Annotated in this window: 79 protein-coding genes, 3 tRNA genes and 3 pseudogenes (1 of these 85 only partly in view); 37 read left to right on the forward strand and 48 right to left on the reverse strand. The window is 67.3% G+C overall.

What is annotated here, in order from left to right; genetic code table 11:
- Positions 1 to 836, forward strand: the end of a protein-coding gene (locus AC1Q6V_RS21315) for a pseudouridine synthase (protein ID WP_492363702.1). The gene continues 1,015 nt to the left of window position 1, outside the view; 836 of the gene's 1,851 nt are visible here — the last part of the coding sequence; its start codon lies beyond the left edge, outside the window; it ends in the stop codon at positions 834 to 836.
- A gap of 88 nt (positions 837 to 924) precedes the next feature.
- Here the strand turns inward: AC1Q6V_RS21315 and def are convergent, their stop codons facing one another.
- Genes def through smc form a run of 4 tightly spaced genes read right to left on the reverse strand, consistent with a single transcriptional unit; the run spans position 925 to position 8,452 of the window.
- Positions 925 to 1,458 (reverse strand): peptide deformylase, encoded by a 534-nt coding sequence (gene def, locus AC1Q6V_RS21320; protein WP_010814172.1) that lies wholly within the window; start codon positions 1,456 to 1,458, stop codon positions 925 to 927.
- Between the two features lie 14 nt (positions 1,459 to 1,472).
- Entirely contained in the window at positions 1,473 to 3,602 is a 2,130-nt protein-coding gene (gene ligA / locus AC1Q6V_RS21325; RefSeq protein ID WP_010814173.1) for an NAD-dependent DNA ligase LigA, read from the reverse strand.
- 12 nt (positions 3,603 to 3,614) lie between these two features.
- Positions 3,615 to 4,940, reverse strand: a complete 1,326-nt coding sequence (locus AC1Q6V_RS21330; RefSeq protein WP_037024882.1) for a cell division protein ZipA C-terminal FtsZ-binding domain-containing protein — start codon at positions 4,938 to 4,940, stop codon at positions 3,615 to 3,617.
- A complete protein-coding gene (gene smc, locus AC1Q6V_RS21335) occupies positions 4,937 to 8,452 on the reverse strand; it encodes a chromosome segregation protein SMC (protein ID WP_010814175.1) in 3,516 nt (1,171 codons plus the stop codon). Before smc ends, AC1Q6V_RS21330 begins: the two co-directional genes overlap by 4 nt.
- Positions 8,453 to 8,882: 430 nt before the next feature.
- Between smc and AC1Q6V_RS21340 the strand changes: the two genes are divergently transcribed.
- On the forward strand, positions 8,883 to 9,710 hold the full coding sequence (locus tag AC1Q6V_RS21340) for a ferritin-like domain-containing protein (RefSeq protein WP_011615475.1): 828 nt from the start codon (positions 8,883 to 8,885) through the stop codon (positions 9,708 to 9,710).
- A gap of 17 nt (positions 9,711 to 9,727) precedes the next feature.
- Here the strand turns inward: AC1Q6V_RS21340 and AC1Q6V_RS21345 are convergent, their stop codons facing one another.
- Positions 9,728 to 10,696: a DMT family transporter gene (locus tag AC1Q6V_RS21345; RefSeq protein WP_010814177.1), complete on the reverse strand. Its 969-nt coding sequence runs from the start codon at positions 10,694 to 10,696 to the stop codon at positions 9,728 to 9,730.
- Between the two features lie 195 nt (positions 10,697 to 10,891).
- Between AC1Q6V_RS21345 and dapC the strand changes: the two genes are divergently transcribed.
- The 8 genes from dapC to AC1Q6V_RS21385 all read left to right on the forward strand — a co-directional run bounded on the left by dapC (position 10,892) and on the right by AC1Q6V_RS21385 (position 17,689).
- Positions 10,892 to 12,091 carry a succinyldiaminopimelate transaminase gene (dapC, locus tag AC1Q6V_RS21350; protein ID WP_454750315.1) on the forward strand — a complete coding sequence of 400 codons (1,200 nt, stop codon included), beginning with the start codon at positions 10,892 to 10,894 and terminating at the stop codon, positions 12,089 to 12,091.
- A gap of 187 nt (positions 12,092 to 12,278) precedes the next feature.
- Entirely contained in the window at positions 12,279 to 13,106 is an 828-nt protein-coding gene (gene dapD / locus AC1Q6V_RS21355; RefSeq protein ID WP_010814179.1) for a 2,3,4,5-tetrahydropyridine-2,6-dicarboxylate N-succinyltransferase, read from the forward strand.
- 97 nt (positions 13,107 to 13,203) lie between these two features.
- Positions 13,204 to 13,587, forward strand: a complete 384-nt coding sequence (locus AC1Q6V_RS21360) for a hypothetical protein (RefSeq protein WP_011615476.1) — start codon at positions 13,204 to 13,206, stop codon at positions 13,585 to 13,587.
- Between the two features lie 22 nt (positions 13,588 to 13,609).
- The gene (locus tag AC1Q6V_RS21365) at positions 13,610 to 13,957 is read left to right on the forward strand and encodes an ArsC family reductase (RefSeq protein ID WP_454750316.1); all 348 of its coding nucleotides are present in this window, start codon (positions 13,610 to 13,612) and stop codon (positions 13,955 to 13,957) included.
- A 19-nt stretch (positions 13,958 to 13,976) separates the two neighbouring features.
- The gene (gene dapE, locus AC1Q6V_RS21370; protein WP_454750317.1) at positions 13,977 to 15,128 is read left to right on the forward strand and encodes a succinyl-diaminopimelate desuccinylase; all 1,152 of its coding nucleotides are present in this window, start codon (positions 13,977 to 13,979) and stop codon (positions 15,126 to 15,128) included.
- Between the two features lie 26 nt (positions 15,129 to 15,154).
- On the forward strand, positions 15,155 to 16,048 hold the full coding sequence (gene prmB, locus AC1Q6V_RS21375) for a 50S ribosomal protein L3 N(5)-glutamine methyltransferase (RefSeq protein WP_035815487.1): 894 nt from the start codon (positions 15,155 to 15,157) through the stop codon (positions 16,046 to 16,048).
- Positions 16,049 to 16,110: 62 nt separating this feature from the next.
- Entirely contained in the window at positions 16,111 to 16,422 is a 312-nt protein-coding gene (locus AC1Q6V_RS21380; RefSeq protein WP_010814184.1) for a hypothetical protein, read from the forward strand.
- 4 nt (positions 16,423 to 16,426) lie between these two features.
- Positions 16,427 to 17,689: an MFS transporter gene (locus tag AC1Q6V_RS21385; RefSeq protein WP_454750318.1), complete on the forward strand. Its 1,263-nt coding sequence runs from the start codon at positions 16,427 to 16,429 to the stop codon at positions 17,687 to 17,689.
- A 6-nt stretch (positions 17,690 to 17,695) separates the two neighbouring features.
- Here AC1Q6V_RS21385 and AC1Q6V_RS21390 read toward each other — a convergent pair whose 3' ends face one another.
- Positions 17,696 to 19,018, reverse strand: a complete 1,323-nt coding sequence (locus AC1Q6V_RS21390; RefSeq protein ID WP_454750319.1) for a HipA domain-containing protein — start codon at positions 19,016 to 19,018, stop codon at positions 17,696 to 17,698.
- Positions 19,011 to 19,331 (reverse strand): helix-turn-helix domain-containing protein, encoded by a 321-nt coding sequence (locus AC1Q6V_RS21395; RefSeq protein ID WP_037024885.1) that lies wholly within the window; start codon positions 19,329 to 19,331, stop codon positions 19,011 to 19,013. Before AC1Q6V_RS21395 ends, AC1Q6V_RS21390 begins: the two co-directional genes overlap by 8 nt.
- Before the next feature lie 325 nt (positions 19,332 to 19,656).
- On the opposite strand from AC1Q6V_RS21395, the gene AC1Q6V_RS21400 reads away from it, so the two are divergent.
- The 3 genes from AC1Q6V_RS21400 to AC1Q6V_RS21410 all read left to right on the forward strand — a co-directional run bounded on the left by AC1Q6V_RS21400 (position 19,657) and on the right by AC1Q6V_RS21410 (position 22,454).
- The gene (locus AC1Q6V_RS21400) at positions 19,657 to 20,664 is read left to right on the forward strand and encodes a tripartite tricarboxylate transporter substrate binding protein (RefSeq protein ID WP_454750320.1); all 1,008 of its coding nucleotides are present in this window, start codon (positions 19,657 to 19,659) and stop codon (positions 20,662 to 20,664) included.
- Positions 20,665 to 20,730: 66 nt separating this feature from the next.
- Entirely contained in the window at positions 20,731 to 22,281 is a 1,551-nt protein-coding gene (locus tag AC1Q6V_RS21405; protein ID WP_058698027.1) for a class I adenylate-forming enzyme family protein, read from the forward strand.
- 96 nt (positions 22,282 to 22,377) lie between these two features.
- Positions 22,378 to 22,454 (forward strand) — tRNA-Val (locus AC1Q6V_RS21410).
- Between the two features lie 64 nt (positions 22,455 to 22,518).
- Here AC1Q6V_RS21410 and AC1Q6V_RS21415 read toward each other — a convergent pair.
- Genes AC1Q6V_RS21415 through AC1Q6V_RS21425 form a run of 3 tightly spaced genes read right to left on the reverse strand, consistent with a single transcriptional unit; the run spans position 22,519 to position 25,702 of the window.
- A complete protein-coding gene (locus tag AC1Q6V_RS21415; protein ID WP_454749060.1) occupies positions 22,519 to 23,667 on the reverse strand; it encodes a CaiB/BaiF CoA transferase family protein in 1,149 nt (382 codons plus the stop codon).
- Between the two features lie 14 nt (positions 23,668 to 23,681).
- On the reverse strand, positions 23,682 to 24,695 hold the full coding sequence (locus tag AC1Q6V_RS21420) for an NADPH:quinone oxidoreductase family protein (RefSeq protein WP_058697992.1): 1,014 nt from the start codon (positions 24,693 to 24,695) through the stop codon (positions 23,682 to 23,684).
- 11 nt (positions 24,696 to 24,706) lie between these two features.
- Positions 24,707 to 25,702: a Bug family tripartite tricarboxylate transporter substrate binding protein gene (locus AC1Q6V_RS21425; RefSeq protein WP_058697991.1), complete on the reverse strand. Its 996-nt coding sequence runs from the start codon at positions 25,700 to 25,702 to the stop codon at positions 24,707 to 24,709.
- Between the two features lie 241 nt (positions 25,703 to 25,943).
- Between AC1Q6V_RS21425 and AC1Q6V_RS21430 the strand changes: the two genes are divergently transcribed.
- The 7 genes from AC1Q6V_RS21430 (at position 25,944) to AC1Q6V_RS21460 (ending at position 34,108) form a co-directional block, all read left to right on the forward strand.
- Positions 25,944 to 26,444, forward strand: coding sequence for a MarR family winged helix-turn-helix transcriptional regulator (locus AC1Q6V_RS21430; protein WP_234788219.1), 501 nt, complete (start codon positions 25,944 to 25,946; stop codon positions 26,442 to 26,444).
- Between the two features lie 46 nt (positions 26,445 to 26,490).
- Positions 26,491 to 28,074 carry an ABC transporter substrate-binding protein gene (locus tag AC1Q6V_RS21435; protein WP_454749061.1) on the forward strand — a complete coding sequence of 528 codons (1,584 nt, stop codon included), beginning with the start codon at positions 26,491 to 26,493 and terminating at the stop codon, positions 28,072 to 28,074.
- Between the two features lie 76 nt (positions 28,075 to 28,150).
- Positions 28,151 to 29,092: an ABC transporter permease gene (locus AC1Q6V_RS21440; protein ID WP_010814195.1), complete on the forward strand. Its 942-nt coding sequence runs from the start codon at positions 28,151 to 28,153 to the stop codon at positions 29,090 to 29,092.
- Positions 29,093 to 29,116: 24 nt separating this feature from the next.
- Positions 29,117 to 30,046 (forward strand): ABC transporter permease, encoded by a 930-nt coding sequence (locus AC1Q6V_RS21445; RefSeq protein ID WP_439670627.1) that lies wholly within the window; start codon positions 29,117 to 29,119, stop codon positions 30,044 to 30,046.
- The gene (locus AC1Q6V_RS21450) at positions 30,046 to 31,701 is read left to right on the forward strand and encodes a dipeptide ABC transporter ATP-binding protein (protein ID WP_010814197.1); all 1,656 of its coding nucleotides are present in this window, start codon (positions 30,046 to 30,048) and stop codon (positions 31,699 to 31,701) included. Before AC1Q6V_RS21445 ends, AC1Q6V_RS21450 begins: the two co-directional genes overlap by 1 nt.
- Before the next feature lie 49 nt (positions 31,702 to 31,750).
- Entirely contained in the window at positions 31,751 to 33,136 is a 1,386-nt protein-coding gene (locus AC1Q6V_RS21455) for an amidase (RefSeq protein ID WP_010814198.1), read from the forward strand.
- A 72-nt stretch (positions 33,137 to 33,208) separates the two neighbouring features.
- Positions 33,209 to 34,108, forward strand: coding sequence for a LysR family transcriptional regulator (locus AC1Q6V_RS21460; RefSeq protein WP_010814199.1), 900 nt, complete (start codon positions 33,209 to 33,211; stop codon positions 34,106 to 34,108).
- Between the two features lie 12 nt (positions 34,109 to 34,120).
- Here AC1Q6V_RS21460 and AC1Q6V_RS21465 read toward each other — a convergent pair whose 3' ends face one another.
- The 16 genes from AC1Q6V_RS21465 to AC1Q6V_RS21540 all read right to left on the reverse strand — a co-directional run bounded on the left by AC1Q6V_RS21465 (position 34,121) and on the right by AC1Q6V_RS21540 (position 51,554).
- The gene (locus AC1Q6V_RS21465) at positions 34,121 to 35,083 is read right to left on the reverse strand and encodes a phosphatidate cytidylyltransferase (RefSeq protein WP_010814200.1); all 963 of its coding nucleotides are present in this window, start codon (positions 35,081 to 35,083) and stop codon (positions 34,121 to 34,123) included.
- A complete protein-coding gene (locus tag AC1Q6V_RS21470; protein ID WP_454749062.1) occupies positions 35,080 to 35,706 on the reverse strand; it encodes a lysophospholipid acyltransferase family protein in 627 nt (208 codons plus the stop codon). Before AC1Q6V_RS21470 ends, AC1Q6V_RS21465 begins: the two co-directional genes overlap by 4 nt.
- Before the next feature lie 6 nt (positions 35,707 to 35,712).
- Complete coding sequence (locus AC1Q6V_RS21475; RefSeq protein WP_231881345.1) at positions 35,713 to 36,147, reverse strand: hypothetical protein; 435 nt, start codon at positions 36,145 to 36,147, stop codon at positions 35,713 to 35,715.
- Positions 36,134 to 37,519, reverse strand: coding sequence for a phosphatase PAP2/dual specificity phosphatase family protein (locus AC1Q6V_RS21480; protein WP_454749063.1), 1,386 nt, complete (start codon positions 37,517 to 37,519; stop codon positions 36,134 to 36,136). The genes AC1Q6V_RS21475 and AC1Q6V_RS21480 overlap by 14 nt, the downstream gene beginning before the upstream one ends.
- A complete protein-coding gene (locus tag AC1Q6V_RS21485) occupies positions 37,516 to 39,285 on the reverse strand; it encodes a bifunctional alpha/beta hydrolase/class I SAM-dependent methyltransferase (protein WP_454749064.1) in 1,770 nt (589 codons plus the stop codon). The genes AC1Q6V_RS21480 and AC1Q6V_RS21485 overlap by 4 nt, the downstream gene beginning before the upstream one ends.
- A gap of 4 nt (positions 39,286 to 39,289) precedes the next feature.
- Complete coding sequence (locus AC1Q6V_RS21490; RefSeq protein WP_454749065.1) at positions 39,290 to 39,916, reverse strand: CDP-alcohol phosphatidyltransferase family protein; 627 nt, start codon at positions 39,914 to 39,916, stop codon at positions 39,290 to 39,292.
- A 234-nt stretch (positions 39,917 to 40,150) separates the two neighbouring features.
- Positions 40,151 to 41,221, reverse strand: a complete 1,071-nt coding sequence (locus AC1Q6V_RS21495) for a M14 family metallopeptidase (protein ID WP_454749066.1) — start codon at positions 41,219 to 41,221, stop codon at positions 40,151 to 40,153.
- 63 nt (positions 41,222 to 41,284) lie between these two features.
- Positions 41,285 to 42,049, reverse strand: coding sequence for a hypothetical protein (locus AC1Q6V_RS21500; protein WP_010814207.1), 765 nt, complete (start codon positions 42,047 to 42,049; stop codon positions 41,285 to 41,287).
- Between the two features lie 79 nt (positions 42,050 to 42,128).
- Positions 42,129 to 42,947, reverse strand: a complete 819-nt coding sequence (locus tag AC1Q6V_RS21505; RefSeq protein WP_058697983.1) for a M55 family metallopeptidase — start codon at positions 42,945 to 42,947, stop codon at positions 42,129 to 42,131.
- Positions 42,947 to 43,993 carry a DmpA family aminopeptidase gene (locus AC1Q6V_RS21510; RefSeq protein WP_010814209.1) on the reverse strand — a complete coding sequence of 349 codons (1,047 nt, stop codon included), beginning with the start codon at positions 43,991 to 43,993 and terminating at the stop codon, positions 42,947 to 42,949. The genes AC1Q6V_RS21505 and AC1Q6V_RS21510 overlap by 1 nt, the downstream gene beginning before the upstream one ends.
- A gap of 16 nt (positions 43,994 to 44,009) precedes the next feature.
- Complete coding sequence (gsiD, locus tag AC1Q6V_RS21515; RefSeq protein ID WP_439667974.1) at positions 44,010 to 44,924, reverse strand: glutathione ABC transporter permease GsiD; 915 nt, start codon at positions 44,922 to 44,924, stop codon at positions 44,010 to 44,012.
- Between the two features lie 7 nt (positions 44,925 to 44,931).
- A complete protein-coding gene (gene gsiC / locus AC1Q6V_RS21520; RefSeq protein WP_010814211.1) occupies positions 44,932 to 45,852 on the reverse strand; it encodes a glutathione ABC transporter permease GsiC in 921 nt (306 codons plus the stop codon).
- Positions 45,853 to 46,073: 221 nt separating this feature from the next.
- Entirely contained in the window at positions 46,074 to 47,630 is a 1,557-nt protein-coding gene (gene gsiB, locus AC1Q6V_RS21525; protein WP_037024891.1) for a glutathione ABC transporter substrate-binding protein GsiB, read from the reverse strand.
- Between the two features lie 38 nt (positions 47,631 to 47,668).
- Positions 47,669 to 49,552 (reverse strand): dipeptide ABC transporter ATP-binding protein, encoded by a 1,884-nt coding sequence (locus AC1Q6V_RS21530; RefSeq protein ID WP_010814213.1) that lies wholly within the window; start codon positions 49,550 to 49,552, stop codon positions 47,669 to 47,671.
- A gap of 56 nt (positions 49,553 to 49,608) precedes the next feature.
- On the reverse strand, positions 49,609 to 50,583 hold the full coding sequence (locus AC1Q6V_RS21535) for an isoaspartyl peptidase/L-asparaginase family protein (RefSeq protein WP_011615493.1): 975 nt from the start codon (positions 50,581 to 50,583) through the stop codon (positions 49,609 to 49,611).
- An 8-nt stretch (positions 50,584 to 50,591) separates the two neighbouring features.
- Complete coding sequence (locus AC1Q6V_RS21540) at positions 50,592 to 51,554, reverse strand: MurR/RpiR family transcriptional regulator (protein WP_010814215.1); 963 nt, start codon at positions 51,552 to 51,554, stop codon at positions 50,592 to 50,594.
- Between the two features lie 284 nt (positions 51,555 to 51,838).
- Here AC1Q6V_RS21540 and AC1Q6V_RS21545 point away from each other — a divergent pair, with 284 nt between their 5' ends.
- Positions 51,839 to 53,773, forward strand: a complete 1,935-nt coding sequence (locus AC1Q6V_RS21545; protein ID WP_454749067.1) for an ATP-binding cassette domain-containing protein — start codon at positions 51,839 to 51,841, stop codon at positions 53,771 to 53,773.
- Between the two features lie 246 nt (positions 53,774 to 54,019).
- On the opposite strand, the gene AC1Q6V_RS21550 is transcribed toward AC1Q6V_RS21545, so the two are convergent.
- The 3 genes from AC1Q6V_RS21550 to AC1Q6V_RS21560 all read right to left on the reverse strand — a co-directional run bounded on the left by AC1Q6V_RS21550 (position 54,020) and on the right by AC1Q6V_RS21560 (position 57,097).
- On the reverse strand, positions 54,020 to 54,817 hold the full coding sequence (locus tag AC1Q6V_RS21550; RefSeq protein ID WP_454749068.1) for a class I SAM-dependent methyltransferase: 798 nt from the start codon (positions 54,815 to 54,817) through the stop codon (positions 54,020 to 54,022).
- Between the two features lie 163 nt (positions 54,818 to 54,980).
- Complete coding sequence (locus AC1Q6V_RS21555) at positions 54,981 to 56,000, reverse strand: ATP-grasp domain-containing protein (protein WP_058698023.1); 1,020 nt, start codon at positions 55,998 to 56,000, stop codon at positions 54,981 to 54,983.
- Positions 56,001 to 56,440: 440 nt separating this feature from the next.
- Positions 56,441 to 57,097: a sugar transferase gene (locus tag AC1Q6V_RS21560; RefSeq protein WP_058698022.1), complete on the reverse strand. Its 657-nt coding sequence runs from the start codon at positions 57,095 to 57,097 to the stop codon at positions 56,441 to 56,443.
- Between the two features lie 271 nt (positions 57,098 to 57,368).
- On the opposite strand from AC1Q6V_RS21560, the gene AC1Q6V_RS21565 reads away from it, so the two are divergent.
- The 3 genes and pseudogenes from AC1Q6V_RS21565 to AC1Q6V_RS21575 form a co-directional block, all read left to right on the forward strand.
- Positions 57,369 to 57,671: a hypothetical protein gene (locus AC1Q6V_RS21565; RefSeq protein WP_011615497.1), complete on the forward strand. Its 303-nt coding sequence runs from the start codon at positions 57,369 to 57,371 to the stop codon at positions 57,669 to 57,671.
- Between the two features lie 7 nt (positions 57,672 to 57,678).
- Complete coding sequence (locus AC1Q6V_RS21570) at positions 57,679 to 59,103, forward strand: NAD(P)-binding domain-containing protein (RefSeq protein WP_234788216.1); 1,425 nt, start codon at positions 57,679 to 57,681, stop codon at positions 59,101 to 59,103.
- A 68-nt stretch (positions 59,104 to 59,171) separates the two neighbouring features.
- A pseudogene (locus AC1Q6V_RS21575) lies at positions 59,172 to 59,348 on the forward strand (transposase); the annotation flags it as partial.
- A 113-nt stretch (positions 59,349 to 59,461) separates the two neighbouring features.
- Here the strand turns inward: AC1Q6V_RS21575 and AC1Q6V_RS21580 are convergent.
- The 4 genes from AC1Q6V_RS21580 to alr form a co-directional block, all read right to left on the reverse strand.
- Positions 59,462 to 59,947 (reverse strand): disulfide bond formation protein B, encoded by a 486-nt coding sequence (locus tag AC1Q6V_RS21580; RefSeq protein ID WP_010810635.1) that lies wholly within the window; start codon positions 59,945 to 59,947, stop codon positions 59,462 to 59,464.
- Between the two features lie 144 nt (positions 59,948 to 60,091).
- Positions 60,092 to 60,655: a GNAT family N-acetyltransferase gene (locus AC1Q6V_RS21585; protein ID WP_010810634.1), complete on the reverse strand. Its 564-nt coding sequence runs from the start codon at positions 60,653 to 60,655 to the stop codon at positions 60,092 to 60,094.
- Positions 60,656 to 60,658: 3 nt separating this feature from the next.
- The gene (gene radA / locus AC1Q6V_RS21590) at positions 60,659 to 62,020 is read right to left on the reverse strand and encodes a DNA repair protein RadA (RefSeq protein WP_010810633.1); all 1,362 of its coding nucleotides are present in this window, start codon (positions 62,018 to 62,020) and stop codon (positions 60,659 to 60,661) included.
- Positions 62,021 to 62,115: 95 nt separating this feature from the next.
- The gene (alr, locus tag AC1Q6V_RS21595) at positions 62,116 to 63,237 is read right to left on the reverse strand and encodes an alanine racemase (RefSeq protein WP_454749069.1); all 1,122 of its coding nucleotides are present in this window, start codon (positions 63,235 to 63,237) and stop codon (positions 62,116 to 62,118) included.
- Between the two features lie 573 nt (positions 63,238 to 63,810).
- Between alr and lplT the strand changes: the two genes are divergently transcribed.
- A complete protein-coding gene (lplT, locus tag AC1Q6V_RS21600; RefSeq protein ID WP_010810631.1) occupies positions 63,811 to 65,130 on the forward strand; it encodes a lysophospholipid transporter LplT in 1,320 nt (439 codons plus the stop codon).
- A gap of 15 nt (positions 65,131 to 65,145) precedes the next feature.
- Here lplT and AC1Q6V_RS21605 read toward each other — a convergent pair whose 3' ends face one another.
- Genes AC1Q6V_RS21605 through tsaB form a run of 4 tightly spaced genes read right to left on the reverse strand, consistent with a single transcriptional unit; the run spans position 65,146 to position 68,438 of the window.
- Complete coding sequence (locus tag AC1Q6V_RS21605) at positions 65,146 to 66,282, reverse strand: DUF1853 family protein (RefSeq protein WP_011615501.1); 1,137 nt, start codon at positions 66,280 to 66,282, stop codon at positions 65,146 to 65,148.
- Positions 66,257 to 67,126, reverse strand: a complete 870-nt coding sequence (locus AC1Q6V_RS21610) for a uracil-DNA glycosylase (protein WP_454749070.1) — start codon at positions 67,124 to 67,126, stop codon at positions 66,257 to 66,259. The genes AC1Q6V_RS21605 and AC1Q6V_RS21610 overlap by 26 nt, the downstream gene beginning before the upstream one ends.
- Entirely contained in the window at positions 67,123 to 67,683 is a 561-nt protein-coding gene (gene rimI, locus AC1Q6V_RS21615; protein ID WP_010810628.1) for a ribosomal protein S18-alanine N-acetyltransferase, read from the reverse strand. The genes AC1Q6V_RS21610 and rimI overlap by 4 nt, the downstream gene beginning before the upstream one ends.
- Complete coding sequence (gene tsaB, locus AC1Q6V_RS21620; RefSeq protein WP_058697977.1) at positions 67,680 to 68,438, reverse strand: tRNA (adenosine(37)-N6)-threonylcarbamoyltransferase complex dimerization subunit type 1 TsaB; 759 nt, start codon at positions 68,436 to 68,438, stop codon at positions 67,680 to 67,682. Before tsaB ends, rimI begins: the two co-directional genes overlap by 4 nt.
- Positions 68,439 to 68,568: 130 nt before the next feature.
- Here tsaB and AC1Q6V_RS21625 point away from each other — a divergent pair, with 130 nt between their 5' ends.
- Complete coding sequence (locus AC1Q6V_RS21625) at positions 68,569 to 68,838, forward strand: acyl-CoA-binding protein (RefSeq protein ID WP_011615505.1); 270 nt, start codon at positions 68,569 to 68,571, stop codon at positions 68,836 to 68,838.
- 25 nt (positions 68,839 to 68,863) lie between these two features.
- On the opposite strand, the gene AC1Q6V_RS21630 is transcribed toward AC1Q6V_RS21625, so the two are convergent.
- The gene (locus AC1Q6V_RS21630; protein ID WP_010810625.1) at positions 68,864 to 70,345 is read right to left on the reverse strand and encodes a DHA2 family efflux MFS transporter permease subunit; all 1,482 of its coding nucleotides are present in this window, start codon (positions 70,343 to 70,345) and stop codon (positions 68,864 to 68,866) included.
- A complete protein-coding gene (locus tag AC1Q6V_RS21635; RefSeq protein ID WP_010810624.1) occupies positions 70,342 to 70,818 on the reverse strand; it encodes an SRPBCC family protein in 477 nt (158 codons plus the stop codon). Before AC1Q6V_RS21635 ends, AC1Q6V_RS21630 begins: the two co-directional genes overlap by 4 nt.
- Positions 70,819 to 70,953: 135 nt before the next feature.
- Between AC1Q6V_RS21635 and AC1Q6V_RS21640 the strand changes: the two genes are divergently transcribed.
- From AC1Q6V_RS21640 to AC1Q6V_RS21660, 5 genes are all read left to right on the forward strand, one after another.
- Entirely contained in the window at positions 70,954 to 71,628 is a 675-nt protein-coding gene (locus AC1Q6V_RS21640; RefSeq protein WP_010810623.1) for an SGNH/GDSL hydrolase family protein, read from the forward strand.
- 115 nt (positions 71,629 to 71,743) lie between these two features.
- On the forward strand, positions 71,744 to 72,151 hold the full coding sequence (locus tag AC1Q6V_RS21645; RefSeq protein WP_010810622.1) for a VOC family protein: 408 nt from the start codon (positions 71,744 to 71,746) through the stop codon (positions 72,149 to 72,151).
- Complete coding sequence (locus AC1Q6V_RS21650; RefSeq protein WP_058697975.1) at positions 72,103 to 72,366, forward strand: type II toxin-antitoxin system PemK/MazF family toxin; 264 nt, start codon at positions 72,103 to 72,105, stop codon at positions 72,364 to 72,366. Before AC1Q6V_RS21645 ends, AC1Q6V_RS21650 begins: the two co-directional genes overlap by 49 nt.
- Positions 72,367 to 72,569: 203 nt before the next feature.
- Positions 72,570 to 73,382 carry a MetQ/NlpA family ABC transporter substrate-binding protein gene (locus AC1Q6V_RS21655; RefSeq protein WP_010810620.1) on the forward strand — a complete coding sequence of 271 codons (813 nt, stop codon included), beginning with the start codon at positions 72,570 to 72,572 and terminating at the stop codon, positions 73,380 to 73,382.
- Positions 73,383 to 73,495: 113 nt separating this feature from the next.
- A tRNA-Leu gene (locus tag AC1Q6V_RS21660) sits at positions 73,496 to 73,582 on the forward strand.
- A gap of 75 nt (positions 73,583 to 73,657) precedes the next feature.
- On the opposite strand, the pseudogene AC1Q6V_RS21665 reads toward AC1Q6V_RS21660, so the two are convergent.
- Positions 73,658 to 73,960, reverse strand: a pseudogene (locus AC1Q6V_RS21665) (substrate-binding domain-containing protein); the annotation flags it as partial.
- 33 nt (positions 73,961 to 73,993) lie between these two features.
- On the opposite strand from AC1Q6V_RS21665, the gene AC1Q6V_RS21670 reads away from it, so the two are divergent.
- The gene (locus AC1Q6V_RS21670; RefSeq protein WP_492300325.1) at positions 73,994 to 74,194 is read left to right on the forward strand and encodes a LysR substrate-binding domain-containing protein; all 201 of its coding nucleotides are present in this window, start codon (positions 73,994 to 73,996) and stop codon (positions 74,192 to 74,194) included.
- 103 nt (positions 74,195 to 74,297) lie between these two features.
- Positions 74,298 to 74,384 (forward strand) — tRNA-Leu (locus AC1Q6V_RS21675).
- A gap of 62 nt (positions 74,385 to 74,446) precedes the next feature.
- Here the strand turns inward: AC1Q6V_RS21675 and AC1Q6V_RS21680 are convergent.
- Positions 74,447 to 74,665: a DUF1484 family protein gene (locus AC1Q6V_RS21680; protein ID WP_037024065.1), complete on the reverse strand. Its 219-nt coding sequence runs from the start codon at positions 74,663 to 74,665 to the stop codon at positions 74,447 to 74,449.
- 377 nt (positions 74,666 to 75,042) lie between these two features.
- Here AC1Q6V_RS21680 and AC1Q6V_RS21685 point away from each other — a divergent pair, with 377 nt between their 5' ends.
- Entirely contained in the window at positions 75,043 to 76,593 is a 1,551-nt protein-coding gene (locus AC1Q6V_RS21685; RefSeq protein WP_454750726.1) for a serine hydrolase, read from the forward strand.
- 42 nt (positions 76,594 to 76,635) lie between these two features.
- Positions 76,636 to 77,505 carry a metal-dependent hydrolase gene (locus AC1Q6V_RS21690; RefSeq protein WP_010810615.1) on the forward strand — a complete coding sequence of 290 codons (870 nt, stop codon included), beginning with the start codon at positions 76,636 to 76,638 and terminating at the stop codon, positions 77,503 to 77,505.
- A gap of 14 nt (positions 77,506 to 77,519) precedes the next feature.
- Here the strand turns inward: AC1Q6V_RS21690 and AC1Q6V_RS21695 are convergent, their stop codons facing one another.
- From AC1Q6V_RS21695 to AC1Q6V_RS21715, 5 genes and pseudogenes are all read right to left on the reverse strand, one after another.
- Entirely contained in the window at positions 77,520 to 78,623 is a 1,104-nt protein-coding gene (locus AC1Q6V_RS21695; RefSeq protein ID WP_454750725.1) for a mandelate racemase/muconate lactonizing enzyme family protein, read from the reverse strand.
- A 107-nt stretch (positions 78,624 to 78,730) separates the two neighbouring features.
- Positions 78,731 to 79,717 (reverse strand): tripartite tricarboxylate transporter substrate binding protein, encoded by a 987-nt coding sequence (locus AC1Q6V_RS21700; RefSeq protein WP_011615511.1) that lies wholly within the window; start codon positions 79,715 to 79,717, stop codon positions 78,731 to 78,733.
- A 46-nt stretch (positions 79,718 to 79,763) separates the two neighbouring features.
- Positions 79,764 to 79,975 (reverse strand): annotated as a pseudogene (locus AC1Q6V_RS21705) (hypothetical protein); the annotation flags it as partial.
- Complete coding sequence (locus AC1Q6V_RS21710) at positions 79,959 to 81,218, reverse strand: glycerate kinase type-2 family protein (RefSeq protein WP_439669037.1); 1,260 nt, start codon at positions 81,216 to 81,218, stop codon at positions 79,959 to 79,961. The gene AC1Q6V_RS21710 and the pseudogene AC1Q6V_RS21705, both read right to left, overlap by 17 nt.
- Before the next feature lie 58 nt (positions 81,219 to 81,276).
- The gene (locus tag AC1Q6V_RS21715; protein WP_454750724.1) at positions 81,277 to 82,365 is read right to left on the reverse strand and encodes a tartrate dehydrogenase; all 1,089 of its coding nucleotides are present in this window, start codon (positions 82,363 to 82,365) and stop codon (positions 81,277 to 81,279) included.
- A gap of 124 nt (positions 82,366 to 82,489) precedes the next feature.
- Between AC1Q6V_RS21715 and AC1Q6V_RS21720 the strand changes: the two genes are divergently transcribed.
- The gene (locus AC1Q6V_RS21720) at positions 82,490 to 83,413 is read left to right on the forward strand and encodes a LysR family transcriptional regulator (RefSeq protein WP_010810611.1); all 924 of its coding nucleotides are present in this window, start codon (positions 82,490 to 82,492) and stop codon (positions 83,411 to 83,413) included.
- Between the two features lie 428 nt (positions 83,414 to 83,841).
- On the opposite strand, the gene AC1Q6V_RS21725 is transcribed toward AC1Q6V_RS21720, so the two are convergent.
- Positions 83,842 to 84,507, reverse strand: coding sequence for a response regulator (locus tag AC1Q6V_RS21725; RefSeq protein ID WP_081050274.1), 666 nt, complete (start codon positions 84,505 to 84,507; stop codon positions 83,842 to 83,844).
- Positions 84,488 to 86,158, reverse strand: coding sequence for an MASE1 domain-containing protein (locus AC1Q6V_RS21730; RefSeq protein WP_010810609.1), 1,671 nt, complete (start codon positions 86,156 to 86,158; stop codon positions 84,488 to 84,490). Before AC1Q6V_RS21730 ends, AC1Q6V_RS21725 begins: the two co-directional genes overlap by 20 nt.
- A gap of 400 nt (positions 86,159 to 86,558) precedes the next feature.
- Here AC1Q6V_RS21730 and AC1Q6V_RS21735 point away from each other — a divergent pair, with 400 nt between their 5' ends.
- The gene (locus AC1Q6V_RS21735; RefSeq protein WP_492316749.1) at positions 86,559 to 86,852 is read left to right on the forward strand and encodes a hypothetical protein; all 294 of its coding nucleotides are present in this window, start codon (positions 86,559 to 86,561) and stop codon (positions 86,850 to 86,852) included.
- Positions 86,853 to 87,036: the final 184 nt, after the last annotated feature.

An 87,036-nucleotide genomic window follows, 5' to 3' on the forward strand; every position in this document is an offset into this window, starting at 1 on the left:
CGGCACGCCAGCAGGCACCGGCCGCGCGCCAGGAAAAGCCCGCCCGCGCCGAGTCCAGCCACGACGATGGCCTGGTGCGCCTGTCCAAGCGCATGTCCGAACTGGGCCTGTGCTCGCGCCGCGAAGCCGACGAATGGATCCCGCACGGCTGGGTGCTGGTCGACGGCAAGCCCGTGACCGAACTGGGCAGCCGCATCCGCCCCGACGCCGAGATCGAGATCATGCAGGAAGCGCGCTCCGAACAAGGCGAGCGTGTCACGGTGCTGCTGAACAAGCCGGTGGGCTACGTCTCCGGCCAGGCCGAAGACGGCTACGAGCCGGCCGCGGTGCTGTTCGCCCCCGAGAACCAGTGGGAAGGCGACCCCACGCGCAAGCGCTTTGCCCCGTGGCAACGCAAGAGCCTGGCACCCGCCGGCCGCCTTGATATCGACTCAACCGGCCTGCTGGTGCTGACGCAGGACGGCCGCGTCGCGCGCGCGCTGATCGGCGAGGATTCGACCGTCGAGAAGGAATACCTGGTGCGCGTGATCTGGCACTCGCCGCAGGGCGTGGTCGAGCGCAATATCAGCGCGGAATTCCCGGCCGATGATCTCGAGCTGCTGCGCCACGGGCTGTCGCTGGATGGCGTTCCCCTCAAGCCGGCCAAGGTGAGCTGGCAGAACGAGGAGCAGCTGCGCTTCGTGCTGCGCGAAGGCCGCAAGCGCCAGATCCGTCGGATGTGCGAGCAGGTCGGGCTGCAGGTGGTCGGCCTCAAGCGCGTGCGCATGGGACGCGTGGTGCTGGGGGACCTGCCGCCGGGCAAGTGGCGGTTCCTGGGGCAGTTTGAGAAGTTCTGATTCCGGAATTCGCCGACACAAAAAAACCGGTCCTGGGGACCGGTTTTTTTGCGCCTTGCGCGGGTTCGATACCGCGCCGCACAGCTCTTCAATCGTCGTTATTCGGCGGCAGATCCGGAAACAACACCTCCGTAAACCCAAACTGCCTGAAGTCCTTGATCCGCATCGGATAGAGGATCCCCTGCAGGTGGTCGCACTCATGCTGCACCACACGCGCATGGAAGCCCTCGGCCACGCGCTCGATGCGGTTGCCCATCAGGTCATGGCCGCTGTACTTCAGCCGCAGGTGGCGCGGCACCACGCCGCGCAGGCCGGGGACGGACAGGCAGCCCTCCCAGCCGTCCTCCATCTCGTCGGACTCCATTTCCAGCACCGGATTGATCAGCACTGTCTTGGGCACGGTCGGCGCGTCCGGGTAGCGCGGGTTGCGGTCGAAGCCGAAGATCACCACCTGCAGGTCCACGCCGATCTGCGGCGCGGCCAGGCCCGCGCCGTTGGCGTGGTCCATGGTGTCGAACATGTCTTCGATCAGCGTGCGCAGCTCCGGCGTATTGAAGCGCTCCACCGGCCGCGCCACCTGCAGCAGGCGCGGATCGCCCATCTTGAGAATCTCGCGGATCATGGTTGTTTCCCCGGTTATTCCTGTGCCGGCGCGGCGCCGGCCTCTGCCAGCAGCGCCAGCATGCCGGCCTCGTCCAGCACCGGCACGCCCAGCGCCTCGGCCTTGTCGAGCTTGCTGCCTGCCTCGGCGCCCGCGACCACGTAGTCGGTCTTCTTCGATACCGAACCCGCCACCTTGGCGCCGGCGGCTTCCAGCAGTTCCTTGGCGTCCTCGCGCGACATGGTGGGCAGCGTGCCGGTCAGCACGAAGGTCTTGCCCGACAGCGGCGCCGGGGCCTTGGCCACCGGCTCGCTTTCCGTCCAGTGTACGCCTGCGGCGCGCAGTTGTTCGATGACCTCGACGTTGTGCGGCTCGGCAAAGAAGTGCGCGATCGACTGCGCCACCACCGGGCCGACGTCGTTCACCTCCAGCAGCGCGGCTTCGTCGGCTGCCATCAGCGCATCGAGCTTGCCGAAATGCCTGGCCAGGTCCTTGGCGGTGGCTTCGCCCACATGGCGGATGCCCAGCGCGAAGATAAAGCGGTTCATGGTGGTCTCGCGCGACGCGTCGATCGCCGCCACCAGGTTGGCCGCCGACTTGTCGGCCATGCGCTCCAGCGCGGCCAGCTTGGCCACGCCCAGCTTGAACAGATCCGCCGGCGTGCGCACGATGCCCTGGTCGACCAGTTGCTCGACCAGCTTGTCGCCCAGGCCTTCGATATCCATGGCGCGCCGCTGCGCGAAGTGCAGCAGCGCCTGCTTGCGCTGCGCGGCGCAGATCAGGCCGCCGGTGCAGCGGGCGATGGCTTCGTCTTCCAGCTTTTCGATATGCGAGCCGCAGACCGGGCAGGCAGTCGGCATCACGAACGCGCGCGCATCGTCGGGGCGGCGTTCGGTCACCACGGCGACCACCTCCGGGATCACGTCGCCGGCGCGGCGCACGATCACGGTGTCGCCGATATGCACGTCCTTGCGGCGGATCTCGTCCTCGTTGTGCAGCGTGGCGTTGGTCACCGTGACGCCGCCGACAAACACCGGCTTGAGCCGCGCCACCGGCGTGATCGCGCCGGTGCGGCCGACCTGCACTTCGATGTCCTCGACGATGGTGGTCATTTCCTGCGCCGGGAATTTGTGCGCCAGCGCAAAACGCGGCGCGCGCGAGACAAAGCCCAGGCGCTCCTGTTCGGCCAGTGCGTTGACCTTGTAGACCACGCCGTCGATGTCATACGGCAGCGCGTCGCGGCGCTGGCCGATATCGCGGTAGAAATCCAGCAGGCCCTGCGCGCCCTTCACCACCGCCCGGTCCTTGCACACCGGCAGACCCAGCGCGGCAAAGCCGTCGAGCATGGCGCTGTGGGTGGGCGGACGGTCCACGCCCTGCAGCTCGCCCAGGCCGTAGGCGAAGAACGACAGCGGCCGCTTGGCGGTGATGCGCGGATCGAGCTGGCGCAGGCTGCCCGCGGCGGCGTTGCGCGGGTTGACGAAGGTCTTCTCGCCGGCCTCGGCCTGGCGTTCGTTGAGCTTGTCGAAGTCGCCGCGGTACATGAAGACTTCGCCCCGCACTTCAAGCACGGCGGGAGCCTGGCCGCGCAGCTTCAGCGGGATCGCCTTGATGGTGCGCACGTTGACCGTGACATCTTCGCCGGTCTCGCCGTCGCCGCGGGTGGCGGCCTGCACCAGCCTGCCGTCCTCATAGCGCAGCGACATGGCCAGGCCGTCGAACTTCAGCTCGCAGGCGTACTCGACCGCATCGGCCGCGCTGAACAGGTCCTGCTCGCCGGCTGCGGGCGCGGTGCGGCCCAGGCCCTGCGCGCAGCGGCGGTCGAAGTTCAGCACGTCGTCGTCGGCGAAGCCGTTGTTGAGCGACAGCATCGGCACGCGGTGGCGCACCGAATCGAAGGCCGACAGCGGCTCGCCGCCCACGCGCTGGGTGGGCGAGTCCGGCGTCTGCAGTTCGGGATGCTCCAGCTCCAGCGCCTGCAGCTCGCTGAACAGCGCGTCGTACTCGGCGTCGGGAATGGTAGGCGCGTCCAGCACGTAGTACTGGTAGTTGTGGCGATCCAGCTCGTCGCGCAGCCAGGCCACGCGCTTGGCGGCGGCTTCGGGCGGCAAGGGGCCGGCGGGCGCGGAGGCATCTGCCTGCGCGCCGCGGTGTGTTGCGGTCATGGCAGGCTCCGGCTAGATACTGAACAGGCGCTGCGCCACCAACGAACCGGCCGGCATGCCGCGCGCTTCCAGCTTGTTGTACAGCGTTTCAAGCTGGCTGAAGATCGCGACGAACGAGGCCTCGGTCAGCGGCCGCATATTGTCGTCGACCAGCTGCGCGCCCATGCGCTGGGCCAGCGTGTGACCGTATTCGCACACGGTCTTGAACGGCTTGGCGGCCTGGTCGGCCACCGGCACGTCGAGCAGCAGCGTGATCTGGCGGCCGGCCTTGACGGTCAGGTCGTCGCGCAGGAAGTTGGTGTCGCCGAACTGCAGCGTGAACAGCGGACGCTGCACGCCCTCGGCATTGGCCTGGTAGCGGATAAAACGCGTGCCGTCGCGCGACAGCACCAGCCCGTCCTGCGTGGCAACGTTCTGCACGTACGCCGCCGACCACGGCGCGCCATCCGAGATCACGTTGACGCCCAGCTGCACGTCGCAGCCGGCGGCAAAGCCGTCGAGCTCGCGCGCATTGGCGACGGTCTCGCTCATGTCCGGCAGGTCGGCCGAAGCGTCGAGCGACTCGGCCAGCGACTCCACCGCGGTGATGAACTCCGAAAATTCCAGCGCGTTGAGCGGGCCGCCGCGGTTGGCCAGCTGCACGCCGACCTGCAGGTCTTCGTACTGGTGGCCGGCGGTGACCGGCTCCCATGCATTGGCTTCGGTGCGCAGGCCCTCGATATGGACCTGCTTGGTGCCGGCGCGGCGCAGCCGGCCGGTCAGCGGCAGGATGCGGTCACCGGAGGCCTTGCGCTCAAGGTGCAGGGGCACGATGCAGTCGATCAGCGGATCGATCAAGGCAGGCGTGGGCTGGCCATCGGGCACGGCGGCCACCGGAGCTGGGGCGGGTGCAGGTGCGGGAACCGGGGCCGGAGTGGCCTCGGCTTTGGCTTCAGCCTCGTCCTCGGCGGCCTCGGCATGCGTCGCGGCGGTCGCGACGGACACTTCCTCGGCGACGACTTCGTCGGCGTCCGCGGTGCTTGCGGCGGCCGCAGCGGCGGCAGCCGCATGGTTGCTGTCCGTCGCCACCGCGGCACCGGCCGTGGCCTGCGCCGGAGATAGCGTCGGCTCACGCCGCGGTGCCTGTTCGGCAGCGGCTTCGTGAAGGCGCGCGGCGGTTTCCGGCGCGGTGCCCTGCCCGACCACCGGCTCGCGCATCGGCGGCAGGTCGTCTTCGGGGCTGAGCTCGCGCGGGCGGCGCGCCTTGCGGATCTGCCACTGGTTGTAGCCGAACACCAGTACCACGAAAACCAGGCCCGCGACGATCAGCGCGGTCTGCAGGTCCATGTTCAGTTTCATGCTGCCTCCGCCATCGAAACCGCCGCGTCCATATCCACGGCCACGATACGCGAAACGCCCTGCTCCTGCATGGTCACGCCAATGAGTTGATGAGCCATTTCCATGGCAATCTTGTTATGTGAGATGAAAACGAATTGAGTCTTGTCCGACATGCGCGCCACCATATTGGCGTAGCGTTCGGTGTTGGCGTCGTCCAGCGGCGCGTCCACCTCGTCCAGCAGGCAGAACGGTGCCGGGTTGAGCTGGAACATGGCAAACACCAGCGCAATCGCGGTCAGCGCCTTCTCGCCGCCCGACAGCAGGTGGATGGTCGAGTTCTTCTTGCCCGGGGGCTGCGCCATCACCTGCACGCCGGCGTCGAGGATTTCCTCGCCGGTCATGATCAGGCGCGCCTGGCCGCCGCCGAACAGCGACGGGAACAGCTCGCCGAAATGATGGTTGACCTGGTCGAAGGTGCCCTGCAGCAGCGCGCGGGTTTCCTGGTCGATTTTGGCGATCGCGTCTTCCAGCGTATTGATGGCGTCGTTCAGGTCGGCCGACTGCGCATCGAGGAAGGTCTTGCGTTCGCGCGCCGCCGCCAGTTCATCGAGCGCGGCCATGTTGACCGGGCCCAGCGCGTTGATGGCGTTGTTGATGCGCGTGACTTCGCCCTGCAGGTATGACGGCTTCAGATCGCCGGTCAGCTTGTCGGCCAGCGCGGCCTCGTCCACTTCGGCCGCGGTCAGCTGCTCGCTGAACTGCTCCTGGTTCAGGCGCGCGGCCTGTTCCTTGAGCTGCAGCTCGGTGATGCGGTCGCGCAGCGGCTGCAGGCTGCGCTCGGCGGCCAGGCGCTGCTCGTCGTGCTGGCGCAATTGCGCCGACAGCGCATCGAGTTCGGTGCGCGCGATGGTGAGCTTTTCTTCCTTCTCGGCGCGGCGCTCCAGCGCTTCCTGCAGGCCGGTATGCGCGGTCTGCTCGTTGATGGTCTCCAGCTCGGCGCGGGCGTTTTCCAGCGATTCGGCGATGCGTTCGGCCTGGTCGGCGGCCACCTGGATATTGCGGCGCAGCTCGTCGATGCGGCTGGCCAGGTTGCGCTCGGCAAAGAGGGCTTCCTGTGCGGCGCGCTCGAAATCACGCAGTTGGTGGCGCGCGCCCGAGAGCTTGCTGTCCAGCGCCTCGAAGGCCATTTGCTGGTCTTCGTGAGTGGCCTGCATCTCTGCCAGCGCGGCGTCATGCTGCTCGAAGCTGGCTTCGGATTCGGCCCGGATGGCGCGTTGTTCCTCGATCTGCGCGTGGATTTCGTCCAGCTCCTCGCGGATCTGGCCGCTGCGGGCGGAGTAGCGCTCCATCGCCTGCGACAGCTTGAGCACGTCCATCTGCAACGCGTGCACGCGGCGGGTAGCCTGCTCGGCGCGCGCGCGGGCATCGCCGAGCCCCTGGCTGGCCTGGGTGTAGGCCGCTTCGGCACGCACCGCCTGGGTCTTGGCTTCGTCGGACAGCAGCAGCTGCGCGCGCGCCTGCTTCTGCAGATTTTCGATCTCCTGCTCGCGCGCCAGCATGCCGGCCTGCTCGGAATCGGCGGCGTAGATCTGGATGGCGTTGCGGCCCACCAGGTGGCCCTCGGCCACGACGAACGACGCGCCGTCAGGCAGCGTGTTGCGTGCGGCCAGCGCCTGCGCCATGTCGGTGGCGACATAGATATCGGCCAGCCAGTCCTGCATCACGGCGCGGATGCCCGGCTCAGTGATCTGGACCAGCGACATCAGCGGGCGCAGGCCGGCAGGCGTTTCCAGCGGACGGGCGGCGGCCGGCGGCGAGTAAAACGCCAGCTTGGCCGGCGGCGCGTCGGACAGGAAGGCCTTGACCCAGTCCAGGTTCGACACTTCCAGCGCGGCCAGCTTCTCGCGCAGCACGGATTCGAGCGCGTTTTCCCAGCCCGGCTCGATATGGACCTTCTTCCACAGGCGGGGCAGCTCGGCCAGCTCATGCCTGGCCAGCCACGGCTGCACCTTGCCGTCGGTCTGCACGTTCTCCTGCAGCTGGCGCAGCGCCGACAGGCGCGCCTCCAGCGTGGCGATTGCGGAGGCTTCGCTGTGCACGCGCGCCTGCGCGGCGCGGCGCGCTTCGTCCAGGCGCGGCACGCTCTCTTCGGCGTCGGCCAGCACGGCCTGGGCTTCCTCGACCAGCGCTTCCTGCTCGGCCAGCTCGGCGCGGGCCTGCTCCAGGCGGGTCTCGTCGGGACGGTCCAGGCCCTTTTCTTCCGCCGACAGGCGTTCGCGGCGCTGTTCCAGCTGCTGCAGCATCTGGTCGGCGCTGCGCTGCTGCGCGGCTTCGAGCTTCAGGGCCTGCTCGGCCTGCATGATGCCGGCGCGCTGCTCGTTGAGCAGTTGCTGGGCGTCGCGCCATTGCCCTTCCAGCGTCGGCAGTTCGTCGTTCTTGTGGGCGACGGCTTCCTGCGCCTCGACCGTGCGGCCTTCGGCCACGGCGAGGTTTTCTTCGGCCTGCGCCAGCTCGTCGGTGGCCTGTTCGGCCTTGCCCTGCCACTGCTCGCGCTGCCCGGTCAGCGCGGCGATCTGGGCCTGCACGCGATTGCGCGATTCCACCACGTAGCGGATCTCGGCTTCGAGCTTGCTAACTTCGGCGTTGGCCTCATACAGCGCGCCCTGCGCGGCGTGCATGCCATCGGACGCCGCGTAATGCGCGGCGCGCATGGTTTCGAGCTCGGCTTCGACATGGCGCAGCTGCGCGGTCTGCGCTTCCAGGTCGATCTGGGCCTGCTCGATGGCGCGCTGGTGGCGTTCCTGCTCTTGCTGGGCCTCGCGCTTGCGCAGCAGCCACAGCAGGTGCTGCTTTTCTTCGCCGTCGGCATGCAGCGTCTTGAAGCGTTGCGCCACCTCGGCCTGGCCTTCCAGTTTTTCGAGGTTGCTGCCGAGTTCGCGCAGGATGTCCTCCACGCGGGTCAGGTTCTCGCGCGTGTCGGACAGGCGGTTTTCGGTTTCGCGGCGGCGTTCCTTGTACTTGGACACGCCCGCGGCTTCTTCCAGGAAGATGCGCATGTCATCGGGCTTGGCCTCGATGATGCGCGAGATCATGCCCTGCCCGATGATGGCGTAGGCGCGCGGGCCCAGGCCCGTGCCCAGGAAGATGTCCTGGATGTCGCGCCGGCGCACCGGCTGGTTGTTGATGTAGTAGGACGAAGTGCCGTCGCGGGTCAGCACGCGCTTGACCGCGACTTCGGCGTACTGGCTCCACTGGCCGGCGGCGCGGCCCTCGGCATTGTCGAACACCAGTTCGACACTCGCCCGGCCGGCCTGCTTGCGCGCGGTGGAGCCGTTGAAGATGACGTCCTGCATGGATTCGCCACGCAGCTCTGACGCACGTGACTCACCCAGCACCCAGCGCACCGCATCGATGATGTTCGATTTGCCGCAGCCGTTGGGACCTACGATGCCGACCAGTTGGCCGGGCACTTGAAAATTGGTGGGATCGACAAATGACTTGAAGCCCGCCAGCTTGATCGAGGATAGTCGCACGGTTTCTCGTGTGGTATCGGCCACTCCGGTATCGGAACCGGGTCGGCCTGGTATCGGGGCTATTGCACTGTTCAGAAAGCCGGGCTGCGCGGGAGCCGGCGCGGCGTGACGCCAGCACCTCAAAATACCCCTCGGGCCCGAGAATTGGGGCTAATCATACCATCGCAGATGCCTTCGCCGGCCCGTTTGGCAGTCGCCCCGGCGTCATATCCCATGGCCGATTTCCCTTGCTATTCCGCCCCTTACAAGCGTTTCCGCAAGCACTTTGGCAGGCGCCGTGGGCGCTGTCAGCCAGCGTTGCCGGCCAATCGCCGGGAAACTAATTAGGGTAAATGCTAGTCTCTGATCTGTCGGCGTGACTCCGGATGCGCTCCGAGCCAAACGCCCATGAACGCCCCTCGCAGCCTTTGGCCAACCAGGAGGACAGAGCATGAGTGAACCGTCAACGGCCGCCCGGCCGTGGTCTGTCAGCGACATCAACTACCAGGCGATCGACGTGGAACGCGTACGCGGCGACCGCGATCTCTTCTACCTGTTGGTGTCGGCCTCGTTCATCGAGAGCGGATCCGACACCTATGCAGGCAACCTTGCCACCTATTACGCCCGTGTGCCCGACGCGGCCGACTGGCTTGCCGAGCACTGGGAAGCCGAGGAACTGCAGCACGGGCTGGCGCTGCGGCGCTATGTCGAGCATGTCTGGCCGGAATTCGACTGGGAGCGCGGCTATGCACGCTTCTTCGACGAGTACAGCAAGACCTGCTCGATCGACCAGTTCGAGCCGACCGAGGGCCTGGAAATGGCGGCCCGCTGCGTGGTGGAAACCGGCACCGCCGCCTACTACCGCGCGCTGGAACAGGCCAGCGACGAACCGGTGCTGCGCGACCTGACGCGGCGCATCTCCAACGACGAGGTGCGGCACTACAAGCACTTCTACCAGTACTTCAACCGCTTTGCGGCATCCGAGCGGCTGGGCCGGCTGCGCGTGCTGGGTGCGCTGGCGCGCCGGCTGCTGGAGATCAAGAACGAGGACGCCGCGATCGCGCTGCGCAATGTGCTGCGCATGGAGCGCGGTGTGGAGGCGGTGTCAGAAGCCGAGGTGCGCGCGCTCAATGCGCGCGTGTCCGGGGTGATCCGGCGCAACATCCCCATCGAAATGACCGTGAAGATGCTGCTGCGGCCGCTGCACTTGCACCGCGGCGTCGAGCGCGCGGTACGGACGCCACTGGTGGCAATGGTGTCGCGGGTCATGCTGCACTGAAGCACCCGCCGGCTCAGTCAGTGACATGCCGCTGCCTCGGCGCCCGCTGCGGCCGGCGCCGGCGCGCGGCTCCGGTGCACCAGTCCCGACAAAGCGCCGGCGGCGATGATGCACAGGCCGCCGGCCGCTTCCTTCCAGCTCAGCACCTCGGTCGCCAACCACCACGAGGACAGCGCTGCGATCACGATTTCGAACAGCATCAGCAGCGACACGCGGTTGGCCGGCAGCCGCTGCAGCCCGTATTGCACCACCGAGTTGCTGACCACCAGCACCGCCGCCAGGCCCAGCACCAGCATGCCCACGCTGACCTGCGCGCCCGCGACGATGGCCACCGACGGGCCATCGAGCAGCAGCGCGGCCGGCACGCCCACCACCGTGCAGCCCAGGTAGACCACCACCGTGCGCACGCGTGCGTCCATGTCCGGGAAGCGCTGGCCGGCGCGGCGCGACAGCACATTGTTGACGGCAAAGCCCATGCCGCCGATCAGGCCCGACCATTCGGCGGCGGAGCCCGGCAGCGGCACGCCGACCTCTGGCGTCCACAGCATCAGCCCGGCGCCGAACAGGGCCAGCGCCACCAGCGACAGCCCCGCCGCCGACAGCCGCTCGCCCAGGAACAGCCGGGCAAACAGCGCGGTCCAGACCGGGGTCAGGTAGAACAGCAGCAGCACGCGCATCACATGGCCGTTGACGCTGCCCCAGACGAAGCCGGCGTTGGTCACGCCCGCCGCCAGCCCGATCGCGACGAACAGCAAGTGCGGGCGCAGGCCGGCCAGGTGCCGGCGGAAGACCAGCAGCGACAGCACCGCCGCGACCGAGCTCACCAGCGCCGCGGCGTGCATGCCGCCCAGACCCCAGCCCGCCAGCACGCGGTACGGGAACCAGGCGATGCCCCAGACCGAGGCGCCGATCAGGATGGAAAGCGATGCCTTGACCGCATGGCGGTCGGCCGGCGCATGCTGCGCCGCAACAGTATTTGTGCTCATAAAGGGAATCAGTGCGAGGCGAGCCGGGCCGCCGACCGGTGACAGGCAGGCAGGGTCCGGACGGCGCCGGCGGCCATCACCAGGGCGTGATGCCCGCCATCCGTGCTCGTGGCCGGCCGCGCGGGCCGGGCCGGCGCACGGAAACCCGCGCCGTTCCTCTATAATGCGTCGTTTTAACCGGCCCCGACTGACACTGTGAATCCGCGCCTCGACCTGCTCCAGCCCTACCCGTTCGAGAAACTGCGGGTGCTCTTTGCGCAGGTAAAGCCTGCCGACAAGCCGGCCATCAGCTTTGGCATCGGTGAGCCCAAGCATCCGACGCCTGAATTCATCAAGCAAGCGCTGGCAGAGTCGCTCGCGGGGCTGGCGAATTATCCCACAACGGCAGGTTCCGATGCACTACGGCAGTGCATCGCCAGCTGGCTGGAACGCCGCTACGGCCTGCCCAAGGTCAACGCCACCACCGAAGTGCTGCCGGTGACCGGCTCGCGCGAGGCGCTGTTCGCCTTTGCCCAGACCGTGGTCGACGGCACCCGCGCGGGCGCGCTGGTGCTGTGCCCCAACCCGTTCTACCAGATCTACGAAGGCGCGGCGCTGCTGGCCGGCGCCACCCCGGTGCTCGCCAACAGCGACCCGGCGCGCAACTTCGCCCCGGCCTTCGACCGCATCGCCGACGAGGTCTGGCAGAAGGTGCAACTGCTATTTGTGTGCACGCCCGGCAACCCGACCGGCGCGGTGCTGTCGCTGGAAGACTGGAAGCAGCTGTTTGCGCTGTCGGACCGCTACGGCTTTGTGATCGCCTCGGACGAGTGCTACTCGGAGATCTATTTCGACGAGGGCCGCGCCCCGCTGGGTGCGCTGGAAGCCGCGCACAAGCTGGGCCGCGGCCTTGACCGGCTGGTGATGTTCTCGAGCCTGTCCAAGCGCTCCAACGTGCCGGGCCTGCGCTCGGGCTTCGTCGCCGGCGACGCCGCGCTGCTGAAGAAATTCCTGCTATACCGTACCTACCACGGCGGCGCCATGAACCCGGCGGTGCAGAGCGCCAGCATCGCCGCCTGGAACGATGAATCGCATGTGCGCGAGAACCGCGCCGCCTACGTGCGCAAGTTCAGCGAAGTCACGCCGATGCTGGCTGAGGTGCTGGACGTGGCGCTGCCCGATGCAGGCTTCTACCTGTGGGCCGATGTCTCGCGCACCGGCCTCACCGATACCGAATTCGCCGCGCGCCTGCTGGCCGAGCAGAACGTGACCGTGCTGCCCGGCAGCTACCTGGCGCGCGAAGCCGACGGCATTAACCCGGGGGCAAACCGCGTGCGCATGGCGCTGGTGGCGACGCCGGAGGAATGCCTGGAAGGTGCGCGCCGGATCGTGGAATTCTGCAAATCGCTGGCCTGAGGCTTTGGCCTTGACCACTGGTTTGCTCCCCTCTCCCGCTTGCGGGAGAGGGGCCGGGGGAGAGGGCAGGCGGTTCTACCAGCGTGGTGCCTTGCTAGACCACCCCTCTCCCCGACCCTCTCCCGCTGAGGGGAGAGGGAGAACACAATTGGCCGAACATCAACATTCAACACCTGAGAAAACGAACATGACGCAAGCTCTGCAAGCCCTGATCGACCAGGCCTGGGAAGACCGCACCAGCCTGTCGCCCAAGTCCGCCCCCAACGACATCCGCGAAGCCGTCGCCAACGTCATCAGCCAGCTGGATTCCGGCGCGCTGCGCGTGGCCGAGAAGCAAGGCAAGGACTGGATCGTCAACCAGTGGATCAAGAAGGCCGTGCTGCTGTCGTTCCGCTTGGAAGACAACGCGCCGATGAGCGCCGGCGGCTTTGCCCAGTTCTACGACAAGGTGCCGACCAAGTTCGCCAACTGGAGCGCCGACGACTTCGCCAAGGCTGGCTTCCGCGTGGTGCCGCCGGCCGTGGCCCGCCGCGGCTCGTTCATCGCCAAGAACGCGGTGCTGATGCCGTCGTACGTCAACATCGGCGCCTACGTCGACGAAGGCACCATGGTCGACACCTGGGCCACGGTCGGTTCGTGCGCACAGATCGGCAAGAACGTCCACCTGTCGGGCGGCGTGGGCATCGGCGGCGTGCTGGAGCCGCTGCAGGCCAACCCGGTGATCATCGAAGACAACTGCTTTATCGGCGCGCGCTCGGAAGTGGTTGAAGGCGTGATCGTGGAAGAGAACTCGGTGATCTCGATGGGCGTGTACCTGGGCCAGTCGACCAAGATCTACGATCGCGAAACCGGCGAGATCCACTATGGCCGCGTGCCGGCCGGCTCGGTGGTGGTGGCGGGCAACCTGCCGTCCAAGGATGGCAAGTACAGCCTGTACTGCGCCGTGATCGTGAAGAAGGTCGACGCGCAGACCCGCGCCAAGACCAGCCTGAACGACCTGCTGCGCGGCGACTGAGCACGCCTGGCGCAGCCCGCAACGGCTGCGCCGCCCCGTCCCGGGGCCCGGCCCCGGGGCAGTATTTCCGTTGTCACCCCGCCTGGCCAGGCTGAACATGCCTTCCCTCCGCAAGCGACTCATGGCCCTGGATCCCACCACCGTCAGTACCGTGCTCTCCCTGCTGCCCACCATTCTCGAGCAGGCCAACAAGACCATCGAGAAACTGAAGAAGAACAAGCGCAAGGACGGCACGCCGGAAGGCGCGGTGGCCGACACGCGCGATCCCGCCGCCCGCATCGCCGAGCTGGAAGCCGCTGCCGTGCAGCAGGCCGAGGCCGTCAAGCTGCTGGCCGAGCAACATGCCATCACCATCGACGCGCTGCGCAAGGAAGCCGCCCGGCTGGACCGCCGCCTGCGCCTGATGACCGCGGTGGCCATGGGCGGCGTGGCGCTGGGCCTGGGCGGCCTGGTGATCGCGCTGAACCTGCTGTTCCGCTGAATCCAATCCATCAAGACTAGCCATGACCGTCCTGCTCTACGGCATACCCAACTGCGATACCGTCAAGAAAGCCCGCACCTGGCTGGATGCCAACGGCGTGGCCTACACCTTCCACGACTTCAAGAAGCAGGGCGTGGATGAAGCCATGCTGCGCGGCTGGCTGAAGCATGTGCCGCTGGACACGCTGCTCAACCGCAAGGGCACCACCTGGCGCACGCTGTCGGACGCCGACAAGGCCCGCGCCGAGCAGGAAGCCGGCGCGATCGCCTTGATGCAGCAAAGCCCGTCGCTGATCAAGCGCCCGGTGCTGGCCCACGATGGCAAGGTGATGGTCGGCTTCTCCGCCGACCAGTACGCCGGCCAGTTCTGATTTCCATTTCCGTAGTCCGATGACCGCCACCCTCGCCCTCACCGAAGACCTGATCCGCCGCCGCTCCGTCACGCCCGCCGACGAAGGCTGCCAGGCCATCCTGGAAACCCGCCTGAAGGCGCTCGGCTTCGACTGCGAAGCGCTCGTCAGCGGCCCCGACGATTTCCGCGTGACCAACCTGTGGGCGGTCAGGCGCGGCACGCAGGGCAAGGACGGCAAGCTGCTGGTCTTTGCCGGCCATACCGACGTGGTGCCGACCGGCCCGCTGGAGCAGTGGCATTCGGACCCGTTCGCGCCGACGCACCGCGACGGCAAGCTGTACGGCCGCGGCGCCGCCGACATGAAGACCTCCATCGCCGGCTTCGTGGTGGCGGTGGAAGAGTTCGTCAAGGCGCATCCTGCGCATGCCGGCTCGATCGCCTTCCTGATCACCAGCGACGAGGAAGGCCCGGCGCACGACGGCACCATCAAGGTGGTCGAGGCCCTGTCCGCACGCGGCGAGCGCCTGGACTACTGCGTGATCGGCGAGCCGACCTCGGTCGACACGCTCGGCGACATGGTCAAGAACGGCCGCCGCGGCTCGCTGTCGGGCAAGCTCACGGTCAAGGGCATTCAGTGCCATATCGCCTACCCGCACCTGGGCCGCAACCCGATCCATGAAGCCGCGCCGGCGCTGGCCGGGCTGGCCGCCGAGGTCTGGGACCAGGGCAACGAGTACTTCCCGCCGACCAGCTGGCAGATGTCGAACATCCACGGCGGCACCGGCGCCACCAACGTGATCCCGGGCCACGTCACCATCGACTTCAACTTCCGCTTCTCGACCGCCAGCACGCCCGAAGGCCTGAAGGCGCGCGTGCATGCGATCCTGGACCGCCACCAGCTCGAATACCAGCTGGACTGGACCCTGGGCGGCGAGCCCTTCCTGACCCCGCGCGGCGAGCTGTCCGACGCGCTGTCGTCGGCGATCGAGGCCGAGACCGGCGTCAAGACCGAGCTGTCGACCACCGGCGGCACTTCTGACGGGCGTTTCATCGCCAAAATCTGCCCGCAGGTGATCGAGTTCGGCCCGCCCAACGCCAGCATCCACAAGATCGACGAGCACGTTGAAGTGCGCTTCATCGAGCCGCTGAAGAACGTCTACCGCGGCGTGCTGGAACGTCTCGTCGCCTGATTTTTTTCGCCGAAAGACACCCATACATGGCAACGCCCTCTCCCCTGCGCACCGTGCGCGACCTGCTGCGTCTCGCAGTCTCGCGCTTTACCGCCGCGCGCCTGTCCTTTGGCCACGGCAGCGCCAATGCCTATGACGAAGCCGCCTACCTGGTGCTGCATACGCTGAACCTGCCGCTCGACACGCTCGATCCCTTCCTGGACGCGCGCCTGCTGCCCGAGGAAGTCGATGCCGTGCTCAAGGTCATCGACCGCCGCGTCAATGAGCGCGTGCCGGCCGCCTACATCACGCACGAGGCCTTTATGCACGGCCTGCGCTTCTACGTCGATTCACGCGTGATCGTGCCGCGCAGCTTTATCGGCGAACTGCTGCAGGACGGGCTGGAGCCCTGGGTCGGCGAGACCGACAGCATCGGCCCGGTGCTGGAGCTGTGCACCGGTTCCGGCTGCCTGCCGATCGTGGCCGCGCACGTGTGGCCGAACGCGAAGATCGACGCCGTCGACATCTCGCCCGACGCGCTCGCCGTGGCGCGCCGCAACGTGGCCGACTACAAGATGGACGACCGCATCCGGCTGTATGAAGGCGACCTGTACGCGCCGCTGCCGCACGGCGCCACCTACGACGTGATCCTGACCAACCCGCCCTACGTCAACGAAGGCTCGATGCAGGCGCTGCCGCCGGAATACCTGGCCGAGCCGCGCATCGCCCTGGCCGGCGGCGACGACGGCATGGACGTGGTGCGCCGGATCATCGCCGGCGCCAAGGCGCACCTGAATCCGGGCGGCGTGCTGGTGGTAGAGATCGGCAACGAGCACGCCAACGTGGAAGCCGCGTTCCCTGAACTGGAAATCGTCTGGCTGCCGGTCAGTGCGGGGGATGAGCAGGTATTCCTGCTGACCTACGACGCCCTGCCGGGCTGAGTGGACAGGCAGGCCGGCTCGCCTGCCATGCAATCTGGGCGAACACCGGCCACGCGCCGACCATGCTGACCGCGCACGCTCTACACTCACTGCTAGGCACCACGTTCGGTCTTGTCACCGACCCGTCCGAGCGGGGCAGCGGCAGGACCTACTTCCTGCCGCCCATCACCTGGCAGCCACCGCGGTCGACCCGCATCCTGCACGTACGCACCGATGCCGCCGGCCACGTCGCGCAGGTGCGCCTGTGCATTTCCTCCGATAACAACAACAGCGTGTTCGCTCCGCAGCCGGTGCAGTGGCAAACCCTGCGCCCGCTGGTAGCGGCCGAGATCGCGCAGTACCGAGACTACGCGGCCCGAGCAGGCCGCTGTTGAAGCCGTGACCCCCAGCAACACCCGCCTCCCCGCATCGCCCGACGCCCTGCCCGCCCATGCCCCGGCAGCGCACGCCGCGCGCGGTATCGCCCTGCTGACGTTCGCCTTTGCGCTCAGCCAGTTCTTCCGCTCCTGCCTGGCGGTGATGGCGCCCGAACTGCAGCATGATTTCGGGCTGTCGCCGGCGGGCTTTGGCGCACTGTCTTCGTCGTTCTTCCTGGCCTTTGCCGTGACGCAGATCCCGGTGGGCATTGCCTTCGACCGCTACGGCGTGGGCCGGCCGACCGCGCTGCTGCTGGCGGTGGGCGCGGTGTCGTCGATCCTGTTCGTGCTGGCGCCAAACGGCGCGGCGGCCACGCTGGCGCAGGTAGGGCTGGGGCTGGCATGCGCGCCGGTCTTCATGGGCCTGCTGCATTTCGCCTCCGAGCAGCTGTCCGAGCGCGACTACACCCGCGTGGTCAGCCGCTCCAATGCCATGGGCATGATCGGCGCGCTGTGTGCCACGGCGCCGCTGGGCTGGGCCATCTCGCTGATCGGATGGCGCCCGTCGATGGCGGTATCGGCGCTGGGCATGGTCGCGGCCTGCTATGGTGTGTGGCGCTTCGTGCGCGACCAGGGCCATGCCGAGGCCCGCAGCGCGTCGTGGCCGGCGATGCTGTCGGAAAGCCTGCAGCTGCTGAAGCTGGTGCCGCTGTGGACGCTGATTCCGCTGTGCGTGGCGATGTCCGCCGGCACCGCCTTCCGCAATGCCTGGAGCGGCCCCTACCTGGCCGACGTGTTCGGGCTGGGCTCGGCGCCGCGCGGAGTGGCGCTGGCGCTGCTGAGCCTGGCCGGCTTCCTGACCGCCTTCCTGCTGCCGGTGCTGGTCCGCCGCAACACGCTCAAGACCGCCATCGCCGGCTGGTCGTGCTTTGCCATGTCGGGCTCGTTCCTGCTGGCGCTATGGCCGGACAGCGGCATCGGCTACGGCGTGGCGATGATGGCGCTGCTGTCGACCATCGGCATGCTGCACCCGCTGGTGATGGCGCAGGGCCGCGGGCTGATCACGCCGTCGCGGCGCGGGCGCGGGCTGGGGCTGCTCAACACCTTTGTGTTCCTGGGATCGGCGCTGACGTCATGGGGCTACGGGCTGATCGCCAATGCCGGCCATGTGCGCGGCTGGCCGCTGCCTTCCACCTATGCGGCGATCTTCCTGTCCGCGGGCCTGCTGATTGCCGCCGCGCTGGTGCCCTACTTCTTCAGCCAGCCGCATCCCACCAGTCATTAGCCAGACTCAGGCTGCGGCAAGCGCCCTGGCCATGTCGGCGATGATGGTGAAGCGGATCACGCGCAGGCAGGCCAGTTCGCCGGCAAACCCGCCGGTGAGCACCGGGCGCTCCCGCGCCATGGCCGCGTTCTGTTGCTCGGCCTGCTCATAGAGCGCCTGCGCGGCCGGCCCGATGCCGCGCAGCATGGCGTCCAGCCGCCGCTCGGCGGTCACGCCGGTCAGGCCCAGCGCGCGCCCTGCCTCCAGCACCAGCGCGCGCGAGAAATCGCTGTAGAACTCCACCCCCAGCACCGGCCAGGCAAAGCGGTGCGCCTGCGGCCAGCCGGTCTTGTCATAGGTGCGGGTGGCGTAAGCCGCCTCGCTGAGCAAATCGTAGAACGGCGCCAGCGCAATGCCGGCATCGGACACCAGGAAGCTCAGGTTCTTCAGGTGCGCGTCCGAATTGCCCACCAGGATGTTGAACACCAGCCAGTCGAACAACCGTGCCCGCGCCACCGCCGGGGCGCGGCACAGCGTTGCCAGTTGCGCCAGCCGCTCGACGCTGCCCTGGTCGTATTTGAAGGTGCGCGGCAGGTTCAGCAGCTGGCAGGCATCGATCGCATGCAGCCGCTGCCACTGCCCTTGCTGCGTGAGATGGCGATCGAAACGGTCGATCAGGTAGACCGGCGACGGCACATAGCGCCGGTGCACGGGCGGCACCTCCAGCTTCAGCCGCGCGGCCAGCGACATCACGAACCACTCGTTGATGACCGAATGCGGATAGATCTCCTGCATCTGGTGGGCCGGCTTCAGGATATGCGTGGACGGCGTATCCGCGCCGGGCTCGAACAGCGCGCCGTCCTGCAGCACCACCGCCAGCTTGTGCTGGGCACCGGCCAGCGACATGCGCTTGACCGCGCCATGCGTAAGCGGCACGCTGGGCAGGCTGTGGATGCGGGCGTCGAGCGCGGCGTCGCTCAAGGCGCGCAGGGCCGGCGCGGTGGCGGGCCCGCGGCCGGGCGGCAGCAGCGTCAGCGAGCCCGCCGATTCCGCCCCGTAGTGGGCCAGCAGGGCAAAGGCATCGGCCTCGTTGCGGATGCTGGCATCGCGTGCCAGCAGCGCACGCTGGCCGTCCTCGGGCAGCAGGTTGTCGAAGTACCACTGCACCGGCCGCAGCGTGCTGCCATCGGCGAGCGCCTCCCGCTGCAGCGGCAGCGCCGGGCTCAGGGCGAAGGCGTGCGGGTTGCCCAGCCACTCCGCGTCATAGCGGAATGACCAGGCATCGCTGGCTTCATGCAGCTCGCCGACCGGCGCTCCGTTGATGCTGGCGACCAGTACGCGCTCAGCCATGCTGGTCGCCTCCCTTGACCGCTGCGCGCCGGTTGCGGCTGCGCGCCTGGCGTTGCCTGAGCTTGGCGAGTTCAGGCGCTACCAGCGGGGCCGCTGCCTCCGGCATATCCACCACCACGCGCAGGCCAAGCCCTTCCAGCACCTGGAACAGCTTGCCCCACTGGATGCCTTCGGCCCCGTTCTCTACGCGCACCATGAAGTTCTCGCTGACGCCGATGGCGCCTGCGGCATCGTCCTGACGCAGGCCTTGCGCCTTGCGGGCAGCGCGCACGAAGGCGCCGATATCGCCGGGTTCGGTGAGGGTCACTGGCACAAAAATCTCCTTGATTGCAAAGACTTTAGTGTTTCCAGGCGGGGAAATCAAGAAATCTCCCTGATTGCGAAGATTCAAGCCTCTGAACGCAGCCGACTGGCAAAATCTCCTCATTCGCAAAGATTATTGCTGTAGCCGACCGCCGGACGCAGCCATTCGCACCGGTGCCGCCTATCGCTTCGCTTGCAAAAAGCCAGACTTATCGATTTAAGAATTCCGCTGGCGCGCTTACACCTTTACCGTTTGTGACACCAACATCCCGGCCCGACCTGGCGACAAGGGACAACGGCTGCGCCCGCGGCCGGCATAACGAGGAGACAAGCTGATGGCATCCCTGATCGCATCCCGGCGCCGCGCCTGGGGCCGCCGCGCATGGCTGGCCGGCATGCTGGCCACCGCGGCCACAACCGCCTTGCCGTCCGGCGCCAGCGCCGAGACCTGGCCATCGCGCCCGGTCCAGTTGCTGATCCCCTACCCGCCGGGCGGCAGCGCCGACCTGCTGGCCCGCCCGGTCGCAGCCAGGCTGCAGGAGCGCCTGGGCCAGCCCGTGGTGCTGGACTACCGGCCCGGCGCCGGCGGCACCATCGCCAGCCAGGCGCTGGTGCGGGCCAAGCCCGACGGCTACACCCTGATCATGGTGCTGGCCGCCCATGCCATCAATGCCAGCCTGTACCCGAAGCTGCCCTATGACACGCGCAAGGACTTCGCGCCGGTCTCGCTGGTGGCCAGCCTGCCGATGATCCTGGCCGGGAGCCCCTCGCTGCAGGCCACCAACGTGAAGGAGCTGATTGCCGAGGCCAAGGCCGCGCCCGGCAAGCTGACCTTCGCCTCGGCCGGCAACGGCAATACCGGCCACCTGGCGGGCGAATTGTTCGATTCCGTCGCGGGTATCAAGATGACCCACGTTCCGTACAAAGGCAGCGCACAAGTGGTGACGGCAATGCTGTCGGGCGAGGTCCAGCTGACCTTCGACAGCATCTCCACCACCCTGCCGCATGTGAAGAGCGGCAAGCTGCGCGCACTGGCCGTGACCGGCAGCCAGCGCGCCGCGGTCGCGCCCGAGGTGCCGACGCTGGCCGAGGCCGGCGTGCCGGGCATCAGCATCACCGGCTGGTATGCGATGCTGGCACCGGCCGGCACGCCGCAGCCCGTGATCGACCGGCTCAGCACCGAGATTGCCACGGTGCTGCGCCAGCCCGAACTGAAGGCGACGCTGGCCGCCAACGGCTATGAGCCGGTGGGCTCGACGCCCGCCGCGCTGCGCACCCATATCGACGCCGAGATCAACCGCTGGAGCAAGGTGGTGAAGGACTCCGGCGCACAGATCCAGTAAGACTGCTTCGATCCATCATTGCTCATCGGGCGCCGCCAGGCCGGCGTCCGCATTCCCTTGCCGAACATGACCCAACCGACCCCGCTCCAACGCCCCTTTACCACCATGTCCGTGCTCGTGCGCGAGCACGCCACGCAGCGCCCCACGCAGCGCGCCCTGATGCATGGCGAGCGCGTGCTCGACTATGCCGGCCTCGATGCCGCCATGGACCGCATTGCCGCGGCGCTGGCCCGCGACGGCGTGCGCCCCGGCGAGGCCATCGCCATCTGCGCGTCGTCCTCGATCGAATACGCGGCGGTGTACCTGGGCGCGGTGCGCGCAGGCGTGGTCGTGGCGCCGCTGGCACCGTCATCCACGCCGGACAGCCTGGCCGGCATGGTTGCCGACGCGGCCGCGCGCATCCTGTTCACGGATGCCACCGTGGCCGACGTGCTGCAGCCCGTGCGCGACCAGCTGGCCGCCACGCCCATCGTCACGCTGGACGGCAGCGACGCAGGCCAGCCGTACCAGGCCTGGCTGGCACCCGCCGGCACACCGGTGACCGAGCCCGGGATCCGCCCGGAGATGCCGCTCAACATCATCTATTCCTCGGGCACCACCGGCACCCCCAAGGGCATCGTGCAGTCGCACGGCATGCGCTGGGCCCATGTGTCGCGCGGCGCCGCCACCGGCTATGGCACGCATGCGATCACGCTGCTGTCGACGCCGCTGTATTCCAACACCACGCTGGCCAGCTTCTTCCCGACCATCGGTCTGGGCGGCACGGCGATCCTGATGGCCAAGTTCGATGCGGGCCAGTACCTGGCGCTGGCGCAGCAGCATCGCGCCACGCACACCATGCTGGTGCCGGTGCAGTACCAGCGGCTGCTGGCGCATCCGGAGTTCGACCGCCATGACCTGTCGTCCTTCCAGCAGAAGTTCTGCACCAGCGCGCCGTTCAGCCCCGCCCTGAAGGCCGAAGTGCTGCGGCGCTGGCCGGGCGCGCTGACCGAGCTGTACGGCATGACCGAAGGCGGCGGCGGCTGCCTGCTGTTCGCCGACCAGTTCCCCGACAAGCTGCATACCGTGGGGCGCCCCGCCACCGGTGCCGACGTGCGCATCATCGACGACGAGGGCCGCGAACTGCCGCCCGGCAGCACCGGGGAAGTGGTGGGCCGCTCGGCGGCGATGATGAACGGCTACCACAACCAGCCGGAAAAGACCGCCGAGACCGAGTGGCACGACGCGCAGGGCCAGCGCTTTATCCGCACCGGCGACATCGGCCGCTTTGACGAAGACGGCTTCCTGGTGCTGATGGACCGCAAGAAGGACATGATCATCTCGGGCGGCTTCAACATCTACCCGAGCGATCTCGAGGCGGTGGTGCGCGAACACCCGGCGGTGACCGATGTGTCGGTGGTGGGCGTGCCGTCGGAGCGCTGGGGCGAGACCCCGGTGGCCTTCGTCGCGCTGCGCGCCGGCGGCGGCGCCACGGCACAGGACGTGCTGGCCTGGGCCAACCAGCACCTGGGCAAGACCCAGCGGCTGGCCGCGATCCATGAGGTGGAGAGCCTGCCGCGCAGCGCCATCGGCAAGGTGCTCAAGCGCGAACTGCGCGACCGCATCACCGGCGCCTGACGCGCCGCGCACGGCACAAGCGCAAGCATCCACACAAAAAGTTGGCGAGGATGCTTGCGCAATCAAAAAGGCGTCTCTATAATTCGCGCCTTCGCTAGGCTCGTAGCTCAGCTGGTTAGAGCACCACCTTGACATGGTGGGGGTCGTTGGTTCGAGTCCAATCGAGCCTACCAACGCACAACGGAACACGGACGGTACGCATTGCGCACCGTCCGTTTTTCTTTTCCGGCGCCGCTTTCAGGTGCCGATGCCGAACTCCGCCAGCACCGCTTCGGTATGCTGGCCCAGCGCCGGCGCATTCCCTGCCGGCCGTTCCGATCCTGCCATGCCTGGCAGGTTGGCCCACGGCACTTCGCCGATCCCAGCCAGCGGCAGCCGGCCGAACACGCCCGCCTGCGCGCATTGCGCGCTCTGCGGCAGGTCCCGTGCATGGCCCACGCGCGCGAACAGCACATCGTGCTCGGTCAGCAGCGCCTCCCAATGCGACAGCGGCTGTGCTGCAATCGCCTGCGCCACGCGCCGGCCCAGCTCCGCCGCGCGCGGCAGACGGCCGGCGCTGGTGTGCAGCGTGATATCGGCCAGCCAGTCGTCGAAACCCAGCAGCGTTGCCAGCCGCACGAACATGGCGTCGTTGAGCATGCTCAGGTACAGCCGGCCATCGGCCGCATCGAACAGCCCGGTGGGCGCATTGGCCACGGCCAGTTCCGCATCGGGGAACATGGCGTCATCCACCATCAGGTAGGACTGCAGCGCGGCACTGGTCTCCAGCAGCGACAGCCGCACGTGCCGGCCGCGGCCGTTGCGCGCGGCCTTGTACAGCGCTGCCGACGCATGCTGGGCCGCATAGAGCCCGGTGCTCAGGTCGACCATGTAGAAGGCGATGCGGCGCGGCTGGCCGGCGCTGTCGCGGTTCAGGTGCATCAGGCCGCTGAAGGCCTGCATGGTGGTGTCCACCGCCGGCATGTTCGCCATCGGGCCGGCATGGCCGTAGCCAGAGATCGAGACATAGACCAGCGCCGGGTTGCGCGCGGCCAGCGCCTCGTAGCCAACGCCCATGCGCTCGGCCACGCCGGGGCGGAAGTTCTGGATCACCACGTCGGCCTGCTGCGCCAGCCTGGCGATGGCGGCCCGGCCGCTGTCGCTGCGCGCGTCCAGCAGCACGCTCTCCTTGCCGGCGTTGCAGGCGACCGCGATCGCGGTCTGGCCGGCGCGGATGCGTCCCATCTGCCGCGACCAGTCGCCTCCCGGCGGCTCCACCTTGACCACGCGCGCGCCCTGCTGGCGCAGGATCAGGCCGCAGTACGGGCCGGCGATGCCCTGGCTCAGGTCGAGCACGATCAGGCCGTCGAACATGGCATCGTCCGTTGCCACTTGTGCATGGTGCATGTCGTGCCCTCCGTTCAGATATCCAGCATGACCTTGCCGATGGCGCGGCGCGACATCGTGGTGTCGACGGCGTTGAGCCAGTCGTTCAGCGGGAAGTGCTGCAGCACGGGCGGCGCCAGCTTGCCGCTGGCTGCCGCCTGCATGATCTCGGCCACCATCGCCTGCACCGGCTGCGCAAAGCGCCGGCGCTCGTCGGTCAGGCCCCAGCCGATGTAGTAGCCGTAGTTGAAGCCGATCAGGGTCAGGTTCTTCACCAGCAGCAGGTTGGCCGGCACCTCCGGGATGCGCCCGCTGGCATAGCCGATCGACAGCAGCCGCGCGCCCGGCGCCGCGCAGCGCAGCGAGGCGTCGAAGAGATCGCCGCCGACCGGATCGAACACCACGTCGGCCCCGCCCGCGGGGCACAGCGCCTTGACCGCTGCCGCCAGCGTGGCCGCGTCGGACGGCAGCGCATGCGCGGCGCCGTTGCGCAGCGCCGCCTCGCGCTTGGCCTCGGTGCTGGCGGTGGCGATCACGCGCGCGCCCATCAGCCGGCCCACCTGTACCGCGGCCGTGCCCAGCGCGCCGCTGGCGCCATGGACCAGCATGGTTTCGCCCGGCTGCAGCGCGGCGCGCCAGGCCAGCGCCGCCCAGACCGTGCCATAGGTGATGGGCAGCGCCGCCGCCTGGGCCAGCTCCAGCCCGTCAGGCACCGGATAGACCGTGTCGGCCATGGCCACCGCTTCCTCGGCGAAGCCGCCCCAGTCCAGCGCCGCGGCCACGCGCTGGCCCGGGCGCAGCCGCGTGACATCAGGCGCCACCTCGATGATTTCGCCCGCGGCCTCGGTGCCGGGGATGAACGGCAGCGGCGGCTTGCGCTGGTACTTGCCGGACACAAACAGGCTCAGCGCAAAGCCCACGCCGGCATGGCGCACACGGATGCGCACCTGGCCCGGCGCCAGCGGCTGGCGCGGCAGGCGTTGCAGTTCCAGCTCGCTCCAGTGGCACCAGCGGGAGCAGACCAGCCCCAGGTAATCGGTCTCTTGCATCGGGACTCCTGTCATTCGAGCGTGATGCCGACATCGCTGATGATGCGGCTCCATTTGTCGCGGTCGTTCTTCATCACCGTGGCGAAGGCTTCCGGCGTGCTGCCGACCGGCACCAGGTTCAGTTCCTGCATCTTCTTCGCGATTTCCGGCAGGTGCACGATGCGCGCGACCTCGCGCGACAGGGCATCGACCCGTGCTTTCGGCACGCCGGCGGGGAACAGCAGGCCCATCCACGCATCGGGCTCGAAGCCCTTGTAGCCGGCCTCCCGGAAGGTCGGCACCTTGGGCAGCAGCGCCGAACGCTCCGCGCCAGCGATCGCCACCGGCGCCAGCTTGCCGCCCTGCAGCAGCGGCATGGCCGTGCCCACGGCAATAAAGCCCAGCTTCACATGGCCGGCCGCCAGGTCGGTGGCCAGCGGCGCGCCGCCCTTGTAGGCGACGTGTTCCATCTGCAGCCCGGCCTCGCGCTTGAGCAACTCTCCCAGGATATGGCCGGTCGTCCCCGCGCCATACGACCCGTACGGATACTTGCCGGGATTGGCCTTGAGCAGCGCCACCACCTCCGGCAGCGTGCGCGCCGGGAAGTCCGGCGACACCGCCAGGATGGTGGACGAGATCGCCACCTCGCTGACCGGCGTGAAGTCCGCGATCGGGTCATAGCCGATACCCCGGTACAGCGACGGGTTCTGCACGTGCGCAGTGAAGGTCAACAGCGCGGTGTAACCGTCCTTTGCTGCGCGGGCAACGTACTTGGTACCCGTGGTGGTGCCCGCGCCAGGCTTGTTGTCGACGATGACCGGCTGGCCCCAGCTCCTGGTCAGTTCCTGCCCGATCAGCCGCGCCACGGCGTCGTTCACATTGCCCGCCACCGACGGCACCACGATGGTGAGCGGGCGCGACGGATAGGGCTCGGCGGAGGCGGAATCGGCGGCGCAGACTGCCGCCGGGATGGCCGCCAGCAGCATGGCGGCCACGGCTGCGCGCAGCCGTGCGGAACGGTGTTGCATCGGTGTGTCTCCTGTTCTGGCTCCCTTCTGTGGTGCCCGCGGGAGTGCGGTGCGCGAGGGATGCCAACGCAGTCTAGGCCAGCACCCCGCCCGGCGTGATTCCCGCGCGGCGCGGGCCAAGTCCTGCCAGGCATGGCGCAGCGCCGCATTGCCCTACCCCGGGAAATCCCTCATGGCCCAGCCCCCTCGCCGGTCACTATTATTCGTTGAAATTTTCAACTATCGAATTTTTCATCTATTCATGCCACGCGCTCTCCGGCTCAAGTCCGACTACATCAACATCCTGCTCGACATGGCCGCCGAGCGCACGCGCGAACGCGGCTCGCGCGTGTATGAAGAGAAATTCGGGGTCTCGCTGCGGGACATCCGCCTGCTGCGGATGATCGGATCGACGCCCGGCATCACCATGGGCCAGCTGGTGCAGCAGTCTGCGATCGAGAAGACGCTGGCGTCCAAGCTGGTTGGCGCGCTGGTCAAGCGCGACCTGGTGCAGCGCGAGATCAGCACGGAAGACGCGCGCCAGGTGTGCCTGTTCCTGAGCGAGGCCGGCGTCGACCTGGTGCGGCGCGCCGAGCCGCTCGGCATCGAGCTGGAAGCGGGCTTCCTGCACTGCCTGACGCCGGCCGAGATCGACGCGCTGCGCGCCACGCTGGTCAAGCTGATCGAAGCCGAGGCCGCTTCGCGCGAGTCCTTCGAGCGGTATCTCCAGAAGCTGCGCGAGCGCGGCACCACCACGCCCTGACCGGCGCCCTTTGTCCCCCCCACCCCGCCCCCGAGAGATGATGACCATGATGTCTGCAATCCCGCTTCGCCGTGCCGGTGCCGTCGCGTTGTGCGCCCTGGCATGCATGTCCGCCGGCAGCGCAATCGCCGAGACCGTGCTGCGCACCGTGCCGTCGTCCGACCTGAAGATCCTGGACCCGGTCTGGACCACCGCGAACATCACGCGCAACCATGGCCTCATGATCTACGACACCCTGTTCGGCATGGACGAGAAGGGCGTGATCCGGCCGCAGATGGTGGACAAGACCAGCACCAGCGCCGACAACAAGACCTGGACCTTCACGCTGCGGCCAGGGCTCAAGTTCCATGACGGCACGCCGGTCACCGCGCAGGACGTAATCGCCTCGCTGGCGCGCTGGGGCAAGCGCGACGTGCTGGGCCAGCGCATGTATGAAGCCATGGCCAGCATCACTGCCGAAGGCCCGGCCACGGTGCGCATGACTTTCCGCCAGCCCTTCGGCGCAGTGCTGGATGCGCTGGGCAAGCCCAGCCCGCTGGTGCCGTTCATCATGCCCAAGCGTGTCGCCGAGACGCCTGCCGACAAGCAGATCGACGACCTGACCGGCTCCGGCCCCTTCACGCTGAAGAAGGAGGACTTCCGGCCCGGCGACCGCGTGGTCTACCGTCGCAATCCCGACTATGTGCCGCGCAAGGATGCGCCGTCCGGCCTGGCCGGCGGCAAGGCCGTGCACGTCGACCGCGTCGAATGGGTGTTCCTGCGCGATACGCAGACCCAGGTAAACGCGCTGCTCAACGGCGAGGTGGATATCCTCGAGGTCGTGCCGTCATCGCACTATCCGCAACTGCGCACCGACAAGCGGGTGCAGATGTTCGACATCATGCCCGCCGGCCCCTTCACCGTGATCTACAACCACAAGGTGCCGCCGTTCAATGACGCCAGGGTGCGCAAGGCCGCGATGCTGGCGATCAACCAGGAAGCGATGCTGCGCGCGCAGGCCACCTACCGCGACTTCTACAAGCCGTGCGCCTCGATCTACCTGTGCGGCTCGCCCTATGCCAGCGACCAGACCGGCTTCTTCACCGGCAAGCCGCAGTTCGAACAGGCGCGCAAGCTGCTCAAGGAGTCCGGCTATGACGGCAAGCCAGTGGTGATCATGCTGCCGGGCGATGCCCCCGCGCTGAGCCGCCTGCCGGTGGTCTACGGCCAGCTGCTCAGGCAGGTGGGCTTCAATGTCGACGTGCAGGCCACCGACTGGAGCACCCTGATCACGCGCCGCACCAGGAAGGAACCGCCCGAGAAAGGCGGCTGGAATGCCTACATCACCTTCTGGGGCGGCGTCGACGCCAGCAGCCCCATCACCTACAGCCCGCTGACCGGCAACGGCGACCGCGGCTACTTCGGCTGGCCGGAAGACGCCGAGCTGGAAACCCTCAAGACCCGCTTCATCGAAGCCGCGGACGCCGCGCAGCGCAAGGACATCGCCACCAGGATCCAGCTGCGCGCCATCGAAAACGGCATCCTGGCGCCCGTCGGCGAAGGCAAGGCGCCCACCGTGGTGCGCAGCGGTGCGATCAGCGGCCTGCTGCCGGCACCGGCGGTGCTGTACTGGAACGTGCGCAAGCAATAGCCCGCTACGGCGCCCGCGGTCCCGGCTGCCGTGCCGCCAGCCTGCTGACCTCCCTTTCCCCCAACGAGGTAGTGCCATGATGAATTTCCTGGTCCGCCGCAGCCTGGCCACCGTGCCAGTGCTGGCGGTGGTGGCTGTCATCGTCTTCACGCTGCTGCGGCTGACCCCCGGCGACCCGGCCGCGGCCATTGCCGGCGACGCCGCCAGCGTGGAAGACATCGCCCGCATCCGCACCCAGCTCGGGCTGGATCAAGCGCTGCCGCGCCAGTTCATCGGCTGGCTCGGCCACGTGCTGGGCGGCGACCTGGGCTATTCCTTCTTCTACAAGATGCCCGTGACCACGCTGATCGCGCAGCGGCTGGAGCCCACGCTCTCGGTGGCGGCGCTGACCATCGTGCTGACCGTGCTGACGGCGGTGCCGCTGGGCACGCTGGCGGCCTACCGGCGCGGCCGCTGGCTCGACCGCCTGGTGATGGGCGGCTCCGTGCTGGGCTTCTCGGTGCCGATCTTCGTGGCCGGCTACCTGATGATCTGGGTGTTCTCGCTGCACCTGGGCTGGCTGCCGTCGCAGGGCTACAGCCGCCTGGCCGACGGCATCTGGCCATGGCTGCGCAACCTGGCCCTGCCCTGCGTCACGCTGTCGGTGATGTCGTGCGCGCTGGTGGCGCGCACGACCCGCGCCGCCGTGTCCGAAGCACTGACCGAGGACTTCGTGCAGACCGCGCGCGCCAAGGGCATTCCGGAGTGGCGCATGCTGACGCGCCATGCGCTGGCCAATGCCGCGGTGCCGATCGCCACCGTGATCGGGCTGAGCGTGGCCGGCCTGATCGGCGGCGTGGTCGTGACCGAGAGCATCTACGCCATTCCCGGTGTCGGCCAGCTCACAGTGGATGCCGTGCTGTCGCGCGACTACCCGCTGATCCAGGGCATCACGCTGTTCTTCTCGGTCTCGTACGTGGTCATCAACCTGCTGGTGGACGCGAGCTATCTGCTGCTCGATCCCCGCATTCGCTACTGATATCTCCCACGGAAACCCGGCCCCATGACCTCACTCACCACTGCCATCGAATCCGCCCCGCCCGGCACCGGCGCCCGTCCCTCGCGGCTGCGCGCGGTGCTGGCCAACGGTGCCGTGCGCGCCGGCGGCACCATCCTCGGCCTGATGCTGTTCCTTGGCGTGGCCGCGCCCTGGCTCTACACCATCGATCCCAACACCATGGACCCCGCCAGCAGCCAGCTGGCCCCCTTCACGCGCGCCGAGATCGTGACGCTGGCCGGCGATGCCTTCGAACGCCTGTTCCCGCTGGGCACCGACAGCCTGGGCCGCGACATCTGGAGCCGCACGTTGTACGGCGCGCGGGTCTCGCTGGCGGTCGGGGTGTCGGTGGCGCTGGCCTCGGTGCTGCTGGGGCTGGCGGTCGGGCTGGTATCGGGCTATGTGCGCTGGCTGGACGGCTTCATCATGCGCGTGATGGACGGCATGATGGCCATCCCCGGCATCCTCTTCGCCATCGTGCTGGTGGCCGCCTGGCGGCCCAGCCTGCTGACGGTGATCGTGGCCATGACCGTGCCCGACACGCCGCGCGTGGCGCGCCTGGTCCGATCGGTGGTGCTGTCGGTACGTGAAGAGCCTTATGTCGAGGCCGCCATCGCGCTCGATACGCCGACCTGGAAACTGATGCTGCGCCACATCCTGCCGAACACCATCGCGCCGCTGCTGGTGCAGGGCACCTTTATCTGCGCCGGCGCGATGCTGGTGGAAGCGGTGATGTCCTTCCTCGGCATCGGCCTGCCCACCGACATCCCCACCTGGGGAAACATCATGGCCGAGGGGCGCGCCCATTTCACCGCGCATCCGCACAGCGTGCTGCTGCCCGGCGCCTTCCTGGCGGTAACGGTGCTGGCCGTCAACATGCTCGGCGACGGCCTGCGCGACACCCTCGACCCCAAGTTCAGCAAGCGGAGTGCCTGATGATGCCAACGAACACGACCGAGTCCGCGGCCGCGGACTCGGCCACGCCCTGCCTGCGCGTGCGCGACCTGCGCATCGACCTGCCGCCCGGCGCCGACCGGCCGCATGCGGTCCAGGGGGTTTCCTTCGACGTCATGCCGGGCGAAGTGGTCTGCCTGCTGGGCGAATCGGGCTCAGGCAAGTCCGTGGTCGCGCGCGCGGTGATGGGCTTGCTGCCCGAAGGCCTGAAGGTCTCAGGCGGCAGCATCGCGCTGGCCAGCGAAGACCTGCTGGCGGCCACCCCCGCACGCCGGCGCGAACTGCGCGGCACCGGCGTGGCCATGGTGTTCCAGGAACCCATGACCGCGCTGAACCCGGTCATGCGCTGCGGCCGGCAGGTCGAGGAAATGCTGGCGCAGCACACCAGCCTGGGCGCCGCGCAGCGGCGCGAGCGCGTGCTGTCGATCTTTGCGCGCGTGCGGCTGCCGGATCCCGAGCGGATCTACGACGCCTATCCGCACCAGCTGTCCGGTGGGCAGCGCCAGCGCATCGTCATCGCCATGGCGCTGATCCTGCGCCCGGCCCTGCTGGTGTGCGATGAGCCCACCACCGCGCTGGACGTGACCACGCAGGCCGAGATCCTGGCACTGGTGCGCGAACTGCAGCACGAGAACCAGACCGCGGTGCTGTTCATCACGCACGACTTCGGCGTGGTCGCCGACATTGCCGACCGGGTGGTGGTGCTGCAGCTTGGCCGCCAGGTGGAAAGCGGGCCGAAAGACCGGGTCTTGCGCCAGCCCGAGGCGGACTACACCCGCATGCTGCTCAATGCCGTGCCGGGACTGGAGCCCGCGCAGCGCCCGTCGGTGGCGCAGCGAGCGTTGCTGCTCGACGCCAGCGGCATCGGCAAGACCTATGTCTCGGGAGCCTGGCCGGGCCGGCGCCGCGTGGTCGAGGCGGCCACCGATGTGTCATTGCAGGTGCGGGCGGGCGAGACCGTCGGCATCGTGGGCGAGTCCGGCTCGGGCAAGTCCACGGTGGCGCGCTGCATCGCGCGGCTGATCGAACCGTCCGCGGGCAATATCCAGGTGCTGCCCGAATCCGCGCAGCAACTGCCGCGCCGCGCGCAGCTGTCCGCATTCCGGCGCATGGTGCAGGTGGTGTTCCAGGACCCCAACCGCTCGCTCAATCCGCGCCGCACGGTGGGCCAGTCAATCGTCGAAGGCGCGGTCAATTTCGGCGCGACGCCCGCGCAGGCGTGGCAACGCGCCGAGTCGCTGATGGAACTGGTGCGGCTGCGGCCCGACGCGCTGCACCGCTACCCGAGCGAGTTCTCCGGCGGCCAGCGCCAGCGCATCTGCATTGCCCGCGCGCTGGCGTGCGAGCCGCGCGTGCTGATCGCCGATGAAGCGGTGTCGGCACTGGACGTCTCGGTGCAGGCGCAGATCCTGAAGCTGCTGGCCGATATCCAGCAGCGGCTTGCCATCGGCATCCTCTTCATCACCCACGACCTGCGCGTGGCCAGCCAGGTGTGCGACCGCCTGATCGTCATGCACAAGGGCCGCGTGGTCGAGCAAGGCGCCACGCGCGACGTCGTGCTGTCGCCGCGCCAGGACTACACCCGCGCGCTGCTGGCCGCCGCGCCGGGACGCCATTACCCGTTCGGTGTGCAGTAACGCGGCCATGCAGATTCCCAAGCGCCAGCCAACCCTCTCGGAAAAGACAATGAAGACTCCGCTCTACGCACTCAGCGCCGCCGAGCTGCTCAGCAACTACCGCCAGCGCGAACTCTCCCCGGTCGAAGTCATGCAGTCGGTGCTGGACCGCATCGAACACTGGGAGCCCGGCATCCGTGCGATGTACGTGGTGCATGCCGAGCAAGCGCTGGCCGCCGCGCGCAGCGCCGAGGCGCGCTGGCTGGCCGGCACCCCGAACGGCCCGCTCGACGGCGTGCCGGTGACGCTGAAGGAGAACATCGCCACGCGCGGCACGCCGGTGCCGCTCGGCAGCGCCGCCACCGTGCTGGCGCCGGCACCGGCCGATGCGCCGGCCGCGGCGCGCCTGCTCGAGGCCGGCGCAATCGTGGTCGGCAAGACCACCATGCCGGATTTCGGCTTCCTGGGCGCGGCGCCGTCCAGCTTCCATCCGCTCACGCGCAACCCGTGGAAGCTGGACCGCAACACCGGCGGCTCCAGTTCCGGCGCCGGCGCCGCGGCTGCGGCGGGCTACGGCCCGCTCCACCTGGGCACGGATATCGGCGGCTCGGTGCGTATTCCCGCCAGCTTCTGCGGCGTTTTCGGCCTGAAGCCCAGCCATGGCCGCGTGCCGGTCCATCCGCCAGCCGCCGCGCGCGTGATCGGCCCGCTGACGCGCACCGTGGCCGACGCCGCGCTGGCGATGCAGGCGATCTCGCGCCCCGATGCCCGCGACTACATGAGCCTGCCTCCGCAGGACATCGCCTGGCAGCAGCTTGAGCGCGATATCCGCGGGCTGCGCATCGGCCTGTGGCTGGACCCGAGCGGCGACTGGCAGGTCGATGCCGAAGTCCGCACGGCGGTGCTGGCGGCAGCGCACCTGTTCGAGCAAGGCGGTGCCGTGGTCGAACCCGTGCGCGACTGGACCACCATGGACATGCGCATCGGCATGGCGCACTTCTTCACCATGCGCTGCCGGGTCGACCTGGCCGGGATGCCGCCGGAGCGCGCCAGCCTGGCGGCAGGCTACATCCGCAAGGCCGCCGAGTTTGCCGGCACGCTCACGCCGGAGCAGACCTTCCAGGCCTTCACGCGCATGCAGCAGCTGCGCGAGGCCACCGTGGCCGCGACCCAGCCCTATGATTTCGTGATCTCGCCGGTGTCACCGGTGCTGCCCTTCGCCGCCGATGCCATCAACAGCGGCGGCGACCTGCCGCTCAAGGACTCTCACTTCACAGCGGTGTTCAACCACTCCGAACAGCCCGCGGCATCGATCCCCTGCGGCATGTCGCGCGACGGCCTGCCCATCGGGCTGCAGATCTCCGGCCGGCGCTTTGACGACCTGGGCGTGCTGCAGCTGGCGCACTGGTTCGAGCGCGCCTCGGAACCCCAGCGGCAATGGCCTGAGCCGCAGTAAGCCCTGCGTGACCGGCGCGGGGGAGGTGCGGCGCTACAATGGCCCGCACCGACCCCAGCGCCATCACGCCCCATGCGATTCGAGGATCTTGAAGCCTTCCTGGTTGTCATCGAGCAAGGCAACCTGCACCGCGCCGCCGACACCCTCGGCATGACCCAGTCCGGCCTGTCCAAGACGCTGGCGCGGCTGGAAGGCGAAGCCGGCATGCCCTTGTTCGAGCGCACCCCGCGCGGGCTGGTGCCGACCAGCGTGGGCCGCACCCTGGCCGCCCATGCGCGCCGGATCGCGCTGGCGGCGGGCGACATGCGCAACGAACTGGCCGAGCAGCGCGCGGCGCGCGCGGGCACGGTGCGCCTGGGCGCCATCCCCTACCTGCTGCCGTCGCTGCTGTCGCCGCTGCTGGCCCGCTTCTTCCTGAGCCGGCCGCTGGCCACGTTCTCGATCGAGACCCACCTGAGCGCGCGCCTGATGGCGATGCTGCAGAACGGCGAGGCCGACCTGATCCTGGGCGCGCGCCCGACCAGCCTGCCGCCGGACATTGCCTGGCTGCCGCTCGGTCCGCTGACCATGCAGATCGTGTCCCGCACCGGCCATCCGCGCCGCGAGGGCTTCCGCACGCTGGCCGACCTGAGCGGCGAGCGCTGGGTGGTGCCGGCGAGTTCGCTCTACCTGCGCCAGTGGCTGGAGGAACGGTTTACCTCGGTCGGGCTGCCGCCGCCGCGCGTGGCGGTGGAAAGCACGGCGTCGCCGGTGGCCTTCGGCGAGCTGCTACGGCACTCGGACCTGCTCGGCATCATGCCGCCGCGCATGCTGCACCAGGCCGAGGGCCAGGGGCTGGCCGCGATCGAGGCGCCAGGCATGTCGTGGCAGCATGAGCTGGCCGTGCTGTGGCGCGCCGATGGCTACCTGTCGCCGATCTGCCAGGACTTCCGCGATGCAGTGGTGGCGTGGTGCGAAGAGATGGAGCTGTGAGGGCCGGGGTGCTCAGGGCACCCACCAGTAGCGGGTGATATGGAAGAACACCGGCGCGGCGAACACCACTGAGTCCAGCCGGTCCAGCATGCCGCCGTGGCCCTGGATCATATGGCCCCAGTCCTTGATGCCGCGGTCGCGCTTGATCGCCGACATCACCAGCCCGCCGAGGAAACCCATCAGCGCAATCACCAGCGCAATCGCGCCGGCCTGCCACGGCGAGAACGGCGTGATCCACCACAGCGCCGCGCCCAGCGCGGTGGCACTGGCCACGCCGCCGACAAAGCCCTCGACGGTCTTGGACGGCGACAGCAGCGGCGCGATCTTGCGCTTGCCGCACAGCTTGCCCCACACATACTGCAGCACGTCGCTGCCCTGCACCACGATCACCAGGAAGGCGATCAGCAGCAGGTTGCGGCCTTCAAAGCCCGGGATCGGCAGCGTCAGCAGCGCCGGCACGTGCGAGATGCAGAACACGCACACCATCACCGCCCACTGCACTCCGGCGCAGCGCTCCAGGAAGCGCGTGGTCTCGGACGACAGCGCCGCCAGGATCGGCAGGATCAGGAAGGCATAGACCGGGATCAGGATCGAGAACATGCCGTACCAGCCGATATAGACCAGCACGTACTGCAGCGGCAGGAACACGAAAAAGGCGGCGACGATGGCGTGATGGTCGCCGCGCCGCGTGGTGATGATGGTGACGAACTCGCGCAGCGCGAAGAACGAGAGCAGGTAGAACAGCACGATCACCGCGGTGCGGCCCAGCGCAAAGGCCACGCCCATGATGCCGATCATCCACCACCAGGCCCAGACGCGCTGCGCCAGGTTGTCGATCACCGCGTGCTGGCCGCCGCCCGCCACCCGCCAGCGCAGCAGCGCGGTCACGGTGGAGGCCAGCAGCAGCACGCCGAACAGTCCGCCGAACAGCAGCCAGGTCTCGGGGCTCCAGTGCAAAGTGGGCATGGCGGTCATTCCAGCTCCGGGGCAAGCGCGAGCAGGCCGTCGCGGCAGCGCGCAAGGAAGGCTTCCTTGCTGTCCTCGGCGGCCAGCAGCACCGGCTGCCCAAAGGTGACGGTGCACAGCAGCGGCACCGGCACGACTTCGCCCTTGGGCATCACGCGGTTGAGGTTGTCGATCCACACCGGCACGAACTCCACCCCGGGGCAGGCCCGCGCCAGGTGGTAGATGCCGCTCTTGAACGGCAGCAGGCGCGCGTCGGTGGTATTGCGCGTGCCTTCGGGAAACAGGATCAGCGAGTCGCCGGATGCCAGCGCGCCGTGCATCAGCGCCACCGGGTCGCTGCCTGGTTCGCTGCGGGTGCGGTCGATCAGCAGCGCGTGGAATACGTCGCGGCCGATAAAGCGCCGCAGCGACGAGCGATCCCAGTAGTCGGCACCGGCCACCGGGCGCGTGACTGTGCGCAGGTCGGGCGGCAGGCAGCCCCAGACCAGCACGAAGTCGCCGTGGCTGCTGTGGTTGGCAAAGTAGACGCGCTGCACCGCGGCGGGGATGCAGCCCTGCCAGTTGGCGCGCATGCCGGTCAGCAGCCGGGCGAAGACGATGATGGCGCGCGCGGTCGCGCGGGCAAGCCACATGGTTGGTTACCTCAGGATCACGGTCAGCAATGCCAGCGCCAGCTGGCACACAGTCAGCGCGGCGCTGGCGCGCACCAGCCGCAGCGCACCGCGGGCGCGGTCCGGCAACGGACGGCCGGCGCGCTGCGCCGGCATCCAGCCCAGTTCGAGCAGCGCGGCGTCCAATCCGGCCAGGTCGGGCTGGTCCTGCCGCCCGGCCGCGAGCGCATCGAACAGCCGGCGGTCGATGGCAACGCGCAGCAACAGCCAGACCTGGGGCAGCGCCAGCAGCAGCGACGCGGCCGCCAGCACGCGCGGGACCGGCGTGGCCACCCCCAGCCATACCGTGGCCACGCCGAAAGCCAGCCCGGCCGCGCCGATCCACACGGCGCCCGACAGCGCCCCGGCGACGGCGTGCGCGATCCAGGCATCAGTGCCTTGCGTGAACTCAGCGGCCATCATCGGGCTCCGGCATGGCGGGACGGTCCAGGCAGCGTTGCAGCGCCTCAGCATGTTCGCGCCCGAGCACCACCGCCGGGCGATGCTCGCGCAGCAACGCCAGCGCAGCGCCGGCGTCGCGCAGTCCCTGCCGGCGCGCCAGCCATGCGGCGGCAACCAGCGCGCTGCGCGAATAGCCGAGCGCGCAGCTGACCAGCACGCGGCGGCCCTGCCGCTGCCAGGCGTCGAGTTGAGCCACGGCCTTGTCCAACTGCTCCGGCGTCGGCACGGTCAGGTCCAGTACCGGCACGCAACGATACGCAAGCGCCGGGTCGGTGGCTGCGCGCGACAGTTCGGCGGTCAGGTCGAGGACGGCGTCCGCCCCGATCGCGCGCAGTTCGGCGCAGGTCGGGAAGCGGCCAACCCAGATGCCGTCCGCGATGGCACTGGGCTGCGGCGCGCGCCGCGTCCACCAGCGCGAATTGAGGAAGGCGCCCAGCAGGTACGGCGCCAGCACCCAGCGCGCGGCCGGGGCCATCATCCCATCGCCGTCCTTCTGGAACCACGCCGGCGCGGCCAGCGCGTAGATCCGGGCGACGCAGGCCAGCGCCAGCGCGGCCCACAACAGCAGCAACGCCAGCGTCACCGACGCACCCACCGCCAGCACCGCGCACAGCAACCCCACCAGCGCGCCCACGGTGTAGCGGCGCGACAGCTGGCGCGTGCGCGCATCCGGCGCGCCGGCAGCGGGCCGTTGCATCGGGAACAGGTAAACGCACAGCCAGCCCACCAGCGCGCCGGTGGGCACATCGATCAGGTGGTGCTGCCAGGTGGTCAGCACCGAGACCCCGATCAGCGCAAACCAGCCGTGCAGCAGCCAGCGCCAGCCGCCGCGCAGGTGCGCCGCAAAGGCGACCCACAGGATCACCAGCAGGCTGATATGCAGCGACGGCGCCTGGTTGAACGGCAGGTCGAAACCGCCCAGCAGCGTGAACAGCTGGCCCGGCAGGCCGTCGGCCTCGGGCCGGGCAAAGCTGAAGCGCAGCGGGAAGGCGATAAAGCACGCCACCGACACCAGCTGCGCCAGTACCAACCGCCTGACGTGCGTGAGCAGCGCCGCGCGCGTGCGCCACAGGAAGAAGGAGATGCCGTACAGCAGGTCGATCGACCAGTACGGCACGATGGTCCACGGCAGGAACGGGATCCCCTGCTCCCATTCGAAATAGACCGCCGGAACGTTGGCGCGCTGGCTCGCCAGCCAGTTGGCAAAGCCGTAGCTGGAGAAAAAGAACGCGCCGGCCAGCGCCAGCAGCAGGCAGGCCAGCCCCCAGGGCCGGTTGCCTGCAGGCAGCTGCGAATGCGCCCCGGCGCCAACCTCCGTCGGCACCGTGCTCATGCGCCGCGCCTGCGCGCCAGGCTGACGGTGAAGATGCCCCACGGGTCGATGCGCTGGGTCACCTTGTCAAAGCCAGCGGCCCGCACCAGTTCGTCCATCTCGGCCTGCGAGCGGCGGCGCATCACCCAGGCGGCGCCGGCGCGGTGGCTGGTGAGCGCGCGCGCGATGAATTCCAGCTGCGGATGCCAGGGCTGGCCGGTGTAGACCAGGTAGCCGCCGGGCGGCACCGCGCGCGCCAGGCCCTCGAGCGAGCGCCGCACCATCGCGTTGTCGGGAAACAGTTCGTACAGGCCGGAAACCACCGCCAGTGTCGGCGCCGGTGCCAGCGCCGCCAGGCTGTCGCCGTCGAAGGCATCGCCCTGCTCGAAGCGGGCCACGTCCGCGAGGTCCTTGGCGGCGATCAGGGCGCGGCCCTGCTCGACGTTCAGCGGGCTGTAGTCGCGCAACAGGATCGACTCGACCACCGCGGCGCCGCCATCCAGCGCGCCCAGCGCCTCAAGCACATAGCGCCCGTGCCCGGCGGCGATGTCGACAATCCGCACCGGCATGCCGCCCGCGCGCAGCCGCCGCACGGCCTCGGCGATCAGGGCCTCGGCGTGGACCTTGCGCTGGCGGATGCCGCGCCAGCCGATCGCGTCCAGGTACTGCTGGTCGGCCAGCCGGCCCAGCTTGCCGCGGCCCGAGGGGGCGTTGCGGTAAACATAGTCGAGCGTCGAGCCCGAGTCGAAGCCGGTCTCATGGCCCAGCCGCACCCCGTCCGACAGTATTCCGCCCAGCTTCAGGTTGGCCCGCGCCGCGCGCCAGTACCAGGCGGCCAGCCCGACAGGCGCCGACGCCAGGCGGTCGGATTCCTCGCGGAACGGGCCGATCTGGTCGGCATCGAGCAGCGAGCGCGGCGCCGACGGCATGTCGAATTCGCGCAGGATAAAGCGGCGCGCGGCATCGACCGCCAGCTTGCGGTCGCGCTCACCGAGCGTGTCGTGATAGAAGCCGTCCAGCACGATGCGCTCCTTGGTGCGCGCACCCAGGCGCTCATAGAAGCGGTCCTGCGGCCCGCGATGCACGACCCAGTCGGCGCCGGAGATCAGCAGCTGCGTCGGCACCGTGATCGCCGCGGCATCGGCGACGATGCGCTCCGCCGTGTCGTACAGGTCCAGCAGGATATTGACCGCGATCGGGCGCGTGATCAGCGGATCGCTGTCGTAGCTGGCGATGCGCTCGGGATCGTGCGTGAGGAACTTGGCCTTGACGTAGCTGTTGACGAAGAACTTGCCGCGCAGGCGCTGCATCAGCTTCAGCCCCGGCCGCGCAAAGGGCACGTAGAGCTTGACCTTGAACGCGGGCGAGGCCAGCACCAGCGCGCGGATCGGCGGCGCGTAGTCGTGCACCCAGGTGGCGGCCAGCACCGCGCCCACGCTCTGCGCGATCACCGCGGTGCGTTCCAGCGGGATGCCGTGGACCTCGGCGATATGGGTGGTGAAGGTCTGGATATCGCGCACCGAGTCCGCCAGGCTGGGGCTGTAGCCGCGCTCGCCGGGCGAACGGCCGTGGCCGCGCGCATCCCAGGCAAAGATCTCGTAGCCGGGCAGGTTCAGTTCATCGGCCAGGTGGGCGACCCGGCCGGAATGCTCATGGCCGCGATGGAACAACACCACGGCGCCGCGCGCCGGGCCCTCCACCGCCGGCCAGTGCCGATAGAACAGCGTCTGGCGGTCGTGGGTCTCGAATTGCCGCTCTTGCGGCTGGCGCGTCGACGGTCGGTCCATCTCGCTACTCCGCTGTGCGGGACTGGGCCTCGGCGACACCGCGGCGCACCCGGTTGGCAATCGTAAACAGCGACAGCAGCGACAGCACCAGCCACAGCCAGCTGGCGGCCGCGCCAAAGCCCAGGCCAACACCGGCCCACAGCGCGATCGCGCCGACCGCGAAGGCGCGGTCGCTCTTGCCCAGCGGGCCGTCGTAGCGCCGGCTGGCCCCGGCCAGCGGGCCGATCAGCCCGGTGGCCTCGACGATCACCGCCAGCAGCGCGAAGGTGCCGACCTGGCCCAGGCTGAAGTCCGGCAGCGCGGCCAGCGGCAGGATCAGCGCCAGGTCCGAGGCAATGTCGCCAAGCTCGTTCAGGTAGGCACCCAGCACGCTCTGCTGGCCGTGCTCGCGCGCCAGCATGCCGTCGACGGCGTTGAGCGCCATGCGCAGGAATAACCATAGAGGGAGCAGCAGGAACAGCGCCGGGGTCTCGGCCACCAGCATGCCCAGCGTGGCCAGCACCCCCACCGCCAGGGAGCCGGCCGCGGCGGCCAGCGTCACCTGGTTGGCAGTCACGCCGCGCTGCGCCAGGTCCTGCACCATGGGGCGCAACCGGGCCTGGAACCTGGGCTTCAGTTCATAGAGGGTCATCGCACCGGCCTCCCTGCCGAGCTGATGCCGGAAGCGACGCCGTGCGCCAGGCCGCGGCGACGCGCAGGATCATGCGCCCGGGCCTGCCCCGACCTCTTCCGTCTTGTTTCTGGTAGTTTTCTGACCGCGGCGCGGCTGCTGCTCGTGCCGGCCAAGGCATGGCGGCAGTGCCTGGCTCAGCACTCTACCGCCAACGTCGAGACATTACCAGAAGGCGCTTGCGGCCAGAGCCGGCTAGGCCGAGGCAATGGTGTCCCGCACTGCGTCGGTCACCTGCGCCACCACGCCCTCGCGCCAGTCGTCGGTATCGCCATAGAAGGCACGCCACATCGCCTGGCGGACCAGCGCGCGCTGGTTTTCGTCGGCTTCCGGGTGCTGGTGCAGCCAGTGGTCGCCGCGCAGCGCGTCCAGCACCTCGCCCACCGGCAGCGTGCCGAACTCAAGCGCGATGCCGGCGTAGTCGATGGTGGGCAGGGTCTGCAGCACCGCGTGCCAGGCCAGGCCGGTGAGGTTGGCCGAGGTCGACGAGCCATCGTAGATCGAGGTTACCCGCGCGCCCCAGATCGCGCGCGTGCGCGTGAGCGATTCCGGCGTGTCCGGGCCCATGTGGATGGGCTCGCCGTAGCCCCAGGGGCCCAGTCCGGTATGGACGTCGATCCAGCGCAGCGCCTCGCGCCCGGCGCCGAAGCGCGCCAGGATGCGGCACAGCGTGTAGTTGCTCCAGGCAGCCTTGTCGCCGCCGTAGAACATGCCGCCCGGGTCCTGGTACTGGCCGCGGCTGACCGCGGCCTGGTACCACGGCATGCCGCGCTCGGCAACGGCCTTCATCAGTTGCGCCTGGTCGGTGTCGGACGGCGGCCATTGCGCCGGCACCAGCAGCGGCGCGATCTCGGCATAGGCCTCGTTGTACGGCAGCGGCTGGGTGAAGTCCATGAAATTGCGGTTCAGGTCGACGTTGTCCTCGTTGACCCGGCGCAGGTGGGAAAAACCGTAGGGATTGATCGCATGCACCAGCAGCAGGCTGGTGTCGGCGGCGGCGCAATCGGCAAGCAGCGCGGCGTCGTGCAGCATCGTCACCTGCGCGCCGGATCCGGCGAAGCCTTCGGCGCCGTGCGTGCCCGAGGTCACCATCAGGCAGCGGCGGGCGTCGGCCGGACCGGCCAGCGCCACGTCGATGGCGAGGTCCTCGCCGGCACTGCCGCGCTTGGTGGGGTGCGGGAACTGGGCCAGCGCGGCCCCGGCCGTGCGCGCGGCGTCAAGGAACTTCTGGCGGGCTTCGGCGTAGCTGCGAGAAAAATGGCTCATGGCGTGACCGGCTGATGCGATGCAGGCATTAGACGCCAAATCCGCAGGTCTTGCCACCCGCAGCTAAAACAGCGATCCGGATGCGTACCCGGGCGATGCCGGCGCGGGCTCTGTCCCCGGCCCCCAGATGCCGGGCGCGGTGAACGCCTGCGGATGCATCTCGATCCCGGCCGCGGCCAGCTGGCCGGCGGTCAGCACCAGGTGACGGGCCAGCCAGTCGTGCAGACTGCGCAGGAAGCGGATGTTGTCGACGCTGTTGGACCCCGCGATCAGCCATTCCAGCTTGATATGCGCGGTATAGACGTCCAGCAGGTTGGTGGCGCGCAGCCGCGGCGGGGTGGACGGGCTGCGCTCGATCGCCAGGATGCGGCGCACTTGCGCCATGCCGATGTCGCCGGTGCGCTGGTACTGCTCGTAGACGCCCTCAAGCGCCGGGAAACGCACTGTCGGCTGCACGCGCGGCACCGCGGCCACCTTCTCCATGCGCAGCACCAGGTAGCGGATCGCGGCGGCGCGCTCGGCGGCCTGCGCCTGGCCGGGATCGCGCCGGCGGGCCGGGGGCGCCACCTCGGGCAAGGCCGTGCGCGGCACCACATCGCGCTCGGTGTAGTCCGGCACCTGCAGCAGCAGGCCCGGATGCGGCACCGCGGCACGCGCGCAGTCGTCGCCAAAGGGGTATTCATGCCCTGCGGCGTCGCGCAGGATATAAGCCTGCCCGGTCGGAAAGCCATGGTGGCGGCGGCTCGCGCCCCGCGCATGGCAGCGCGTGGCGGGGTCGACGAAGTCCTTGCGCACGGGGATCCAGCCCCCGTCGTGTGCCTGGGTCATGCGTTGCGGCTCATACCTGAATTGCTAGACCCGCCATTGTCGCCGATCTGCGCGACCGCCCCGGCGAATCTGCCCTGCCCTACTTCAGCATGAACGACATCGCCGACAGGCAGTTCAGCATGCGCACCGCCGCCTGGACCGAATCGGCCTGGAAGGACAGCGTCACGCCGTCGCGGCGCTCCAGCGCCGGCCACTGGCAGAACAGGTCCGCGTGCGCGGGCGTCAGGGTCTGCAGGGTGCAAGTCACCGGCGCGGCGATGTGCAGGCATTGCGCCTGCGCGCGTTCGCGCACCGCGGTTGCGGCCGCCGCGGCAATGGCCTCGCGCGCCGCCGCCGGCGACAGCGAGGTGCCGCTGCCGAAGCCGTCCGCTGACTTGGTCTCGACATAGCGCACCCACGGCATCAGCGCATGGGTTTCCTGCACGAAGACATCGTCGCCGCTTGCCATCAGCACCGGAGCGCCGAACTCGCCGGCCAGCGCGGCGTACAGGCCCGCCTCGCCCAGTTCCTTGCCGTTGAGCCAGACCCGCGCAAACGCGCCGCTGTTGATGGTGTGCGCCAGCACGCCGCGGCTCTGGGCGCGGCCGTGGTAGCCGATCATCAGCACGCCGTCGACTCCGGCCTCGACGCCGGCCATCATGCCAAGGTAGCGCGGCTTGCCAAGCACCACCCGCGCGCGCGGATCGAGCTGGTCCGGCAGCAGGTTGCGGAAGCCGCCGTGCGAATCGTTGACCAGTACTTCAGTCGCGCCGCCGGCAAAGGCACCATCGACCGCGGCATTGGCTTCGCCGGTCATCCAGGCGCGGGCGCGTTCGTATTCGCCGTTGCCGGGGCGCGTCTGTTCGGCGTGGAAGACGCCAGCCACGCCTTCGATATCGGTGGAAACAAGGATCTTCATCAGGCGGTTTGGCCCAGTTCGGGCATCACGTCCAGCAGTGCGCGCCGGCCGTGGCCGTCGCGGCCCTGCACCGGTGCGGCATGCCACAGGGCATGCAGGATGGCTTGCTCGACGCTGTCGGCCGCGGCGCGGAACAGCGGGTCGAGATGGGTTTCATGCAGCATGGCGACGGCCGGCATCGGCCGGGCGGTGTCGTGCGGCACGGTATACGCGCTCGAGAACGCGACTGCGATATCGCCCGAGCCATGCCCGAACACCGAGCCAGTACGCGCCAGCCCGGCGCCGGCGCGCAGCGACAGCCGGCGCAGCTGGCGCGCATCCAGCGGGGCGTCGGTGGCGAGGATCATGATGATCGATCCCTTTTCCGGTTGCGCCGCGGTGTCGGGCTGCGCCAGGCGCTGCACCAGTTCCGGACCGGCCAGCCGGCCGGCCACGGTCAACGATTCCGGCGTGCCGAAATTGGCCAGCACCAGCGCGCCCACGCGATAGCCACCGGCCAGGCGTGAAGCAGTGCCGATACCACCCTTGACGCCGAATGCCGACATGCCGCGTCCGGCACCGACCGCTCCCTGCGCGACGTCATGACCGGCACCGGCCAGGGCCGCCTCATAGTGGCTGCCCTCCACCGCCATGCGCTGGATATCGTTCAGGTAGCCGTCATTGCACTCGAACACCAGCGCATTGACGGTCGGCAGCGCGCGGCCGATCTCCGGATTGGCCGCCACCGCCGCACGGATCTGCGCCTGCGCGACCGCGCCGACCGAAAAGGTATTGGTCAGCGCCAGCGGGGTTTCCAGCACGCCCAGTTCGTCCACCTGCACCAGCCCGATGCTCTTGCCAAAGCCGTTGAGCACCGTGGCCGCGGCGGGCACCTTGTCGCGGTACGGATCGCCGCCATGCGGACGGATCACGGTGACGCCGGTCTGCACGGCGCCATCCGCCAGCGTGCAATGGCCGACGGTCACGCCGGCCACGTCGGCGATGCTGTCCAGCGGACCTGCCGGCAGGCTGCCGACACGTGGCACGCCCGTTGTCGATGCGGTCATGTTCAGCGGCTCAGGTTCAACGGCGGTCGATCTTGGGGTCGAGCGCATCGCGCAGGCCGTCGCCCAGCAGGTTGAAGGCCAGCACGGTCAGGAAGATCGCCAGGCTGGGGAAGATCGCCACGTGCGGCGCGGTCACCATGTCGGCGCGCGCTTCGTTGAGCATCGCGCCCCATTCCGGCGTGGGCGGCTGCGCGCCCAGCCCCAGGAACGACAGGCTGGCCGCGGTGATGATCGAGGTGCCGATCCGCATCGAGAAATACACCACGATCGACGACACCGTGCCCGGCAGGATATGCCGCATCAGGATGGTCCAGTCCGATGCGCCGATGCTGCGCGCCGCCTCGATATAGGTCAGCCGCTTGAGCATCAGCGTATTGCCGCGCACCAGCCGCGCAAACGCCGGGATGCTGAAGATGGCCACGGCGAAGATCACGTTGGTCATGCCGTTGCCGAGGATGGCCACGATGCCGATCGCCAGCAGGATGCCCGGGAAGGCGAAGAGCACGTCGGAAATGCGCATCACGATGCGGTCCCACCAGCCTTCGTAGTAGCCCGCCAGCAGGCCCAGCACGGTGCCGATCAGCGCGCCGATGATCACCGACAGGAAACCCGCCGCCAGCGAGATGCGCGCGCCGGCCAGAATGCGGCTGAAGATGTCGCGTCCGAGCGAATCGACGCCCATCCAGTGCGCGGCCGACGGGCCGGCGTTGAGCGCGTCGTAGTCGAAGTAGTTCTCCGGGTCGTACGGCACGATATGCGGCGCCACGATGGCAATCACCACCAGCACCAGCACGAAGGCACCGGCGCCCAGCGCCAGGTGCTGCTTGCGGAATTTGCGCCAGAACTCGGTCCAGGGCGTGCGCACGGCCTCCGGCACGGAGGCGGTGGCGGGTGCCGCTTGCGCTGCGGCGGGCGTGGAAAGCTCAGTCATGCCGGCCTCACTTGTAGCGGATGGTTGGGTTGATCACGGTGTAGAGCATGTCCACCACCAGGTTGATCAGAATGAATTCGAGCGAGAACAGCAGCACCTCGGCCTGGATCACCGGGTAGTCGCGCATCTCGACGGCATCGACCAGCAGGCGCCCCAGGCCCGGCCAATTGAACACCTTTTCCACCACGATCGAGCCGCCCAGCAGGAAGCCGAACTGCAGGCCCATCATCGTCACCACCGGGATCATGGCGTTGCGCAGGCCGTGCTTGGCCACCACCAGCGTCTCGCGCACGCCCTTGGCACGGGCGGTGCGGATGAAATCTTCTTGCAGCACCTCGACGAACGAGGCCCGCGTAAAGCGCGCCATCACCGCAGCCACCGCCGCGCCCAGCGTGATCGACGGCAACACGTAGTGCTTCCAGCTGTCAGCGCCGATCGACGGCAGCCAGCCCAGCTGCACCGAGAACACTTCCATCAGCAGCATGCCCAGCGCAAAGGCCGGGAACGAAATGCCCGACACCGCCAGCGTCATGCCGAACCGGTCCGGCCAGCGGTTGCGCCATACGGCCGAGCCGATGCCGATCGCCATGCCGAACACCACCGCCCAGGCCATCGACGCCACCGTCAGCAGCAGCGTGGGCATGAAGCGGTCGCCGATCTCCTCGCTGACCGGGCGCTTGGTGCGCAGCGAATGGCCGAACTCGCCGCGGACCGCATTGGAAAAGAAGTTGACGAACTGCTCGTGCATCGGCCGGTCCAGGCCCAGGTCCTTGCGCACCAGTTCGACGGTGGCCGAGTCGGCCTCCGGGCCCGCCGCCAGCCGCGCCGGATCGCCCGGCAGCAGGTGGACGAACAGGAACACCAGCACTGCCACGATCAGCAGCGTGGGGATCACGCCCAGCACACGTTTGAGGAAGTAATTCAGCATGACACACCAGAAAGAAATGCAGCAGCAGAGGCCGCAGGCCGCCCGCCTGCGACCCCGCGACGCGGGCAAGGCGGCCACCTCGGCGTACTGCTTTACTGCTTACTGCTCTTTGGATGGGATTACAGCCGGCACCCGTTGTTTGCTCCCCTCTCCCGCTTGCGGGAGAGGGGCCGGGGGAGAGGGCAGGAGCTTCCACGAAGTCCCGGCCCTCGCCTCACCCATTACTGCTTGATATCGATCTCTTCGAAATTGAACGATCCATCCGGCATCACATAGGCGCCGCTCAGCCGCTTGCTGCGCGCGAACAGCACCTTCTCGGTCACCAGGAAGGCCCACGGCGCATCCTTCCAGATGCGTTCCTGGGCGTCCTTGTACAGGCGCGCCTTTTCGCCACGATCGGTGGTGCGCAGCGCGCCGGCGATATCGGCGTCGACCTGGTCGTTCTTGTAGTACGCGGTATTCAGCAGCTTGGGCGGCATCGACTCCGAAGCCAGCAGCGGGCGCAGCGCCCAGTCCGATTCACCGGTCGACGACGACCAGCCCACGTAGTAGATGCGCACGCCGGCATCTTCCGGCTTGGGCACGCTCTCGACCTTCTCCACGCGCTGGCCGGCCTCAAGCGCCTGCACCGAGGCCTTGATGCCGACCTGCTGCAGCTGCTGCTGCACGAACTGGATCACCTTCTGCGCGGTGGTATGGTTGTAGGCCGACCACAGCGTGGTCTCGAAGCCGTTCGGATAGCCGGCTTCCTTCAGCAGCGCGCGCGCCTTGGCCGGGTCATACGGCCACGGGCCCAGCTTCTCGGCATAGTCCACGCCAGGCGGCACCACGCCTTCGGCCGGCACCGCGTAGCCAGCGAAGGCGACCTTGGCCAGCGCGTCCTTGTTGATGGCATAGTTGATGGCCTGGCGCACCTTGGGGTCGTTGAACGGCTTGACCATGGTGTTCAGCGACAGGTAGCGCTGGATGATCGACGGCGAGGCGATCAGGTCCACCTTGGCGCTGTTCTTCAGCACCGCGGCCTGCTCGAACGGGATACTGAAGGCAAAGTCAGCCTCGCCGGTCTGCATGATCGCGGCGCGGGTGTTGTTGTCGACCACCGGCTTCCAGGTGATAGTGTCGATTTTCGGGTAGCCGGTCTTCCAGAAGCCCGCGAATTTCTTGCCCTTCAGGTGGTCGGGCTGCTTCCATTCGACAAATTCGAAGGGGCCCGTGCCGACCGGGTGGAAGGCGATTTCCTTGCCGTACTTCTGCAGCGCGGCCGGCGAGATCATCACCGCCGACGGGTGCGCCAGCACGTTGATGAACGGCGAGAACGGCTCCTTCAGCGTGACCTTGACGGTATTGGCATCGACCACGTCGGTCTTGGCGACACGGTTGAACAGCGTGTAGCGCTTGAGCTTGTTGGCCGGGTTGGTGACGCGGTCCAGGTTGGCCTTGACGGCGCCGGCGTCGAAGGTGGTGCCGTCGTGGAATTTGATACCCTTCTTCAGCTTGATCGTATACGTCAGGCCGTCCTTGCTGACGTCGTAGCTGTCTGCCAGCACATTGACCAGCTTCATATCCTTGTCCAGGCCGAACAGGCCCTGGTAGAAGCTCTTCCCGACCGCCTGCGACAGCGTGTCGTTCGAATCGTACGGATCCAGCGAGGTGAAGGTCGAACTCACCGCCATCACGGCATCCTTGGCGGCGAAAGCCGGGGCCGAAACCAGCATGCCCAGCGTGCCGGCGGCAAAGGCGCCGGCCACCCATCGGGGCGAAACCATACGTGCAGACATCGTCGATTCTCCTTGGTAACTTGGTGACTTCCAGGACTTCAATAGGCGCCGCCGACGGCATGCCGGGCGACATAGTGGCCGAGCGACCCGCTGCCGGCGACCTGCACCAGTGGCTGCACCACCGGCTCGTCGCCAACCGCGCGGATCGGGCTGGGGATCTCGTCGTTGAGCGGCTCGCGCCGCAGGTGGCGCCGCGCCGGGTCGGCGATCGGCACCGCCGACATCAGCTTCTTGGTGTACGGATGCTGCGGATTCTCGAAGATCGCGCGGCGCGGCCCGATCTCGACGATCTGGCCCAGGTACATCACCGCCACGCGATGGCTCACGCGCTCCACCACCGCCATGTCGTGCGAGATAAACAGGAACGCGATGCCCAGTTCGCGCTGCAGGTCCAGCATCAGGTTAACAATCTGCGCCTGGATCGACACGTCCAGCGCCGACACCGATTCATCGGCCACCACCACCTTGGGGTTCAGCGCGAGCGCGCGCGCAATGCAGATGCGCTGGCGCTGGCCGCCGGAGAACTCGTGCGGGTAGCGCGCCGCATGCGATGCGTCCAGCCCGACCTTGTCGAGCAGCCAGGCCACGCGCTGCTCGGCCTCCTTACCGCTGGCGACCTTGTGCACCAGCAGCGGCTCCATGATCGAATAACCGACCGGCACGCGCGGATCGAGCGAGGCGAACGGGTCCTGGAAAATGAACTGGATATTGCGGCGCAGGGTCTGCAGCGCCGGCCCTTCCATCTTGCTGATGTTCTGCCCGGCGAACTCGATGGTGCCGCTCTGACTTTCCACCAGGCGCAGCAGCGAGCGGCCCGTGGTGGACTTGCCGCAGCCGGACTCTCCCACCAGCGCCAGCGTCTCGCCGGGATAGAGGTCGAAGCTGACCTTCTCGACCGCATGCACGCGCCGCGTGACGCGGCCGAACAGGCCGCCGGGCACGTCGAAGCGCGTCACCAGGTCCTGCACGCGCAGGATCGGCGCCACGCCCGGCGTCACCGTGTCCTGCGGTGCGACCGGCTCGGCGTTGGCGCTATCGAGTCGCAGCAGCGGGAACTTGGCCGGCAGGTCGGTGCCGCTCATCGCGCCCAAACGCGGCACCGCCGACAGCAGTGCGCGCGTATACGGGTGCGCCGGCGCGCGGAACACATCGTCGGAAGTGCCCTCTTCCACCTTCTCGCCGCGGTACATCACCAGCACGCGGTCGGCGACCTCGGCCACCACGCCCATGTCGTGCGTGATGAAGACCACGCCCATGTGCATCTCGGCCTGCAGGCCGCGGATCAGCTGCAGGATCTCGGCCTGGATGGTCACGTCCAGCGCCGTGGTCGGCTCGTCGGCGATCAGCAGCGCCGGCTTGCACGACAGCGCCATCGCGATCATCACGCGCTGGCGCATGCCGCCGGAGAGCTGGTGCGGATAGCGCTCCAGCACGCGGCGCGCCTCGGGGATGCGCACCAGTTCCAGCATGCGCAGCGCTTCGGCACGCGCCGCGGCGCGGCTCTTGCCCTGGTGCAGCCGGATCGATTCGGCGATCTGCTCGCCCACCGGGAACACCGGGTTGAGCGAGGTCATCGGCTCCTGGAAGATCATCGCCACGTCGGCGCCGCGCACGCTGCGCAGCGTGGCGTTGTCCGCGCGCGCCAGGTCGATCACCTCGCCGCCGCGCCGGCGCAGCGCCATGCTGCCGGAGGCAATCTTGCCGCCGCCATGCTCGACCAGCCGCATCAGCGCCAGCGACGTGACCGACTTGCCCGAGCCCGACTCGCCCACCACCGCCAGCGTCTCGCCGCGGTCGACATGGAAGGACAGGTTGCGCACGGCCTCGACGGTGCGCTCGGACGTGGCAAAGCGCACGGTCAGCCCGTTCACCGAGACCACGCGCTGCGGTGGCAGCACGATGCCGGACTGGGAGGCTTGCATAGGGGAAGTGGCCACTGGAACTCCTTGTATTGCCGGGTGATGCAGGGGGATGGCGCTCAGCCGTAGATCGACACGTTCACGGCCTCGCCCACCCGGGCGAAACCGCGGTACATGCCTTCGGTGTTGAAAGGCAGCGTGACGTTGCCGGCGCGGTCCACCGCGATCAGGCCGCCGCGGCCGTTGATGGCCGGCAGCTTCTCCATCACCACGCGCCGCGCTGATTCCTCGAGCGACAGGCCCGCATAGCGCATCTGGGCAGCCACGTCGTGCGCGGCCACGGTGCGGATAAACATCTCGCCGGTGCCGGTGGCAGACACTGCCGCCACGTCGTCCGCATAGCAGCCCGCGCCGATCACCGGGGTATCGCCCACGCGCCCCACCTGCTTGTTGGTCACGCCGCCGGTGGAGGTGGCCGCAGCCAGGTTGCCGCGGCCGTCGCAGGCCACCGCGCCGACGGTGCCGAACTTGCTGTCCGGATCGATCGGGTCGCTCGCCTGCGTCTTGCCTTGCGCCACCAGCGCAGCGCCATCGTGGTCCAGCAGCGCCATGCCGGCGTTGCCAAGCGCACGCTGCCACTGGTCATGGCGGGCCTGCGTGAAGTAGTAGTCCGGGCCCACCAGTTCCAGCCCCTGCGACTGCGCAAAGGCCTCGGCGCCGGCGCCGGCAAAAAGCACGTGCTCGCTGTGGTCCAGCACCGCGCGCGCGGCCAGCACCGGGTTGCGCAGGCGCGTGACGCAGGCCACCGCGCCGGCTGCCAGCGTGGCGCCGTCCATCACCGCGGCATCGAGCTCATAGGTGCCGGCATGGGTCAGCACGGCGCCCTTGCCGGCGTTGAACAGCGGGCATTCTTCCAGCAGGCGCACGGCCTCGGTGACCGCATCGAGCGCGCTGCCGCCCTCGGCCAGGATGCGCTGGCCGGCTTGCAGCACGTGTTGCAGCGCTTCGATGTATTCGCGTTCGCGGGCGGCGTCCATCGCCGCGCGGGTGATGGTGCCGGCGCCGCCGTGGATGGCAATGACTGCTGGTTGCATGTGGATGCTCAGGACTTGCGGGTGTTGGAGGATCGGCCGCGCGTGGCGCCAGCCGTGGCTTCGGTGGACTGCGGGGTGCCGGGCGCGGCACGGCCCGCGGACTCCGCGGCCGGCGTGCCGTACAGCCACGGCAGCAGGAATTCGGTCATTTCGGCGGCGGCCTTGACCGGGCGCTCGGCCCGGTGCGCGACCGCGCCGCACAGCGCCTCGATCAGCGCCAGCACGGTGGCATCGGAGTTGGCCGAGAGCCGGTTGCCGGCCTGCGCGTAGAGCGCGATATCGGCCAGCGGCGCCAGCGGCGAGGTCGGCCCGTCGGTCAGCGCCAGCACCTGGCCGCCGCGCGACTTGGCCCGCTCGGCCAGTTCGATGGTGTCCGTGACGTAGCGCGGGAAGGCAATCACGATCAGCAGGTCGCTTGGCTGCTGCTTGAACAGCTGCCGCGCCGCATGCGAGGCGCCGCCGGCGCCCGCCACCGAGGTCACCATGCGGCAGTGCATTTCCAGCCCGTGCTGCAGCAGGCCCGCCAGGAAACCGCTGGCGCCGAAACCGGCCACGTAGACACGCTGCGCCGCCAGGATCGCCGAGACCGCGCGCTCGCAGGCCTCCGGGTCGATGCCGCGCCGCGTGGCTTCCGCGTTGGCCGCGGCATCTTCCAGCGAGGCGGCGAAGACTTCGGCCGCGGTCGCGGGCCGCTCCAGCTCGCTGCGCAGCCGCTCCACCGGAGCCAGCGTGGCCTCGAAGCCGCGCACCAGCTCGGCCCGGAACTGCGGATAGCCGTCGAACCCCAGCGCCCGCGCAAAGCGGTTGGCCGTGGCCACCGACACCTCCACCGCCGCGGCAAATTCGTCGATGCGCATGGTCGCTGCGCGGAACAGATTGGCCAGCACGTATTCCGCCATGCGGCGGTGCGCCGGCGTCAGCGTCGGCAGGCTGCGCGCAATGCGGTCTGAGATCGAATGGCCTTTTTGCATGGTGGAAGCGGTTGGTCTGGACGTCGTCTGATGCACGCCGTTTTCGTGAAAATGAATTTACACGCAACGCACGAACAAGAAAATAGAGTTTTGCAAGACCAAGGGTAATCCCTGAATCGTCGAGGCACGAAGGCACATTGGCGGTGCACGTTGCCGGGCTGTTTTGCACCGCCACGGCGTGCGGCGCACCGGAAACGCTACAATGCCGGCCAGCGCACCAGACCCGGCGGTTGCCCGCTTTCTCCGCGCTTTTTCTGTTTTTCACTCAGGCATTTCCCCCTCCCGTGATCCGAATCGACCAGCTAGTCCTCCAGCGCGGCACCAAGGTGCTGTTCGACCACACCAGCGTGACGCTCAACCCGGGCGAGCGCGTGGGCCTTGTCGGCGCCAACGGCAGCGGCAAGTCGACGCTGTTCGCGCTGCTGCGCGGCGAGCTGCATCCGGACGGGGGCGATGTCATCGTGCCGGCTCAGTGGCGCGTCGCACACGTAGCGCAGGAAACGCCTGCGGTCAGCCGCACCGCCGTGGATTACGTGATCGATGGCGACACCCGCCTGCGCGAAATCGAAGGCGCCATCGCCGCCGCACAGGCCAGCGGCAACGGCAGCGCCGAGGGCGAAGCCCACGCCGCCTTTGCCGACGCCGACGGCTACACCGCCCCGGCGCGCGCCGAGGCCCTGCTGCTGGGCCTGGGCTTCACGCTGGCGCAGGTGTCGCAGCCGGTGGCCTCGTTCTCCGGCGGCTGGCGCATGCGCCTGAACCTGGCGCAGGCGCTGATGTGCCCGTCCGACCTGCTGCTGCTCGACGAACCGACCAACCACCTGGACCTGGACGCCATCGTCTGGCTGGAAGACTGGCTGGCGCGCTATCCCGGCACGCTGGTGATGATTTCGCACGACCGCGAATTCCTCGATGCGATCTGCAACGTCACCGTGCATATCGAGAACCAGCAACTGCGCCGCTACGGCGGCAACTACACGCTGTTCGAGACCCTGCGCCTGCAGCAGATGGCGCAGCAGCAATCCGCCTACGTGCGCCAGCAGAAGGAAATCGCGCACCTGGAATCGTTCATCACGCGCTTCAAGGCCAAGGCGACCAAGGCGCGCCAGGCGCAGAGCCGCGTCAAGGCGCTGGAAAAGATGGAGCGGCTGGCGCCGGTGCACGTGGCCGCCGGCTTCGCTTTCGAGTTCCGCGAACCCGACGCCGCCCCCAACCCGATGATGGTGCTCGACGGTGTCGATTGCGGCTATGCCGAGGCCGAGCCGCCCGTCACCATCCTGCACAACCTGGCGCTGTCGATCCAGAACGGCCAGCGCATCGGCCTGCTCGGCGCCAACGGCCAGGGCAAGTCGACGCTGGTCAAGACGCTGGCGGGCACGCAGGATCCGCTCAAGGGCAACCTGCGCCTGGGCAAGGGCCTGCAGATCGGCTACTTCGCCCAGCACCAGCTGGAGACGCTGCGCGACCACGACTCGCCGCTGCAGCACCTGGCGCGGCTGGCACCCGATACCCGCGAGCAGGAACTGCGCGACTTCCTCGGCAGCTTCAACTTCCGCGGCGACATGGCCACTTCGCCGATCGAACCGTTCTCAGGCGGCGAGAAGGCCCGCCTGGCGCTGGCGCTGATCGTCTGGCAGAAGCCCAACCTGCTGCTGCTGGACGAGCCGACCAACCACCTGGACCTCGACACCCGCGAGGCGCTGACCATGGCGCTGGCGCAGTTCGAAGGCACGCTGATCCTGGTGTCGCACGACCGGCATCTGCTGCGCGCGACCGCCGACCAGTTCATGCTGGTGGCCGACGGCACCATCAAGCCGTTTGACGGCGACCTGGACGACTACCGCGACTGGCTGCTGCAACAGGCCGCGGCCAAGCGCAATGCCGCCACCGCCGCGCACCTGGCAGAGAACGCCGGCGATGCCACCGCGGCGGTCAACCGCAAGGACCAGCGCCGCGCGGAAGCCGACGAGCGCCAGCGGCTGTCAGCACTGCGCAAGCCGTTGACCAAAGAATTGGAAAAGGTGGAAAAGCGCATGGCGGTGCTGCAAACCGCCAAGGAGGAGATCGACCAGTTCATGGCCGATGAAAGCAGTTATGCCGAAGCCAACAAGACCAGGCTGATGGAGATGCTTAAGCGCCAGGGCGAGGTCAACGGCGAGCTGGAGACGCTCGAGGAGAAGTGGCTGGAGTTGCAGGAGCAAATCGAGCAGATTGCGTGACCGCCTCTTTTCGGGCGCAGGGGGTACACGCTCATCGGCACAGCCAGCTCAGCGGCCTCAGCACCAAGACTACCCGCGCCAAGTGCTGGGCCGCATCGCCGATCATCCGATTAACCGGACCCGAACTGCCGCCTGGGCCGTCGCTGCCGCACTGCCGGCCCTCGAACCGGCCCTGGCCTCCTACGTCAAAATCCCTTGCCCCTGGCACCGTCAAGGACGGCACGTTACATCTTGGCAGAGGTTCAGTCAGGTTTGCCGAGGCAGTTCGTACGCGATGGTACGAATGACGCCTACGTTGTCCTGCACCTCACAGAGTATCCGCGTCGACAAGGCTTTCAGCTCGAACGGCGGCTCCGTCAGCACAATCCCGCTTGGTATGGCGCCCCAAATCCGGAGACCGGGACCGATCGGCTTGTCGAGATTTGGCGGGAAATCGGTCAGAGGCAAGTACTCAGTCAGAATCAGGCTCTTGTATGGCGTCAGGCTGGCAAGCACGCCGGCAATGCGTGCGTTGTCCAGATGATCGAGCACCTGGCGCAGGAAAACGACGTCACCTCTCGGCCAGGGCTCGCTTGTGATGTCGAGGCACCGGAAGTCCACATCAAGACTGGAGAACCTGGTGCGGTTCGACTGGATGACTGCCTCCACCACGTCGCAAGCAATGTAGCGTGCGCAAGCCGGGCGGATACGGCTGCCGACATTGAAATCGCCGCAACCGAGGTCAACCACGTCTGGCCGGTATGGCAACGAGCCGAGGTAGGCCGTTACGGCTTCGACATAGGTGTCGACGATCGCCGGATCATGAGAACTGCTCCCGCTGTAGAACCCGGAGTGGTCCTTCGCCACGCCCCACCCCCCGGTTTCGTAGACATGGGAAAACACCTCGCGAAGCGCCTTTCCCTGATACAGTGCGCGGTCTTTGCGGATGGTCCGGTCGTGGTGGTATTTCAGCAACCAGGCTGGCGTGTACGGCTTGAGCCGTTGTTTCAGCCGTTGCATCAACACCGCGCGCAAAGGCTTGGTCGGTATGCTTGAAGTGTTCACAGTGCCTCCTGCTGAGAGTGGCGAAAATTGACCCGGCGCGCCATGGAAATGAGCGCGCAACCGCTCACGGAAATCGCCGCGATTTGCCGACAGTCTTGTTCAAGATCCATTTCGGACGAGTGTGGCTGCTCCGTCCTGTTGCATTGCTCGTTATCGCCTGCCTTTATCCCTCCTCAACCCGTGCTCCCACGCCGACCGGGTAGTCGCACTTGGCCAGTTCGATACCGGCCTGATAGCGGACTTCCTGCCCTTGCTGCCCGCCGCGCACGCAATTCAGCAGTATCCGCACCAGGTTGGCTCCCGCTATATGGGTAAAGGGATAGCCTCCTCCGAATCTTGGATTCATCTCCAGCAGGTACTGACGCCCGTCGCGCTCGATCACATCGCAGTCGACATTGCCGATGTGCCGCAATTCGCGACTGATTCGCGTGGCAAGGTCGTTGAATGGCGCGCTTTCGACAGTGATCGCCCGGTCCGTCTCCCCCGCCCGCATCGACAGCTTCTTGCGGACCGCAAACCCGATCGGCCTCGCCTCAAAGTCGTTGAAGATATCGAGCCCGTACTCCTGGCCCGAGATCACTTCCTGGATCAGCACCTCCATCCCTGGCTGTCCCATCTTTGCGAAGATCGATTTCTGCAAGATCCGCTGGCAGTACGCACGGGCGAAGCGAAGCTCGTTCAGGTCCTCGACGACGAAGATGCCAAAACTAGCGCTGCCCCAGCGGGGCTTGACAATCAGAGGGAAGGCTACCGAGCCCGTCGCAATGGCATGCTCTGCGCTTTCGAGGCTCGCATAGCTGCGCGGCGTGGACAGCCCGATTGATTCGGCGAACTGCGCAGTCAGGAACTTGTCCGCGCAAAGGTTAACGACCTCTGCCGACGAGATGACCGGTATCGTTCCGATTTCCCGAAACCGTTGAGCGTGCTCGGCAATGAGCGGGAGCTCCAAGTCATTCAGCGACAGGAGGGCCGAGACCCGATGCACCCTGCATACATCGATCAGGAAGTCGATGTAGTTATCCGCCAAGAGGCCGGGGCCTACCAGGAACATGTCGCATGCGCTCGCGGCCGGCGCGCCGCGTTGCATGTCCACCCCAAGCACCATGCCGGTCCCGTTCAGCTCCGACTTGAAATACTCCACCAGATAGCGCCGTCTCCCTATGCAGGTCAAAAGAACGTTCATCTTCACCCCAATCTCATTCCAATCACAATGACCCTGCCATAGCCCCACAGCCCCATCATGCAGGTCTTTCGATGCTTTCGTCGGACCGGATTTCGGTCCTGCGGCTGGAGCGCCGACTTTCTTCTTTGCCGCTCTTGAACCGGGGCTCACCGATCGCGCGAAGCCGTCCCGCCAGAACTGCGGCCATTGTCCTGCGCCCAACCGTAACACCTACCATCTAATCAGAATCACCGGCTGGAAAGAAGCACGATACGTGCGCAAATTCACGTAGTAGCAACACGCCTTTGAACACCCACCGGCACAGCCTCTCACCAACGTCCTTCCCCTCCTGGTCCGGTAGTTTGTCTTGTTCGAGCTTAACTGCCACGATACGGCATCGATCTCTTCGCGAGAGAAGCATGGTCACAAGGAGAACATGCGGTATTCAGCATGAACACTCGTCATGCCGTGCGAATCGGAACTTCTTCCTTCTGCGCGGGCTCGGACTCGCTGGCGACGTACTGGGTGCCTGGGCTGCCTGTAAATGAAGGCACGGTCAGATCCCCCGCGGCGTTGATGCCCCGGCGGTCCATGACAGTGCCCACCGTGAGCCAGAGGATCTTCAGATCCAGCCAGAAAGAGCAGTGGTCCACATACCAGGTGTCGAAGTGAAACTTATCTTCCCAGCTCAGAGAGTTCCGCCCGTTCACCTGCGCCCAGCCGGAAATGCCGGGACGGACCAGATGACGCCGTGCCTGGTCCGGTGAGTAGAACGGCAGGTACTTCATCGGCAAAGGTCGTGGACCAATGACACTCATATCGCCCACCAGAACGCACCAGAACTGAGGCAGCTCATCGAGACTGGAGCGGCGCAGAAAATTGCCGAACGGCGTGAGCCTTTCTTCATCCGGCAAGAGCTGGTCATCAGGGCCTCGCTCTTCCGTCATGGTTCGGAACTTCACGACTTCGAATGGCCTGGCACCCAGGCCTGCACGTGTTGCACGAAACAGCACCGGACTGCCCAGCTTCCATCGCACTGCGCCAGCCAGGATCAGCAACGGAATGGCCAGCATGAGCAATGCCATGGAGGCGAAAACTATGTCGAACAAACGCTTCATGATCGATCCGCCCAGTTCGTCCCGCAGCGGCATTCATGGCCATCCCCTGACAGACAATGGATTTCCGCTCCGGAGTCTATCTAACCAAAGCCGAGCCTCCGTGTGAAGGACCAAAATGTGGTCGAGGCCACGTTGCGCCGCGCCACCGGTGCTGGAACCGGTTGCATCGCCAGCAATTCGACTATGTCCGCCATGGCATACATGGCTCTGACGACCTGCGCCTGCGCGCAAGCCGTGTCCGGCCACCCGAAAGAGAATCAAGAAAGCGAGTGTGCGCGCCCGTACAGAAGACACGGCGGCCTGGTTCTGGATTGCCTTAATCTGGCTGGACGGCACGATAGAAGCAATCGGAAATCGCTGTGCAGCACGCCACGCCGATCTATTGGACACGCTGAATTGGGCGATCGCAACTGTTCAATTGCCTGGATTGGCGCGCCCGATGGTCAATCGTGAAGTCAATAGAGCGGTTGATCTCTCAAGGCGCCGCACTATGGTCGCGCCACGCCTGTGGTTATTTGGTTCGCACTTTCAGTGGCATGATTTTATCGAAGACATGACAGCACCGGAAAAATGATTCAAGAATGATTTTCTGCACCCGCAGCATCATGCGGTGGTCCGTACTGCGCGGCTCCGCAAGCCAGGCAAGTTTAAGGGGAAGAGCAATAATGATCTCGTCAACGGATACGGTTATCATCGGAGCTGGTCCCTATGGCTTATCGGTTTCGGCCTACCTGACCTCAGCTGGCGTGCCACATCAAATTCTTGGGAAACCAATGCATGCCTGGAGGAATTTCATGCCTCCAGGCATGCTGTTGCGCTCGGAAGGATTTGCCTCGAATCTCTATGCGCCGCGGGAAGGCTATACGATTGAAGAATATTGCCGTCGCAATCGTATTGAATATAAGCCGATTGGTATGCACCTGCCGCTCGAGCTCTTTGTGGAATACGGGCTTTGGTTTCAGTCGCAGTTGGTCAGTCATGTTCGCGCAGTGGAAGTTGTCGATATGCACCGCAAGGATGGATTCTTCCGGCTGGCCCTGGGCGACGGCAGTTCCCTGGCGGCGCGGCGCGTGGTAATGGCTTTGGGTCTGAAGGGATTTTCGCAAATGCCTCCAGCACTACAGGGCATGCCGACACCTTACGTGGTTCACTCCAGCGAATTCGGGAGTCTGGAATGGGCTAAGAACAAGAACATCGTCGTTGTGGGCGGAGGTCAGTCGGCAATCGGGCTCGCCGCACTGTTGAGCGAGATCGGAGCGCGGGTTCGCTTACTCGTGCGCGGTGCGACTGTGAATTGGAGTAATGAACCGCGTACCTCCCGTGGGGGTATCTCAAGGCTACTGAGATCGCACGTCGGGATAGGACGCGGTTGGCAGTCGAATACTCCGAGCGCTCTTTTGTCTTCCTTCTTGCTGTCCGAGTACCCTATTGTCTTCCACATGATGAATCTTGAGCGCCGCAAGAGAACTCTAGAGACTGGGTGGGGACCGTCGGGTGCCTGGTGGCTGCGCAATCGCGTGGATGGCAAGATTGATATCTTGACTCAGACTGAAATCAGGCAGGCCGAAGTCAAGAATGGTCAGGTAGTTCTGCAGGTCGCGACCAGGAACGAAACGTCCTGCCTTAGCGCTGATCATGTTGTTGTCGCGACGGGGTTCAAGGTTGACATGGCCAGACATTCATTCATTTCCCAGGAACTCTTGAATTCGCTTTCACTCATTGACGGCTCGCCAAGTCTGACGCGCAATTTCGAAACCAATGTACGCGACCTATATGTGGTTGGGCCGGCCGCCGCGCTGAGCTTTGGGCCTGCTCTGCGTTTCATCTATGGCGCAAAATATGCGGCTCCACAGTTGGCACGGCACATCAGTAGATGCTTCAAGAATGAAACCAGGATTTCTGTCGCCCAGTCACAGGCCCTCCCTTCGGAGTTGGTCGAGGGAAATGGTGGCAGCGGCCTGCATGGGCAAAGCATTCTTCAGGCCCCGGGAAATAATATGGAATAGTTTCAGAAGGAGCTCTCAACTTGCTAAGAGCGAGACGGAGTAGTGGCAAGCCGGACCACTGCACCCAGGACATCCTGACTGCGGTAACTGACGGCCTCAAGGGCATGGAACAGGCCCTGAACGCGGTGTTCCCCCAAACGAGGCTGCAGTCCTGCATCATGCATCTGATCCGCAACAGCCTGGGATACGCCAGCAGGAAGGAGTGCCGGGCCGTGGCGGCGGCGATCAAGCTACTGTGGCTGGCCCTGCGCAACAGGTACTACCCGACTACGTCAAAGCAAACCAGCGCTGCTCGAAAATCCGTTGCATCAAACAAACACCGGCGCCTGGTGCGCCGGTTTCTTTATCAATTCACCACTCAGCGGAAATTCTTCTCGCGCCGGATCAACCCCACCGCCAGCGTCAGCGTCAGGATAAACAGCCAGATCAGCGACCATGCCGGCACCGACAGCCCCAGAACCGGCGGCAGCGGCGCGGTGCACAGGCCATCCGCGTAGAACACCTGCGGCAGCGCCTTGGCAGTCGGCAGCGCGTTGACCCAGTTCTCCAGCGGATCGATGCCGCAGCTGGCCTTGGGATTGAGCAGCAGCGACACGTGGTAGACCGCCACCGCAATCCCGGCAATGCCGGACAGCATGCCCAGGCCCTGCCACAGCGAGCGCGTATTCTGCGCCACGGCGGCCAGCAGCGAGAAGATGCCGATGCCGATAAAGGCAAAGCGCTGCATCACGCAGAGCGGGCAAGGCTGGTAGCCCTTTTCAAACTGCAGGTAGAGCGCAACGCCGACCAGGCCGAAGGAAACGAGGGCGATCAGCAGGAAATAGGCGCGTGAGTTGGCTTGCATAGTGGGTGATCAGGTAATCCGGTAAGCGGTGCCGTCAGTGGATGGCGCGGCATTGCTGCGCATTATTACCTATTTTGCAGCGCCTGCAGTTGGCGTCACATGCAGCGCAAGCCCCCTGCCCTGTGGCGGATTGACGCAGGGGTGCTATGCGCCGGCTGCCTGCCACGCCGTACGCGGCAAACGGTACAGGCAATGGGGCCGCAAGGGGTGCCCTGGCGGCAACGCGGGATGCTCGAAACCCACGGCATCCTCACGCATGCCGAGCCTTTCCATGACCGCCCGCGAGCGGGCATTGGCGAGTGTCGTGAAAGACACGATCTCATCCAGCCCCAGCCGCTCAAAGCCCCAGGCAAGCGCGCCGCGTGCCGCCTCGGTCGCGTAGCCGCTGCCCCAGGCGTGCCGCGCCAGGCGCCAGGCGATCTCCACGCAGGGCGCGAACGGCAGCGCCGCGGTGGGCTCGTGCAGTCCGACAAACCCCAGGAAAACACCGTCCGCCTTGCGCTGCGCCACCCAGACGCCCCATCCCTTCGCTGCGATCAGGCTGCGGCAGTGGTCGGCCAACGCATCGCTTTCAACACGCGCCAGCGGCGCAGGGAAATAGCGCATCACCTGCGCGTCGGCATTGAGCGCGGCAAACGGCGCATAGTCCGCCTCGCGCCACTGGCGCAGCCGCAGGCGTTCGGTCTCGAAGGCGATGCCGTCGTCCATGGCTCAGTCCAGATGGCGCACGCGGTCGATGGCCTGCTCGATGCGTTCCACCGCGATCACTTCGAGCCCGTCGATCTTCTGTTTGGGCGCGTTCGCCTTGGGAATCACGGCGATCGTAAAGCCCAGCTTGGCGGCTTCCTTCAGACGCTCCTGCCCGCGCGGGCTGGGCCGGATCTCGCCGGCCAGGCCGACTTCGCCGAACACCACCAGGCCGCGCGGCAGCGGCTTGTTGCGCATCGACGAGTGGATCGACAGCAGCACCGCGAGATCGGCGGCGGGTTCGGTGATCTTGACCCCGCCCACAGCGTTGAGGAACACGTCCTGGTCAAAGCAGGCTATGCCCGCGTGCCGGTGCAGCACTGCCAGCAGCAGCGCCAGCCGGTTCTGCTCAAGGCCCACCGCCAGCCGGCGCGGGTTGGGCACATGGGCGGTATCGACCAGCGCCTGGATCTCCACCAGCAGCGGACGCGTGCCCTCCTGCGTCACCAGCACGCATGAGCCCGGCACGGTCTCTTCGTGCTGCGACAGGAACAGCGCCGACGGATTGCTGATGCCGCGCAGGCCGCGCTCGGTCATGGCAAACACGCCCAGCTCATTGACCGCGCCGAAGCGGTTCTTGAAGGCGCGGATCAGCCGGTGCGAGGAATGGGTATCGCCCTCGAAATACAGCACCGTATCGACGATATGCTCCAGCACGCGCGGACCGGCCAGGCTGCCTTCCTTGGTCACGTGGCCGACCAGGATGATGGTGATGCCGCTGCTCTTGGCAATGCGCGTCAGCTGCGCCGCGCATTCGCGCACCTGCGCGACCGAGCCCGGCGCGGAGGTCAACGCCTCGGAGTACAGCGTCTGGATCGAGTCGATCACCGCGACTTCGGGCTTTTCCACTTCCAGCGTGGCCTGGATCTTCTCCAGCTGGATTTCGGCGAGCAGCCCCAGTGACGGGCTTTCCACGCCCAGCCGCTGCGCGCGCAGCGCGATCTGCGCACCGGATTCTTCGCCGCTGACGTAGAGCACGCGGCGCTGGCCCGCAAGGTTGGCCAGTGCCTGCAGCAGCAGCGTGGACTTGCCGATGCCGGGATCGCCGCCGATCAGCACCACCCCGCCCGACACCAGGCCGCCGCCCAGCACGCGGTCGAATTCATCGATGCCGCTGGAAAAGCGCGGCACGTCGGCGGCATCGATCTCCGACAGCTTGCGCACCGTGGCCGAGGCCGCCAGCGGCTGGAAGCGCTTGTTCGCGGCGGACTCGGCCACCGTCTCCACCAGCGTGTTCCACTGCTGGCAATGCGGGCACTGGCCGGCCCAGCGCGGCGTGGTGCCGCCGCATTCAGTACATGTATAGACAGTCTTGGTCTTGGCCAACGGATGTCCTTGCAGGAAAAAACGAGCCGGGCCCACAAGTGGCCCGGCCGGCAGATGGCAAGTGCGCGGGCCAGCGCCCGCACCAACGCCCCGGATCAGGCCACGGCAGGCGCGGCGCTGTCCGAAGCCGTGATCGTCGCCACCGAGGTCGGCACGCGCGGGGCCAGTGCGCACATCAGCTCATAGCCCACCGTGCCGCTGGCTTGCGCCACCTCGTCGATCGGCAGGCCCTGGCCCCACAGCGTGACCGGGCTGCCGACCCTGGCCTTCGGGCACGGGGTCAGGTCCACGCACAGCATGTCCATCGACACGCGCCCGACCAGTTCGGTGCGCACGCCATCGACCAGCACCGGTGCGCGCTGCTCGCCCCAGCCCGACGCATGGCGCGGGTAGCCGTCGGCATAGCCGCACGCCACCACGCCGATGCGCATCGGCCGCTCGGCGGTGAACAAGGAGCCGTAGCCGACGGTGTCGCCCGACTGCAGGTCCTGCACCGAGATCAGTTCGCTGTGCAGCGACATGGCGGGCTGCAGGCCGGTGCCGGCAATATCGGCATCGCGCCCGGTCGGCGAGGCGCCATACAGGATGATGCCGGGGCGCACCCAGGCGCGGTGCGCCTGCGGGTGCCACAGCACCGCGGCCGAGTTCGACAGGCTGGCCTCCCCCGGCAGGTTGGCCGTAGCGGCGTCGAAAGCCTCGATCTGGTGGGCCACGCCTCGGGCACTATCCGCATCGGAAAAATGGGTCATATGGACGATACTGCCCACACAGGGCATGGCGCGTGCGCGCTCCCAGGCGGTACGGTAAGCGGCCGGATGGAAGCCGAGCCGGTTCATGCCGGTATTGAGCTTGAGCTGGATCGCCAGCGGTCCCTTGGCGCGTGCGCTTTCCAGCATGCGCAGTTGCTCGTCGCAATGGATCGCGGTGGTCAGGCGGTATTGTTCGATGACGGCAACATCCTGCGGCTGGAAGAAGCCCTCCAGCAGCAGAATCGGGCCCTGCCAGCCAAGGTCGCGCAGCAGCACGGCCTCGTTCAGGTCCAGCAGGCCGAAGCCGTCGGCGCCCCGCAGGGCGGCAAAGACGCGGCGGATGCCATGGCCGTAGGCATTGGCCTTGACCACCGCCCAGATGCGCGACTCCGGCGCCTTGCCGCGGATGATGTCGAGATTGTTGGCCAGGGCGGGTTGGTGGATGACAGCGTGGATGGGTCTTGGCATGGAAGTCACATCTCAGGAAGCGGACGAGCAAGCCGGCGGCGCCGCTGGCGGCGTGGGCGGCCGGCGCGGGTGCCGGAAGTACGGCTCTGTCTCAGTATCGATGGCGCAAACGTCACCTGTCGGTGTGCAGCAGCATGTTGCGGCGACTGGCATGCGGGAATGTGCGGAATTGGCACGCCCTTGTATCCCAGTCACCATATCGGTTCGACCACGCACCAGATCGGGGAAGACCCGGTCGGCTGGTCGCGGTCGCAGTCGTTATTTGAACACATTCAGATGCCGTTGCCGGGGGTCATTGGGGAATCGGCACGGCAATCCGCTGTCAAAAAGAGCCCTTGCCGGGGTTCGGGAATGTCACGTTTTCGTGATATAAAGCCGGACGCTCCGGCCATGTTCTAAAAGCGAAGCATTATGTCAATGACTGTCAGGCAAGCCTCAAGGCGCCGCAGCGCAGCACCACAGACACAATTCGACACGGCCGCGGCACAAGGTTCCCTGCAAACCATGGCCTCCCCGGTGGGCGCCAGCCTGGCCAACCTGAGCGGAGCTCGCGATGGAGAAAAAGTCGACAGCATGAAGAAGGGTTTTTACACCATCATGGCCGCGCAGTTTTTTTCTTCGCTGGCCGACAATGCCTTACTGATCGCCGCCATCGCCCTTCTCACCGAATTGCATTCCCCGCAGTGGATGACCCCGCTGCTCAAGCTGTTCTTCGTTCTTTCCTACGTCGTTCTCGCCGCCTTCGTCGGCGCCTTTGCCGACTCCATGCCCAAGGGGCGGGTGATGCTCATCACCAACGCCATCAAGGTGGTCGGCTGCGCCATCATGATGTTCGGGCTGCACCCGCTGCTGGCGTATGGCGTGGTGGGATTCGGCGCGGCGGCGTACTCGCCGGCCAAGTACGGCATCCTGACCGAGCTGCTGCCGCCGGAGAAACTGGTGCTGGCCAATGGCTGGATCGAAGGCCTGACGGTGGGCTCGATCATCCTGGGCACCGTGGTCGGCGGCGCGCTGATTTCCGTGCACGTGTCAGGCATGCTGCTGCAGCTGGATGTCCCGTTCCTGAACACCGGCATCGACACCCCGGCCGAGGCCGCGATGGTGGTGATCATGCTGTTCTACGTGGTCGCCTCGATCTTCAACCTGTTCATCCCCGATACCGGCGCCCGCTATCCGGCGCAGGAAAAGAACCCGATCAGGCTGATCGCCGAGTTCGGCGACTGCTTCGTGGCGCTGTGGCGCGACAAGCTGGGACAGATCTCGCTGGCGGTGACCACGCTGTTCTGGGGCGTGGGCGCCACGCTGCAGTTCATCGTGCTGAAGTGGGCCGAGAAATCGCTGGGCCTGAACCTGTCCCAGGGCGCGCTGCTGCAGGCCGTGGTGGCCGTGGGCGTGGCCGTGGGCGCGATCCTGGCCGCGGCGCGCATCCCGCTGCGCAAGTCACTGTCGGTGCTGCCCTTTGGCGTGGCAATGGGCGCCACCGTGATGATCATGGCGTTCTACACCAAGGATGCAATGCCCAATGTCACGCTGGACGTGATGGGCCTGCAGATGCCGCTGTACATGGCCATTGCCTATGTGTTCCTGATGGTGGTGGGCGCCATGTCTGGCTACTTCGTGGTGCCGATGAACGCGCTGCTGCAGCACCGCGGGCACGTGCTGCTGTCGGCCGGCCACTCCATCGCGGTGCAGAACTTCAATGAGAACGTCTCGGTGCTGCTGATGCTGTGCCTGTATGCGCTGCTGATCAAGCTGAACGTGCCGATCGGCGTGGTCATCGTCGCACTGGGCCTGTTTATCTGCGTGACCATGGCGCTGGTGCTCAAGCTGCACAAGTACAACGCGCGCACCTTCAACTCGCTGGCGATGATCGGCGAGGACAAGCACCACTAGCCGGCGCAGCGAGGGTCAGGCCGCGTCCTGCGCGGCCTGCGGCCCCGGTCTTGGCGGCTCCGCCGCCCGCGCCAGCGCCCGCTCTTCCCACCCCGGCGGCACCACGAACCCGCGCGAGCATTCGCGCCACCAGCCTGGCGCCTCTGGCCCGGCCGGCTCCAGTTCGCACAGCATCACCGGAGATTCGCGCCGCCAGCCGTGGTCATGGCGCGGGTCGGCAAAGCGCTGCGCCAGCATCGCGCGCAGCGCGCCGGCTTCTTCCGTGCCGGATTCGGGCACCAGCGCGCCCGACAGCCAGCCGGTACGTGGCAGGCGGCACCAGCGCAAGCCGGGCCGAGCGGCTGCGCGGGCGGCCCAGTCATCGAGCGTGGACCACCAGCCGTGCAAATGGTCTGGCGCGATGCCCAGCGCATCCAGCCCCGGCGGCACCCGGCCATCGTGATAGAACAGCCAGCCCAGCAGGTAGACCTCGCTGCGGTCCACCGTATGTCCCAGCAGGGCCTGTGCCTCCGCGGTGCAGCCCAGCGGCAGCTGGCGGTGCACGATGTGGCCCAGCTTGTCGCCAAGGCGGTCGACCAGGTTCGGGCCGACGAAATCCTGCGCCCGCGCTACCTGGCTGTCGCCAGGCGCCATCAGGTAGAACTTGGCCGCCATCTCCCAGTGGACCACCGCGCCCGACGCCTGCTCGCGCCAGATAAAGTCCAGCTCACCCAGCGTGCGGATACCCTGCCGTCCTGCGCACCGCACCGGCACGTTGGCGGCCAGCAGCGACAGCCCCTGCATATGGCGCAGCGCAAAATGCAGCAGCCGCTCGGCATGGCGGCCCAGGCGCAGGCTGCGGCTGGCGGGATCCTGGTCGGGATCGTCGGCGGAAGGGGCGACGTGGCCGTCGGCCAGTTCGTCGATGGTGGCGGGCAGCGTGGCGGGGTCAGCGGCTTCCAGCCAGTGCTGCCAGGCGGCCAGCGTGCCGGCGGGCCAGCGCGCCGGGGCCGCGCCCGGCACCGCCGCCAGCAGCGGCGGCGAGAGCGTGGTCCAGGCCAGGTCGCGCGTGCGCGCCGACGCGGCGCGGCGCCACAGCGGCGGGCCCGACGGCCTGTTGCCGTCGCCGCCGCGGGTCAAGGAGAGGTCAGGCCCCAGCTCCCGCACGGTCATGGACCTCCCTGGCCAGGCACAGGTCTTCCCACGCGCGCGCCTTGTCGGTCAGGGTGCGCAGCAGGTAAGCCGGATGGTAGGTCACCACCACGGGGATACCTTCATAGCTATGTACGGTGCCGCGCAGCTTGCCGATGGGCGTGGTGCTGCGCAGCAGCGACTGCGCCGCAAAGCGGCCCAGCACCACGATCACCCTGGGCTTCACCAGCGCGATCTGGCGGCGCAGGAACGGCTCGCACTGCGCCACCTCCTCGGGCTCCGGGTTGCGGTTACCGGGCGGGCGGCACTTGAGCACGTTGGCGATAAACACATTGCGCCCGCGCACCAGCCCGAGCGCGCCGAGCATATTGTCGAGCAGCTTGCCGGCCTGGCCCACGAAGGGCTCGCCCTGCAGGTCTTCGTTCTCGCCGGGGGCTTCGCCCACCAGCATCCATTCGGCCTGGCGGTCGCCCACGCCGAATACGGTATTGGTGCGGTGCTGGCACAGGCCGCACGCGGTGCAGCCGGCCACGGCGGCGTCCAGCGCCGGCCATTCCATGCTGGCAATGGCGGCTTCGCGATCTGCTTGCGCCGAGCCGGGTTCCGGGCCGGCCGGAACCAGAGCAGGCGCCGCCGGTGCCCGGGAGACCGGCGGCGCCACTGGCGCCGGCACCGGCATGGCGGGTTCCGCAGCCGGAGCGGCAACCACTGCGGCAACCTCGGCCACAGGCGCCTCGGCAACAGGCATCGCTGCCTGCGCCACGGCCACCTCCGGCGCAGCCTCTGCCTGCGCATCCGCGCGCTCGCGCGGCACCCATTCGGTCGGGATGCCCAGGACTTCCAGGAACTGTGCGCGGCGGCTCATGCCCTGCCCTCCGTGCCTTCATTGGCGGCGGACTCGGCCGGCCAGCTGCGGCGCAGCACCAGCGCATCCTCGCGCTTGCTGCCCAGGGCCGGGTAATAGCCCTTGCGGCGCCCGATCTCGGCAAACCCCGCCGCCTGGTACAGCGCGATCGCCCCGGTATTGGACGGCCGCACTTCCAGCAGCATGGTATGGATGCGGTGCGCGTGCGAGGTGGCCAGCACCACCGCCAGCATCAGCCGCCCCAGCCCCTGGCGCTGGCGCCGCGGCTCGACGGTGATATTGAGCAGGTGCATTTCATCGACCACCGGCATCAGCACGGCGTAGGCCACCAGCGTGCCAGCCGGGTCGCGCAGCGTCAGGCCGAGATGCCCGGACTTGACCGAGTTCTCGAAATTGCCGCGGGTCCACGGATGGCTGTAGGCACGCGCCTCGATGCCAGCCACGGCCGCCAGGTCGAGCGCGCTCATGCGGCCCAGCGCCCAGCCGTCCGGCAGCACCGGCATGGCGGGCACGGCCGGCCAGTGGTTGCGGGGATCGAGCGGATAGGCTGCACTCACGATGCGCTCCCGGCCTGGGCCGCGGCACGGGCGGCAGCGGCGGCTTCGCGTTCGGCGATGGTCTGCGCGACCTTGTCGCGCAGGTAGATCGGCATGGCCTGGTCGGCGTCGATGGCCTCGCCGCGCGCCAGTGCGCGCAGTGCAATCGCGATCATCGGCTGCGCATGGGGCATCGCCTCCGGCAGCACGCGCGCGGCACGCGCCAGGCCCGCCAGCCGCTCGCCGAAAACCGTCGAGGCATTGCCGGCCAGCCAGAAATCGCCGTCGGGCAGCGGCACGGTTTCCGGCGCGCTGACCTGCATCGGCGTGACTTCCGCCCATTCCCGCGCGCTGGCATGCCAGCGGAAAGCAGCGGAATAGGCTTCATCCATGCGCGCGTCCAGGGCCACCAGCACCGCGGTGTCGTCCGGCAGCGCCGGAGTAGCGGCGCGCGCGCGCTCGGCGCACGTCATCAGGGTATTGACCGGAACCACCGGCAGCCCGGCGCCGAAGGCCAGCCCCTGCGCCACGCCGCAGGCGGTGCGCAGGCCCGTGAACGAGCCCGGGCCGGCGCCAAAGGCAATCGCAGCGCAGTCCGCCAGCGCAATGCCGGCTTCGGCCAGCAGCTCGCCGGCAGCCGGCAGCACGCGTGCCGACGAGCGTGCACCAGTGTGCTCATGGCGCACCAGGCACTCGACTCCGGCACCCGGCACCGCACGTCCGAGCGCGACCGAGCACCACTCTGTAGAAGTTTCAACAGCAAGAATCCAGGACATGGCGCGATTGTATCCGGTGACGCCCGGAATCGAGGGCTTCTTCGGTTTTATACGGACGGCGCGGCGCCGCCGGGCGGCTATCATCGGCCTGCACTTTCGCAATCCAGACAGCACACACGGAGGAACCCCCATGAGCGACCTGCAGGCACGCTTCGACCAGGCCCAGATCGACGTCAAGCAACTGAGCGAGCGCCCCAGCAACATGTCCCTGCTGCGCCTGTACGCCCTGTTCAAGCAAGGCAGCGAAGGCGATGCCCACGGCGACAAGCCCGGCATGACCGACTTTGTCGGCCGCTACAAGTTTGAAGCCTGGGAAGCCCTGCGCGGCACCGCACGCGAACAGGCGATGGAGCAGTACATCGCGCTGGTGGAAGAACTGCGCAGCGGCGCAGCCAGCTAAGCCGGCGCAGCCAGGCCCGGCGGCCTCAGGCCGCCGGCACCGGCCGCGGCCGGATCCGCCACGCCGCGATCATCGCACTGGCAATCACCACGCCCACGGCCAGGAAGGTTTCATCGAAGGCACGGATGCGCGCCGCCTGCACGGCGGCGTCGCCGGCCTGGCCCAGCACCGCGCCGTGCTCCGCCAGCCGCCATTGCAGGCCCACGCCCGCCAGGCTCACGCCGATGGCGCCGCCCAGCTGGCGCAGGAAGTTGATGCAGCTCGAGCCCTGCGCGATCAGCGTGAAGTCCACCCCCCGCATTGCCCCCAGCGTCAGCGACGGCAGGATGCAGCCCAGCCCGATCCGCCCCAGCACCGCCAGCGCCACCAGCACCAGATATGGCGTGGAGCGCGAGCCCAGCGCCATCAGCAGGAACGACAGCGACAGCAGCGCCAGCCCGAACGACACCTGGATATGCGGCGCGATCTTGTGGGTGAAGCGCCCCGATATGGCGATCGTCAGCGCCAGCATCACGCCCGCCGGGAACAGCACCAGGCCCGCGCGCGACGGCGTGTATTCCAGCGCCATCTGCATATAGACCGGCAGCAGGTAGGTCGAGCCGAACAGCCCCGCGCCGTAGATAAAGGCCACCACCGCCCCGGCCGCGAACTGCCGGTAGCTGTAGAGCCGCAGGTTCATCAGCGGATGCGCCGCGCGCAGCTGCCACAGCACGAACGCCGCCAGCATCAGCACGCCGAAGCCCGACAGCGCCAGGCCCGCGGGCACGCTGTCGCGCATCTCGACCACGCCGTTGAGCAGGCTTACCGTGGCAATACCGGCCAGGCCCAGCCCGCGCCAGTCCAGCGGCTGGCGCTCGCCCATCATGATCGAGTCCACCGCCATGAAGCGCCGCGCCATCAGCACGCCGATCAGCGTCAGCGGCACCACCACGAAGAAGATCGAGCGCCAGCCGAAGGCCTCGACCAGGAAGCCACCCAGGCTGGGCCCCAGCGCCGGCGCCAGTACCACGCCAAAGCCGAACATGCTGATCGCCTTGCCCTGCTCGCGCTCTTCGAACACGCGCAGGATCAGGATATTGGGCAGCGGCTGCATAATGCCTGCGGCGACGCCTTCGGCCACGCGCATCGCGATCATCACGCCGTAGGTCGGTGAAAAGCCGCCAAAGAGCCCGCCCGCGCCCAGCAGCAGCGAGGCCCCCAGGAAGGTGCGGCGCAGCCCGTAGCGGTTCAGCAGCCAGGGCGTCAGCAGCATCGACAGCGTCATCGCAATCATGAAGCTGGCCGCCACCCATTGCGCCCGCTCCTGCCCCAGCACGAAATGCCGGCTCAGGTCCGGAATCGCTACGTTGATGATGGTGGACGAGACGATCGACGAGATCGTGCCCAGCATCAGCGTCACCAGCACCAGCCAGCGCAGCCGCTCGCCGTAGCGCACACGCAGCGCCAGCCGGGTCGGCAGACCCGGCCGCTGGCCGGAACCCTCCGGCGTGGCGGGACCCTCGCTCACCCCAGCCGTCCGGTGTCAGCGATCTCGCGGATCTTGCGCACGGTGTCGATATCGGCCTCGTGGTAGGCGGACTTGACGATCTCGGCATAGCGGTCATCGCCGCTGGCGTCGACCGCCGGCATGGTGGTGTTGTAGACAAAGCGCAGCAGCAGCGCGCCCGGGCCCGGGGTCTCGATCGCCATGGTCAGCGTGCCGCCGGCATGCTCGGCCGTGGCCGCGGTTTCATAGCGCACCTGCCGGCGCGGCTCGAACACCACATGGTCATGAATCGACGCCTCGCCAAAATGCAGCACGCGATCGATCCAGTTGTCGCCGCGGCCGACTACTTCGGCGCGGTCCAGCCCCAGCACGAAGAGTTCGGGCGACTCGGCGCGCAGCACCAGCCCTTGCCACAGCTGGTCAGGCGTCAGCGGATCCAGTTGAGGATTGCCTGGATCGTTGATCTCAACCAAGTGCTCGAAACGCAACTTCATTCTCCCGATCGTCAGTAAGTCGATATTATGAAGTCTCCGCGTATTCGGGAGACCTTTTTGTCTGCGCGGTGCAACATGGCTTGACACGGACCATTGCCCTTTATCGACCAATATCCACGCCAACTGGAGTCCCGCATGACTGCCGCGCCGCTGGCCGAAACCGATCCTCTGCAGATCCTTGTCTACGCCGACTCGCTGTCATGGGGCATCGTGCCCGGCACGCGCCGGCGCCTGCCCTTCCCGGTGCGCTGGCCCGGCCGGCTGGAACTGGGCCTGAACGCCGGCGGCGGCGCCCCGGTGCGCGTCATCGAAGACTGCCTGAACGGCCGCCGCACGGTCTGGGACGACCCATTCAAACCCGGCCGCAACGGCCTGCACGGGCTGGCGCAGCGCGTTGAAATCCACTCGCCGCTGGCGCTGGTGGTCCTGATGCTGGGCAACAACGATTTCCAGTCGATGCACCCGCACAACGCCTGGCACGCCGCCCAGGGCATCGCCACGCTGGTGCAGGCGATCCGCAGCGCGCCGATCGAGCCGGGCATGCCGGTGCCTCCGGTGCTGGTCGTCACCCCACCCCCGATCCGCACCCCGCGCGGGCCGCTGGCGCCCAAGTTTGCTGGCGGCGAACATAAGTGGACGGGCCTGCCGCAAGCCGTGGCCGAGGTCTGCACGCAACTGGGCTGTCCGCTGTTCGACGCCGGCACCGTGATCCAGAGCAGCGAGGTCGACGGCGTGCACCTGGATGCCGACGCGCACCTGGCACTCGGCGACGCGCTGCGCCCGGTGGTGCGGGAGCTGTTGCGCGGCTAGCGCGCCGTTCCTGGCACCTGGCTGGCCGGCTGAAACATCACTCCTGACAGCAGTTGTCAGGAGACCCGGCGCACAATGCGGCCGCTTTCACACGGAACGCCGCCAGGAGGCTGTCATGGAGTTGCTGATCAATATCGATGTCGACGATTTGCCGCGCGGCATCGACTTCTACGCGCAGGGGCTTGGCCTGAGGCTGAACCGCAAGCTGTTCGACGGCACCGTTGCCGAAATGCTGGGCGGCAACACCCCCATCTACCTGCTCGCCAAGCCCGCCGGCACCCGCCCCACCACCCGCGCCGATACCCGGCGCGACTACCGCCGCCACTGGACGCCGGTCCACCTCGACTTCGTCGTGGCCAACCTGGAACAGGCCATCGAACGCGCGCTGGAAGCCGGCGCCGAGATCGAGGACTGGCCGCAGGACTTTGACTGGGGACGGCAGGCAAGGCTGTCGGACCCGTTCGGCCATGGCTTGTGCTTTATCGAGTGGAAGGGCCAGGGATATGGGGCGGTGGCCGGCTGAGCCAGTGGCGCACCGTCACCGTGGCGCCAATGACTACCGGCAGCAGGCCGGCACCGTTTCGCGTCCCGGTGACTTTTCAGCGCAAGACTGGCCTGATCCTGCTGGACCAGCTCCGGATCGTGGACAAGTCCCGGCTGGTCAGGCGGGCCGGCGGCCTGAGTGACAGGATCGTGGAAGACACCTTGCGGACATTGCGCGAAGTCTTTGCAGACTGAGCCTTGGCATAGAAGCATTTAATGCCGGCCATCTGGCGTTGTTTGGATTCATAAGCTTATGAAAAAGAAATAGACGCCAGATTCATTCCCGCCGCGCCTTCTTGACGCAATTGCGTTAATCTGTGGCCCTTGCCCCGGTCAGGCGATCCCTGCCCAGGCGACTGTCTCACTCGCCACATAACCAGAATATCTCCAGAACTCCTATGCGCAGCACGTCTCTCATCAAGCGCCTGGCGGTCGCAGTGTCCGCCCTTGGTTTTTTCGCCGCCGGCAGCGCGTCGGCCCAGGAACAGACCATCCGCGTCGGCACGGTCAGCGGCCCGGATGCCGAAGTCTGGCAAGTCGTCCAGAAAGTGGCCAAGCGCAATGGCCTGAACGTCAAGGTCGTCGAGTTCAACGACTACGTGCAGCCCAACGCCGCACTGGATGCCGGTGACCTGGACGCCAACAGCTTCCAGCACCAGCCCTACCTGGACAGCCAGGTGAAGCAGCGCGGCTACAAGATGCAGAGCGTGGGCTACACCTATATCTCGCCGCTCGGCATCTACGCGAAGAGCCTGAAGTCGCCGAAGGACCTGCCGCAAGGCGCCAAGGTGGCCGTGCCCAACGACCCGTCCAATGAAAACCGCGCCCTGCTGCTGCTCCAGTCGCAAGGCGTGATCAAGCTGAAGGCAGGCGCCGGCACCAACGGTGTCAACGCCACGCCGCTGGACGTGGCCGAGAACCCGAAGAAGCTGAAGCTCGTGGAACTGGATGCAGCGCAGCTGGCCCGCGCCCTGCCCGATGTCAGCGCCGCCGTGATCAACACCAACTACGCGCTCGCGGCCGGCCTGCAGCCGACCAAGGACGCGATCGCACTGGAAGACATCCACAGCCCGTACGCCAACATCATCGTCGTGCGCACGCAGGACAAGGACAAGCCGTGGGTCAAGAAGCTGGTGGCAGCGTACCAGTCTGAAGACGTGCGCCAGTTCATGAAGGCCCAGTACAAGGGCGCGATGGTGCCGTCGTTCTGATTGCCCGTGGCACATCCGGATCGCCGTAACGCAGTCCGGCCAGCGATGCTGCGTGTGCCCGCCGGAGGTGCTTGCAAATTTGTGAACCTTCGGTAAAATGCGCCGCTCACCTTGCCCAGGTGGCGGAATTGGTAGACGCACTAGGTTCAGGTCCTAGCGGTGGCAACACTGTGGAGGTTCGAGTCCTCTCCTGGGCACCAGAGATTCAAGCAGAGAGCCCGCACAAAAGTGCGGGCTTTTTGTTTTTTGCGGCCGCCAACGGATATTGAATCGGTTCAGCGTTGTTCCGGCTGCCCCAAAACCAGCGGAGCCGGCGGCGGCAGCGGCGTGGCAACCGGCTCCGGTCCGGTCGTTCGCACGATCGTGGCTGCCGCCGGGGACGCCAGGAACCGAACAAACCGCGAAGCCGCCGCGCTCTGGTGGCCCGCCACCATCCCGGCGGAGAAGAAGACGCGCTGCTGCAGTTCGGCTGGCACCCGGCTGCCCGCTGCCACCTTGCCCTCCGATATCAGCTTGTCGAGACCCGAGTCCGCCAGGATCACCACATCGAAGGTCTCGCCGCGTGCCAGCCGGCTGGGGAAGCCAATCACGTGGTTGGCGTGCTGGCGCTGGTGGAAGCCCGCCTCGGCATGGCCGTGCTGCCGGGCCTGGCACTGCCACGCGATCATCCCCGCCTGTGCGCCATCGCGCTGACCGAGCCTGCCGCGGACCTTGTCCTGGCGCTGATACGCCGTCGCGACCGGGCGTTGCAGCCTGCGGCCAAGGCGCTGTTTGACATCCTCACTTCCGACGCTGACGTGTCCACCGATTGACCAGCAGCAGCGGCCCACCGCAGCTCAACCGGATTTCTTGCGCCAAAGCCGGCCGAGGGACTTGCAAAATCCGCAGCGCGCTGTAAAATCCGGCGCTCACCTTGCCCAGGTGGCGGAATTGGTAGACGCACTAGGTTCAGGTCCTAGCGGTGGCAACACTGTGGAGGTTCGAGTCCTCTCCTGGGCACCAAGGTTTCAAAGCGAAAAGCCCGCACGAACGTGCGGGCTTTTTGTTTTGCCGCGACGGACTCGTCATTCATCCGCGCACAGCTTTGCCGCCGTCTGGTCCAGCTGCGCCTTCACCATTGCCAGCAGCGAATACACGTTGTGGCAACCCTCCGAACGCTCGCTCTCGATTTCAACCAGCAACAGGATGGCACTCAGCCCGGCGCTGATTTGCTCAAAGGACTCGATCGTGCCGGCCGGCACGATATGCCGGGGTCCTGAAGGGTGATGGGTAGACATTTGCATCGCGCTTATCTCCTACTAGCCAGAGAGAGCCCGCCTGCCCAGACGAGAAGAAGGTGGCGGGCCTGACAACGGGGGTGACATACCGGGGAACCTCAGCAGAAGAAGACCCGGCCAGCCTTGCAGCTGCCCCGCCCGGCCCGCCATGGAAACATGGTTGCCCGCGCGACTCTTGATTGAATGAGATCGAATCTGCCGAGGTTCTTTCGGGTTGTCACCCCCGCTCACCGAACCCTTCGGTGAGGCCTGCAGTTTCTCGCCCCCGCCATCGTGCGGCGATAAGACGTTTCGCATTCGCCACTCCCCGCCCCCATCGCCTACAGTATTCCTATCCAAGGGCGTGGCCGACCCGCCTGACCTAAGAACTGCGGAGAACCACCGTGGGCAAACTGCAAGAGCGTCGCCGTTTCCTGGGAGCAGCGCTGGGCGGCCTGCTGGTCCCTGCCCTGCCCGCCTGCGGTGGGGATGACGACGATCCGCCCAAGCCGCCCGGTCCGGTTCCCGAATCCCAGATCACCCAGGCCATCGCCCAGGTCGACAAGCTGGCCGCTGACCTGATGGCCAGTTCCGGCGTGCCGGGCATGGCCGTCGCCGTGGTGCGCGGCAATCAAACCGTTTACGCCAAAGGCTTTGGCCGCAGGCTGGTAACCGACCCCGCGCCGGTCAATGCCGACACTGTGTTCCAGCTTGCGTCGGTGTCAAAGCCCATCGGGGCAACCGTGGTGGCCCGGCAGGTCGGCCGCGGCGGCATCAGTTGGGATACGCCGGTGCGCGCGCACCTGCCGTGGTTCGCGCTCGCGGAAGCGGAAGTCACGGAAGCCGTCACCATTGGCGATCTCTACGCCCATCGCTCCGGCCTGCCCGACCACGCCGGCGACCGGCTTGAAGACATGGGCTTCGACCGCCAGCAGGTGCTGACGCGCCTGCGCTACCTGCCGCTGCATCCGTTCCGGGCGGTCTATGCGTACACCAACTTTGGCATGACCGCCGCCGCCGAGGCCGTGGCCACCGCGGCCGGCATCGACTGGGCCACGCTGTCCGAGCAGGCCATCTACCAACCGCTGGGCATGGCGCGCACCAGTTCGCGCTACGCCGACTTTGCCGCGCGCGACAACCGCGCCCTCGGCCATGTCAGGATCAACGGCGCCTGGGTGCAAGGCATGGGCACGATGCCGGATGCGCAGTCGCCCGCCGGGGGCGTCAGCTCATCCGTCAACGACATCGCGAAATGGCTGGCGATGCTGCTCGCCAAAGGCGAGTTCGCAGGCCAGCGCATCGTCGACGCCGCCGCGCTGGCACCCGCGCTGAGCCAGCAGATGCAAAGCAGCCCGCCCGTCAGCGGACGGCCGGCCGGCTACTACGGCTATGGCTTCAATGTCGGCACGACCGAACTCGGGCTGGCCTCCTATAACCACTCCGGCGCGTTCGCGGTGGGCGCGGCCACCAACTTTACCGCGGTGCCGTCGCTGAACCTGGCCATCGTCACGTTGACCAACGGCTATCCCATCGGCGTCCCGGAAACCCTGAACGCACAATTCTTCGATCTCGTGCAGTACGGCGCCATCCGGCGCGACTGGGGCAGGATCTACGGCGATGCGCTTGCGCCGCTGCTGGCACCGGAAGGCCGGCTGGTCGGCCAGACACCCCCGGCCAACCCGCTGCCGGCGCGCGCACTCTCGGCTTACACCGGCACCTACCAGAACGACTACTACGGTCCGCTGCAGGTGGCCGACCAGGGCGGCACGCTGGTGATGACGCTGGGCGCCACCCCTCTCACCTTGCCGCTGAGCCACTGGGACGGCGACGTCTTTACCTTCACGCTCAATAACGAGAACGCGACGCCGGGCACGATCTCGCAAGCGGCGTTCTCCAGCGACCGCGTGTGGCTGGAGTATTACGACCACGAAGGATTGGGCATGTTTGTCCGCTAGTACTGCAAGTTGCCAGGCCAATTCATCCAGGGAAGAAAGACCATGACCAGACTGCGCGCCGTTCTCCTCGCCACCGTCATCGCCCTGCTCGGCGCCTGCGCGGCGCCCACGCCGCCAGCGGAGGCCCGGCGCCCGATGCCGGCCGGCCAGCCCACCGCCGGCAAGGCCGAAGTGCTGTGGCTGGGCCAGGCCGCCACGCGCATCACCACGCCCGGCGGCAAGGTCATCGTGGTCGACCCATGGCTCACCACCAATCCCAAGACGCCGCCAGGCTTCAAGCAGCTCTCGGCGCTGGGCAAGGTCGACCTGATTCTGGTCACGCACGCCCACAGCGACCACCTGGGCGATGCCCCCGCCCTGGCCAGGCTGACCAACGCGCCGATCTACAACGGCGGCGGCCTGGGCCAGGCCCTGGTCAGCCTGGGCATGGTCCCGGCCGCGCAGGCGCAGCGCTTCGGCAAGAGCGGCACGGTCATGCCCTTTGGCCCGACCGGCCCCAGAATCACCGCAGTGCATGCCGAACACTCGTCGGAACTGGCGCTGAAGAACCCCGCCACCGGCAAGGACGAAACCCACTACGGCGGTGAGCCCGTCGGCTACATCATCGAGCTGGAGAACGGCTTCAAGATCTGGCACATGGGCGATACGGGACTGTTCGGTGACATGCGGCTGATCGGGGAGGTCTACAAACCCGATCTCGTGCTGATCCCCATTGGCGGCCATTTCACCATGGGACCGCAGGAAGCCGCCATCGCGGTGCGCGACCTGATCCGGCCGCGCTTTGCGATCCCGATCCACTATCAGACCTCGCCGCAGTTGAGCGGGACACCGGAAGCGTTCAAGGCGGCGCTGGGCGCTGGCGCCGCGGCAGGCGTGATCGTGCCGCAGCCGGGGGAGAAGGTGGATTTCTGATGCCGGGATAATGCTCACGCAACGCGATATCGCCGAATGACCTCCGGATCCGGGTCGATGCCCAGGCCCGGGCCAGCGGGTACCGCGATCATGCCATCGCGCGGCACCACGGCATCGCCAAGCACCTGCGCCTCCATGTCGAAGTAGCGCCATTCGATCATGGCCGCGGCATCCCCCAGCGCTGCCGTGGCATGCATGCTGGCCAGCAGCCCCGGGCCGTCATAGAAGGTATGGACCATCACTTGCGTGTTGTGCGCCTCGGCCAGCGCAAAGACGTTGCGCAAGGCGCTGATGCCACCCATCTTGGCCGGGCTGGGTTGCACCACATCGACGGCGCCCACGCTGAGCAGGTGCTGGAACTCCATCAGCGTGGTGGCATTCTCGCCGGCGGCGACCGGGATGGCGCACTGCTGGCGCAGGGCGGCCAGTCCGGCATAGTTCTCCGGCGGCCACAGGGGCTCTTCCAGCCACCGTAGCGACAAGGGTTCCAGCGCGCGCGCCATGTCGATGGCCTCATGGAGCGGCCACGGGCAGTTCGTATCCAGCGTGATCTCGATGTCCGGGCCCGCTGCTTCGCGGGCGGCGCGAATGACCGCGAGGTCGACCTCGTGCAGCTTCAGGCTCCGGTAGCCATCGGCGATGGCGCGGCTGACATTGACCGCCATCGTTTCGGGATCGGCATACCGGATCAGGCTGGCATAGGCAGGCAGGCGGTCCCGGCGCGCGCCGCCGAGCAGTTGGTGAACAGGCAGCCCGGCCGCTTTGCCGCAAAGGTCCCACAGGGCGATATCGAGCGCGGACAGCCCGTAGAAGATGGCCCCGCTGCGCCCGAAGACATGTAACCTGCGTTGCAGGTCCAGGCCGATGGCATCGATCCGGGTTGCGTCCCGGCCGAGGCAGGCCGGCGCCAGCATCTGTTCGATGGCCGCCTTGACCGCCGGAATCCCCACGAAGCCGAAGGTCTCGCCCCAGCCAACCAGCCCATCGTCGGTCGTCACCTTGAGCAGCAGCGAGTCGGCGGCCTGCATCCCGGCGCCGCCCCAGACGCCCGCGGCGGAGACGCCGCCCACCGTGAACGGAATGCGCAGGACGATGGCTTCGATGCTCGCGATCTTCATGGCGCCCTCCCTCCGTTACCCGCAGTCCGCCCGTGCAACGCATAAGGCGATGCCGGGCAGAGTTCAATATAGGCGACAAGGCAAGCAACCGAATGACGGCGGGTCGCCTACTCGATCGTCACCTTCCCGTCCTTCACCAGCCTGGCGAACTTGACCGTCTCGTCCTGGATCCGCTTGGCAAACTCCTGCGGCGTGCTCGCCATCGGCTCGGCCCCGACCGCCACCATGCGCTGCTGGAAGTCCGGCGATTTCACGATCTTGACGATCTCGGCGTTCAGCCGGGTGACGATGGGCGCTGGCGTGGCGGCCGGCGCCAGCACGCCGAACCAGGTGCCGATATCGAAGCCCTTCAGCCCCGCCTCTTCCAGCGTCGGCACATCAGGCAGGACGCTGGAGCGCCGCGCGGTGGTCACGGCCAGGGCGCGCAGCTTGCCCGACTTGATGTGCTGCAGCACCGGCGTCAGGGTATCGAACGACATCGTCACCTGTCCGCCGAGCAGATCGGTGGTCAGCGGGCCACTGCCCTTGTAGGGCACGTGCAGCAGCGGCGCACCCGTGGCGGCCTGGAACTGGGTGCCGATCAGGTGCTGCGCGGTGCCGTTGCCATTGGAGCCATAGGCAAACTCCGGCGCTGCCTTCTTCGCCAGGGCCACCAGTTCGCTGACGTCCTTCGCCGGCGTCTTGGCGGCATTGATGACCAGCACGTTGGGCACCATGGCGACCGTGGCGATGGGTGCCAGGTCCTTCTGGAAGCTGTAGGGCAGCTTCTTGTAGACGCTGCTAGCAATCGTATGGTGGACCGCGCCCATCAGCAGGGTGTAGCCGTCCGGCTTGCCCTTGGCGACGTAGTCCGCGCCCACGGTGGCGCCGGCGCCGGGCCGGTTCTCGACGATCACGGGCTGGCCCAGGCTCTTCGACAACTGGTCGCCCAGCGCGCGGGCCAGCACGTCGGTAGTCCCGCCCGACGGGAACGGCACCACCACGGTGATCGGCTTGGCCGGCCATTCCTGTGCCAGGCAAGTGCCGCTGAGGATAAAGCCGGCTGCCAGCACGGCCACGCCGGAAATACGACGCACGAGTTCAGTACCACGCATGCTTTGTCTCCTGAATGTTCTATGTTTGCAGCCGGTTTTCGGCTGATTAGTGCTTGATAGCGCCTTGGCCCCCCTGTCTGATGTCTGCCTGCTGGACCTGCGCGATGCGCAGCAGGTTGGCGGTGCCGGCCACGGTGAACGGCAGGCCGGCCGAGATGACGATCTGCTGCCGGCCACGCCGAACTGCTCCTTCAGCACGGTGTGGCTGGCCAGGTTGGTCATCTCCAGCACATCCACCACTTCATGGCAGAGCACCGCAGGCTCCAGAGGCGCGCGTCAGCAAGATCGCGCGAAAGTCGTTGACGTTGGTCAGCGTGGGGCCGGTGATGACGGCATCCCCCAGCGCCTCGAAAAATCCATGGCCGTCGTTGGCGGCCAGCGCATCCTGCGGACGCAGTCCGGCGCGCCAGGCACGTTCCAGCGTGTCGGGGCCGATCACGGCACCCGCGATCTCTTCCTGGCCGTCGACGCCGTCGGTGTCGCCCGCAATCGCATGAATGCCGGGTTCGCCGCGCAGCGTCAGCGACAGCGACAGCAGTAACTCCACGTTCCTGCCGCCCCTGCCCGCGCCCCGCACTGTGACCGTGGTCTCGCCGCCGGACAGCAGCACGCACGGTGCCGCAAACAGCTGGCCATGCCTGGCGGCTGCCAGCGCGATACCGCCCATGACCTTGCCGACATCGCGGGCCTCACCTTCGATGGCGTCGCCCAGCACGTGCACGGCGAAGCCTGCGTCGCGGCCCACCTGCGCCGCCGCTTCCAGCGCCAGCCGGGGCGTGGCGATGAACTCGGTGCGGATGCGCGGCAGGCGCGGGTCGCCGGACTTGAGCGTCTCGGCCGCGTCGGACGCCAGCACTGCCATCACATTGGGCGGAAGGTCGATCGCATACTGCTTGACGATGGCCAGCGCATCGGCGCGCGTGGTCGGGTCAGGCACGGTCGGGCCAGAGGCGATATCGATGGGGTCATCGCCCGGCACATCGGAAACCAGCAGGTTCAGCACGCGCGCCGGATAGCACGCGGCTGCCAGCCGGCCGCCCTTGATGGCGGACAGGTGCCGGCGCACGCAATTCATCTCCGAAATCGTGGCGCCGGACTTCAGCAGCGCGCGATTGACGCGCTGCTTGTCGTCGAGCGTGATGCCGGCAAGCGGCAGCGGCAGCAGCGACGATCCGCCGCCGGAGACCAGGCAGATCACCAGGTCGTCCTCGGCCAGGCCCCCCACCATCGCCAGCATGCGCTGCGAAGCGGCCAGCCCGGCATCGTCCGGCACGGGGTGAGCGGCCTCCACGATCTCGATGCGCGAGCACGGCACCGCATAGCCGTAGCGGGTAACCACCAGGCCTTCAAGCGGCCCGGGCCATGCCGCTTCCAGCGCGCTCGCCATCGCCGCCGAGGCCTTGCCCGCGCCAATGACGACGGTGCGTCCGCGCGGCGGCGGCGGCAGGTGCCGCGCCAGGGTCCTGGCCGGCTGGGCGGCTGCGACCGCCGCATCGAACATGCGCCGCAGCAACACGTTGGGCTCGGAAAATTGCAGGCTCACGAAACGGCCCTTGCGCTCAGGCGGCCTTCGCTTGCTGGCCAGCGGCAAGCAGGTCGCACACCGCCCTGGTCACTTCAGCGGTAGTCGCCTTGCCGCCCAGGTCGCCGGTGTGCAGCGCGGGGTTGGCGGTGACGGCTTCGACGGCCTGCATCACGCGCTGCGCCGCCTCGTTTTCGCCCAGGTGTTCCAGCAGCATGACCACCGACCAGAAGGTGCCTACCGGGTTGGCCAGGCCCTTGCCCATGATGTCGAAGGCCGAGCCGTGGATGGGCTCGAACATCGACGGGTAGCGGCGCTCCGGATCGATATTGCCGGTCGGGGCGATGCCCAGGCTGCCAGCCAGCGCCGCCGCCAGGTCGCTCAGGATGTCGGCATGCAGGTTGGTGGCGACGATGGTGTCCAGCGAGGCCGGACGGTTCACCATGCGCGCCGTGGCCGCATCGACGAGTTCCTTGTCCCAGGTAACGTCCGGGAAGTCCCTGGCTACCTGCACGGCCACCTCATCCCACATCACCATGGCGTGACGCTGCGCGTTGGATTTGGTGATCACCGTCAGCAGCTTGCGCGGACGCGACTGGGCCAGCTTGAAGGCAAAGCGCAGGATGCGCTCCACCCCTACGCGGGTCATCATGCTGACGTCGGTGGCCGCCTCGATCGGGTGGCCCTGGTGCACGCGGCCGCCCACGCCCGAATACTCGCCTTCCGAGTTCTCGCGCACGATCACCCAGTTCAGGTCTTCCGCGGCGCAGCGCTTGAGCGGCGCATCGATGCCGGGCAGGATGCGCGTCGGGCGCACGTTGGCGTACTGGTCGAAGCCCTGGCAGATCTTCAGGCGCAGGCCCCAGAGCGTGATGTGATCGAGAATATGCGGGTCGCCGGCGGAGCCGAACAGGATGGCATCCTTGTCGCGCAGCGCATCCAGGCCGTCGGCGGGCATCATCACGCCGTGCTGGCGATAGTAGTCGCCACCCCAGTCGAAGTCTTCGAACTCAAAGCGGAAGTCAGCACCGGCAGCCGCCAGCGCCTCCATCACTTCACGGCCGGCCGGCACCACCTCCTTGCCAATGCCATCGCCGGGGATCGTTGCAATGCGGTACGTCTTCATCCGTGTCTCCTGGTCCAGATCGATTCAAGTACGAGTTGAGTGCATGGGGCGGATTCTGGGCCGTGGACAAGGTTTTGGATCGCTTGTAGAGTTAAACCATTGTTAACCTGAAATTAAAGATGGAATGGCGCTATCGTCCGGCATCCAACCGTCAGAACTGGGATTCTTCACGTCGGTGGCCACGGCAGGCAGCCTGAGCGCGGCCGCGCGCGACCTTGGGATCACTACCGCCGCGGTCAGCAAGCGGCTGGCGCAGATGGAAGCGCGCATCGGCATGCCGCTGGTGACGCGCACCACGCGGCGCATGAGCCTGACGCCGGAGGGCGAGGTCTACCTGGAGCACGCGCGGCGCATCCTCAGCGAGATCGACGACCTGGACCAGATCCTGACCCGCTCAAAGGGCCGGCCGAGCGGCCTGCTGCGGGTCAATGCCACGCTGGGGTTCGGGCGCATGCATGTGGCGCCGGTGATTTCCGAGTATGTCGCCACCTACCCCGAGGTCGATGTCCAGCTCCAGCTGTCCGCCGACCCGCCGCCGCTGACCGAAGATGCCTTCGACGTCTGCGTCCGCTTCGGCCAGCCGCCCGACGCCCGCATCGTGGCCCGGAAGCTGGCGCCGAACCGGCGCCTGCTGTGCGCCTCGCCCAAGTACCTGCGCAGCCACGGCACCCCGCACACGCCCGCCGACCTGCGCCAGCACAACTGCATCGGCATCCGCCAGGGCAGCGACGCCTATGGCGTGTGGCGCCTGACCTCGGGCAAAGGGACCAAGGCGCGGACCGAATCGGTCCATGTGCGCGGCAACCTCACCACCAATGACGGCGAGATCGCGGTCAACTGGGCGCTGCAAGGCCACGGCATCCTGATGCGCGCCGAGTGGGACATCGAGCGGTTCCTGCGCAGTGGCCGCCTGGTGCAGGTACTGCCGCAATACGCGACGCCCGAGGCGGACATCTATGCCGTCTACCAGCAGCGGCACCAGCTGTCGTCCCGGATCCGGCTGTTCGTGGAATTCCTGGCGGCCAGGTTCAGTGAGTTTGGGAAGTAAACGCAGCAGGTTGTTTTTCGGCGTCCGGGCCGCCAGGCGTGTATTCGAATCTACCGGTTGAACGACCGGAAAGGGACAGAAGCGCCCAAACCCCGGGCCCGCGCCGCCCCCTGTGGAATCCCCACCGACGGCCCACAGATCACGATGGACCGCCTGTGCTGGCCGTTGGTCCACGGAGTGGGCGAGTGTATGCAAATTCCGCCATGGGCGGAACGCCCCGTTCGGGGGAAAAAAGAGACTAACGAGATTCGCTGCGGCACCAGAAGCGGACTGCGGTGCGGGCCCGGGCCAGCTAAATCGATCTTCACTTCAGATCTGAACGCAGCTTATGTGGGACGTTCCCCGCCCTTGACACGCGCTACCAGGCTTCCGTCCGGCCCAGGGCCGCGAGCAGTCGAGCGTTCAAGCAGGCGAAAGCAACTCAACCCCTATTGGCTCTCGATCCACTGAATCGCGAAGCGCATCAACTCCTTGCCGTTGGGGATGTCCAGCTTTTCCTTGATGTTGGCCTGATGCGCCTCGATGGTCTTGACGCTGCGATTCAGTTTCCCGGCGATCTGGCGGGTGCTGAAGCCAAGCCCGATCAGGTGCAGGACTTCGAACTCCCGTTCCGACAAGCTTGCGATCGAGCCCGCGCGGCTTCTTTGAGGAGCCTTCAGGGCCCGCGCCAGCTTGTCATGCATGGCGGCGCTCAGGTAGACATTGCCTGCCAGCACCTCGCGGATGGCATTCACAATATGCTCCGTGGCCTCGAGTTTCATCAGATACCCGTTGGCGCCTGCGCGCAGTGCGCGTTCGGCAAACAGCGTTTCGTCATGCATGCTGAGGACAAGGATTGCCAGCCTTGGATAGTGTTGCCGCAGCATCCTGACAAGATCCAGGCCGGAGTTCGAGTGCAGGCTGAGGTCGACAACGGCCACGTCAGGCTGGCAGGCCATCAACGCCAGAGCCTCTTCAGCACTGCCGGCCGCACAGCAGACGTGCAGGTCCTCATGCAGATTCAGCATTTGGCTTAACCCCTCGCGGATGATGGGGTGGTCATCCACGATCAGGATCTGGGTTGCGCGGCCCGGGCTAGATGGCTTCTGTTGCATGGCCCGGACTCTCTGGTATCGGATAGCTGATGGCAACCGTGGTGCCGCCCAGAGCATTGCGGGTGATCGTGCAGGAGCCGCCCAGGAGGCTCGCCCGGTGACGCAGGTTGTGAAGTCCCAGTCCCGAGGCACGCTCCATTTGCTCCGGGTCCACCCCCACCCCGTCGTCACTGATGGAAAGCCGCTGCATCCCGCCTTCGCGCTCAAGGTCGATCCCGATGTGGTGTCCCTGGCTGTATTTCAGCGCGTTGTTCACGGCTTCCTGCGCCGCACGATAAAGGTTGATCTGCATCGGCGGATCGAGCAAGTCCACGTCCGACCCGATGCGCAGCGTGCAGTCAATGCCATCCAGCGCGCAGGTCGTCTGCGCCAGCCTCTGCAGGGCGAGCGCAAGGCCACCGGACTCCATGGCGACCGGGTCCAGGCCGTGGGCAATCTTGCGAGTCATCAAGGACGCCTGCTTCACCAGTCCGACGATGGTAGCCGCGTCCGCCGCAGCCGGGTGGCCATGCTTCTGCAGCGTTTGATTCAGGCTCGTGCAGTAGAAGCCCAGGCTGGTGAGGTGCTGCCCGAGGCCGTCATGCAACTCCCGGCCGATGAGTCTCTGCTGCTGGTCGCCGATCCGGATCAGCTCCGCTTCCAGCAGGCGACGCCGCGCCATCTCCTGCTTCAGTTCATGGTTGGCCCGCTGCAGGTCCCGGGTTCGCTCCCGCACGCGCCCCTCCAGTTCGATGTGGGATGCCTGCAGCAGGCTATGGACGCGCTTCTCCTGGGCATGTGCCGCCACCAGCAGCAGCCCGGTGACTGCCACGACGTTCGCGAAGGCGCACCATCTCACAAGGCTATCCACTGGAGACACTGCGGCAAAGGGACCGGTGCCGTTGGTGGTGCCCCAGATGGCAACGATCGAGACCAGCAAGGTTGCGAAGGTGGTGCCAAGGTGATCGAAACGCAGAGCCGCCCAGATGATGAACGGAAGAATCGCCAGGGCTGAAGGGTAGTAGCCGTGCCCGGCAAGCTCGGGAGCGCCGAAGATGAGGTAACTTGCCCAGAGCATGGCAACGGTCAGTCCGCACGCTTCCACGGCCTGCTTTGTGGAGTGCACAGGGCCAGGACTCGCAAGCAGGCTGAGCAGGGGCGGAGCCACTACCAGCACCCCCATCATGTCACCGAGCCACCATTCCAGGACTGCTTTGCCGTACTCGGAAGCCGACACCCGGCCCCCGCCAAGGAGAGCAGTCGCACCAATCAGGGCACTCACTGCTGTGCTGACTGTCGCGGCCAGGATGATGAAGGCCAATACGTCCCTGACGCGGTCGAGGGTGATCCGGAACCGGGCCACGCGCGTCAACAGCAACGTGGCCGTCAAGGCTGCAGCCGTCGCGCCGAAGCCAATCAGCGCGGCCATTGGCAGTGGCACGCCGACCGACATATTGGCAAAAAAGGAGCCAATGGCAATTCCCGGGGCAGCTGCGAAACCCATGACAAGGAGCGCAACCAGGGCCACGCCGCTGGCAGGCCACACCAGAGACACCGCACCGCCCACTACTGCATAAGCCAGTCCCAGCTTTGCACTTGCGAAATACGCCAAAGCGACAAGTCCGGTATGGACGAAAAGTCTGAGCCTTAAGTTGCGCGGGACAATAAACATGGTTCGCTTCAAACCCCCGGGAACCGACACTGTCACATCCAGTCATTTCTGTGGTTAAACGGAATGACGACACTCTTGCGAAAGTGAATGTTCCATGCACCTGCGGCAAATCACGAGCCTGCACCGAATCGATGCAAGGCGAAGCGCTGCAAAACCATGGTGCCACAACACTACTATGAATCTACGCCAGAACTCCCTTGCGCGGTAAGAGTTGCCGGATGGATTCGATCGCCACCGTGCAGTAATGCAGGACTGAATCTGCCTGCCCACCGGCTAGGGCAATCCCCTAGCCTCTTTTCGGAAAAAAGCCCGATTCATATGCTTGCCGCCAAGGCCTACATTTCATTGCACTTGTGCGAAGTTGCGACCCTCAAACTGAAGCGAAAGAAGAATCGTTTCGGTGTTTTTGCAACGACCTGAAATGGAGGTAAGAAAAATGGTAAAGACAGTCATACTGCTCGCTGCGGCGGGTGCGGCGCTTAGTGCCGGAATCGCCTATGCCGGCATCGGGACGCGGGATGTCTACACCGACGGCGCCAGCGTGATGGGGCCGCGAGACCCATATTCCGATGGGGGCAAGACCACAAAGTTTGACGTCTATTCAGACGGGGCGAAAGTCTCGGATAGGCGCGACGTCTATACCGATGGCGCGAGAATCACCAACCGCGATGGACTCGTTGACCACAGCATGTAAGGAACTACAGAAAAGAGTGTCCCCTCAAAAAATTCGTGGCCGGGACTCAGCGTCTCCGGCCACAGACCAGCACCTCCCCCAAGTAACAGCCTCGGGGGATTTTTTTTGGTTCTTCACCGATTTCCGGGGAAGGCCGCCCGGATCTTCAAGAAGAAGTAGTGGTCATCACGGAAGCCATAGGCCA

The sequence above is a fragment of the Cupriavidus sp. GW823-FHT07B10 genome (genome assembly GCF_058794355.1).

Excerpts from the sequence above, each read along its gene's own strand:
- def (WP_010814172.1), bottom strand. The coding sequence starts at position 1,458 with ATGATCCGCGAGATTCTCAAGATGGGCGATCCGCGCCTGCTGCAGGTG.
- ligA (WP_010814173.1), bottom strand. The coding sequence starts at position 3,602 with ATGACCGCAACACACCGCGGCGCGCAGGCAGATGCCTCCGCGCCCGCC.
- AC1Q6V_RS21330 (WP_037024882.1), bottom strand. The coding sequence starts at position 4,940 with ATGAAACTGAACATGGACCTGCAGACCGCGCTGATCGTCGCGGGCCTG.
- AC1Q6V_RS21340 (WP_011615475.1), top strand. The coding sequence starts at position 8,883 with ATGAGTGAACCGTCAACGGCCGCCCGGCCGTGGTCTGTCAGCGACATC.
- AC1Q6V_RS21345 (WP_010814177.1), bottom strand. The coding sequence starts at position 10,696 with ATGAGCACAAATACTGTTGCGGCGCAGCATGCGCCGGCCGACCGCCAT.
- dapD (WP_010814179.1), top strand. The coding sequence starts at position 12,279 with ATGACGCAAGCTCTGCAAGCCCTGATCGACCAGGCCTGGGAAGACCGC.
- AC1Q6V_RS21360 (WP_011615476.1), top strand. The coding sequence starts at position 13,204 with ATGCCTTCCCTCCGCAAGCGACTCATGGCCCTGGATCCCACCACCGTC.
- AC1Q6V_RS21365 (WP_454750316.1), top strand. The coding sequence starts at position 13,610 with ATGACCGTCCTGCTCTACGGCATACCCAACTGCGATACCGTCAAGAAA.
- dapE (WP_454750317.1), top strand. The coding sequence starts at position 13,977 with ATGACCGCCACCCTCGCCCTCACCGAAGACCTGATCCGCCGCCGCTCC.
- prmB (WP_035815487.1), top strand. The coding sequence starts at position 15,155 with ATGGCAACGCCCTCTCCCCTGCGCACCGTGCGCGACCTGCTGCGTCTC.
- AC1Q6V_RS21380 (WP_010814184.1), top strand. The coding sequence starts at position 16,111 with ATGCTGACCGCGCACGCTCTACACTCACTGCTAGGCACCACGTTCGGT.
- AC1Q6V_RS21390 (WP_454750319.1), bottom strand. The coding sequence starts at position 19,018 with ATGGCTGAGCGCGTACTGGTCGCCAGCATCAACGGAGCGCCGGTCGGC.
- AC1Q6V_RS21400 (WP_454750320.1), top strand. The coding sequence starts at position 19,657 with ATGGCATCCCTGATCGCATCCCGGCGCCGCGCCTGGGGCCGCCGCGCA.
- AC1Q6V_RS21405 (WP_058698027.1), top strand. The coding sequence starts at position 20,731 with ATGACCCAACCGACCCCGCTCCAACGCCCCTTTACCACCATGTCCGTG.
- AC1Q6V_RS21415 (WP_454749060.1), bottom strand. The coding sequence starts at position 23,667 with ATGCACCATGCACAAGTGGCAACGGACGATGCCATGTTCGACGGCCTG.
- AC1Q6V_RS21420 (WP_058697992.1), bottom strand. The coding sequence starts at position 24,695 with ATGCAAGAGACCGATTACCTGGGGCTGGTCTGCTCCCGCTGGTGCCAC.
- AC1Q6V_RS21425 (WP_058697991.1), bottom strand. The coding sequence starts at position 25,702 with ATGCAACACCGTTCCGCACGGCTGCGCGCAGCCGTGGCCGCCATGCTG.
- AC1Q6V_RS21430 (WP_234788219.1), top strand. The coding sequence starts at position 25,944 with ATGCCACGCGCTCTCCGGCTCAAGTCCGACTACATCAACATCCTGCTC.
- AC1Q6V_RS21435 (WP_454749061.1), top strand. The coding sequence starts at position 26,491 with ATGATGTCTGCAATCCCGCTTCGCCGTGCCGGTGCCGTCGCGTTGTGC.
- AC1Q6V_RS21440 (WP_010814195.1), top strand. The coding sequence starts at position 28,151 with ATGATGAATTTCCTGGTCCGCCGCAGCCTGGCCACCGTGCCAGTGCTG.
- AC1Q6V_RS21445 (WP_439670627.1), top strand. The coding sequence starts at position 29,117 with ATGACCTCACTCACCACTGCCATCGAATCCGCCCCGCCCGGCACCGGC.
- AC1Q6V_RS21450 (WP_010814197.1), top strand. The coding sequence starts at position 30,046 with ATGATGCCAACGAACACGACCGAGTCCGCGGCCGCGGACTCGGCCACG.
- AC1Q6V_RS21455 (WP_010814198.1), top strand. The coding sequence starts at position 31,751 with ATGAAGACTCCGCTCTACGCACTCAGCGCCGCCGAGCTGCTCAGCAAC.
- AC1Q6V_RS21460 (WP_010814199.1), top strand. The coding sequence starts at position 33,209 with ATGCGATTCGAGGATCTTGAAGCCTTCCTGGTTGTCATCGAGCAAGGC.
- AC1Q6V_RS21465 (WP_010814200.1), bottom strand. The coding sequence starts at position 35,083 with ATGACCGCCATGCCCACTTTGCACTGGAGCCCCGAGACCTGGCTGCTG.
- AC1Q6V_RS21470 (WP_454749062.1), bottom strand. The coding sequence starts at position 35,706 with ATGTGGCTTGCCCGCGCGACCGCGCGCGCCATCATCGTCTTCGCCCGG.
- AC1Q6V_RS21475 (WP_231881345.1), bottom strand. The coding sequence starts at position 36,147 with ATGATGGCCGCTGAGTTCACGCAAGGCACTGATGCCTGGATCGCGCAC.
- AC1Q6V_RS21480 (WP_454749063.1), bottom strand. The coding sequence starts at position 37,519 with ATGAGCACGGTGCCGACGGAGGTTGGCGCCGGGGCGCATTCGCAGCTG.
- AC1Q6V_RS21485 (WP_454749064.1), bottom strand. The coding sequence starts at position 39,285 with ATGGACCGACCGTCGACGCGCCAGCCGCAAGAGCGGCAATTCGAGACC.
- AC1Q6V_RS21490 (WP_454749065.1), bottom strand. The coding sequence starts at position 39,916 with ATGACCCTCTATGAACTGAAGCCCAGGTTCCAGGCCCGGTTGCGCCCC.
- AC1Q6V_RS21495 (WP_454749066.1), bottom strand. The coding sequence starts at position 41,221 with ATGAGCCATTTTTCTCGCAGCTACGCCGAAGCCCGCCAGAAGTTCCTT.
- AC1Q6V_RS21500 (WP_010814207.1), bottom strand. The coding sequence starts at position 42,049 with ATGACCCAGGCACACGACGGGGGCTGGATCCCCGTGCGCAAGGACTTC.
- AC1Q6V_RS21505 (WP_058697983.1), bottom strand. The coding sequence starts at position 42,947 with ATGAAGATCCTTGTTTCCACCGATATCGAAGGCGTGGCTGGCGTCTTC.
- AC1Q6V_RS21510 (WP_010814209.1), bottom strand. The coding sequence starts at position 43,993 with ATGACCGCATCGACAACGGGCGTGCCACGTGTCGGCAGCCTGCCGGCA.
- gsiD (WP_439667974.1), bottom strand. The coding sequence starts at position 44,924 with ATGACTGAGCTTTCCACGCCCGCCGCAGCGCAAGCGGCACCCGCCACC.
- gsiC (WP_010814211.1), bottom strand. The coding sequence starts at position 45,852 with ATGCTGAATTACTTCCTCAAACGTGTGCTGGGCGTGATCCCCACGCTG.
- gsiB (WP_037024891.1), bottom strand. The coding sequence starts at position 47,630 with ATGTCTGCACGTATGGTTTCGCCCCGATGGGTGGCCGGCGCCTTTGCC.
- AC1Q6V_RS21530 (WP_010814213.1), bottom strand. The coding sequence starts at position 49,552 with ATGCAAGCCTCCCAGTCCGGCATCGTGCTGCCACCGCAGCGCGTGGTC.
- AC1Q6V_RS21535 (WP_011615493.1), bottom strand. The coding sequence starts at position 50,583 with ATGCAACCAGCAGTCATTGCCATCCACGGCGGCGCCGGCACCATCACC.
- AC1Q6V_RS21540 (WP_010814215.1), bottom strand. The coding sequence starts at position 51,554 with ATGCAAAAAGGCCATTCGATCTCAGACCGCATTGCGCGCAGCCTGCCG.
- AC1Q6V_RS21555 (WP_058698023.1), bottom strand. The coding sequence starts at position 56,000 with ATGAACGTTCTTTTGACCTGCATAGGGAGACGGCGCTATCTGGTGGAG.
- AC1Q6V_RS21560 (WP_058698022.1), bottom strand. The coding sequence starts at position 57,097 with ATGAAGCGTTTGTTCGACATAGTTTTCGCCTCCATGGCATTGCTCATG.
- AC1Q6V_RS21570 (WP_234788216.1), top strand. The coding sequence starts at position 57,679 with ATGATTTTCTGCACCCGCAGCATCATGCGGTGGTCCGTACTGCGCGGC.
- AC1Q6V_RS21580 (WP_010810635.1), bottom strand. The coding sequence starts at position 59,947 with ATGCAAGCCAACTCACGCGCCTATTTCCTGCTGATCGCCCTCGTTTCC.
- AC1Q6V_RS21585 (WP_010810634.1), bottom strand. The coding sequence starts at position 60,655 with ATGGACGACGGCATCGCCTTCGAGACCGAACGCCTGCGGCTGCGCCAG.
- alr (WP_454749069.1), bottom strand. The coding sequence starts at position 63,237 with ATGCCAAGACCCATCCACGCTGTCATCCACCAACCCGCCCTGGCCAAC.
- lplT (WP_010810631.1), top strand. The coding sequence starts at position 63,811 with ATGAAGAAGGGTTTTTACACCATCATGGCCGCGCAGTTTTTTTCTTCG.
- AC1Q6V_RS21605 (WP_011615501.1), bottom strand. The coding sequence starts at position 66,282 with ATGACCGTGCGGGAGCTGGGGCCTGACCTCTCCTTGACCCGCGGCGGC.
- AC1Q6V_RS21610 (WP_454749070.1), bottom strand. The coding sequence starts at position 67,126 with ATGAGCCGCCGCGCACAGTTCCTGGAAGTCCTGGGCATCCCGACCGAA.
- tsaB (WP_058697977.1), bottom strand. The coding sequence starts at position 68,438 with ATGTCCTGGATTCTTGCTGTTGAAACTTCTACAGAGTGGTGCTCGGTC.
- AC1Q6V_RS21625 (WP_011615505.1), top strand. The coding sequence starts at position 68,569 with ATGAGCGACCTGCAGGCACGCTTCGACCAGGCCCAGATCGACGTCAAG.
- AC1Q6V_RS21635 (WP_010810624.1), bottom strand. The coding sequence starts at position 70,818 with ATGAAGTTGCGTTTCGAGCACTTGGTTGAGATCAACGATCCAGGCAAT.
- AC1Q6V_RS21640 (WP_010810623.1), top strand. The coding sequence starts at position 70,954 with ATGACTGCCGCGCCGCTGGCCGAAACCGATCCTCTGCAGATCCTTGTC.
- AC1Q6V_RS21645 (WP_010810622.1), top strand. The coding sequence starts at position 71,744 with ATGGAGTTGCTGATCAATATCGATGTCGACGATTTGCCGCGCGGCATC.
- AC1Q6V_RS21655 (WP_010810620.1), top strand. The coding sequence starts at position 72,570 with ATGCGCAGCACGTCTCTCATCAAGCGCCTGGCGGTCGCAGTGTCCGCC.
- AC1Q6V_RS21680 (WP_037024065.1), bottom strand. The coding sequence starts at position 74,665 with ATGCAAATGTCTACCCATCACCCTTCAGGACCCCGGCATATCGTGCCG.
- AC1Q6V_RS21690 (WP_010810615.1), top strand. The coding sequence starts at position 76,636 with ATGACCAGACTGCGCGCCGTTCTCCTCGCCACCGTCATCGCCCTGCTC.
- AC1Q6V_RS21695 (WP_454750725.1), bottom strand. The coding sequence starts at position 78,623 with ATGAAGATCGCGAGCATCGAAGCCATCGTCCTGCGCATTCCGTTCACG.
- AC1Q6V_RS21700 (WP_011615511.1), bottom strand. The coding sequence starts at position 79,717 with ATGCGTGGTACTGAACTCGTGCGTCGTATTTCCGGCGTGGCCGTGCTG.
- AC1Q6V_RS21710 (WP_439669037.1), bottom strand. The coding sequence starts at position 81,218 with ATGTTCGATGCGGCGGTCGCAGCCGCCCAGCCGGCCAGGACCCTGGCG.
- AC1Q6V_RS21715 (WP_454750724.1), bottom strand. The coding sequence starts at position 82,365 with ATGAAGACGTACCGCATTGCAACGATCCCCGGCGATGGCATTGGCAAG.
- AC1Q6V_RS21720 (WP_010810611.1), top strand. The coding sequence starts at position 82,490 with ATGGCGCTATCGTCCGGCATCCAACCGTCAGAACTGGGATTCTTCACG.
- AC1Q6V_RS21725 (WP_081050274.1), bottom strand. The coding sequence starts at position 84,507 with ATGCAACAGAAGCCATCTAGCCCGGGCCGCGCAACCCAGATCCTGATC.
- AC1Q6V_RS21730 (WP_010810609.1), bottom strand. The coding sequence starts at position 86,158 with ATGTTTATTGTCCCGCGCAACTTAAGGCTCAGACTTTTCGTCCATACC.